The 96,945-nt window shown below is 42.2% G+C and carries 88 protein-coding genes and 3 pseudogenes; 47 read left to right on the top strand and 44 right to left on the bottom strand.

Translation table 11 applies throughout. From position 1 onward, the window contains the following. A partial coding sequence (locus F8R90_RS26465) for a zinc ribbon domain-containing protein (RefSeq protein WP_196513146.1) occupies nt 1-292 on the top strand: 292 nt, incomplete at its 5' end. Nucleotides 293-492: 200 nt separating this feature from the next. Here the strand turns inward: F8R90_RS26465 and gcvP are convergent. The 3 genes from gcvP to gcvT all read right to left on the bottom strand — a co-directional run bounded on the left by gcvP (nt 493) and on the right by gcvT (nt 5,273). Continuing rightward, nucleotides 493-3,411: an aminomethyl-transferring glycine dehydrogenase gene (gcvP, locus tag F8R90_RS26460; RefSeq protein WP_196513145.1), complete on the bottom strand. Its 2,919-nt coding sequence runs from the start codon at nt 3,409-3,411 to the stop codon at nt 493-495. Nucleotides 3,412-3,621: 210 nt separating this feature from the next. Next, nucleotides 3,622-4,011, bottom strand: coding sequence for a glycine cleavage system protein GcvH (gcvH, locus tag F8R90_RS26455; RefSeq protein WP_190890731.1), 390 nt, complete (start codon nt 4,009-4,011; stop codon nt 3,622-3,624). Between the two features lie 125 nt (nt 4,012-4,136). Then, on the bottom strand, nt 4,137-5,273 hold the full coding sequence (gene gcvT, locus F8R90_RS26450) for a glycine cleavage system aminomethyltransferase GcvT (protein ID WP_196513144.1): 1,137 nt from the start codon (nt 5,271-5,273) through the stop codon (nt 4,137-4,139). A 178-nt stretch (nt 5,274-5,451) separates the two neighbouring features. On the opposite strand from gcvT, the gene F8R90_RS26445 reads away from it, so the two are divergent. Next, nucleotides 5,452-5,949 (top strand): pentapeptide repeat-containing protein, encoded by a 498-nt coding sequence (locus F8R90_RS26445; RefSeq protein ID WP_196513143.1) that lies wholly within the window; start codon nt 5,452-5,454, stop codon nt 5,947-5,949. A 129-nt stretch (nt 5,950-6,078) separates the two neighbouring features. Here the strand turns inward: F8R90_RS26445 and F8R90_RS26440 are convergent, their stop codons facing one another. The 3 genes from F8R90_RS26440 to F8R90_RS26430 form a co-directional block, all read right to left on the bottom strand. Then, nucleotides 6,079-7,971: a tetratricopeptide repeat protein gene (locus F8R90_RS26440; RefSeq protein ID WP_196513142.1), complete on the bottom strand. Its 1,893-nt coding sequence runs from the start codon at nt 7,969-7,971 to the stop codon at nt 6,079-6,081. 204 nt (nt 7,972-8,175) lie between these two features. Then, complete coding sequence (locus F8R90_RS26435; protein ID WP_196513141.1) at nt 8,176-8,658, bottom strand: DUF3368 domain-containing protein; 483 nt, start codon at nt 8,656-8,658, stop codon at nt 8,176-8,178. Beyond that, a complete protein-coding gene (locus F8R90_RS26430) occupies nt 8,648-8,902 on the bottom strand; it encodes a UPF0175 family protein (RefSeq protein WP_196513140.1) in 255 nt (84 codons plus the stop codon). The genes F8R90_RS26435 and F8R90_RS26430 overlap by 11 nt, the downstream gene beginning before the upstream one ends. A gap of 62 nt (nt 8,903-8,964) precedes the next feature. On the opposite strand from F8R90_RS26430, the gene F8R90_RS26425 reads away from it, so the two are divergent. Further along, nucleotides 8,965-9,156: a hypothetical protein gene (locus tag F8R90_RS26425; RefSeq protein WP_196513139.1), complete on the top strand. Its 192-nt coding sequence runs from the start codon at nt 8,965-8,967 to the stop codon at nt 9,154-9,156. Here F8R90_RS26425 and F8R90_RS33940 read toward each other — a convergent pair. The 4 genes and pseudogenes from F8R90_RS33940 to nfi all read right to left on the bottom strand — a co-directional run. Beyond that, nucleotides 9,107-9,232, bottom strand: a pseudogene (locus F8R90_RS33940) (hypothetical protein); the annotation flags it as partial. The gene F8R90_RS26425 and the pseudogene F8R90_RS33940 overlap by 50 nt on opposite strands. 191 nt (nt 9,233-9,423) lie before the next feature. Beyond that, a complete protein-coding gene (locus F8R90_RS26420) occupies nt 9,424-11,382 on the bottom strand; it encodes an FHA domain-containing protein (protein ID WP_196513138.1) in 1,959 nt (652 codons plus the stop codon). A 41-nt stretch (nt 11,383-11,423) separates the two neighbouring features. After that, complete coding sequence (locus F8R90_RS26415) at nt 11,424-11,975, bottom strand: FHA domain-containing protein (RefSeq protein WP_196513137.1); 552 nt, start codon at nt 11,973-11,975, stop codon at nt 11,424-11,426. 107 nt (nt 11,976-12,082) lie between these two features. Then, nucleotides 12,083-12,748: a deoxyribonuclease V gene (gene nfi / locus F8R90_RS26410; protein ID WP_196513136.1), complete on the bottom strand. Its 666-nt coding sequence runs from the start codon at nt 12,746-12,748 to the stop codon at nt 12,083-12,085. 243 nt (nt 12,749-12,991) lie between these two features. Here nfi and F8R90_RS26405 point away from each other — a divergent pair, with 243 nt between their 5' ends. The 5 genes from F8R90_RS26405 to F8R90_RS26385 all read left to right on the top strand — a co-directional run bounded on the left by F8R90_RS26405 (nt 12,992) and on the right by F8R90_RS26385 (nt 16,479). Further along, nucleotides 12,992-13,513 carry a hypothetical protein gene (locus F8R90_RS26405; protein ID WP_196513135.1) on the top strand — a complete coding sequence of 174 codons (522 nt, stop codon included), beginning with the start codon at nt 12,992-12,994 and terminating at the stop codon, nt 13,511-13,513. A 525-nt stretch (nt 13,514-14,038) separates the two neighbouring features. Continuing rightward, nucleotides 14,039-14,857, top strand: coding sequence for a hypothetical protein (locus F8R90_RS26400; RefSeq protein WP_196513134.1), 819 nt, complete (start codon nt 14,039-14,041; stop codon nt 14,855-14,857). Nucleotides 14,858-14,930: 73 nt separating this feature from the next. Then, nucleotides 14,931-15,146 carry a type II toxin-antitoxin system HicB family antitoxin gene (locus F8R90_RS26395; protein ID WP_194045281.1) on the top strand — a complete coding sequence of 72 codons (216 nt, stop codon included), beginning with the start codon at nt 14,931-14,933 and terminating at the stop codon, nt 15,144-15,146. Next, nucleotides 15,139-15,366, top strand: coding sequence for a type II toxin-antitoxin system HicA family toxin (locus F8R90_RS26390; protein WP_196513133.1), 228 nt, complete (start codon nt 15,139-15,141; stop codon nt 15,364-15,366). Before F8R90_RS26395 ends, F8R90_RS26390 begins: the two co-directional genes overlap by 8 nt. 147 nt (nt 15,367-15,513) lie before the next feature. Next, nucleotides 15,514-16,479 carry an aldo/keto reductase gene (locus tag F8R90_RS26385; RefSeq protein WP_196513132.1) on the top strand — a complete coding sequence of 322 codons (966 nt, stop codon included), beginning with the start codon at nt 15,514-15,516 and terminating at the stop codon, nt 16,477-16,479. Between the two features lie 34 nt (nt 16,480-16,513). On the opposite strand, the gene F8R90_RS26380 is transcribed toward F8R90_RS26385, so the two are convergent. The 7 genes from F8R90_RS26380 to purC form a co-directional block, all read right to left on the bottom strand. Then, nucleotides 16,514-17,779, bottom strand: a complete 1,266-nt coding sequence (locus tag F8R90_RS26380; RefSeq protein WP_196513149.1) for a DNA cytosine methyltransferase — start codon at nt 17,777-17,779, stop codon at nt 16,514-16,516. 151 nt (nt 17,780-17,930) lie between these two features. Then, on the bottom strand, nt 17,931-19,097 hold the full coding sequence (gene lpxB, locus F8R90_RS26375) for a lipid-A-disaccharide synthase (protein WP_196513131.1): 1,167 nt from the start codon (nt 19,095-19,097) through the stop codon (nt 17,931-17,933). Between the two features lie 116 nt (nt 19,098-19,213). Beyond that, nucleotides 19,214-20,032, bottom strand: a complete 819-nt coding sequence (gene lpxA / locus F8R90_RS26370; RefSeq protein WP_196513130.1) for an acyl-ACP--UDP-N-acetylglucosamine O-acyltransferase — start codon at nt 20,030-20,032, stop codon at nt 19,214-19,216. Nucleotides 20,033-20,335: 303 nt separating this feature from the next. Beyond that, nucleotides 20,336-20,860: a 3-hydroxyacyl-ACP dehydratase FabZ gene (fabZ, locus tag F8R90_RS26365; protein WP_196513129.1), complete on the bottom strand. Its 525-nt coding sequence runs from the start codon at nt 20,858-20,860 to the stop codon at nt 20,336-20,338. 99 nt (nt 20,861-20,959) lie between these two features. Next, the gene (gene lpxC / locus F8R90_RS26360) at nt 20,960-21,808 is read right to left on the bottom strand and encodes a UDP-3-O-acyl-N-acetylglucosamine deacetylase (RefSeq protein WP_196513128.1); all 849 of its coding nucleotides are present in this window, start codon (nt 21,806-21,808) and stop codon (nt 20,960-20,962) included. Nucleotides 21,809-22,019: 211 nt separating this feature from the next. Continuing rightward, nucleotides 22,020-24,503, bottom strand: a complete 2,484-nt coding sequence (locus F8R90_RS26355; protein ID WP_196513127.1) for a BamA/TamA family outer membrane protein — start codon at nt 24,501-24,503, stop codon at nt 22,020-22,022. 176 nt (nt 24,504-24,679) lie between these two features. Continuing rightward, complete coding sequence (purC, locus tag F8R90_RS26350) at nt 24,680-25,417, bottom strand: phosphoribosylaminoimidazolesuccinocarboxamide synthase (protein ID WP_196513126.1); 738 nt, start codon at nt 25,415-25,417, stop codon at nt 24,680-24,682. Between the two features lie 671 nt (nt 25,418-26,088). Here purC and F8R90_RS26345 point away from each other — a divergent pair. Beyond that, nucleotides 26,089-26,364, top strand: coding sequence for a DUF7219 family protein (locus tag F8R90_RS26345; protein WP_190894593.1), 276 nt, complete (start codon nt 26,089-26,091; stop codon nt 26,362-26,364). A gap of 53 nt (nt 26,365-26,417) precedes the next feature. Here F8R90_RS26345 and F8R90_RS26340 read toward each other — a convergent pair whose 3' ends face one another. From F8R90_RS26340 to F8R90_RS26320, 5 genes are all read right to left on the bottom strand, one after another. Beyond that, a complete protein-coding gene (locus tag F8R90_RS26340; RefSeq protein ID WP_196513125.1) occupies nt 26,418-29,015 on the bottom strand; it encodes a GAF domain-containing protein in 2,598 nt (865 codons plus the stop codon). Nucleotides 29,016-29,216: 201 nt separating this feature from the next. Further along, the gene (locus tag F8R90_RS26335) at nt 29,217-30,347 is read right to left on the bottom strand and encodes a glycosyltransferase family 4 protein (RefSeq protein ID WP_196513124.1); all 1,131 of its coding nucleotides are present in this window, start codon (nt 30,345-30,347) and stop codon (nt 29,217-29,219) included. A gap of 34 nt (nt 30,348-30,381) precedes the next feature. Further along, on the bottom strand, nt 30,382-30,555 hold the full coding sequence (locus F8R90_RS26330; RefSeq protein WP_196513123.1) for a hypothetical protein: 174 nt from the start codon (nt 30,553-30,555) through the stop codon (nt 30,382-30,384). A 67-nt stretch (nt 30,556-30,622) separates the two neighbouring features. Continuing rightward, entirely contained in the window at nt 30,623-31,777 is a 1,155-nt protein-coding gene (locus F8R90_RS26325) for an NAD-dependent epimerase/dehydratase family protein (protein WP_196513122.1), read from the bottom strand. 161 nt (nt 31,778-31,938) lie between these two features. Next, nucleotides 31,939-32,469 carry a hypothetical protein gene (locus F8R90_RS26320; RefSeq protein WP_196513121.1) on the bottom strand — a complete coding sequence of 177 codons (531 nt, stop codon included), beginning with the start codon at nt 32,467-32,469 and terminating at the stop codon, nt 31,939-31,941. A 222-nt stretch (nt 32,470-32,691) separates the two neighbouring features. Between F8R90_RS26320 and F8R90_RS26315 the strand changes: the two genes are divergently transcribed. The 4 genes from F8R90_RS26315 to F8R90_RS26300 all read left to right on the top strand — a co-directional run bounded on the left by F8R90_RS26315 (nt 32,692) and on the right by F8R90_RS26300 (nt 36,251). Then, entirely contained in the window at nt 32,692-33,483 is a 792-nt protein-coding gene (locus tag F8R90_RS26315) for an FHA domain-containing protein (RefSeq protein ID WP_196513120.1), read from the top strand. Nucleotides 33,484-33,798: 315 nt separating this feature from the next. Then, complete coding sequence (locus tag F8R90_RS26310) at nt 33,799-34,152, top strand: hypothetical protein (RefSeq protein ID WP_196513119.1); 354 nt, start codon at nt 33,799-33,801, stop codon at nt 34,150-34,152. Nucleotides 34,153-34,248: 96 nt separating this feature from the next. Next, nucleotides 34,249-35,760: a stress-responsive protein Ycf46 gene (ycf46, locus tag F8R90_RS26305; RefSeq protein ID WP_190894599.1), complete on the top strand. Its 1,512-nt coding sequence runs from the start codon at nt 34,249-34,251 to the stop codon at nt 35,758-35,760. 140 nt (nt 35,761-35,900) lie between these two features. Continuing rightward, nucleotides 35,901-36,251, top strand: coding sequence for a DUF1257 domain-containing protein (locus F8R90_RS26300; protein WP_012407317.1), 351 nt, complete (start codon nt 35,901-35,903; stop codon nt 36,249-36,251). 128 nt (nt 36,252-36,379) lie between these two features. Here the strand turns inward: F8R90_RS26300 and F8R90_RS26295 are convergent, their stop codons facing one another. From F8R90_RS26295 to F8R90_RS26285, 3 genes are all read right to left on the bottom strand, one after another. Beyond that, complete coding sequence (locus F8R90_RS26295) at nt 36,380-37,825, bottom strand: hypothetical protein (RefSeq protein WP_196513118.1); 1,446 nt, start codon at nt 37,823-37,825, stop codon at nt 36,380-36,382. 90 nt (nt 37,826-37,915) lie between these two features. Beyond that, nucleotides 37,916-38,773: a hypothetical protein gene (locus F8R90_RS26290; RefSeq protein WP_196513117.1), complete on the bottom strand. Its 858-nt coding sequence runs from the start codon at nt 38,771-38,773 to the stop codon at nt 37,916-37,918. Between the two features lie 329 nt (nt 38,774-39,102). Then, nucleotides 39,103-39,708, bottom strand: coding sequence for a Uma2 family endonuclease (locus F8R90_RS26285; protein WP_196513116.1), 606 nt, complete (start codon nt 39,706-39,708; stop codon nt 39,103-39,105). A gap of 268 nt (nt 39,709-39,976) precedes the next feature. Between F8R90_RS26285 and F8R90_RS26280 the strand changes: the two genes are divergently transcribed. From F8R90_RS26280 to F8R90_RS26270, 3 genes are all read left to right on the top strand, one after another. After that, complete coding sequence (locus tag F8R90_RS26280; RefSeq protein ID WP_196513115.1) at nt 39,977-40,723, top strand: SDR family oxidoreductase; 747 nt, start codon at nt 39,977-39,979, stop codon at nt 40,721-40,723. Between the two features lie 6 nt (nt 40,724-40,729). Next, complete coding sequence (locus tag F8R90_RS26275) at nt 40,730-41,668, top strand: SMP-30/gluconolactonase/LRE family protein (protein WP_196513114.1); 939 nt, start codon at nt 40,730-40,732, stop codon at nt 41,666-41,668. Nucleotides 41,669-41,738: 70 nt separating this feature from the next. Then, the gene (locus F8R90_RS26270) at nt 41,739-42,299 is read left to right on the top strand and encodes an antibiotic biosynthesis monooxygenase (protein ID WP_196513148.1); all 561 of its coding nucleotides are present in this window, start codon (nt 41,739-41,741) and stop codon (nt 42,297-42,299) included. 111 nt (nt 42,300-42,410) lie between these two features. On the opposite strand, the gene F8R90_RS26265 is transcribed toward F8R90_RS26270, so the two are convergent. The 3 genes from F8R90_RS26265 to thrB all read right to left on the bottom strand — a co-directional run bounded on the left by F8R90_RS26265 (nt 42,411) and on the right by thrB (nt 46,041). Beyond that, nucleotides 42,411-44,024 (bottom strand): NAD(P)H-quinone oxidoreductase subunit 4, encoded by a 1,614-nt coding sequence (locus F8R90_RS26265; RefSeq protein WP_196513113.1) that lies wholly within the window; start codon nt 44,022-44,024, stop codon nt 42,411-42,413. A 551-nt stretch (nt 44,025-44,575) separates the two neighbouring features. Beyond that, the gene (locus F8R90_RS26260; RefSeq protein WP_196513112.1) at nt 44,576-45,085 is read right to left on the bottom strand and encodes a hypothetical protein; all 510 of its coding nucleotides are present in this window, start codon (nt 45,083-45,085) and stop codon (nt 44,576-44,578) included. Between the two features lie 41 nt (nt 45,086-45,126). Further along, nucleotides 45,127-46,041 carry a homoserine kinase gene (gene thrB / locus F8R90_RS26255; protein WP_196513111.1) on the bottom strand — a complete coding sequence of 305 codons (915 nt, stop codon included), beginning with the start codon at nt 46,039-46,041 and terminating at the stop codon, nt 45,127-45,129. A 198-nt stretch (nt 46,042-46,239) separates the two neighbouring features. Between thrB and F8R90_RS26250 the strand changes: the two genes are divergently transcribed. Together F8R90_RS26250 and F8R90_RS33740 are read left to right on the top strand one after the other, a co-directional pair. Further along, a complete protein-coding gene (locus F8R90_RS26250) occupies nt 46,240-46,668 on the top strand; it encodes a VOC family protein (protein ID WP_230966894.1) in 429 nt (142 codons plus the stop codon). Further along, nucleotides 46,649-46,819: a GyrI-like domain-containing protein gene (locus F8R90_RS33740; RefSeq protein ID WP_331000720.1), complete on the top strand. Its 171-nt coding sequence runs from the start codon at nt 46,649-46,651 to the stop codon at nt 46,817-46,819. The genes F8R90_RS26250 and F8R90_RS33740 overlap by 20 nt, the downstream gene beginning before the upstream one ends. A 135-nt stretch (nt 46,820-46,954) precedes the next feature. Here the strand turns inward: F8R90_RS33740 and F8R90_RS26245 are convergent, their stop codons facing one another. Both F8R90_RS26245 and F8R90_RS26240 read right to left on the bottom strand, forming a co-directional pair. Beyond that, nucleotides 46,955-48,643, bottom strand: a complete 1,689-nt coding sequence (locus tag F8R90_RS26245; protein WP_196513110.1) for an NAD(P)H-quinone oxidoreductase subunit 4 — start codon at nt 48,641-48,643, stop codon at nt 46,955-46,957. Between the two features lie 245 nt (nt 48,644-48,888). Continuing rightward, complete coding sequence (locus F8R90_RS26240; RefSeq protein ID WP_190894610.1) at nt 48,889-49,608, bottom strand: response regulator; 720 nt, start codon at nt 49,606-49,608, stop codon at nt 48,889-48,891. A 580-nt stretch (nt 49,609-50,188) separates the two neighbouring features. Between F8R90_RS26240 and F8R90_RS26235 the strand changes: the two genes are divergently transcribed. Then, nucleotides 50,189-51,277, top strand: a complete 1,089-nt coding sequence (locus tag F8R90_RS26235) for a hybrid sensor histidine kinase/response regulator (RefSeq protein WP_196513109.1) — start codon at nt 50,189-50,191, stop codon at nt 51,275-51,277. A gap of 98 nt (nt 51,278-51,375) precedes the next feature. Here F8R90_RS26235 and psb35 read toward each other — a convergent pair whose 3' ends face one another. Continuing rightward, nucleotides 51,376-51,585, bottom strand: coding sequence for a photosystem II assembly protein Psb35 (psb35, locus tag F8R90_RS26230; RefSeq protein WP_196513108.1), 210 nt, complete (start codon nt 51,583-51,585; stop codon nt 51,376-51,378). A 170-nt stretch (nt 51,586-51,755) separates the two neighbouring features. Continuing rightward, on the bottom strand, nt 51,756-51,938 hold the full coding sequence (locus F8R90_RS26225) for a CsbD family protein (RefSeq protein ID WP_190894613.1): 183 nt from the start codon (nt 51,936-51,938) through the stop codon (nt 51,756-51,758). Nucleotides 51,939-52,662: 724 nt separating this feature from the next. Between F8R90_RS26225 and F8R90_RS26220 the strand changes: the two genes are divergently transcribed. From F8R90_RS26220 to F8R90_RS26185, 8 genes are all read left to right on the top strand, one after another. Beyond that, on the top strand, nt 52,663-52,812 hold the full coding sequence (locus F8R90_RS26220) for a hypothetical protein (protein ID WP_196513107.1): 150 nt from the start codon (nt 52,663-52,665) through the stop codon (nt 52,810-52,812). A gap of 58 nt (nt 52,813-52,870) precedes the next feature. Beyond that, a complete protein-coding gene (locus F8R90_RS26215) occupies nt 52,871-53,110 on the top strand; it encodes a hypothetical protein (protein WP_230966893.1) in 240 nt (79 codons plus the stop codon). Nucleotides 53,111-53,130: 20 nt separating this feature from the next. Then, complete coding sequence (locus tag F8R90_RS26210) at nt 53,131-54,756, top strand: tetratricopeptide repeat protein (RefSeq protein WP_196513105.1); 1,626 nt, start codon at nt 53,131-53,133, stop codon at nt 54,754-54,756. A gap of 635 nt (nt 54,757-55,391) precedes the next feature. Continuing rightward, nucleotides 55,392-55,712 carry an RNA recognition motif domain-containing protein gene (locus F8R90_RS26205; RefSeq protein ID WP_190894616.1) on the top strand — a complete coding sequence of 107 codons (321 nt, stop codon included), beginning with the start codon at nt 55,392-55,394 and terminating at the stop codon, nt 55,710-55,712. Between the two features lie 239 nt (nt 55,713-55,951). Then, a complete protein-coding gene (gene rpsU / locus F8R90_RS26200; RefSeq protein WP_012407716.1) occupies nt 55,952-56,140 on the top strand; it encodes a 30S ribosomal protein S21 in 189 nt (62 codons plus the stop codon). A 125-nt stretch (nt 56,141-56,265) separates the two neighbouring features. Next, a complete protein-coding gene (locus F8R90_RS26195) occupies nt 56,266-58,026 on the top strand; it encodes a protein kinase domain-containing protein (RefSeq protein ID WP_196513104.1) in 1,761 nt (586 codons plus the stop codon). A gap of 317 nt (nt 58,027-58,343) precedes the next feature. Next, nucleotides 58,344-58,907: a pentapeptide repeat-containing protein gene (locus F8R90_RS26190; protein WP_196513103.1), complete on the top strand. Its 564-nt coding sequence runs from the start codon at nt 58,344-58,346 to the stop codon at nt 58,905-58,907. A 175-nt stretch (nt 58,908-59,082) separates the two neighbouring features. Beyond that, nucleotides 59,083-60,267 carry a M20 family metallopeptidase gene (locus tag F8R90_RS26185; protein ID WP_196513102.1) on the top strand — a complete coding sequence of 395 codons (1,185 nt, stop codon included), beginning with the start codon at nt 59,083-59,085 and terminating at the stop codon, nt 60,265-60,267. 82 nt (nt 60,268-60,349) lie between these two features. Here the strand turns inward: F8R90_RS26185 and F8R90_RS26180 are convergent, their stop codons facing one another. The 3 genes from F8R90_RS26180 to F8R90_RS26170 all read right to left on the bottom strand — a co-directional run bounded on the left by F8R90_RS26180 (nt 60,350) and on the right by F8R90_RS26170 (nt 64,582). After that, the gene (locus F8R90_RS26180; RefSeq protein ID WP_196513101.1) at nt 60,350-61,402 is read right to left on the bottom strand and encodes a hemerythrin domain-containing protein; all 1,053 of its coding nucleotides are present in this window, start codon (nt 61,400-61,402) and stop codon (nt 60,350-60,352) included. Nucleotides 61,403-61,675: 273 nt separating this feature from the next. Next, nucleotides 61,676-63,136: an ABC transporter substrate-binding protein gene (locus tag F8R90_RS26175; protein WP_196513100.1), complete on the bottom strand. Its 1,461-nt coding sequence runs from the start codon at nt 63,134-63,136 to the stop codon at nt 61,676-61,678. A gap of 72 nt (nt 63,137-63,208) precedes the next feature. Continuing rightward, the gene (locus tag F8R90_RS26170; protein WP_196513099.1) at nt 63,209-64,582 is read right to left on the bottom strand and encodes a serine/threonine-protein kinase; all 1,374 of its coding nucleotides are present in this window, start codon (nt 64,580-64,582) and stop codon (nt 63,209-63,211) included. Between the two features lie 659 nt (nt 64,583-65,241). Between F8R90_RS26170 and typA the strand changes: the two genes are divergently transcribed. From typA to F8R90_RS26100, 14 genes and pseudogenes are all read left to right on the top strand, one after another. Continuing rightward, nucleotides 65,242-67,032, top strand: coding sequence for a translational GTPase TypA (gene typA, locus F8R90_RS26165; protein WP_196513098.1), 1,791 nt, complete (start codon nt 65,242-65,244; stop codon nt 67,030-67,032). A gap of 122 nt (nt 67,033-67,154) precedes the next feature. Further along, nucleotides 67,155-68,273 carry a TIR domain-containing protein gene (locus F8R90_RS26160; RefSeq protein ID WP_196513097.1) on the top strand — a complete coding sequence of 373 codons (1,119 nt, stop codon included), beginning with the start codon at nt 67,155-67,157 and terminating at the stop codon, nt 68,271-68,273. A gap of 382 nt (nt 68,274-68,655) precedes the next feature. After that, nucleotides 68,656-68,727 (top strand): annotated as a pseudogene (locus tag F8R90_RS33735) (BrnT family toxin); the annotation flags it as partial. Between the two features lie 87 nt (nt 68,728-68,814). Beyond that, nucleotides 68,815-69,099: a hypothetical protein gene (locus tag F8R90_RS26150; protein WP_012407730.1), complete on the top strand. Its 285-nt coding sequence runs from the start codon at nt 68,815-68,817 to the stop codon at nt 69,097-69,099. A 213-nt stretch (nt 69,100-69,312) separates the two neighbouring features. Next, nucleotides 69,313-69,588, top strand: a complete 276-nt coding sequence (locus F8R90_RS26145) for a BrnT family toxin (protein ID WP_196513096.1) — start codon at nt 69,313-69,315, stop codon at nt 69,586-69,588. Further along, a complete protein-coding gene (locus tag F8R90_RS26140; protein WP_196513095.1) occupies nt 69,572-69,805 on the top strand; it encodes a hypothetical protein in 234 nt (77 codons plus the stop codon). Before F8R90_RS26145 ends, F8R90_RS26140 begins: the two co-directional genes overlap by 17 nt. A gap of 142 nt (nt 69,806-69,947) precedes the next feature. After that, on the top strand, nt 69,948-70,193 hold the full coding sequence (locus F8R90_RS26135; RefSeq protein WP_196513094.1) for a ribbon-helix-helix domain-containing protein: 246 nt from the start codon (nt 69,948-69,950) through the stop codon (nt 70,191-70,193). 17 nt (nt 70,194-70,210) lie between these two features. Beyond that, on the top strand, nt 70,211-70,510 hold the full coding sequence (locus F8R90_RS26130; protein WP_196513093.1) for a type II toxin-antitoxin system RelE/ParE family toxin: 300 nt from the start codon (nt 70,211-70,213) through the stop codon (nt 70,508-70,510). 64 nt (nt 70,511-70,574) lie between these two features. Then, entirely contained in the window at nt 70,575-71,759 is a 1,185-nt protein-coding gene (locus F8R90_RS26125; protein ID WP_196513092.1) for a DUF58 domain-containing protein, read from the top strand. A gap of 207 nt (nt 71,760-71,966) precedes the next feature. After that, the gene (locus tag F8R90_RS26120) at nt 71,967-72,332 is read left to right on the top strand and encodes a ferredoxin thioredoxin reductase catalytic beta subunit (protein ID WP_190894689.1); all 366 of its coding nucleotides are present in this window, start codon (nt 71,967-71,969) and stop codon (nt 72,330-72,332) included. After that, on the top strand, nt 72,329-72,721 hold the full coding sequence (locus tag F8R90_RS26115; RefSeq protein ID WP_196513091.1) for a DUF309 domain-containing protein: 393 nt from the start codon (nt 72,329-72,331) through the stop codon (nt 72,719-72,721). Before F8R90_RS26120 ends, F8R90_RS26115 begins: the two co-directional genes overlap by 4 nt. Before the next feature lie 233 nt (nt 72,722-72,954). Continuing rightward, complete coding sequence (locus tag F8R90_RS26110) at nt 72,955-73,452, top strand: LptA/OstA family protein (RefSeq protein WP_190894635.1); 498 nt, start codon at nt 72,955-72,957, stop codon at nt 73,450-73,452. 30 nt (nt 73,453-73,482) lie between these two features. Beyond that, nucleotides 73,483-74,211 (top strand): LPS export ABC transporter ATP-binding protein, encoded by a 729-nt coding sequence (lptB, locus tag F8R90_RS26105; RefSeq protein ID WP_190894636.1) that lies wholly within the window; start codon nt 73,483-73,485, stop codon nt 74,209-74,211. 221 nt (nt 74,212-74,432) lie between these two features. Continuing rightward, nucleotides 74,433-75,548 (top strand): LptF/LptG family permease, encoded by a 1,116-nt coding sequence (locus F8R90_RS26100; protein ID WP_196513090.1) that lies wholly within the window; start codon nt 74,433-74,435, stop codon nt 75,546-75,548. A 119-nt stretch (nt 75,549-75,667) separates the two neighbouring features. Here F8R90_RS26100 and F8R90_RS26095 read toward each other — a convergent pair whose 3' ends face one another. Then, nucleotides 75,668-76,288 carry a CBS domain-containing protein gene (locus F8R90_RS26095; RefSeq protein ID WP_190894638.1) on the bottom strand — a complete coding sequence of 207 codons (621 nt, stop codon included), beginning with the start codon at nt 76,286-76,288 and terminating at the stop codon, nt 75,668-75,670. Nucleotides 76,289-76,719: 431 nt separating this feature from the next. Here F8R90_RS26095 and F8R90_RS26090 point away from each other — a divergent pair, with 431 nt between their 5' ends. Then, entirely contained in the window at nt 76,720-77,967 is a 1,248-nt protein-coding gene (locus F8R90_RS26090; protein ID WP_196513089.1) for a hypothetical protein, read from the top strand. A 30-nt stretch (nt 77,968-77,997) separates the two neighbouring features. Here the strand turns inward: F8R90_RS26090 and F8R90_RS26085 are convergent, their stop codons facing one another. Continuing rightward, nucleotides 77,998-78,678, bottom strand: coding sequence for an S-layer homology domain-containing protein (locus tag F8R90_RS26085; protein ID WP_196513088.1), 681 nt, complete (start codon nt 78,676-78,678; stop codon nt 77,998-78,000). 261 nt (nt 78,679-78,939) lie between these two features. Between F8R90_RS26085 and rpiA the strand changes: the two genes are divergently transcribed. Continuing rightward, nucleotides 78,940-79,647 (top strand): ribose-5-phosphate isomerase RpiA, encoded by a 708-nt coding sequence (gene rpiA, locus F8R90_RS26080; RefSeq protein ID WP_190729931.1) that lies wholly within the window; start codon nt 78,940-78,942, stop codon nt 79,645-79,647. A gap of 285 nt (nt 79,648-79,932) precedes the next feature. Here rpiA and F8R90_RS26075 read toward each other — a convergent pair whose 3' ends face one another. Next, nucleotides 79,933-84,141 carry a DUF4347 domain-containing protein gene (locus tag F8R90_RS26075; protein WP_196513087.1) on the bottom strand — a complete coding sequence of 1,403 codons (4,209 nt, stop codon included), beginning with the start codon at nt 84,139-84,141 and terminating at the stop codon, nt 79,933-79,935. A gap of 507 nt (nt 84,142-84,648) precedes the next feature. Here F8R90_RS26075 and F8R90_RS26070 point away from each other — a divergent pair. Both F8R90_RS26070 and F8R90_RS26065 read left to right on the top strand, forming a co-directional pair. Beyond that, nucleotides 84,649-86,883: a hypothetical protein gene (locus F8R90_RS26070; protein ID WP_196513086.1), complete on the top strand. Its 2,235-nt coding sequence runs from the start codon at nt 84,649-84,651 to the stop codon at nt 86,881-86,883. Nucleotides 86,884-86,896: 13 nt separating this feature from the next. Then, nucleotides 86,897-89,206 carry a COG1470 family protein gene (locus tag F8R90_RS26065; RefSeq protein ID WP_196513085.1) on the top strand — a complete coding sequence of 770 codons (2,310 nt, stop codon included), beginning with the start codon at nt 86,897-86,899 and terminating at the stop codon, nt 89,204-89,206. Here F8R90_RS26065 and F8R90_RS33150 read toward each other — a convergent pair. From F8R90_RS33150 to F8R90_RS26035, 6 genes are all read right to left on the bottom strand, one after another. Continuing rightward, complete coding sequence (locus F8R90_RS33150) at nt 89,192-89,359, bottom strand: hypothetical protein (protein ID WP_230966891.1); 168 nt, start codon at nt 89,357-89,359, stop codon at nt 89,192-89,194. The genes F8R90_RS26065 and F8R90_RS33150 overlap by 15 nt on opposite strands. A gap of 35 nt (nt 89,360-89,394) precedes the next feature. Continuing rightward, a complete protein-coding gene (locus F8R90_RS26055; protein ID WP_196513084.1) occupies nt 89,395-90,597 on the bottom strand; it encodes an FtsW/RodA/SpoVE family cell cycle protein in 1,203 nt (400 codons plus the stop codon). Between the two features lie 349 nt (nt 90,598-90,946). Beyond that, complete coding sequence (locus F8R90_RS26050) at nt 90,947-92,458, bottom strand: sensor histidine kinase (RefSeq protein ID WP_196513083.1); 1,512 nt, start codon at nt 92,456-92,458, stop codon at nt 90,947-90,949. Nucleotides 92,459-92,468: 10 nt separating this feature from the next. After that, entirely contained in the window at nt 92,469-93,020 is a 552-nt protein-coding gene (locus F8R90_RS26045) for a heme NO-binding domain-containing protein (protein ID WP_196513082.1), read from the bottom strand. Nucleotides 93,021-93,455: 435 nt separating this feature from the next. Further along, nucleotides 93,456-94,184: a TenA family transcriptional regulator gene (locus F8R90_RS26040; protein WP_196513081.1), complete on the bottom strand. Its 729-nt coding sequence runs from the start codon at nt 94,182-94,184 to the stop codon at nt 93,456-93,458. Further along, nucleotides 94,181-94,951, bottom strand: a complete 771-nt coding sequence (locus tag F8R90_RS26035) for a class I SAM-dependent methyltransferase (RefSeq protein ID WP_196513080.1) — start codon at nt 94,949-94,951, stop codon at nt 94,181-94,183. The genes F8R90_RS26040 and F8R90_RS26035 overlap by 4 nt, the downstream gene beginning before the upstream one ends. Before the next feature lie 503 nt (nt 94,952-95,454). Here F8R90_RS26035 and F8R90_RS26030 point away from each other — a divergent pair. Together F8R90_RS26030 and F8R90_RS26025 are read left to right on the top strand one after the other, a co-directional pair. Then, the gene (locus tag F8R90_RS26030) at nt 95,455-96,456 is read left to right on the top strand and encodes a hypothetical protein (protein WP_196513079.1); all 1,002 of its coding nucleotides are present in this window, start codon (nt 95,455-95,457) and stop codon (nt 96,454-96,456) included. A gap of 380 nt (nt 96,457-96,836) precedes the next feature. Next, nucleotides 96,837-96,945 (top strand): annotated as a pseudogene (locus F8R90_RS26025) (ISKra4 family transposase); the annotation flags it as partial.

Here is a 96,945-nt window from a genome sequence, read left to right as displayed (position 1 = left end):
CTACACCAGTCAGAATTGCTCTAACTGTGGTGAGGTTGTCAAAAAAACTTTGAGTACCAGGACTCATTGCTGCCCCCATTGCGGAACAGCCTTAGACCGTGACCATAATGCAGCGCTGAATATTCTTGAAATTGGACTCCGTACTGTGGGGCACACAGGAACGTTAATCGCCTCTGGAGACATCGACCTCTGCGTGGGTGAGGAAACTCCTCCAAGTAAGTCGGGTCGCGGAAAGAGGAAGTCCAAAGAGCGATCTTTGGAATCCCCCGCTATATCAGGTACTCCTGATTAGCGGCGGGAGGATGTCAATTAAGTTATCTCTTCCTTTGTAGTTCGTTTAATAAATATTACCTGCATCTTCATGGAGAATTAGTATTAATAAAGAAATCTTTCATCTTGTGTCTTGGGACGAAACAAAATCCATACCATTATTCCGAGACTTCAAATAGTAGCCGCCTTTCTGTTTACAGAAAGGCGGTTAGCGCTGAGGTACTACGAATAAGCATCCATTGGCAGACAAGAGCAAACAAAATTCCGATCGCCAAAGGCTGCATCAATGCGACCAACAGCCGGCCAGAATTTATGTTCACGAGTCCAAGGTGCAGGATAAGCAGCTTGTTCACGAGAATAAGGATGATTCCATTCTCCAGTGATGAGACTTTCGGCAGTGTGGGGTGCGTTTTTCAAAACATTATCTTGGACATCCACCTTGCCAACTTCTATTTGGGCAATTTCTTGGCGAATAGAAATCAACGCATCACAGAAACGATCCAACTCTTGCTTAGATTCACTTTCTGTAGGTTCCACCATGATTGTACCGCCTACAGGCCAGGAGACAGTCGGCGCATGGAAACCGTAATCTATGAGACGCTTGGCAACATCATCGATTTCGATCGCAGCTGATTTTTTTAGCGATCGCAAATCTAAAATACATTCATGGGCAACTAGACCATTTTTCCCCTGATACAAAATCGGATAGTACGATTCCAGTCTCTTAGCGATGTAGTTAGCGTTGAGAATTGCCACCTTAGTTGCTTGGGTTAAACCATCTGCACCCATCATCGCAATGTACATCCAAGAAATCACTAAGATGCTAGCACTACCCCAAGGCGCAGCAGCAACCGCACCAATATGTTGGGAATTAGAAATTTCCTCCCCAGTCCTCACAACAGTATGTCCCGGCAAAAATGGCACAAGATGAGAAGCAACGCCAATGGGCCCCATACCAGGGCCACCGCCACCATGAGGAATACAGAAAGTTTTGTGCAAGTTTAAATGGCAGACATCCGCGCCAATATCTCCAGGACGGCAAATTCCCACTTGGGCGTTCATGTTTGCGCCATCCATGTAAACTTGTCCACCGTGACTATGAACAATAGCGCAGATTTCCTGAATTGGTTCCTCAAAAACACCGTGAGTTGAGGGATATGTCACCATTAAGGCGGCTAGTTCATTGCTGTGTTTTTCTGCTTTAGTCTTCAGGTCATCAACATCAATATTACCTTGTGAGTCACAAGCAACTGCCACCACCTTCATGCCGCACATCACCGCACTTGCTGGATTTGTCCCATGTGCCGAGGTGGGAATCAAACAAACGTTGCGGTGTGCTTCACCCCGACTTTCGTGATATTGACGAATTACTAAAAGTCCTGCATATTCGCCCTGAGAACCAGCATTGGGTTGTAGAGAAATTCCTGCAAAACCAGTAATTTCAGCTAACCATGCCTCAAGTTGCTCAAACAAGATTTGATAACCCTGTGTTTGCGACGAGGGAGCAAATGGATGAATCTTGCCAAATTCTTCCCAAGTTACCGGAATCATCTCAGCAGTCGCATTTAACTTCATTGTGCAAGAACCCAAGGGAATCATCGATGTAGTTAGCGATAAGTCCTTGCTTTCTAGCTTGTGCAGATAGCGCAATAACTCAGTTTCTGAGTGATAGCGGTTAAAAACTGGGTGGGTGAGATATGTACTGGTACGGCAGAGGGGGAGATGAGGAAGAGAGGGAGAAGTTAATTCTTCTAAGGTAAAAGGTAAATCATCTGTACCAGCGAAAATTTGCCAGAGGTCGATTAAATCTTCTGGTGTAGTTGTTTCATTTAGGGAAATGCCAACAGCAGTTGCATCAAAAATCCGCAGGTTAATTTGAAGCTGTTCGCTAGCTTCTAGAATATCTTTTAAATTACATGTTCCCAGTTCTACTCGCAGCGTATCAAAGAAAGATTCTGAAACGACGCTGTAACCCAAACGCTTCAGTCCTTGTGCCAGTAACACTGTCAAAGAGTGGATGTTTTCAGCAATTTCCTTCAGTCCAGTAGGCCCATGATACACTGCGTACATACTCGCCATCACCGCTAGCAGTACCTGTGCAGTACAAATATTACTAGTAGCCTTTTCGCGGCGGATGTGCTGTTCGCGGGTTTGCAAGGCGAGACGTAATGCAGGCTTACCTTGGGCATCCTTTGATACTCCCACAATTCGCCCTGGAACTAGCCGCTTATACTCTTCCTTTGTAGCAAAGTATGCCGCATGAGGTCCCCCAAATCCCAAGGGAATACCGAATCTTTGAGTGCTACCGACAGCAATATCAGCGCCAAATTCCCCTGGAGGGGTCAGCAAAGTTAAACTTAAAGGATCTGCTGCTACCGTCACCAATGCACCCTTAGCATGGGCTTTTTCTATAAAAGCGCGGTAGTCGTAAATAGTGCCATCACTTGCAGGGTATTGCAGAACAGCCCCAAAAATAGGTTGATCAAAATCAAATGTTTGATGATCGCCGACAATGATCTTAATCTCTAATGGTTGAGCACGTGTTTGCAACACATCGATAGTTTGGGGATGGCAGTCACGAGAGACGAAATAGGCATTTGCTTGATTTTTACAAATACCATAGCTTAGGCTCATCGCTTCAGCAGCGGCTGTGGCTTCATCAAGTAACGAGGCATTGGCGATTTCCAAACCTGTTAAATCGATAATTAGGGTTTGGAAATTCAGCAGCGCTTCTAGTCGCCCTTGGGCAATTTCTGGCTGATAAGGAGTGTAGGCAGTATACCAACCAGGGTTTTCTAGGATGTTACGCCCAATCACAGGTGGGGTAATACTGTCGTAATATCCCATACCAATGTATGAGCGGAAAACCTGATTTTTGGCAGCAACTTTTTTTAAAGATGTCAGTGCTGCATACTCACTTTCTGCTTCTGGTAACTTTAGCGGTTGCTTCAGTCGAATTGCTTGTGGAACTGTTTGGTCGATTAAGGTATCCAGGCTAGGAAACCCCAAAACCTTAAGCATTTGCTGGATGTCATCAGAGTTAGGACCAATGTGTCTTGGCACAAAACTACTTAACTTTGGACTTTTTTCGTCCAACACTTGCTGCTCATTAGACTTGAGAATAGGGGCGTTCAATACCACAAATTACTCTCCAGATGGTACTATTTAATATTTTGCAATAAATACTCATGATAAGTAGGTGTAACTTTTCAGTTCATCTAAATTTCATGACTTATCTTCGGGTGGAGTGGGAGATAGGAGAGATGGGGGAGACAAGGAAGATAGTGGAGACAAGGGAGAAAATTTTTACCATGTCCCCTTTGTCCTCCTTGTCCCCTCATCCCCCACTCCCTACTCTCCTTCCACCTGGGCGCGATACTCATCTGCTGTCAAAGCATCCTCAACTTCACCAGGGTCATTGACGCGCACTTTCAAAAACCACCCTTCTCCGTAGGGGTCTTCTGACACTTCTTCGGGAGAATTAATTAAGGCTTCATTGCGTTCTATAACTGTGCCTGTCACTGGTGAATTCAGTTCTTCAACGGCTTTTACTGATTCAATTGTGCCAAAGTTTTCTCCTCTGGTAAGAGCATCGCCAATTTCTGGTAGTTCCAAAAAGACGATATCGCCCAATTCATTTACGGCAAACTCAGTAATGCCAATAGTGGCAATTTCGCCATCTAGTCGCACGTATTCATGAGAATCCAAGTATCTGAAATCTTGAGGATATTCAAAAGACATATCACTTCCTCTCCCTTGTCAAAAAAATTATTGCCCCAACAGTCATCCAAGCCATATCTGGTAATGAACCTTACTGTAGATTGAGTAACTCACAACACATTATTCCTCAAAAACCTCGACGCTTATCAGTTGGCGACACGATTTTTTGACCGATAAAAGGGACGTTTAACTACAACTGCTGGGTAAGCTTTGCCGCGAATTTCGACTTCTAACTGTTGACCGACGGTTGCTAGTTGGGTAGGAACGTAGCCTAAGGCAATGGGATAACCAAGTGTAGGCGACAGAGTGCCACTAGTTACTTCTGCTACAACTTTACCTGCGGATAACACTTGATAGCCATGACGGGCAATGTTACGTCCTTGAGTTTGCAAACCCACCAATCGGCGCTGAACTCCAGCGGTTTTTTGCTGTGCTAAAACTTCCCGACCAATAAAATCGCCTTTGGTATCTAAGTGAACTAGCCACCCTAAACCTGCTTCTAAGGGTGTGGTGGTGTCATCGATATCTTGTCCGTAAAGTGCCATTGCCGCTTCTAGGCGCAGGGTGTCTCTGGCACCAAGTCCACAGGGGATAACACCAGCTTTATGGAGACTTCGCCACAATTCTACCCCCACATCTGGGTCTACCATCACCTCAAAGCCATCTTCTCCGGTGTAACCTGTGCGGGCCAGGAAGGCAGGTTTACCTAGTAGGGTTGCTTCTAAATGTCCGAAGGCTTTGATTGGTTGTAAGTCTTCTTGCACTAAGGGCTGGAGATATTTAATTGCTTTTGGCCCTTGCACAGCAATTAAAGCTTTTTCTGGTGAAAGGTCTTGGAATTGCACTTTATCCAGGTCAAGGTGTTGCAATAGCCATGCTTTGTCTTTACCAGAGGTTGATGCATTGACTATGATGAATGCCCTCTGTATACCAGTAGCGTCTTCACCTTGGTAATAGATAATGATATCGTCAATAATTCCGGCTTGGGGATTTAACAATACTGTGTATTGTGCTTGACCGGGTTGCAAACGACTCAAGTCGGAAGGTACTAGAGGCTGGAGTTGAGAAATCAGGTTTTTACCTTGGAGGGTAAATTTGCCCATATGGGAAATATCGAACATTCCGGCTGTATTTCTTACAGCGTCGTGTTCGCGGCTAATGCCACTAAATTGCACAGGCATTTCCCAGCCGCCAAAGCTGGTAAAGCGTGCTCTGAGTTCTACACCCAATTGATATAAAGGGGTTCGCGCCAGAGATTGGGCGTTGTCTTCTTGATTAGCCACGGGTAATTTTGCGATCGCACCTCAACATATATCATCCTACGAGATGCTTTCTGGTTTTACAGTCTTGTGTATCGAATTGGGGCATTGGTTATTCTCCCTGCTTCCTCATCTCCTTTGTCCTCTTCTGTGAGGTTTAATAGTTAATGATGCAAGTGTTGAGATTTATTAAGAAGACATTATGAAATATTGGCGACTCTTAGCTAGCTTTGTCTTAGCGATGGTTCTTTTTTTGTTTCCCCTATCGGCGCAAGCTGCAAGTTCTTCCAGTATTACCCGTTCTGTAGGTAATGATGAACTCAAGGGCAAGGATTACTCTGGTCAAAGTTTAGTTGGCACTGAGTTTACTAATCTCAAATTAGAGAAAGCTAATTTTAGCAATGCTGATTTACGTGGTGGTGTGTTTAACGGTACCCTACTGGAGGGAGTAAATCTGCATGGTGCTGATTTTAGTGAAGGCATAGCCTATCTAACAAAGTTTAAAGATGCTGATTTAAGTGATGCTGTGTTGACTGATGCAATGATGCTGCGTTCTATTTTTGATGATGTAAATGTCACAGGTGCTGATTTTACAAATGCAATTTTAGATGGGACGCAAGTGAAAAAACTTTGTGTTAAGGCAAGTGGTGTTAATTCTAAAACTGGTGTAGATACTCGCGAGTCTTTAGGATGTAAGTAGAATTTTCCCCCTTCTTCGTTGGTGGAGAGGGGGATATTCTTTTAACTAATTACGAATTACGAATTACGAATTACGAATTACGAATTACGAATTATGCCCAGCGTTCGCGTAGCGTGCCGGAGGCAATCGCTAATGATATGTTTCTCTTAAAAAGCTGGCATAATTTGCCCGAATCGTCATAGTAGTAGGATGACTGACACCTAAAGTTTGTTCACAAATTTTCAAAGCTTGCTCAAACAAGGGTTTGGCTTTCCTATAGCGTCTTGTATGACGGTAGAGTGCTGCGAGATTGTTAAGGCCAATAGCGACATCGGGATGGTTGTCTCCCAGCAGGCGTTGACTCAGTTCTAAAGCTTGCTTGTACAAGGGTTCGGCTTTGCTGTAGCGTCTTGTAGATTCGTAGAGTTGTGCTAAATTGTTCAGGCTAGTGGCAACATCAAGATGGTTGTCTCCCAGCAAGCGTTTTCTCAATTCTAAAGCTTTTTTAAGCAAGGGTTCGGCTTTGCTGTAGCGTCCTGTATAACAGTACAACGCTGCTAAATTATTCAGGGTAGTGGCAACATGAGGATGTTCTTCTCCCACTAGACGTTTCCACAGTTCTAAAGCTTGCTTATACAAAGGTTCGGCTTCGCTATAGCGTCCTGTAGATTCGTAGAGTAATGCTAAATAGCTCAGGGTAGTGGCGACATCGGGATGTTCTTCTCCCAGTAGCTGTTTTCTCAACTCTAAAGCGTGTTGATACAGCGGTTCGGCTTCGCTGTAACGTCTCATAGAATCGTAAAGTTGTGCTAAATTATTCAGGCTAGTAGCGACATCAAGATGGTTATCTCCCAGCAGGCGTTTACTCAGTTCTAAAGCTTGCTGATACAAAGGTTCAGCTTCGCTGTAGCGTCCTGTAGATTCGTAGAGTCGTGCTAAATTGTTCAGACTAGCAGTCACATAGGAATATTCTAAATCAAGACGATTTTGAGTCAGTTCTACACACTGCTGCAACCAAGGTTCTGCTTGCTGATAAAGTCCTTGGGCTTGATAAAACCAGGCTAATTTGGTAAACAGAATAATTCGATTTTCATCACTGAGATACTGGAATAGATGGGTTGCAACTTCTGTAATATGTGGAATATGTGGAGTGAGGTGGAGAATATCTTCAGGGTTAGGCTGTTGCGGAATTAGCTTTGCTACCTCTAACATCATCACTGCAAAGTTAGTTTTTGCTTTATCCGCCTCACTTGATTTATCCAACTTCATTTGTAAAAGTTGTCGAATCAATGGATTTAGACGATAAATTCCTTTACTTTTCTGTTGTAGTAAATGTAATTCCAGTAAATCGGCTATAGCTTTCTCATTGAGTTCTTGTTTTTTGTCATCTTGTATTATCTCAACAGATAAGGGAATGTCAGCTAAGGCACACAAACTTAGCAAACAGCCAAAGCTTTGTGCATTTTCATCTAACAGTTCCCAATTTAATTCAAAAGCTTCAGCTACACCGTATTCACAAGGCATCAATGAGTTAGCATTGACTACTGTTTCATGTTCCACTCGTTTCTTCTCTAGCCGCTTCAGCAGTGTTTTCAGAGGCAATTCTGGCATTTTATCCAGATATCCTCCCACTAACTCTAACGCTAAAGGTAAATATCCTAAAAATTCACAAATTCTTCTTGCAACCCAAGGTTCTTGTTGCAGTCGTTCCTTTCCCACCAGCAATTTTAATAATTTCATCGCCGCCAATGGTTTGAGGACATCTAATTCGCTATTATATTTTGCACTCAGGTAAGCTCGTAACTTTTCTAGTTTGTCCTGACTGTTGGAAGTTGCTAATTCAGGATAATTCTGGGCAAACTTGTCATATATCTCACTAATCCACTTTCTGAAAGCAGCAACATCAAGGTTTAATTCGCTGGCAAGTTTAGCTTCACTTTTACCTAAGTTTTCAATCTTAAAATACTTTGCAAAAGCTGCCGTTTGCTCTATAGATAAGCCATTCTTAGCAGCTTCTTTGGCTAGAAAATTAGCCCATTTCATAAACAGCTTGTGAACTTTATTTTTAATTCTACTTTCTCTCGATTTGGAAATCTCCTCTCTTTGGGGTAGAAATACCATTTACATAAAAACATTTAAAAGCAGTGGCTTGCCGTTAGGCATGGTTATTTGAGGCTTTGAACCTCAAATTTCGAGTTTTGTACTCAACAATGGCTATGCGATGTCTACGATGGGTTATGACGCTCGCTATTCTCCTGCTTGTTGTTTAAGCAAATTGACCAAACTATCGGATAACCACAAACCAGCGTCACGCAAAGCTTGAATTCCAGGAGATATGCTTGGGATTAGTCCACGTCTTTTTGCTAATATCAGCAAGCCTCCTGTTCTGATAGTAGTAATACCTAAAGCTTGACCACAACGCCGTGCTGCTCTATCGTCAACAATAGCGGCACAGTCTGAATTTTTTAGTGCCAAACTCAATACTTGTGATTCTCCCTTTCCTAAATCCCAAGCTGCTACAACAGGAGCAATAGTATTAACTTCTACTGTTTGTATCCAAGAAATACTGGGTAATTGTGTTGATGCCACATCATCTTTTGTTGTGACTTCTTCAAAAACACTGAATGGAACTAAAATTTCTGTGAATAATTGTGGAAGTAATTGTGCTTGCTGACTTTTTAAAAGAACAATCAAAGGTGAAGAGTTAATAATTACACGATTAATCGGCATTTGCCAGTTCCTGGGCTAACTCTTGGGCAGTATATTGCATAAAATCTACTTGGTAGCGTGATAAGGCATTAATAAATTCAGCACGAGTTAGACCAGCAATTTCTCCTGCTTTTGCTTGTGATATGTCGCCTAATTCATCCCATTTAACTGCTGCGGCAATTCGCATTTCTTGGATAAATTCTTCAGGATTTTTACGAAGTGCTGAAAATACTGTTTCTAGTAATTGGATTGGTACTGTTCGCATAAATTTATCCTCAAATTCGGCTTCTGGAATTTGAAACCGCAAAGCGATGTCTACGACGGGCTATGCCTACGCTCTATTCTTTACTGTACTTTGATTATGAGGGGAAGATCGCTGCTACAGTTTGGACTACAACTGTTGTGTGGCATCAATTTAGTGTGATTTTGCCAGAAAAGGTGCGATCACGTAGCGTGCCGGAGGCGATCGTTAGCGATATGCTCCTCTTAAAAACCTTTCATAATTTCCCCGAACCGTGATTGTATAGGGATGACCTACACCTAAAGTCTGCTCAAAAATTACCAAAGCTTGCAGATACAGAGGTTCAGCTTCACTGTAGCGTCCTGTAGAATCCTAGAGTGATGCGAGATTGTTCATGCTTATGCCGACATGGGGATGGTTGTCGTTGAACCTTTGAACTTCGACGTTGAACCTTTTATCCTCGACGTTGCACCTTTTATCCTCGAAGTTGGGATTTGCTACTCAAAACAGCCAGATAAATACTCTATTTCTACTGCCTCCTTATACTAAGGTGACTGATTTAACACCCACTTCAACCACTGCCTAAAAGAACTTATAGTATTCAAATGATGAACTCCAGGTGCACGGATGGCGGCGAGTCCATCAACGGCGACTAATGCAGCATATTGCAAGCCCAAAAAACTATCAACGGCGGCATAAGGGCCACCTAAAGTAATAGCTCCAGCAGCATACATTTGACCGTTCCCACTACGCATTTCTACTAATTCAAAATTGTTCGCTACAGTCAATCTCCCCAAGTGATTCACTGGGAGGTTGTAATGTTTCACCAAATCCGCTATTAGAGGATTGGCATCTACTTTGGCATCCAGTCCAGTAGCATCAACAATAAAATCAGCTAGCAATTTCATTTCCCCAAAGCTTTGTTCTCTGATATGTGTAATAGTACGGTTTTGGGCATCTCGTTCCACATCCAGAACCTCACCAAAGGTAATTTGATACCAGCCTTCGCTTATCCCTTGGGCAGTAATTTGCTGCCAGTCGTGGCGGTCGGCGGTGGTAGTTCCACCCCAGTCTGCTAATAAACGTTTGCGTTCATCGGGGGTGGCTTTTTCTAACATTGCCCGGAGTTCGCCGCCCCAACAGGCTTTCGGCCAGTTAAAGGGTTGAAATTCGTAATGATTTTTGACTAGGCGCTGGGTATTTTGAAATTTGTTGCCTTGAGGTTTAGGCGATCGCATTAAATGCAAAACTGCAATATTCCGATTTCGCTTTCTAGCTTCGTAAATGCGTTGAATAATCCGCGAAGCCACAATTCCCCGCCCACGAATCAATACCGTCCCACCTTGTCGCTCTAGTTGCTCATAAACATGATCGTGTGCCTCATAAGCATTGACTACAGATTTAAAGTCTTGATATTTTTCTCTATAAGCTTGCAAATCTGGAAGAAACTGAATTGCTGGATATCCAGTAGCTAAATGTAAATAACGACTAACTAAAAAAGCATAATTTCCTGGGGCGCGAGAATAGGCTACACAATACCTGCCATCATCAGTTTTGCGAATTCCCCTAACTCGCCCATAGCGATAAATTTGATTCCAGCCAATACGCTTTGCCTCCCTATCTATGGAATCAAAAACATTACCCGCACGGGGAGTATAAGTTTCCGCAAATGTTGGTTCAGCAAACACTTGCCACAAATACTTGAATGCTGATTTCATCTGTCCCTTGCTGCAATCGTGCCAAGCCTCACGCAAGGCATAACTAGGCCAGCCCCAAATATTATCAGGACAAGAGTCAGAATTAGAACGCAGTCTTTCATATAAGGGAATTTGCGAATTCAGACACAGGCGCTTATAACGAGCATAAGGCTCGGCCTCTAATCCCAAAGCCATAATTTTGTCAGCACGCACACCACTAATTCGCAGCAAATCAGCCCAAACGAAGCTACCCAGTCCCGCCCCGATCGCTAGATAATCAGATTCATCCACTGGCAGTCCCGTAGCATGAAGTGCTTGCACAGCGACATTTTGTGCCTGAAACGCTAATGGCGGGAAATTACTTGCCACGGGCGTTAGCGGCTGGACTACAGGCAAGCTGGGGTCTGGGTGATTGGTATTTGCGTTGAAATGAATCGTTGAAGGAGGGCTGGTATCTGGTGCGGATACGTTAACAGCAAATGTCACTGTGATCACATAGGGGCCAATTTGTAACGTATCGCCATTAGCCAGAACACTACGCGTTTGTGGTTGACCGTTGACATATACACCGTTAACGCTGCCTTGGTCAATCACCACCAGATGGTCTTGTTCCCAGTCAATTAGGGCATGGTAGCGAGATACTTCGTTACTGTTAAGCAGCATCCTAGAAACCCGCACTCCCCTGAGTTCAGCAGGTAAACGAGCGAATTCTCGACCAAAAGCGATCGGCATATTCAACCTTGGTTCTCGCCGTTCACCCGTCGCTGGATCGTCCCAACTCAATTGGATTTGTAAGTTATTTGTCATTAGTTATTCCCCTCTGCTCCCCTGCTCCCCTGCCCTTTTCCTCAACTACTCGGTGCTACTAATACACTCACAGCCGCAGCTAAAGATGTCCCACACCAATGACAGCCAATTTGTAGATTCTCTCCTGGGGAAACTTTATGACATTTGGGGCATTCTAAGCCATAAACTCCGGGCAGTGGTGCGGGGGGTATTGGTGGATGGTGGTGATGTTCGATATTTACGGGTGGATGGGGTGGCAGCAAAATTGTTGCTGGAATGCTACCCGTGGAAACGCTAGTAACGTTGAGTTTTATTTGTCCCAAAGAGATACTAGTGCCCTGAGTTAAAGGCATTTCACCTTGGACTAATTGCCGTCCATCGATAAGGGGGGGATTTTGCGATCGCAAATTTCTGATATAAAAGCGCTGTTGCTGGTGATGAAAAAATATTTCAACGTGCAGACCGGAGACAGTGGGGTGACTCAGAACAATATCGCACCGGAGAGGGTCACGACCGATACGAACAGTACCATGATTTTGACTTGGCTGTTGTTCGTAAATGTTCTGAGTTTTATCTTGACCAGCATCATGCCACTGTAAAGTTAGTGTGTTCATTGTTCTAACTTCGTAAATCGTATTTAGCTATTTCAACATCTTCCTGTGCGATTCCTAACACGATTGAGTAGGTGCAAGCAAGTATTTAGAAAAAACTTCAACAAGCTTTATTTTGCCGATGCTAATTTATCAGCAATGCGTGTAGTTTCTGGCAGCCGATATTTGGGCGTGCAGCGTAATACATAGTCAATTGCTGTCGGTAAACTAATTCGATGACCACTGGAGATGTATAGAGGTTTTACTCCTGTGCGCGATCGCAAAACCACCCCAATGGTTTCACCGTTATATATCAGTGGTTGCGTGCTGCCTTTGGTTTCTGCCAATTCCTCATGCTTACCTATCAACCTGGACTTGGCTACACCAATTGTTGGCATATCTATAAGTAACCCCAAATGGCTAGCTATACCTAATCTCCGGGGATGGGCAATTCCCTGACCATCACACAGAATGATATCTGGTATTGTTTTAATCTTTTCCAGGGCATCAAGAACGGCTGGAATTTCCCGAAATGAGAGGAACCCAGGAACATAAGGAAAGGTTGTAGGACGGTGTGCTAGGCTTGTCTCGATTATTTGCAAATCAGGAAAACTCAGTACTGCGACAGCTGCACGGCTAATTGTTCCATCAGCTTCAAAACCCATATCCACTCCAGCGACGTACTGAATAGGTTCTTGCAGTTGATCCTCAGTAATTACTTGATCTCGCAGCTTTTCTTGGATAACTATGGCTTCTTCTAGCGTCGAGGGCCAAGCATAATCTCGATAAAACTTCATATTTCAAATTGGAATTAAACTGATTAATATTAATCCTGTTAATTTGGCAAGCACAAAAACACTAGTTTTTGATTTCAAGACAGAGAAAATATAATTTTTGCAAAAGTCCGTGAAAGACTATCTTTATAGTAGACATTTTAGCCCAGCTTAGTTGATATCTTGCATCATAATGTTACTTCAGGCTGTCAAGAGGGAATCCTGAGAATATAAGTTTATTTTCCCAGAGTTTTTCTTTTACTGGTTATGACACAGCCAAATATTCTAAAACTTGCAAGACAGGGAGATTCCCAGGCGATCGCATCTCTAATGAACCGCCACCTACACGCCAAAGGGATCACTGCAACAGTTGCCTTTAAAGATACTTGTTTAGAGGTAATACTAGAATCTGTCCAAGTACCAAATCAGCAAATTTTAGTTCCATTTATCCGCAAAGGGTTAACAGCTTTAGGGGCTGCATCTGTTGAGATAGTGAAAGTTTATGGGCAACAAACTGGTAAAGAGTTTCCAGCTTGGAGTAAAGAATTTGATTTGGGCATAGCAGAAGTTTATTTAGAACCAGTAGATAATGAGCAGTCTTCTAGTAATCCTCAAACTCTAACTATTTGTATTAACTTAAGTGGTGATACTGTACAGGGATTAACAAACCAAGATTTTGAATTTATTGCCAATCAAATCAGCACTGATATTTTATCCTCTTGTACCGACGTTTTTATTCAAAAAGTAAGCATTACTAATGGTAGCTCTGTAATTACAAAGGAACGTTAGGGTTTAATTTATATTACGTAACAATATAGACAATGAATCTAAAATTGGCTTGTTCGCAAAAGGCATAATAAATTTCACTAATTTTTAAATATAGGAATATAAAATTTCTGATAATGTTGTTTATAGCTGTAAATGGGGAATCATAAGATAGACAATAATTTATTTTTTGCATTTATTAGGTTATGATGCAGCCAAATAATCAGGAAGTTGTTAGGCAAAAATTACAAAAGTTTTATTGGCCTTTATGGTTTCCTTATCCTAGCTCTTGGTTAAAAGCATTGATAATGACTCTATTTATGAGAGTCATTATATTTATAGTTCAAAATACTGGAAAGCTAGGTTATGACATCATATATTTTGTACACAGCCCGGAATTATTTTTTATATTTACAATATTGTTAATCTTATCTCCAATTCCGATAATTTCTTGGACTCATCACTGCTTACACTTACTTATTAGTCGGTTTTTCTCAGAAATTCAAGGCACCCGAAATAGGTAGAACACAAGGATTATTACCAGGAATAATGAGTTGGTGGGAAGGATTGTACGCTTGGCTTGTAATTATAATTTCTACATTAATATCATTTTTATTTTCTATAATACTTGTACCATTATTTAATCCTAACTACGACAGACACCTTGAATACCATACACAACTAGAAAATATTAATAATGTAATATTAATGTTCGGGCTATTCTATATTTCTACTGGGGCACTGATTTATCAAATTGAATATTTGGTAAGACACCGAATAATATCTGCTTATTCTGGCAACGAAAAAAAAGATCCCAGCGAATCAAACATTAATTTAGATACAGAGAAAGAAGTCAATAGATTGCGCGGGGAAATGGGTTTACATAAAATAAAATCAAATATTTTATCGAATAAGGGACAAAATACAATTATCGAGCCTCGACATAAGGATCGTAATTTAAATAAAAAGTTGTTGTTCATTTTTATAATATTTTCAATATCTCTAGGAATATATTTTTCTTCAGGATTTTCAGAAATACTCAGATCAACTTCTAAAAGTTCAACACAAATACCATCAAAGCCTGTATTAGTTACACCCTCACCAGTGACTTCAGAATCGCCTATTGTTTTACTTCCAACTGATACATTCCCAGATGCGGTAAGTAAAGCAATTAATGCAGCTAACCTTACTCAATCAGCAAAATCTCCAGATGAGTGGAAGACAGTTGTGAGTCAGTGGGAAGCTGCGATCGCACTTATGAAAGCCGTGCCATCTTCTAGCCAAAATTATGTAGTAGCTCAACAAAAAATTATAGAATATCAGAAAAATCTAAACTACGCTGAAAAAAATGCCGTCGATACCAAGTAATGCGATCGCACCTCAAAGCTAAACTAGAAAAATGAGTGCGCTCGCTCGACTATCTTTATCAAAATAAAACCCTATGAAGACTAAAACATTAACTGCCATTCTTCACAAAGAAGAAGATATGTATGTTGCTGAATGTCCTGAAGTTGGCACGGTTGACCAAGGTGAAACAATTGAAGAAGCTCTCGCTAATCTTAAAGAAGCTACAAGGCTATATCTAGAAGAATGTCCTTTACTTGACACTGATACTAGTCCGAGATTTGTAACAAGTATAGAAGTCAGCTATGCCTAGATTGCCAAGAATATCAGGTAGTGAGGCAATTCGTGCATTAGAGCGTTTAGAATTTATTCAAACTAGACAAACTGGTAGTCATGTTGTACTAAAAAAAACAACTCTCGAAGGAGAAATTGTTTGTGTTGTACCACTACACCGCGAGTTAAAAGTTGGTACACTCAGTGGTGTTCTGAAGCAAGCAAGAGTCACACCAGAAGAGTTTATAGACAATTTGTGAGCGCGTAGGCGTAGCCCGTCGTAGACATCGCTCTTATTTTTACCTATCCTGATGAAATGTGATGGATCTATGCTTTAGAAGGATATCCAGTTAGTCCCCCCTAGCTAAAATTTGAGAATAAAAGTAATTTCGCTCCCGAAGCCAATCATGACAGAAGGAAAAACGCGGCGTAATTTCCTAATTACCAGCATTGCTGTGACTAGCGGTATTGTGGCAACTAATGCCTTACAGCAAAATACTATCAACATCGCAACACCGCCAGCAGCTATGCCAGAACGGTTACTGGGACGCACGGAAGTAAAACTCCCTATCTTTGGTTTAGGAGGAGCAGGACAAACGCCGCTATCCTGGGAAGGAAAAGAGGGTGATGCTGTGGCAATTATTCAAAGAGCGCTAGAACTTGGCATTCGCTATTTTGATACAGCCGCTAGTTATGGGCCGAGTGAAGATTATTTAGGCAAAGTGCTACCACCCCATCGCTCAAAACTGTTTCTAGCAAGCAAGACTGATCAAAGAGATCGGGATGGTGCATGGCGAGAATTAGAGCGATCGCTGAAACGTCTCAATACAGATTATCTCGATTTGTGGCAGTTGCATCACGTCTCTTTTTCTGAAGAACTCGACACCATCTTTAGTCCATCTGGCGCAATTAAAGCTTTAGAAGAAGCCATACAACAAAAATTGGTGCGATTTGCAGGTATTACCGGACATCACGACCCTCAAATAATTGCCGAAGGGTTACGTCGCTATCCTTTCCACACTACACTGATTCCTGTGAATGCCGCCGACAAACACCACCCACGTCCATTTATCCCGGTAGTTCTACCAGTTGCTAAAGAAAAAAATGTCGGTGTGATTGCGATGAAAGTCCCCGCTTATGGGCGGCTGTTTAAATCAGGTGGATTGGCAGGTATGGAGCAAGCTTTAGGTTACACAATGTCTCAGCCTGGAGTTCATTGTTGTGTAATTGCCGCAGAGACAGTTTCACAATTAGAGAATAATGTCAAGATAGCGCGGGCTTTTGTGCCTCTTAAAAAGGAAGAATTAACAGCGATCGCACAACGGACTGCTAACATCTGGGAAGATAGTACATTTTTCCGTGCTTGGACTTAGCCCAACCTTGCACATATTACAAAGTGTATTCATACTAGTCACACTGATAATATTGTGCCGCTTGCGACATATTAAATTGTAATAGCTTCTCCTCTCCCAACTTGTATCGCAAACTCGGCTTAAAAGGCGAAATATTCAAATTACGAATAATTTCTGTCGCCACAGCCTTTGCTAGTAAAGGTGGTACAGAGTTACCAACTTGCCGAAATCCGTGCCATTTGGTTACATGAAATCTAAACCAATCGGGGTAAGAATGCAATCTCGCCGCTTCCCTGACTGTAATACAACGGGGTGTAGATGGATGAATCGGTCTAGGAGATGTAAAAGAACCCCTATACTTATCTGTTCCGGCTCTTAAAGTATTACAGACACCAGCAGGATGCAGCTTATAAAAACGACTAATTTTTTCTCTCTCACCTTGTTGAGTATCCTGAAAACGTTTAATAGTTTCCGCCGAATGTTTTGTTCTTAAACTTGAAGAAAGTATTCGCAAATCATATTCACGTTTGTAAGAATAATCATTGTCTAGGTATTTGATACCGCGAAGTACAAGAGCATAGTTACTAGGCTTTTCGTATTCTGCTACAACCCAATCTGTTGTTAGTAACTCTGGATATTTTTCTATTTCAGGTAAATCTCCAATTGCATCCCATACTGTAGGACTCAATGGTAAATCAGATATTTTTTTGGAATTTAAATTATTTGGTAATGCTTGTTTAGTAATCGGCAAAGGATATTGTGGTAACTCTACGTCCTCCCTTGCACCTATGAGAAATAATCTCTCACGTGACTGTGGTACTCCGTAATTTGCAGCGTTGAGAATTTGGTAATTTTCTTCTACGTTATAGCCGTGAATTCTAAACTCGCTAATTAATGTTTGGAGAATTTGTTTATGTTCGCCAACTGTGATTCCTCGGACATTTTCCATCACAAAGAATTTCGGATTTAGCTCAAAAACCAGTCGATGAAAGTGAAATACCAAAGAGTTTCGAGGATCGTCAACAGCCCGTTTACCAATTAGGGAAAATCCTTGACATGGTGAGCCACAAATTACTACATCAATTTCGCGATCGCCAATCTTAGAACGATTCCTAATTTCTTCCCCGGTTGTATCCACGACACTTTTACATAACACTGAGCAAAAAGGGAAGTTAAACTCATGTGTTGCACAGTGGATGGGGTCAATTTCCACAGACGCTAGCACATCAAAACCAGCTTGCTCAAAGCCAAGAGTCATACCGCCCGCGCCAGCGAATAAGTCAACTGCGATCGCTCTTTGTTTTTTCATCTCATAAGCCATGACACCCCTATCTAATTCGTAATTTCTAATTCGTAATTCGTAATTATCGCAGAAATACGGGTTGCGGCAAAAACAGATACTTTGCACTTAATTTTACTCATAAATAAACTGATTGATTCTCCATTTTTAATTACGAATTACGAATTACGAACTACGAATTATTTGGTCGCATTTGCAAAATTTCTTGAGCAGCGCGATCGCACACGCCAATTTCTCCTAAACTTTGCCGCATTTCCTGATAATCTGCTAAAGTTTGCTCTCTGCGACTGGGATTGAGTAGCAGTTCCATCGCTGCTTGGATAATATTCTCTGGTGTGGCTTGCTCTTGTAAAAATTCTGGCACAATCGACTTCATCACTACTAAATTGGGTGGCGATGCAAAGGCTATAGAACCTTTGAGGATTTTACGAGCTATCCAAGCAGTCAAGCGACTTAGGCGGTAAACTACAACTTGCGGCACATTCAACAGAGCAAGCTCCAGGTTGACAGTACCAGATTTGCTAATGGCTAAATCAGCCGCAGCAAAAACTTCCTTTTGTTGACCGGAAAGGACTGTAGCCCGCAAACCATAACTCTCAATAGCCTCCTCAATTGGCTGTCTATAGGCTTCCAGCGATAGGGGTATCCAGAAATGAACTTCAGGTAATTTAGCTTGAATAGTTTGGGCGGCTTGAAAAATAATTGGTAAAAGATATTTTAGTTCTTGGCGGCGAGAAGCGGGGAGGAGTGCGATCGCAATTTGTTCTGGTGCAATCCCCAGCATTACACGGGCTGCTTGGCGACTGGGAGCGTCTTGCATTCGGTCAACCAAAGGATGTCCTACCCAACTAACTTTTGCCCCTTGCTCGCGGAAATAACGGGCTTCCTGTGGAAAAATTGCCAACAGCTTGTCTGTAAAACCAACAATCCGGTTAGTTCTACGCAAACTTAATGACCAAGCCCACTCTTGGGGAGCAATGTAATACACTACAGGTACATCTGGTAACTGCCGTTTCATGTAAGTCCCAATTTCCAGATTGGGAGTCATATAATCGATCAGCACCACTAAATCCGGTGGATTTTGTTTTAGGGAAGCGATCGCTTGTCGTTGCACTTGGAGAGTTGGTAAAACATAAGGTAGCCCTTCTAAAATACCCATTGAGCCAATACTACTGGTATTGCCCAGCAGAATTGCCCCAGCCTCTACCATTTTTTCGCCACCCAGCGCCACAATCTCTAAGTCCAACCCAATCGCCACAGCTTGACGCTTCAGCGCTGTAATTAGCAGCGATCCTTGTAAATCGCCAGATACTTCGCCAGTGCTGATAAATATCCGCATTTGATAATTGGTAATTAGTAAAAACTTAGGAATGAATAGTTAGAAGTGAGGAGTTAAGAGTGAGGAGTGAAAAATTCAATTCATCAACTCCTAACTCATAACTCCTAACTCATAATTCACGATTCATCACTCGCGCCCTTTTTCCCCTTACCAGGAATCAAGCCACGCCTTCCTGGCATCTGAGAAAGTAGCAGGAAGCGGCGCAGATGTTGTAAGTCTTCGCTATCCCCTAACATTTCCAGTTCTTCCAAAGAATCCTTAAAGGACAAATCAGAACGGTAGAGAATACGGAAGGCTTTTTTCAGCGTTTGCAAATCTGCTGAGTCCATACCAGACCGTTTGAGTCCGACAAGGTTGAGGGTTCGCACCCGCGCTGGATTTCCCTCGACTAGCATATATGGGGCCACATCCCGGTCAATCCGTGCCATACCTCCCACCATTGCGTGTCTACCGATATGCACAAATTGATGGACACCTAAAACCCCACTCAGCCTAGCGCGTGATTCTATATGGACATGGCCTGCTAACGCTACAGAGTTAGCAATCACAACCTGGTCTTCAATCACGCAGTTATGAGCCACATGGACATAAGCCATTAGTAAGTTACCATCGCCAATCACCGTTGCTTCACCAGCACCGGTAGCGCGGTTAATAGTAACGTACTCACGAATCAAGTTATTATCACCAATTTTGACCCAGGTTGGTTCTCCTACAAACTTGAGATCCTGGGGTTCCATGCCGATGGCTGCACCTGTAAAAATCTGATTTTGCGCCCCAATTTCACAAGGCCCCTCTAGCACTGCATGAGCGCCGATTATTGTTTCAGGGCCCACTTTGACATGCGCTCCAATCACAGCATAGGCACCGACTTGCACTGTATGGTGGAGTTCCGATTTTGGATGAATTACAGCAGTTGGATGAATTAGCGTTTTCAAGGGTGAATCTCCAGAACTGTCTTGATAAGTCAGCGCCAGGTAGGTTTCTGAGGCAGGGTGTTACTCTGCTTAAGAGAGTTGTACAGACTGCCGTCCTATCGAGGCGACTGGTAGAGCGTGAAGTATTTCAGTGAACGAAAGTGTCGGGCAAAGCAAGTTAAGTGTGTTTGCGAGTGCGTTTCGTAAAGAGGGCGTCGAAAATCAAGAAATTATCAGATGCTGTTGTGGATTTTTTTAACTGTTATCCCTTTCAGGATTCAGAAGGGGCATTTCACGGCTATGCCATACCACGAAAGCAAACTTTTAGTTAACTAGGGAAAACATTAATTCCCCTTCACAAGCAAGTTGACCGTCAACTTCGGCACGACCTTGCATCTTACCGAAACGACGTTGTTTTACCCATAACAGTTCCACTGTCATGACTAGTTGATCCCCCGGTACAACCTGGCGGCGAAAACGAACTTTATCGATACCAGCGAAGACGAACAGCCCGCCTTCTACCGAAGACATTTGAGTTAGCACAATGCCCCCAACTTGTGCCATTGCCTCGACAATTAGCACCCCTGGCATCAGTGGGCGTTCAGGGAAATGCCCCTGAAAATGGGGTTCATTGATAGTGACATTTTTGACACCAACAGCTTTTTCACCTGGAACGTAGTCAATTATTTTGTCTACAAGTAAAAATGGGTAGCGGTGGGGTAGCAATTTCTGAATTTCTTCAGATGTAAAAGTTGTTTTAATCTCAGAACTGATTGTAGTCTCATTTATAGCCTGTGGTTCGGTAGATGTAGTTGTATCGATGGTATTCACTTCAGTGAGGATTGACATTGGCCGTGTAGTTGATTTTTCATTTTAAAGTTAAATAGGCAGGCGTATATCCAAAGCCTTGATAATCCTAGATTTTAAGCTTTAGTTCTAATCCAAAATCTAAAATCCCAAATCTAAAATTCTTTGAGCTAGTTGAATGTGTAAATTGTGACTAGCTTTATACGCCAAGAAATGAGCACGAGGAAAAGTTCCTAGTAAACTTAAATCTCCTACTAAATCCAAGATTTTATGACGGACTGGCTCATTTGCAAATCTCAATGGTGGATTTAGCCAGCCTTCTGGCCCACAAACGAGTGCATTATCTAAGCTGCCACCTTTTATTAACCCTGTTTTTTGTAAGTGTTCAATTTGATGCAATAACCCAAAAGTACGGGCAGGAGCAATTTCCCCAGCAAAGCTAGCAGAAGCTTTTCCTACTTCAGCGGTTAGTGACCAACTGTGCCATTGATTACCAATGGCGGGCAGGTCAAAATCAATACCATAACTAAAGCGGGTTTCTGGTGCTGGGAGGGCACATACAAATGCATCCCCTTGATAGACCCATATTGGTTCTATAACAACCAAGGGGGCTTGGTTGTTAACGGGTTGTGATACTAAGCCAACTTGGGCAATATTGGCTGTCCAGACACTTGCTGAACCATCTAAAAGTGGGACTTCTGGACCATCAATTTCAATCCGGGCATTATCCACACCCAGACCCGAAAGTGCTGCCAATAAATGCTCTACTGTGCGAACAGATATCTCAGCCTTACCCAACTGAGTTGAGAGAACAGTGTGGCTAACTGCCGTAACTTGCGCTGGAATGATCGGCAAATCCGGTAAATCCACCCGCACAAAGTAGCGTCCACTTCCCGCCTCAGCTGGTAGTATCCGCACCTGGGTACTCACACCGCTATGCAGTCCCACCCCTACTTGGATGATTTCGGCTGCTATAGTGTGCTGTTGCATAGCCGAAAAGTCAATATATGTCGTTTAGTATTGTTCATAGTCTGTTTTGGTAGAATCCCTGATACTCCCCTAAAAATGTCATTAAACCCTTTATCGGAACAGTATTGAGGTAAATGTAAAAATTAGCAAGCTAATTAGGAAAAGAGAATTGTCATTAGTCCTTTGTCCTTTGTTATTCACCAATGACCAATGACTAATGACTAATGACAAATTAAAACCTTTCGCCAATACCGAAATTAATCCGGCTATCACCATCATCGTTGATACCGTAGTCAATACGAATAGGCCCCAGTGGAGACTGGACGCGAACACCGAGACCATAGCCGTAGCCACTCCCGTTCTTATTAAGCACTTCAGCTGCCTGGGTACTAGTTCCCAGGTCACTGCCAATATCAAAAAATAGTGCGCCGCTGACTACTGAAAAAACTGGGAACCGATACTCAACTGATGCTTGCACATAAGAGCGTCCACTACCTAATGCTCCTTCTTCATAACCGCGAACAGAGTTGCTGCCACCAATGGTAAAGGCTTCGTAGGGAGGCAAGTCACCGAGGATGGTTCCTGCTTGCAGATTAAATGCTAAGGTTTGTGCGCCTTTGCTGAGGCTAATCAATTGGACGGGTAAATATTGGCTGTAGCTACCCCGCAATCTGGTAAGTAAAATGTTGCCTTGTCCTATAGGCACCGACTGATCTACACCGAAGCGGAGATAAGAACCGCTAGTAGGTTGTAAAGGGTTATTACGGAGATCGCGCTGTGCACCTAGTTGCAATAGCACTAAATCGTCTTCACCTGAACCAGAGAAGCTAAGTGGAATTTCGCCGCTGGTACGGTTCCCATTATCGTCAAAAACCGCTCCTGTTCTTCTGAGGTTACCATCGGCATCACGGGCGGAAACTCTTTGATACTGGAAGCCGGCTGAGGCTGTCCATACTGAACTTTGGTAAGGATTAGCGGAAAGGGGACGGGTAAAGGTGACACCGCCACCTAGACGGAGAATGCGGGGGCGATCGCCTTCATCTGTTTGCCCCTCTTGAAATGTCCTAATATCTTGATCTTTGCCATCAAAGATCAACGAAATGGAACTCCGGCGAAAAAGATTGGTTGTGTAGGAAGTCCGGTAAGGATCTCCCGCAATCCAGGGGTCTGTAAACCGCACGTCAAACAGCAGTTCCCGTTCTCCCACTTGTACTTCCGCTCCCAGTTTTTGGTTCCTACCGTTCAGGTTTTGCTGTTGATAGCTAACTGTTCCGAAAAGCCCGCTAGCAGAACTAATCCCTGCTCCAGCTGCAATAGAACCACTGCTGCGTTCAGCTACATTCACTACTACATCCACTTTGCTGGGGTCAGTACCAGGGTCAAGGGACACATTCACATCTTCAAACAGTCCTAGTCCATACACGCGCTGTAGGTCTTTTTGCACTGTATTGCGATTGAAAACTTGTCCTGGCTTCAACTCCAATTCTCGTGTAATGATGTAATCCTGTGTCCGTCCCCGAATTGGTTGTCCCTTCTCGTCTGTCTCTTGACCATCTTTATTGCGGAACCGGACTCTAATGTTTTCTACTACACCTTCTGCTACTTGTAAGGTAACAACTCCGTTTTCAGAGACTTGTGGCGCTCCAATCACGTTAGCTAGCACATAACCTTGGTCTTGATACCGTTTGTTTAACTGCTTGATGCCTTCCTGCAAGTCACGCAAGTTGAGGATTTTGCCATACTGCTCCCGAAATACTTCATCCACTGTATTAGCTGGGAGTACGGAGGCAACACCAGTGCCAGGATTGGCTTGCACTTCAACTTTGCTCAGGACGGGGTTAGGCTGTACAACAAAGCTCACCCGCACTCCCAAAGGGGTATCTTCTGGCGCTGCTTGAACATTGGAGAAGAAGCCAGTACCAAAGATGGCGTTAATATCTTCTTGCAGTTGGCTGCGGGTTGTCGTTCGCCCTGGTTGGGTACGAATTACTCTGTAAACTTGGTCTTCCAATTCTGGTGGTAATTGCCCAGCTTGCGATTTAACTACTACTTCCGATACCAGTACGCGGGGGTCATTAGCTTCTGGGGCTGCGTTGGGTTGAGTGTCTCCCGGAGTTGTTGCCGGGTTAATATTCTGGGGACTGGGAGTAGCGCCTGGGCTTGGGGCAGGTGTTCGTTGTTGACCATCTGGGAATGGAAGATCAGGAGCGGTAGATGGTTCGGGAGTTGTAGGTAATAAAGGTTCCGTTGTTGGTGGATTGACATTTTCTGGGACTGGAGTAGTCTCAAGAGTTGGGGAAGGCGTTGGTTGTTGAATTTCTGGCGGTGGAATGTCTGGAGCGGGAGACGGCTGTTGAGTAGGGCTAGGATCTATTTGAGAGGTTTGTGCCGTTGTTGCCGTTGTGGAGGTTGGCACTATTACTTCTGGTGCCGCGTAGGCGTAGCCCGCCGCAGGCATCGCTGCTGGATTGGCAGGGTAAACTGCGACAATGCGCGATTTATCCGCCTCCATAACCCCTGTGGAATTAGGTCGAGATTCTATAATTTTACTAGAGTCAACCTGACCAGTGTCCTTTTCTGGCTGCTGATTTGTTTCTAGTGTCAAAACTTCTGTTGTCTGTTTTGAACTGTTGGCGGTTTCTGCATTTGCACTCAATGAACCGCCCAAAGGGGCTGCAATTGCTACTACTGCCAGCAATACGGGAGATAAACGCATTTTACTTATGATTCCTCTTCACGACCACACACACACCATCACAAGGCAATAATGCCCTCATGCCAAAGGTAAAACTCAAAACATAATTTTTTTCTTTTGCTTTTTTACTTTACAAGGCAAAAGGCAAAAGGCAAAAGGCAAATATAATTCCTTCTTACCTTTTGGTTTTTACCTGTTTAATTTGTAGTTTCTACTGCTTTTAGCACTCTTTGTAAAACCTCCTGGTAGGCATCCTCTACATTTCCTAAGTCTCGGCGAAAGCGATCTTTGTCCATTACTCGCCGATTTGAGTCCTCTTCTGCGGTATCCCACAAACGGCAGGTGTCGGGGCTAATTTCGTCTGCCAAGAGCAACTGCTGTTGTGAGTCCAAACCAAACTCTAGTTTGAAATCTACTAGGGTAATGCCGCACCGCTGCCAAAAGTTATTGAGAAATTCGTTGATTTGCAATGCTAGATGTGTAATTGCGTCTACTTGTTCCGCAGTAGCTAGTTCTAGCAGGTACAGGCGATCGCGTGTCAACAAAGGATCTCCTAACTGATCGTTTTTGTAATAAAACTCAACCAAAGGCTGTTTCAGAATTGTACCCACTGATAACCCTGTTTGCTGACACAGACTGCCAGCAGCAATATTTCTGATAACTACTTCTAAGGGTAAAATCTTTACTGCTTTAACCCGCATCTGATTCGGGGTAGGGCTGTCAATAAAGTGAGTCTTTATACCATTTGCCTCCAACTGTTTAAAAAGCTGGCTGGAAATGCTACAATTAATTTCTCCTTTCCCTTGAATACTGCCACGCTTTTGGGCGTTAAACGCCGTGGCATCGTCTTTAAAATCGGCCAACAAGACTTCGGGATCGTCCGTTGTATAGAGAATTTTTGCTTTGCCTTCGTATAACTTGGAATTAACAGACATGGTGGCAGGTAAAGTTTTAGGCGATGGACAAAAGTTGTCCTTTGAGGCTTCACCATTTTATCTTTAGTTATTAACTATTAGCCATTGGTGATTATTTAAGAGGATCTAAGGACGCGGGTAATTGGGCAGAGGTGCAGAGAGGAAAGATTTTCCCTCAGGATACCCCACTTCTTTCTCCATTGCCTCTTTTGGGTTAATCGTCAGTAGAAAGCTGCTAAAGATTCACAACTAAATCTCTAACTTTTAACAGACGACAATTAGCTTTGGTGCATAGTATGTTGACCTCAGTAGTTTCACCTGTAAAAATTTGTGATTATTTTTGCAAAAACAATTACAAGAATATACGGATGTGTTTTAATAACTTCTAATTCAGGGTTTCGACTGAAGTTAACTACAATTTGAGGTGCATAACTTAAGATGAGATAAATTAACAACTGGGAGGATAATCAAATATTCTCTTGAGTTACTTTAACAGAAACTTGTTTTGTAACATTTACAACAAAACTATTTCAAGCTTCATCTTCTAGTCTCAAAATCTGAATCAACCAATTCCTGCATCAGTAATTGGAAAAGGAGTTGGATGATTTGATTTCCCCAGTCTGACAAAAGAAAGATTAGGTTAGCTAGTGATTCAGCTTCAGAGATTCAAAACAGAAGGAGAGTTGAATAAATTGGAGAACAAAATAGTGAACAAGGATGATTTTCTCTATCCTCGTGGTCGCTACTACGGTCAGGTAAAGCCAGAAAACTTGGTTTTTAATGCAAATCTACAGGAATTTGCTCAACGAGTAAGCTACATTTGCAACCTAGAAACAGGTGGAAAACTACCTCCAGGTGAAGCTTACGAACAAATAAAGGATCTATGGAAACAGTTGAAGCGCTCAAAAAAAGAGCTAAAAATTGGTGAAGACCCATTTCAGGATGACCAGGGGGAGGTTCAAGGTTAAAGTGGAGACGCAAAGATACAGGGACTGATAACTCCTAACTCTTTGACTCAAAACTACTTAGTAAGCATTGCCCAGACACCATCCCACAATTCTGGGGGCGGCGTTTGTTGATAATTACGCGCACGTTCTAGGTGGATATCAACAGCTTGGTCTTGGGGTTGGATGCATTTGGCGGCTTCAAAACAGGCGATCGCTTGTGAGAAGTTGCGCGATAAATAAGCAGCGCGTCCAGTATGATAGTGGAATAAAAACTCTTGGGTTTTGGCATCTAGAGGAGTATTCCGATCGCCAATTAACTCGTAGATATTAACTGCCTGGTGTTTCCCTTTGACTCGGATTTTATCTAACTGGCGCACCCAAATGCGATCGCTACAGAGCTGGTAAGTAAATTCACTTAAAAGAATATCACAACCATAATCCTTAGTTACTGCTTCCAAACGCGAACTCAAATTTACGCCATCTCCAATTACGGTGTAATCCATCCTTTTGCGGGAACCAATATTACCCGAAACCACTTCCCCAGAACTAATCCCAATACCAATACGAATTTGTGGCTGGGCCTGGATAATTCGTCGCTGGTTAAATTCCTCTAAGCGTTGTCGCATATCTAACGCTGACTGTACAGCCCTCCAAGCATGATTTTCTGTCAGCGGTAGCGGTGCACCAAATACTGCCATTAAGGCATCACCAATAAATTTATCGAGAGTGCCTTCGTAGTTAAAAACCGCCTCCACCATTGTTTCAAAATACTGATTGAGCAGCAATACCACTTCAGCTGCACCAAGATTTTCTGTAAGTGTTGTGTAGCCTCGGATATCAGAAAATAAGATAGTTACTTCCTTACGCTCACCCACCATCAAAGCATCTTCCCCCAGAGCCATGACTTGTTCGGCTACATGAGGCGTTAGGTAGCGGGACATGGTAGTTTTCATCCGTTTTTCCTGGCTGATGTCTTCCAGCACTACTAAACCACCTCTGACACCGCCTTCTGGGTTAGTTAGGGGATTAACAGTGAGATTCGTACTGCGTTCTAATTTTTGCACCTCATCAGCGGTGAGAAACTCAGATTGGGGAGTGAGGGGTAGATTCCAGGGAATGAAAACATTGGGATTAGTGCGATCGCGCACTGCTAAGATTGAATCTTGATTCCTAAATTTCGATTGTTGAGTTTCACTTTTAACTCCTAACTCCTCACTCTTAACTTGAGAAACTCCCACTATCAAAGTTTGCTCTGGCACATAATGTTTAGCTCCAGTTTTTAAACTATCTTCTAGCCGCATTTGAAGATTTTCAATTGGCACAACTTCCCAAACTAGGCGACCAATCAAATTTTGTTCCCACAAAAGCTTGTTGTTCTTGTTATTAACGTCTTTTATAGGACAACCTAGTAACTCCAGGGCCGCATCATTAATCGTGACAATTCGTCCTGCCATATCTGTAGAAATTACAGCATCTGAAAGACTTTGTAAAATGTCTTTTTGATACTGCTTTTCTAACAGCACATTTTCAAAGAGGCGGGCATTTTCTAAAGCAACTCCTGCCTGGATATTAAAAGCCCGCATAAACTCTTCATCAGAAGCAGTAAAACTGTTTTGTTGCTTATTAATTAATTGTGTAACCCCAATTAATTCATTTGCAGAATTAAATACTGGCAAACACAGGATATTGCGAGTGACATACCCAGTTTTTCTATCTGTAGTCGGGTCAAAGCGGGGGTCTTTATAGGCATCAGAAATATTTAAGGCTTCACCTGTGGAAGCCACATAGCCAGCAATGCCACGGTTAGCAGGAATGCGAATTTCTATCAAGTTTGTGCCATCTGCCGCCGCTGCCACTTTTGTCCAGAGTTCGCTCATCTCCTTACGATATAAAAACAGTGTGCTGCGGTCTGCTTGCATTAAAATTCGAGCTTGCTCCATGACTATCTGCAAAGTTGCTTCTAAATCGAGACTTTGCCCTAGCGTCTGAGTTGCCCGCAACAAAGCCGTTGCGCCTCGTTGATTGCGAGCTGCTACATAAAAAGATTGGCAACTTTCCAGAATAATACCAATAGAAGCAGCAAAGTCTCGAAACCGTTCTTCATCATCAGAATTAAACGGAACATTCCCGGTTTTATTAGCCAGTTGCACTACCGCGACAGTCTGGTTTTTGCTACTGATAACAGGCATACATAAAATATTGCGGATTTTGTAGCCCATTTGTTTTTCAAGTTCTGGGCTAAATAGGGGATGAGTATAAGTTTCAGATATATTTAGATATTGACCTGTACTAGCAACATGACCGGGGATACCGACTGTGATGGGAGTACGAATTTCTAAGAATTTTTGGGTATTATCTTGGGGAACTTTTGACCACAATTGACCTTTATCATAGTCAACTAAAAAAATGGCTGTGTGTTCTGCTTGCAGGATTTGACCAATTTTGAGTGTGATAGCTTCTAACACTTTCTCCAACATAGTTTCTAGAGCTTCATTATTGATCAGTTCAATGGCTCTAAGAAATTGCTGGAACTCAGCGGTTATAAAGTCGAGTAAGCAAACAAATTCATTAACAGATAAGTCTTTAACACGACGCAGTAGGGCGTGAGTACGATTAACTTGAGTAAGTTCAGTTAATGTAGCCAAAACGCTGCCAGGGTTGGGGAGTGTCACGTCGCTTCGCTCCGAATTCAAAATTCAAAATTCAAAATTAATAATTCCCATAAAAAAGAAATGGGCTTGTATCATGAGTCTGTTTCGGTCATAGGAATTTTAGATTTTGGGCATTGGGCATGGTTATGTTCCTTGTCCCTCTTGTCTCCCTCATCTCCCGATAGACGCGATTAATCGCGTCTCTACCCATTCCCCACTCCCCTATTTTGTCAACTGTTGAGAAAATATTACCTTTTGGTAATAATCTTGTAGCTGTCTGGTGGCAGATGGCCAACCCCAACTCTCTGCTTCCTGGCGAGCATTTTGACGGATGATGTCTCGTTGTTGTTTTTGTTCTAAGAGGCAAATAGTAGCAGCGATCGCTCCTTGAACATCTGCTGTTGGCTCAAAAAGATATCCATTTACCCCGTCTGTCACAATATCGGGAATTCCCCCGGAACGGGCTGCTACTACCGGACAGCCAGCAGCCATTGCTTCTAGTAGTACTAAGCCTAGTGTTTCTGTACGGGAAGGAAAGATAAAGGCATCAGCACTCGCAAAGGCAGAACCTAACTCTTGCCCCATGAGATATCCAACAAAATAAGTGTTTGTGCCAGCAAAGTGTTTTTGCAATGCTTGACGGTGCGGCCCATCCCCAACCAATGCTAACCGCGCTTCAGGAATTGCTTCTAAAATTGGTTTGATGCGCTCAATTTCTTTTTCAGCGGAAAGCCGCCCCACGTAAAGTAGTAATGGACTTTCTGGATGATTTTTTGATAGGCGCGATCGCATCTCTACACTAGCTAAGTCGGGGTGAAATAATTCCGTATCCACCCCCCGCTGCCATAAATCTACACGTTCAATACCATGTGCTGTCAGTTCCTCCACCATTGCTGTTGAGGTACACAGATTCAAAGCTGCTTGATTATGAGCGCCTTTGAGCAGTTCCCAAAGAAAACCTTCCAGCATCCCCAAGCCGTAATGCTGGAGATATTGGGGTAAATGCGTATGATAAGACGCTACTAAGGGTATTTTGAGGATTTTGCTATAAAATATGCCAGACAAACCTAAAACTGCTGGATTCACAACATGGATAACATCTGGCTTGAACTCTTCTAAAGCGTACCCAATGGCTGGGCGGGGAAGTGCCATTTTCAATTCTGGGTACAATGGCAGAGGAAAGCCAGTAACGCCATAAACTTTAGCGCCTTTGTGTTCTGTGATGCCTCCATCAGGGGCAATCACCAGCACTTGATTACCACTACGCTGTAAATGGTCAACAGTATGGCGCAGACGCGTTACAATGCCGTCAACCTTGGGCAAAAAGGTTTCGGTAAATAGAGCAATTCTCATATAAAACTATTCAGTACAGGCAAATAATCCCTGCTTAAGAATCTATTTTGGTAACAAACACAGAGTAGACTGTCTCCTGCACTGTAATCAATTCTGCACAGCCAGATTTAATGTTTTGCCCCTGCTTTTGTAAAAAGTCTGAGATGGCGTCAATGTAAGCAGCTAATAGTTGATTACGTAATCTTAAACCGAATAGCGCTTTATGCATGATAAATCACAATTAAATAGTCGTCATATTGTGCCAAAATATGACGACCATTTTTAAGCCAGTTATCCTAAGTTCTGTGCCAAGAGACTTTGGGCAGAATTTGTTTGTGATCAACTCGTTTCTGATACTTGATCGCAAAGTTTAACAGAGAATCGAGCAAAGAATCAGAGAGCAAATGTGGCTCTAAACCTAAATCGAGCAATTTAGTGTTTTTAGCGTTGAAGTAATGTTCTTCTTTCTCGACTCTGGGATTATCTAGGTGATTGATTTCTACATTCAATCCCATAGTGTTACCAGCTTTCTTCACCATCAATGCCAAGTCGCCGACGCTGAATTGCTCGGTAAATTGGTTAAATACGCGGAATTCACCAGCTTCGGCAGGGTTAGCGATCGCTAATTCCACACATCGTACTGTATCCCGAATATCTAAAAATCCGCGAGTTTGTCCGCCTTTACCGTAGACAGTTAAGGGGTGTCCAATCGCTGCTTGAATACAAAAGCGGTTTAGTGCTGTACCAAACACACCATCGTAATCCAGCCGATTAATCAATAGTTCGTCCATCCCCGTTTCTTCGGTTAAGACGCCATAAACTATACCCTGATTTAAATCCGTTGCCCGCAATCCCCAAATCCGGCAAGCAAAGTGGATGTTATGACTATCATGGACTTTGCTTAAATGGTACATTGAACCGGGCTGCTTGGGATAAGGTAGGGTATCCTTGCGTCCATTGTGTTCAATGGTGATATACCCTTCTTCAATGTCAATGTTGGGTGTACCGTATTCACCCATCGTCCCCAGCTTCACCAGATGACAGTCGGGGAAATCTTCCCGCATGGCGTACAGCAAGTTCAACGTACCAACTACATTATTGACCTGGGTAACAACTGCATGTTCTCGGTCAATCATGGAAAATGGGGCCGAACGCTGTTCACCAAAATGCACCAGAGCATTTGGCTGAAATTGCTGTAATGTTTTATGGAGAAATTCGTAATTAGTAATATCGCCGATGAACAAATCGATAGATTTACCCGTCAAATCTTGCCAGCGCTGGAGACGTTGCTGAATTAGTGCGATCGGAGTGAGAGTTTCGACACCTAGTTCATTATCCCAGTGCCGCCGCACCAAACTATCTAAAATTCCAACTTCATAACCTCGATTGGAAAGGTAAAGAGCAGTTGCCCAACCGCAATATCCATCACCACCAATAACCAGGACTTTCATCTTCACCAGTTTTTACTCGCTGATAGCTAAATCTATCAGGTTTCTGTACCCTCTCAATCATCATTCTGAGAGAGATATGGATTTAGGCATCTGGGAAAGGAGTGGGGAGATAAGGAGGACAAGGAGGACAAGGGGAACAACTATACCCAATACCCAATGCCTTAAAACTTGGAAATCTGATACTGCTCGGCAATGTAATAAAACAAACGATAGTAATTTTGAAATTCTTGGCTCTTGCTTCGTCCCCGCCAGTAGTATTTTACTTGACCATGAATTAGTGTCAGTGTCATCGAACCTACTCGTTCATCAACTTCTACAACCATTACCCCAGATACTCCTTGGGCGGTCTGAAAGTTGGAATTTATCTTTTTCGCAAACTCTTGTTCTGTAACAATCGAATTTGGTGGCTGCTGACTTGCCCACCCCCGAATTTCCACGGAGTTATCCTGTGGTGAAATAAACGCAATTCCATCATCATTTTCTGGGGCAGCTAAAGAAGTCCAGTTACTTGGATATGGAAATTCAAAGCCGTAACGAGAGTTACTGTAAGTTTTCCAGGTGATAGCTCCGGCGTTAAAATCATTTGCAGTACAACCCCACAGCATTATTAACAGGGCAATAACTCCGCTAACGCTGGCGGCAAACCTATAAATTCTTCGTCTCAAACTACAGGTTTTATTAGCAGTAGCCATTTACATTACACATTTTGCCAAAGTTACTGATTTTATAGAAATACCAGAAACTCAGATCAATACCTTCGCCAATTTACGAGTTATTCCCGAATCCGTAAACTGCTGAATAAACTTCACCAAAAGAGCGCTCATTAAAAATTGAATATTTTTTCAGGATATTTACCATTCTCTTTTGAGTTCTCGGTAGAGGAAGCTCAGAGAAAGTGCTTTATCACACAAATCATGTACAGCGCATCTCAGACAGCCGAGCTAACTTTGGAGCTTTTTCACTTCCAAACCAACACATCTTTGCAATTTCCACCGAATCTTTCTGTAATTTGCATCGGTAAGCCCAACGACCAAAAACCACCAGATATTGATATCTCTGGCTTACCAGATTCGGATGTAGTATCTCGCATCCACGCGCAAATTTGGGTAAATGGGGATGAATACCATATCACCGATTTGGGCAGTTCTAATGGTACGTATGTTAATGGTGCGAAACTTCAACCTCAAGTTTTTTGTCCACTGCATCCAAAAGACAGAATTTCGTTTGGGCAGGGTGACAAAATAACTTTTATGTTTAGGGTGCAGCAGCCCTCTGTATCTGCCACAAAAAATCCTACGCCAAACTCCGCGCCGACAAAAATTACAGCCTCTACCATCAGTAAAGAAGAGGCATATCAAGTAATCTTTGCCAGTAAGCTTATTGGTTTAGGGCTAATCCTAGCAGGCATTACATTTTTAAGTACAAGTATTTATGTGAGCGTCTACTTGCGCAGTACACCTGGAATTTTGCTGTGTATGGGAGGTGTAGTAGCTCTAAATTGGGGTGGGCGCGATAATCGGAAATTGGGATGGGTGTTGATTGGCATAGGAATTGCTCTATTCATCGCCAGTGGTGTTGTAATCGGCTCTGTATCACTTTTTTCTATGCTGGTGTCATTCGCTGGCATCTCTTGTGGATATCAGTTGTTTACAACCGGAAAGGTGTTCAACTTTAATCCGCTTACGCTCCAAACAGTTAAAAAATAAGCCAACTCAGGCAATCGCTAAATTAGCGATCGCTAATTCACGTTCTGGTAGAAATCTTGGCTGCTCCCTTAACCAGAAGATCACACACCCAAGTTATTAATTCCTGTTGGTTTTTTAAACAGCCTTGATAAAAGACTTTTAAGGATATGTGGCAAAAGTGCTGGCCCTGGTAAAAAGACAATACCCAACTGTATTTCCGCCTCTAATGTAAAAAAATGTAACAAAACTAGCGTCAAAACGTTTTGCTGTCTTGACAAGCAAGAAAAGAACCGATACCTTGATATACATACCCGGGTAAGACCGTTAAAGAGTTATATGCAAACGCAAACTAAGCAAAAGGTCACTTTGTATTTATCGCCAGAGTTGCACAGAAAACTGAAGATTCGTTCAGCAGTAGATTCTGAGCCAATGTCAGAACTTGCCGAACGTGCCCTTGGTTTTTACCTGTCTCATTCAGAATTAGTTGACGAGTTAGAAGATTCTTCTTATGGGCGGACTCATAGAGTTTATTCATGCCCAACTTGTGATAGCTCGCTAGTCTTACGTCATGGGGAACTGGTTACTTTAGGCAATCAACCAGGGGTAGTTGGTCAAGAACATCTTTCCATTGATGAAATGGATGAAGATGAAACCAATCCCAAGGGTGAGGAAGAGTTAGTTCCTTGCTAGATAAATAGGAATCATGAATAAATAATTCATAATTCGGTTGTCTTTACCAGAAGCAATGTCTCTACTGTCTCTATAAGGTCTCAAGTAGGTCGATGTATGAAAGAAGAGCTCAATATCCTAATTCAAGCTCAATACCCTTTAATCTACCTTGTGACCTCCGAGGAAGAGCGGGCTGAGCAAGCAGTTTCCACGATCGCCCAGTTGTTAAAGCCCCAGCGCCGAGTATTTGTTTGGACAGTAACACACGGCATTGTGGAGTATGGTCAACCTCGGAATGTCACCCAACATAATACGGTGTCTCCAGAGGCGGCGATTGAGTGGATAATCCGGCAGAAAGAACCTAGTATATTTATTCTTAAAGATTTACACCCCTTTATTGATGCGCCTGCAACAAACAGATCGTTACGTGATGCGATCGCTAGCTTTAAAGGTACGCAAAAGAACATCATTTTGATGTCGCCGATGCAACAAGTACCTATAGAGTTAGAGAAAGAAGTTGTTGTTATCGACTTTACACTGCCAGATATGGCAGAGTTGAATAAAGTACTAACTCAGCATGTAGACCAAAATCGTGGTCGGCGGTTGACAACAGAAGCCAGAGAAAAGCTTCTTAGAGCAGCTTTAGGTCTAACTAAAGATGAAGCTGAGAAAGTCTACCGTAAGGCGCAGGTAACTACAGGGCGTTTGACGGAAGATGAAGTAGATATAGTTTTATCTGAGAAAAAGCAACTAATTCGGCGCAATGGAATCTTAGAATACATTGAAGAAGATGAAACCATTGATGCTGTAGGTGGCTTAGAAGAGTTAAAAAGATGGCTCAAGCAACGCTCTAACGCTTTTACAGAAAGAGCGAGAGAGTATGGTCTGCCTCAACCAAAGGGGATGTTAATTCTAGGGGTTCCCGGTTGTGGTAAGTCATTAATTGCCAAAACTACTTCCCGACTGTGGGGTTTACCACTGTTGCGGTTAGATATGGGGCGAGTCTACGATGGCTCAATGGTGGGACGAAGTGAAGCAAACTTGCGAAACGCCCTGAAAACAGCAGAATCTATTTCCCCAGCGATTTTGTTTATCGATGAATTAGATAAATCCTTTGCTGGTAGTGGAGGTTCCTCCGATTCTGATGGCGGGACTTCAAGTAGAATCTTCGGCTCTTTCCTCACATGGATGCAAGATAAAAAATCTCCAGTGTTTGTCATGGCAACCGCCAATAGAGTAGAACGCTTACCTGGCGAGTTTCTGAGGAAAGGACGCTTTGATGAAATTTTCTTTGTGGATCTGCCAACACCAGAAGAACGGCAGGATATTTTCAATATCCACCTGACTAAGCGCCGTGAAGACATCTCTAGATTCGATCTTGAGCAACTAGCCAAGATGTCTGATGGCTTTTCTGGGGCAGAAGTTGAGCAAGCGATCGTTGCGGCAATGTATGAAGCTTTTGCCCAAGATCGGGAGTTCACCCAACTAGATATTATTGCTGCACTGAAGGCAACATTGCCGCTGTCTCGAACGATGCAAGAACAAGTAACGGCTCTGAGAGATTGGGCCAGACAGCGCGCACGCCCCGCAGCATCCTCCGTAGCTGAATATCAGCGAATGGAGTTTTAAAAGCTTTCCTCTGCCATCCCAGGGGGAAAGGCTAGCTCTGAATGCTAGCAGTTATAAAAAAAGCCGCATCCTGCTAACGCGGCTTCGCCCAAAACAAACCGTTGTCGTTTTTCTCAATCTTCTCATTGGAGGAAACCCAAATGTCTCACTTTAGCACCCTGCGTACCAAGATCACCGATGCCGAAATCCTCAAAGCTTCTTTGCGCGACCTCGGTATCAGCGTAAAGACTGAAGCTGATGTCCGTGGTTATAACGGTCAGCGCGTCCGTTCTGACATCGTTGCTATGTTAGATGGCGAATATGACCTCGGCTGGTCTCGCAACAGCGATGGTTCTTTTGACCTAATCGCTGACCTGTGGGGCGTTGCTAAGAAGCACAACCAAACCGAGTTGATCAACTCAATCAACCAAAAGTATGCCGTTAACAAAACTTTGGCTGAAGTAAAACAGCGCGGTCTGCAAAACGCCAATGTGAAGTTGGTATTGCAATAACAATTTCTCTGCGCGTTCCCAAAGCTGCACGGGTTAACCATATCAATAGCGGTTAGCCCGCTTTTTTATCGGGACTGAGATGTATTTCTCAGTCCCGATTTTTATAAAATTTTATTCTTCAGTAGCACTCAGCTAAACATAAATAAGTCTAGCTCATCTACATTGTGAATAATATTGGAATCAGGAACATTATATGCTACTGCTAGTTTAATACTAGCTTGCAGCCTCAATTCTACATTTAAACTAGGGGTAAAAGCTGCTTGAGCTAAGTTACCCAATTTTTCATAAGTAGCAATAATATTAGCGACAGTAGTCTTGTAATCCTGATCAATTTGAGCAAGTAACTTTTGATAATGCTGCTCTACTTGGTCACACAGTTTTGTATTTTCTCCTAATAAATTTTTGCAGAAATCGGAAACTATACGACTAGCAATTGAACCAATAACCGCACCAAGAACAGGAACAGGTATCAATGCTTGTCCTATCGCTGCTCCAGTCGCCACTATTGCAGAATCTGCACAAGCAAATAAACTCAGTTCTACAAATTCTTCTGAAGAAATTTCTCCGCGATTCCAACTTTTGACTAAACTGGCAACTTCCATACCAGCACTGACAAATGCACCAGCTAAAGGAGCGGACATTTGGGCAAAATTAGTTAACCCATAAATTGCCGTAGCTGATACACTACTAAGTGTTGCACCTGTAGCTGTATCTATACCAATTTCTTTCCAATCTTCAAGTGTTAATTCACCTTTAAAAACATTTTTTCCTTCCTTATACTTTCCATAAATTTTAGTAGCAAATCTAATGCTACCTCCTATAACTGCACCTTTAACGGCAACCCGACCAAAATCAGCTATGTTAGGTTGAGCTTCAGTACGTATTCTGTCTTTAATTTCTGTGTTATCTCTCTTTAATTCTTTTTCATAGTGATTTAGCGTATCATCCACTTTTCCTATTTGTACATCTGAATAGTTAGATAATCCTGGTCTAACAGTTTGGCTAAATGGATGACCAGACGTTTGCTCTATTTCTTGAACTTTTTCTTGTAATTTTTGAGCAGTACGAGTTGTTATTCCTTCTACATTTTCACCATTCAAAATCTTTTGAATAGTCTCATACTGGTCTTTAGGTATATGGTAAAAAGACCCATCTTTTCCAAAATTATCATATTTTTTCATGTGGTCGAGAACATGATCTAGAGTATTTCCCGTACCATTGATAAATTTAGACTGTACCTGAACCCCGTTAATTAAATAATCTTCTGGTGCTGTTCTTCCAACTCCCTCAAATGTGGCGCGAGGAGTCGAAGAGTTCAAGAGCGATTTAGCATTACGAATACCAACTTCTACTTGTTCAGCTATTTCACCGTGTTTTGTGCTTGTATTTCCCAAAATATTTTCAGGAGTAGCTAAAAAATCACGGACTTTATCAACTTCTTGAATAGCTGTAAAAAAGGCTTGATCTTGTTTACTGAGTTCGGCAGCTAGTTGTTCTGCTTGATACAGATTATCTTCTGCTACAATTGCAGCAATAAACTGATTTGTCTGATGTCTATTTTCCAATTTATCCATATACCAAACCTTTCATGTGTTGACCTAGCAAAATAATTGAGCTACCAACGAAACAAGGTTAGTAGCTCACTATAAACTTACAAATTATTTCTACAGCTTGAGGTCTACTGTTTTTTTGAGTGACTGACTTAGCGCATGGATAGAATTAATTAAAGCTGCCAGTTTTTCTTTGAAAGGCTGACTGAATTCTGAGTAATCTTTAGGAGCATTCTTTTGGAAGTATTGGATTTCGCTATAAATGAGATCAGCTAATCTGATCGTCTCCTTCTCAATAAGTTCTACTTCTTGTTTTGATGCGTTGACTTTAGGTATCAAACCTTCAATTTCAAAGGCGCGGCTATTGGCTTCTTTGCCAATTTTCTTATTTTCATGCTCTAAAAATAATCCACTACTAGCTAAAGCTGCACCTCCAATAGCCCAGCCAACAGGCCCAGCCATTACTAATAATGCACTTCCACCTGCCATGCCAGTACCTCCAGCAGTAAGCGCACCACCTCCTAATAAGGCTAAAGCAGCATTAGTAGCCGCAGCACCAGAAAGAGAAGATATTGCAACACCTGTTGATGCTGTACCGAAAGTGGTTGCAAAGGCCATTGCAGCTGTTGGCCCAAGAAAGGCAACTCCTGCTCCAGCGACTAAGCCAGCACCAGCAGTAGAACCTGCTACAAAATTTTTGTTGGTGTTTGCATCAATTAGCTGCCAGTCTTTACCTGTAATTTCTTTAAGCTGAAATTTAAGTTCAGCAATAACTTTGCTAAATTCTTTTGGTGAATTTGCAAGTGTGTTTATGTAACTTTCGCAAAGTTTAATAGTCTCAACTCCACGCTTGACTCGCTTTTGATAAAGACTTGCAGCCGCATCTTGTAAACACTTACAGGCGTTTTCGTATTTATCTACTGCACTGCGTAGCCTCTGTTGAGCCTCTTTCCTATATGTTCTTTTAAACATTGATTTCTCGATAAATAAGAATAAGTGGTTGGCTTCAAATGAGCCATTGAATACAATATATTCAAAATATGATTAAAGTTATAATTGTACAAACACTGAAATTATCTTTTAAACCTATTTTATTATTATGGTATGGGCATGAAAATATTTTAATTTAAAGTAAAAAATATACTTTATTAAGTTAATAGTAAAAACTTAAAAGTTTGGAAAAATACTAACTGTTTCAATTTATTGATAAAATAAAAATAATATAAACTACACAGTTAAATTGAGTAATATTACTGTGATTACCAAAAACTTATATACTTTTTAAGTTTTGAATTCATTCTCTACCAAACCTGACTTAAATCCAAAACAAACCCAGGTAGTAAAGGTTCACCATAAAGCGTCTTAGGATTATCTAATACCTCAACCGCAATATTAGGACGATAAATAAAAACTTGGCGTTGTTTTCTATCAATTAACCAACCAAGTTGTGTCCCATTATCAATATACTCTTGCATCTTGTCTTGCAAAATTTGTAAGCGATCGCTCTGGGAACGCAATTCAATCACAAAGTCAGGACAAATCGGTGCAAATTTTTTTCGCAATTCTGCTGGTATGGCTTCCCAGCGATCGCGTTTTATCCACGCTGCATCAGGCGATCGCACCGCGCCATTAGGCAAAGTAAACCCACCACTGGAACCAAACCCTACACCTGTACCATCTTGCTTTGTCCAAATACCTAACTGACCAATAATTTCAAAGTTACGTTGGCTAGTTTCCGCATCTGTTAGAGACATAATCACTAATTCTCCCACAGCATTACGTTCAATGCGAAAGTCGTGGTTTAGCTGACAAAACTCATAAAACTGATCTTCGGTTAGTGCGATCGCAGGTTGCAATTGCAAAACCATTGGTATAATTTCTGTGGCTACAGGTAAGTTGGTGGTCATAATTGCTTTGTGGCTACTTTACCTGCTTTAACTATAATCTTTTCACAATTTACGGTGGAATGAGGGTTAACTCATGAAGATTGGAATTATTGGCTATCTCTGTCCATGTCTTACCTACAGCGTCAGAACAACGCTTAGGTGGACGGCAAGCTTCGAGTTTGAATTAAACGTAAGTCAAATCATTGATTGAATACATTGCTGCAATCAACTTGCTTAATTCATTGCATCTCAGTACAGTACAATCAAAACCAGTTTCAAGGTCATAAAAATGACGACTCAAAAAAGGATTGCTGTGGTAACAGGCAGTAATCGAGGGCTAGGATATTCTATTTCCCGTCAATTATCCCAAATTGGCAACCGCGTAATTCTGACGAGTCGTAATGAAACAGATGGTCTTGCTGCTAAACAGCAGCTTACCAGTGAAGGGCTTGATGTTGACTATCACACGCTGGATGTCACGAATGATGGAAGTGTGCAACAGTTTACAGAATGGCTGCGTGAAACTTACGGCAAGGTAGATATTCTGGTCAATAATGCAGGCGTGAATCCCACAACTAAGCCGGAAGAGTCCAGCTTACTAACTGTGCAACTGGAAACGATGCGATCTACCTTTGAAACCAATGTTCTAGCGGTACTCAGAATTTCTCAAGCATTAATTCCGTTGATGAAGGTGCAAAACTACGGTCGCATTGTCAATATCTCTACGGAAATGGCTTCTCTGGTATCAGTTCCCACTGATTACTACCCTTTAGCGCCTTCTTATCGACTCTCAAAGGTGGGAGTGAATGGACTAACCGTGCTTCTCGCCAAGGAACTCCAAGGTACTAATATTCTCGTAAATGCCTATTCTCCAGGTTGGATGAAGACAGATATGGGGGGAGATGATGCCCCGTTCACGGCAGAAGAAGGAGCCGAAACTGCTGTCTATTTGGCAACACTTCCCGATGGAGGAACGCAAGGACTATTTTTTGCAGAGATGCGAAAGTTTGGTGGCCCCATTCAATTACAATGGTAGGTTAATATGGGAAATTCCGCAGATTTACCGTCTATTTACGCAGATAAGCCGATTGAATTAGCACCTGCTAAAATTATTACCTCGTTTCCTGTTAATACTTTTTTAGAAAATCTAGCGATGCCTGCGGCGGGCTACGCCTACGCACCAGATGGCACAATTTTTGTAAGCAATCACGAAGTTGGTGAAATTGTTCGCATTACCGCAGATGGCAATCAGCAAATTCATGCCACCGTTGAAGGCAAAGTAAGTGGTCTTGCTTTTACTACCAACGGCGATCTAGTAGCAACAGGATGGAATGGTGATTCTATACCCGTGGTTTCTCTAGTGAAAAATGATGGCACGGTGGAAACGTTGCTGACACTGCCAGACGCAATGTTTCTCAATGGCATCACGCCACTTTCCGACACTCAGTATTTGACAGCAGATTCCTATCGCGGTGCAATCTGGCTGATTGATATTGCTCAACCCAGTGGATCAATATGGCTAGAACATCCAATGCTTGCTCGTAGCAATTCGGAGAGCGTGTTTCCGGCTGCAAATGGCTTGAAACGTTTTGGTGATTTCCTCTACGTTTCAAATACGGAAAAAATGTTGCTGTTGCGGATTCCTGTTGATACTGCTAATAAACCAGGTGAGCCGGAAATTTTTGTTGAGCAAACTAATATTGATGACTTTGCCTTTGATGTGGAAGGCAACCTTTATGGAGCAACGCACATTTACAACAGTGTGATACGAATTGCGCCCGATCGCACTACTACTATCATTGCTCAAGCCGAGTCAGGTGTAATTGGTAGCACATCTGTGGCTTTTGGTCAAACAGAGAGCGATAACACCGTGATTTATGTTGTAACTAATGGTGGAATGTTTTTACCTCCACCTACTGGTGTCGTTCCTGCTAATGTTGTTCGGCTTGAAGTTGGAAAAACTGGGTATTCCTTAATTTGAGAATGACTCAACCATGCTACGGTTGCAAAAACTTACAACTATTAACTTGATGGTGAGATAACTAATGGAGATGGAACAGGACGAGCAATTTGTAACCGTGGTCATTACACAAGTTGTAAAGCCAGGATGCGAAAGCGCTTACGAAGCTTGGTTGAAAGATATTACCAGAGTTGCCAGAACCTATGTAGGTCATCTGGGAACAAACGTGATTCGTCCCCAACTTGGAGTGCGAAATGAATACGTGATTATCTTCCGGTTTGACGGTTATGAAAATTTAAAGGTGTGGATGACATCGCGCGATCGCGAATATTGGCTGAATCAAGGTAAACATTTGGTGGAATCCGATCCTGATGTTCAACAAATCTGTGGATTAGAAGCTTGGTTTTCTCTTCCCGGTCAACCACTGAAAACTCCACCACGCTATAAAACAGCATTGCTAACTTGGGGATCTGTATTTGTGTTGATTAATTTGTTGAATACATTTATGACGCCCCTGCTTCGCGGCTTACCTCCCTTAATTATTTCGTTGATCATTACCATTACTATGGTTTTACTATTAACCTATGTTGTCATGCCTAGAGTTAGCCGTTTGTTTAGTTCTTGGCTATATCCTAAATTACGAAAAGTTTAGCACCTGAACGCCCCTCCAAAAAGCCAAAATGTTAGGGGTAGTTATCTAACCACCCCTTTATTGCCCTAATAATTTAGAATTTACTTGCAGACCCCTTAATGGGAAGTTAATTTACTCAGAAATGTTAATTGAACTTTCAACTTGAGAAGTAGCCAATGTTGGTGCAGAGAAAATCCGCGAGTACAGACTTGATGGTTGCTGATGAGCAACGACTGGTAGAACTTCACGAGCATGGGCGGCTAATTCCACCGCTTTCACATCATAAGTCTGCGTTGCCAATTTGGGATAGAAACCAATACCAATGATAGGAAGCAACAAACAAGCGGTAATAAATATTTCGCGGGGTTTGACATCAGATATTACAGTATCCAAGTGCAACTCTTGACTTTGCTCACCGTAGAACACTTGACGCAGCATCGACAGTAAATAAATAGGTGTCAAAATCACGCCAACTGCTGACAGCAACACAACTACAACCTTGAAGCTGGAACTGTAAACATCACTGGTGGCGATACCGAGAAATACCATCAACTCACCCACAAAACCACTCATTCCGGGTAAAGCGAGAGAAGCCATTGACCCAATGGTAAACAGAGCAAAGGTTTTGGGCATTACCTTAGCCATTCCGCCCATTTTATCCATCATCAAGGTGTGGGTGCGATCGTAAGTCACACCAGACAGGAAGAACAAGCTAGCAGCAATCAAGCCGTGGGAAACCATTTGTAGTACTGCACCGCTAATACCTAGTTCTGTGTAAGAGGCAATCCCAATCAGCACAAACCCCATGTGGGCAATTGAAGAGTAAGCCAAGCGGCGTTTGAGATTGGTTTGAGCGAAAGCACAGCAAGCACCGTAGACAATGTTAACCACACCCAAAATTGCCAGTACTGGCGCAAAAGTCACATGGGCATTGGGCAACATTTCCACATTGAAGCGGATGAGAGCATAACCACCCATTTTTAATAACACACCAGCCAAAATCATCGAACCGGGTGCTGATGCTTCACCGTGAGCATCAGGTAGCCAAGTGTGTAAAGGGAAAATTGGTAACTTCACACCGAAGGCAATCAAGAAACCTGTATAAATCAACAATTCCAAGGTTTTGGGGTATTCTTTCATTCCTAGAGTCGCCATGTCGAAGGTGACGGTATCTCCAGAGAATGCCATTGCAAAACCGGCAATCAAGATAAATATTGATGCAGCGGCGGTGTAAAGAATGAATTTGGTAGCCGCATAACGGCGGTTTTGTCCTCCCCAAATGGAAATCAGCAGGTAAACCGGCACTAACTCGATTTCCCACATTAGGAAGAACAGCAGCAAATCCTGGGCGACAAATACGCCAAGCTGGGCGCTGTACATCACTAACATCAGACCATAAAATAATCGCGGCTTGGTGGTAACTTTCCAAGCCGCGAATATTGCGAGGGTATTTATTAAGCCTGTTAGAAGCAGCAAGGGCATCGATAAACCATCAACCCCCACAGCCCAATGCAAACCTAACTGCGGTATCCAAGGATAGTTTTCTACAAGTTGGAGTGTTGAACTTTGGAAGTCGTACTTGTACCAAAAGGCATAAATCATCAGTGCAAAGTCAGCGATCGCAACTCCCAGACCATACCACCGCACAGTTCTGCCTTCTTTGTCTGGGATTAAGGGGATGGCTAAGGCAGCCACCAAGGGTAAGAGGATTATGGCTGTTAGCCAGGGAAATTCAATAGCATTCATCACTTCTGACAATAAATTTGCCTTCTCGCTTTTAATTTCATTATATTAAGGAATCAATACTTTTGTAAACATTCCTTAACCCTAGAATCTTAAATTTTTGGCATAGATAAGAATATATACTCATCGAATTCCAAATTATCAGGATAAATAAGAATAAATACTTATCGGATTTTGCCGATTCCATTCTAAATGTAAACTTTTGCAACGTCAACAAAAAACGGCAGCTAAAGCCACCGTTACAAACCCGTCATATTTTCTAGCCCAATTGTCAGGGCTATTTAGTCTACCTAAGTTGAGTCATAGACCTGACCCCCAGCCCCTTCCCTATAAGGGCTACGGTGTACACACATCTTTCTAGAACAACCAAAATCGTCGTAGATCCCTCTAAATCCCCCTTTTTAAGGGGGACTTTGAGAGCTTTTTGCCCTGCTTTTTAAGGGGGGTTGGGGGGATCAAAAGGCTATGGCGCAACTCTAAAAGACTTGTGTGTACACCGTAGCCTCTTAGGAGAGAGGAATGGAAGTGAGGTCAAAAGTACTTGGGGCTGACCATTAAACAATCCGGTTGACAATTGTCCACACTTCCCCGTCAGAGCGGACATAAGGGACGGAGATTGTCTTAAACCCAGTGATGAAGGGCTTATAATAAATCCGCCAATACATTGGACTCAATTCATTGGCACAACGTTTAAGGAGACGGACTTCTGCCGCCAGTTCACTTGCTAGTTGATTAATGCGTTGAGCATGAACCTGTGCCACTTCTTTGGCTTCTTCTAGCTCTTGCTGTTGGATAAGTTCTTTTGATGCAACTTGCGATCGCACTAACTTACCTTGTTTTTGTTTTATCTGGCCTTCCAGAGCTGCGATCGCCGCGTCTATGCCTTGGAGTTCAACTGATAATTGGGCATTTTCCCTAGCTTGACGGCGGTAAGCTTCCACCATTGCTTGAGGTGAATCATTCTCGCCAGAGATTACATTATTAATAGTGAGTGCAGCGCGTTCTTCTAAAAGAATCTGAATTTGAGAGTTAAGCGCCGCCATTTCAGCCTGAATTTGCTCCATAAATCGAGTTTTAAGTGCTGAGTAAAATAGTCATCTGATTTTTAAAAGCTTTTTGCGCCTTGGGTATCGAGAGAAAGCGATCGCACCTCGGCTATAATTCCTTCTTCTTGCCAAGCGGCTAACATCGCCGCCTCTACAGCCTCTGAGTGTAACTTATCCGCCAAAGCTAACAGTGTCGGCCCCGCACCACTAATTACCATACCATAAGCACCAGCACTAACGGCTGCGATGTTGAGAGCATCATAACCAGGAATCAAAGCTTTACGATAGGGCTGATGCAACTTATCTTGCAAAGCTGTCTTTAGCCATTGTCCGTTACCAGTTTCCAAGCCGCGCAACAATAACCCCAAATGTGCCGTATTAAAAATCGCATCGGCGCGACTCACTTCAGTTGGGAGAACACCCCGCGCTTCTGAAGTAGAAAGTTCAAAATTAGGAATAGCCACAACTGGTACAACATCTTTATGCCAGGGAACATCGCAAATTTCCCAAGCTGCGCCACTGGTAGCAGCCAGACGACATCCTCCCAACAAAGCTGGAACTACATTATCAGGATGTCCTTCCATTGCGATCGCTAATTCCATCACCTGCGACTGACTTATAGGCGCACCTTCCAGTTGATTAGCAGCAACCAACCCACCAACAATTGCTGTCGCCGAACTACCCAAACCCCTCGCCAACGGGACACCTAACTTAATCTCTATTTTCACAGTCGGCGGTGTCTGCTCTATATGTTGATAGAACTTGACAAACGCTTGGTAAAGGAGATTGCTCTCATCAGTTTGGACTCGTTCAGCTTCCTTACCCGTGACATGAATAGTTAACCCACCCTCTTCTAGGCGAGTGAACTTGAACTCGTTATACAGCTTTAATGCTGCACCGATGCAATCAAAACCAGGCCCCAAATTCGCAGTTGTGGCGGGAACAGTAACAGTGATGGCAGAAACAACAGACATTGGTAAAACTCACTAATCATCAACCAGCATCTCATGTAATACTAATTCGTAATTCGTAATTCGTAATTCGTAATTAAGAAAAGTGGATTTTGTGATAACTAATGATCTACGGCTTTTAGAACTATCTTTAAAATTGGTCTCAATATCGCTGTTGATTCTGCCCTTACGGGATAGTGTGTAATCTAAAGAGCTACCGATATGAGGCAAAAAATGATGAAACTGGGAGCTATCAATCATATAGCACTAACTGTATCCAATTTGAAGCGCTCTGAGGCTTTTTACAATACTCTACTTGGATTCTTGGGTTATGAACAAGGAGAAAAAACAGAGCATTTAATACTTTGGGCAAGCTTTAATGGCGTCATCACCATTTCCCCAGCAAATCCGCAATCGCTCAATAAAAATCACGATCGCTATTCTCCTGGATTGCATCATCTAGCGTTTAGTGCGGATAGTCGAGAAGAAGTGGATCGGCTTTACCAATATCTTATGGAACGTGGAGTAGAGATTTTAGATCCTCCTGCTGAATACGATTATTTGCCGGGTTACTACGCTTTGTACTTTTTAGATCCAGATGGTATTAAGCTAGAACTAACACACACTCCTAATTGGCCACCTGATTTTTAGTCAGCAAGAAGAAGCTTATGCTGCCTTAGTCTCTTGGATTGAAGCTAACGGTTATAAAATTAACGGCGCTAACCGTGAAGTTTATATAATTGGTTGCAACGATCAAGATCACGATGTATATGTCACAGAGGTGCAGTTTCCAGTTTCCTAAGTTTGATGTATAAAGTAGTAATTTGATAATTAAAAGATAAACACTGTGTATACACCAGTGTTTATCTCTAATTCATCTAGAAGTTATCGAAGTTAGCGATCGCTCTTTCCACAGAAGAAATCGAGGTCAAAAAGCTTACTTCAAAGTTCCCAAAACGGGCGCTATCTCAACCTCTGAAATTTGTGGAGCCAAGAAACCCTTAGCATAAATCTGGGGATTTGTTTGCGATACTATTGCATATGACTGGCGAAGATTAGCATTGACTGCGACAGTCTTCACGTCGTACATCTGCATCGCCATCTTGGGATAGAAACCAATACCAATAATCATTAGCAGAAAACAGGCAGCGATAAACACCTCACGGGGTCTAGCATCCTCGTAAACTGCATCTTCTGGCACGAAGCAGTCTGTACCAAAACAAACTGTTCCGTCATCTTCTTGATTTTCCAAGCTGGCATTATTAATGTCGCAGATTAGTGCTGCACCTTTCCCATAAAACACTTCTCGTAGCATGGAAAGTAGATAAATCGGTGTGAGGATGACTCCAACTGCGGCGAGAAAAACCGTTACGGTGCAGAAAGTCGAACTGTAAACGTCACTGCTTGTCATACCAACAAATACCGAGAGTTCGCCAGCAAAGCCGCTCATACCGGGAAGTGCTAGGGATGCCATCGTTCCGATTGTAAACAGAGCAAAGACTTTGGGCATGGCTTGACCAATACCGCCCATATCTTTCATTACCATTGTGTGGGTGCGATCGTAAGTAACACCTGCCAAGAAAAACAGCACCGATGCAATCAAACCATGCGAGATCATCTGCAACATCGCGCCGTTGATTCCCAAATCAGTGAAGGAGGCAATTCCAAGCAGCACAAACCCCATATGAGAAATCGACGAATAAGCCAAACGCCGCTTCATATTAGTCTGAGCAAAGGAGTTCAATGCACCATAAATAATATTGACAACACCCAGAATGGCTAAAACCGGTGCAAAGTAAATGTGTGCATCGGGAAGCAACTCAAGATTCAGGCGAATTAGTCCGTATCCGCCCATCTTCAGCAGCACACCAGCCAAAATCATCGATACAGGAGACGATGCTTCGCCGTGGGCATCAGGTAACCAAGTATGCATGGGAAAAACAGCAAGCTTGACACCAAATGCAATCAGCAATCCTGCATAAAGTAGCAGTTGTAGACTAAGCGGATATTCTTTACTAGCGAGGGCGGTGATGTCAAATGTCATATTCCCGCCGCCGTATAGACCCATTGCCAGGGCTGCCACTAAAATAAATATAGAAGCCGCTGCGGTATACAATAAGAATTTCGTAGCCGCATAACGACGCCTTTGCCCACCCCAAATGCAGACTAGTAGGTAGACAGGAATCAGCTCTACTTCCCACATAATGAAAAATAGCAGCAAGTCTTTGGCAACAAACACCCCTACCTGTGCGGAATACAGCACCAGCATCAAGAAATAGAAGAGGCGGGGTCGGTGATCAACTTGCCAAGCCGAAAATATCGAGAGTGTGGTGACAAATCCTGCTAGAAGCACAAGTGGCGCTGAAAGTCCATCAACTGATACCGCCCAGTTAAAACCTAACTGAGGCACCCAGGCATAACTTTCTACCATTTGAAAACTAGCACTGCTGGCATCGTAATGCTTCCAAAAGGCGTAGCACATCAAGGCAAAGTCTGCAATACCTACACCCAGTGCATACCACCGCACGCGCTTGCCATCTTTATCAGGCAGCACAGGGATGAGCAGGGAAGCAACTAGTGGCAGCAAGACAATCGCGGTAAGCCAGGGAAATTGATCCGCTATCATGTATATGAGAAAAAATACTTATTTGTTCGTCAATTATGTCATTGTACTAAACTGTGTAACAATTTCTTAATAAATCTTTGTCCCAGTTAACCACCTTTAGGGACTTTGGACACTTCGACCCTTATCTACGAGAGGCTACGCCAACGGCAAGCTCAGGGTAACATAAGCTATGTTACCACTGGGGACTGGGGAAGAAGATTTTCATGTGTTCTTGTAAGCAGTTTATGATTGGCTACTTAACTTGCTTACGGTACTAATCCAGCCCGCAAAGCACGCACAGCAGCCTGTGTCCGGTCAGCGACACAGAGTTTATTGAGAATACCTCGAACATGAGTTTTTACAGTACCGACTGTTAAATAGAGCCTTTTAGCAATTTCTGCATTGTCACAGCCAGCGACAATCAACTCTAAAACATCCATCTCTCTATGAGTTAAAGGATAGGTGACTATACTTTTCTCAGTGTCTGGGTCAATACCTTCAATCAAGACTCTTTTTCCAGATGCCCCTCTGCTGCCATCGGGGAAATCTTGACGTATTTGTTGTAGTACAAGATCTGCGATCGCTGGATCGATCCATGAGCTACCGGCATGGGTGGTTCGCACAGCCTCAACTAGTCTCTCAGTTTCGATATCCTTCATGCAATAAGAATCTGCACCTGCTGCAAATGCTGCTAAAACTGCCTGTTCGCTATTCTGCATGGTTAAAATAAGCAGCTTTGTAGTATAGTCTTCGTTCTCTGCTTGATATTGCCTAAATGTGCGTGTTAGCTCAATCCCATCCATGTCAGGCAAACCAATGTCAATAGTGGCAACATCAGGCTTGAGAGTTTTCAGAAGCTTGATGCCATCGGCTGCATTGGCTGCTTCACCAACAATGTTTAACTCTGGCTGAGTTTGTAACGCAGCCCGTAAGCCAATTCTCGTAAGGTTGTGATCTTCAATCACAAGGATCTTGATTTCATTCATAGTTGCTTAACTTTACTGTTATCTATCTAAAGTACAGATTAAAATAATCTCGTTCTTTTATTCGGGATCTTATACAAAAAGCAATGCAGTTGGTATTGTTCCCCGAACTTCATCTATCATTAGACATAAATAACCTTATCTCGTAAGTTTTTCTAAAGCAAGAGTTTCGATATGAAAGAATAAGTTTATCAAAAAATATTTTTATACATTAACCTGATGATAGATGTTTTATGGTCAACAATTTTTTCTTGAAAATCCGGTAGCAAGCAAGAGTGGGTAACTATTAAATAGTTACCCTTACAGTGGCTAGAATGATGTACATAAAAGATCGCTAAACAACCTCACTCGAAGACCCAGACAAAGATATTACTTGGATAACCAAACGGCTAAGATACTTGTTGAAACAAATGTATTTAATACATTTATTAAACAAAATATTAGTATAATTACTTAAAAGACTTAGATTTTAATTCAGGAAACTTTAAACGAAAATGTGAATCCTTAATAATCTCAGCGCTGGTGAAGTAAGCTATTACTAGATTTGCTAGGGATAGCCAAGCACTTCTTTTTTTATTTAGCCATGTCTTTAACTAAAACTGTCAAAAAAGATAAAATTCTCGCTGTCGATGATGTTTTTGACAATCTACTAGTCTTAGAAGCTGTCCTAGAAGATAAGGACTATGAAATTAGCTTAGTCGAAGATAGCAAAATAGCTCTGGCTATGGTTGAGGAGTCACCGCCAGACTTAATTCTCTTAGATGTGATGATGCCGGAGATAGATGGGTATGAATTCACTCGACGCATCCGGCAGAATCCAGCGTTGCCATTTATCCCCATTCTGCTGCTTACGGCTCACTATGAGTCTAGCGTTGTGGAAGGACTCGATGCTGGTGCAGATGACTTTATTCGTAAACCATTCGATCCTGATGAACTACATGCACGAGTGCGATCGCTCCTGCGCCTTAAACATAGTATCGACGAACGAGATCAGATGGCTAACCTGCGGGCAGATTTTGTCTCGCGTTTTACTCACGATTTACGCATACCACTAGTAGCCTCCAACCGCGTATTAAAATTATTGCTGGAAGGCAGGTTTTGCGAAGTTTCGCCACAATTGCAAGAAATAATTGATACCATGATTGGCAGTAATCAAGACCTGCTGGAAATGGTAAATACCTTGCTAGAAGTTTATCGTCATGAAGCGGGCTGTAAAACCTTAAAAATTGCTCCCTGCAATATTCAGGAATTAGTTAGTGAAGTTTCCCAGGAATTAACTCCCTTAGCTGAAGAAAAAGGATTAACTGTAAATATTGACAGAGGTGAAACTGCAAGCACCGTCATGGGCGATCGCGTAGAACTGCGGCGGGTGTTGACAAATATTATCGGCAATGCTATCAAATTTACAGATAAAGGTTCTGTAGATATTCACAGCCATGTCACTCCGGCAGATGTGACTATTGATATCCAAGATACGGGATCAGGAATTTCTAAACAAGATCAGGCAATATTATTCGAGCGATTTCGCCAAGGAAAACACCAGCGTTCTGGTAGTGGTTTGGGCTTATATCTATCTCGCTGCATTATCGAAGCACATCAAGGCACAATCGATGTAACATCTGAACCAGGACATGGTAGTACATTCACCATACATCTACCTGTATCTGGCTAAAACTAAAAGTAAGGATGTTTTGCAATCAAAAATGAAATAGTGTTCACAAGCAAAATTTGTGAACACTAAAATATAGGAGGAGGCAGACAATAATATTTTTACTTATCAATTTCTGGAACAATATCGGGACGTTCTTTATCTTCCCAACCTACAGGACGTTTGGAATTGTACCAGGCAGTTGACCCTATAGTAACAGCAACGATAAAGCCTAATCCTAATAACGCTGTCAACACAATAGAATAACCAGAATTACCTTGTGATGTCAAATTTATGTCTGTTAAAAGATATGTAAATAGAAAATTAATCATGGATCGAGACCTTTGAAAATATGTCTGAGAGTTTGAGAAAATATTTTGGAAACGGTATTGTAAAAATGCCTAAAATCCAAGTTAGAAAACAGATTTTAGAAAAGGAGAAGGTTCAGTAAATAATTATTTTACCTACACCTTCTTCCTAAATAAACTAAATAAAGTTCAGCTTAGTCTAAAGTCTTTTTAACTTCATCTTTGAGATTTTCAGCAGTATGACGGACTTGAGCTTCAGCTTGTTTAGCTTTACCTTCAGCTTTATCGTTAGGATTGCCAGTTACTTCACCAACTGTTTCTTGTACTTTTCCTTCGATGTTTTTAGCAAAAGCTTTTGCTCTATCTTCGATACTCATATGCTTTGTTCCTATTTATGTTAACTTTTGATTAGTTTTTTGTTGCTTGCTAAGAAAGCGCTGCAATGCTTATAGATTACTTTTAAACAAGTTTTAATTCTTCTATCTGACGATGTTTTTATGACAAATATTTGTATTCGTTATACATAGTTATTTAAAGGTTAAATTCATCTTTGAGAATCCAATGAATATCCACAAGAGGGAAAGGTATCTCTATCTTTAGACAAAATCATTTACAACTTCGGGTAGACAGCGATGATGATAAATCGCAACTTGGCTTATTACCGCTGGATATGGGAAATACAGCAGTTTACAAGTTAGTGAAGTACAAAATGTAGGACTCACAATCAAATTTCAGGAGTTTCTACCTCCAGCAAGAACTGCCTCTCTGCCTCTAAACCCCTAGCTTTGTACTTAATGCAAAAGAAAATTGCTGTATGTAACTTCTCTTTGGGTGCAGCACAGCATTGCTGTGCCCCTAGCAATGCTCTGTATTCTATGCAATTGAGAACCGTTATATGTCACTTTTTGGACTTTGAATACTTAAGCAGTAATTAGAAATAACTGGCACAAAGAAGAGTTGAGATTTAAGTAAATATTCCAGTATTCTTAGCTTACCGAACAAGGCTTTGTTAGAAATATTGGGCAGAAATAAACATAATTTTTCAAGTTTTCACTGAAGAGTAGTTTAGCTAGTGCAAGAAGGCATAGAGAAGTCTAAGCGGTGGCTTTAAATTACCCACAGTTATGGTGGCTTCCTACCATCGTAATTTTGGTGGTTAATAGCACAGCCTTAACTCTTGGAGGGGCTGGGCCAACAAGTGCGCGTCCCTTGCACCATGCTGTACTAGTAGAACTTGTGACTAATTTCTGACCAGAGAAAGTAGGAACAATTACCCACGTTTATTTCTAGCTTCTTACTTATAGTATTTATGAAGGTGTTTATGCGATCGCATTTTACTACTCAACCAACTCCCAACTCTCAATATGTAGACTCTAAGATGCAAACTGATGCATCTGTTAACATTTTTATCGGATGTTCTATAGCAATCTTAATGATTGGGTTTGCAGGGTTTAATATCTATAAGAAACAGCGTGCTGCTGTTCTTCGCCAACAAGTTGCCTCTTTAGAGAAACTGTGGCATTTGAATATTAAGAAAAAAAGAGCTTGAAGAAAAAAATATAGACGACAATGAAGTACTTATGTATAGTTTGGGTGCTTATACTCTCTTTAATCGCTCCTAGTGCGGCGATTGCTCAAGTACAACAGCCCTACACCTTAATATCTGGACTTGGCACAATCCACCATCCAGTTTCTACTGCTAATCCCCAAGCACAAGAGTTTTTCGATCAGGGATTAAATTTAATTTACGCTTTCAATCATGATGAGGCGGTGCGTTCTTTTCAATATGCTGCCAAACTCGATCCGCATTTGGCGATCGCATATTGGGGAATTGCTCTGGCTCTAGGCCCCAATATTAACTCAGCAATAGACCCCAACCGAGAATTAGCTGCTTATCAAGCGGTACAGCAAGCTTTAGCACTTTCTGCCCAAGCATCTACCCAAGAACGAGACTACATTACCGCCTTAGCAAAACGTTACTCCCAAGATCCTGATGCAGACTTGTATCAACTAGCGGTGGACTACGCGAAAGCAATGGCAAAACTAGTCAAGCGCTATCCTGATGATTTGGATGCGGCGACGCTTTACGCTGAAAGCTTGATGGATCTGCATCCTTGGCAACACTGGACTAAAGATGGCAAGCCACAGCCAGATACAGAAGAAATTGTGGCTATTTTGGAATCAGTTCTCAAACGAAACCCGAATCATACGGGAGCTAATCATTACTATATCCATGCAGTGGAAGCCTCGCCTTCCCCTGAAAAAGCCCTTGTGAGTGCCAAACGACTAGGAACCCTAGCACCAGCAGCGGGACACTTGGTACACATGCCTTCCCATATTTATTTTCGCGTGGGAGATTATGAAGGGGCAATGCAGGCAAACCAGCAAGCGATCGCTCAAGATGATACTTACATCAACAAATATCAAGTCCAGGGCACTTACCCCATGATGTACTACAACCACAATGTACATTTTCTCATGGTGGCTAGCAGCATGGCAGGAAGATATGAAGATGCTCTCAAATCCGCAGAGAAGTTAGTCGCAAATGCTACTGCCATTGACCCGTATGCACCAATGCTTGAGGGATTTCTGGGCAGCAAAATGCTGATTCAGACACGCTTTAATAACTGGGATGCCATCTTAAAAACTCCTGCTCCCGATGCTAAGTTGCCCACTACTACAGCACTTTGGCATTTTGCTCGCGGCATGGCGATGTCTGCCACAGGCAAACTTGAAGATGCAGCAAGTGAAAGTCGGGCATTACTCGCCGCCAAACAGGTAATTTCTACCCAAGCAACCATTGGATTCAGTCCTGCCAGTAGCATTTTAGACATTGCCTCGAAAGTTCTAGATGCCAAGATTGCTAAAGAAAAGCATGATTATGAATCTGCCATTCAATTGCTAGAAAAAGCAGTGACAGCAGAGGATGCCCTCAATTATGTGGAACCACCAGACTGGTACTTTCCCACGCGGGAATCTTTGGGCGGTGTACTTTTGGCTAAAGGTGACTATAAAGAGGCTGAGAAAGTCTTTCGTGCTGATCTAAAAAAATATCCCCATAATGGGCGTTCTCTATTTGGCTTGCAGGCAAGTTTGCAAGCACAGGGCAAAGATCAGGCTGCTCAACTTTTCAAAGCCGAACTGGAAACAGCTTGGAAAGGGGCTGATACGGAACTTGACATAGCCAAAATGTAATTAAGCTCATCCCATCCCCTTTTAGGGGATGGGATTTCACGTTGACTGATGACTGATGACTGTTAACCGTCAACAGTCAACAGTTAACGGCGGCGGGGCGGCTATCCCTCTTGAAGAAATGGGCTTCCCGCCGCCTTGGTGAACAAGACAGAAGGGGTGCAATATGGTGAAAGCTTCTTTTTCAGAGACGTTACGCGTAGCAAGATCCCTGTAAGGGTACAATTTTGAATTTTGAATTGTTATTTGTTGCCTGACTTTGCCTTTCATATTAAAATTTTGGAGTAATGCTTCATGGTTAATGCAGTCAAACGTTCAATTCGGATATTCAAAGATGCGCCCCTGTATGTCTGATTTCCTATATCACCCTACAGAATTTATCTTCTTCCATTTCCAACCCTTTTTTCCGGTGGGTTGTACTTAAGGTAGATGGGGGCAGCCGATCGCTTAAGTGCGATCGCATCACTGGTTAACTACCTACTAGATGCAGAGAGTTGACTCATATGTCATCCTATGATTAGGAGAGTTAATTCAGTGATGTCTTTGGTTTTAGTATTGAAAGGCTTTTTCCTTTTAGTATTTACAGACTTCTCAGAGAAATTAAAATCTCTACACAGTGATGATTTTGGAGAGAATCGATGTCAATTTATGTAGGTAACCTCTCTTATGATGTTACACAAGAGGATTTAAGTGGTATTTTTGCAGAATATGGTACTGTAAAGCGAGTTCAAGTACCTACTGACCGTGAAACAGGTCGTCCACGAGGCTTTGCTTTTGTGGAAATGGGAACTGAAGCTGAAGAAGCAGCTGCCATTGAAGCTCTCGATGGTGCTGAGTGGATGGGCCGTGACCTGAAAGTCAATAAGGCTAAACCCAAGGAAGACAGAGGTGATAGAGGTTCATTTGGTGGTGGTAGAGGTGGATACAGCGGCGGCGGCGGTGGACGCAATCGCTACTAACCTTGGAAACAAAAAAATTTACCTAGAGTCTTAAGGTCAGACAAGGAGTCTGTCTTTTTTTTGTAATGTTACCAAAGCAGTGCTGAGTGCCCAGAAACGAATGCTTGTCGTTATTTCAATCCCCCATAGATAAATCTAGGGGGTTGTTACTCAGCACGAGCTAAACACCTCGCTATCCATGTACAGCAATCCTGAATGCCTGCATAGCCATTGATGAAGTCAACTTAGTAGGAGATATAATGACCCAAGTAATTGTAGGTGACAATGAACACATTGAGTCAGCCTTACGACGATTTAAGCGAGAAGTTTCTAAGGCTGGAATTTTTCCAGACATGAGAAAGCACCGTCATTTTGAAACGCCTTTAGAAAAACGCAAGCGCAAAGAAGTTGCCAAGCACAGGCAGAGTAAGAGAAGTTTTCGTAATTAAAGGACTGACATAGATATAAACTAATGCCCTCATAGATTTTATGAGGGTTTTTCTTTTGCCTATTTTAAAAATCAGGAAACCTAAAGAAACGCTAAAATCAAGTCAGCCTTTGTATTGTAGCGGTTGTGTCCCACATCACTCAGAGTGCGGTTCACTGCATAAATCCTGATTGTCAACGTCCTTATCCTCAGCCTTGGGGAAACAAATTTTGCAACAGCTGTGGCGCACCGCTAGAGTTGTTAGACCGCTATGTTCCACTTCAGCCTTTAGGGTCGGGAGGATTTGCTCAAATTTACACGGTTTGGGATGAAAAAACTCAAACAGAGAAAGTGTTGAAAGTGTTGGTAGAAGATTCACCAAAGGCACTAGAATTGTTTACCCAAGAGGCGGCGGTTTTATCTAGCTTGCAGCATCCGGGTGTCCCCACAGTTGATGCCGATGGATATTTTCACGTAAACCTGTTTAACCCCAAACCACACCAACTGCCTTGTCTGGTAATGGAAAAAATCAATGGCCGGACTTTAGAGGAGATATTAAAAAAGTTTCCCCAAGGCTGTCCAGAGGATTTGGTTTTAAACTGGTTCGCCCAAGCTGTACAGATTTTACAAGAATTACATAAACGTCAGATTATTCACCGGGATATCAAACCTTCTAATTTAATGCTGGGCAACTCTTTGCAATCTGTAACTCCACCCCAAGGGCAAAGAGAGGGCGATCGCTTGGTATTAATTGATTTTGGCGGGGCAAAACAATTTACTGCCTCTAAACTGCGTTCTCAGTCTAGTTCCACCCGATTATTTTCTTCTGGCTACAGTCCACCGGAACAAGTGACTGGAGGTATTGTCGGGCCAAGTGCCGATTTTTATGCCCTCGGTCGAACTGTGATTGAACTGCTAACAGGTAAATACCCGCTAGAGTTGGAAGATCAGCAAACTGGGAAATTACGCTGGCGAACTACGGTGAATGTCAACCCGCAACTAGCCGATTTGCTAGATGAGATGGTGCAGGAAGATGTGCGATCGCGTCCAGCAAATGCAGCTATGATTCAAAAACGTTTAGCGAAGATTTCTCAACCATTACCGCCGCCAGGGTTGTTTTCCCAACTGCGAGACAAAGTTAAGCAAGCCTCAACGCAAGCTTCCCAAAGTTTTACCCAGTTAACACAAGCTATAGAACAAGCTTTAGCTAACTTTAGCCAAGCTGTAACCAAAACCGTTATTTTTATCGTTCAAGCAATCATCAAAATTTTCCAAGCTTGTTTGGCAACGATTTGGGCGATGATCCTGGCTTGTATTGGCGCTTGTTTTGGTGCGATCGCAGGTTTTATTTTGGCATATCGCACCAGCTTGGGTCGTCAGGTTGTGGAATTTATTTGGAGTCAGCTAAACCAATTAGTGCCAAATACTCAACCCGTCTTCGGGACAGATATTTTAGTGTTCGTCGCAGCAGGCTGGGGAACCGCATGGGGACTGACAGTATCCGGGTGTTTTGGTCAACGGCGGCGCTTTTTAGTAGCGTCCCTGATGGGCATGATTAGCTATGGCTTCGGTTGGTTGATTTTGCAATTAATCACCCCAAAAGATAGTGGCGAGGGCTTAGTGGCAGTAATTTTAGTCGCAGTTTGCCTACTCACCTTGAGTTTAGGTCTTCGCAGCCATCACATAGTTTACGCTGTGTTCGCTGCCTTTGGGAGTGCGATCGCTTATGCAGTTTTGATTCTTTTGAGGTTAGCACCTCCGATCTTCCAATTTTCTAGTCAACCAGCCTGGTCAGAGTTATATTTACCTCTGGCTTTTTTTGGTTCTGTGGGCTTCTTTATCAGCTTCTGGTTAGGTGTGAGTTATTACCTAATTGTCCCTGGATTGCGGCTTTTAGGGTGGCGTTAGAATAATTCGTAATTCGTAATTCGTAATTCATTACGAATTAATCAAGTGCCTAAAAACAAGATCCCCCTAGTCGTCTTTTTCATCGAGCTAGGGGGATCACATATGTGGTAGTCTATAAAAGGTTCGGTATAGTTGCTTACGACTCGATTCTATAGCCTATATTTCAGTTTGAGTAGTCTTACCATTAGAATTTATAGTATTTTTACAGCTTCTTAATCAATGCTTCATCCCTGTTGTTCCTTAGGGAGGCGGTATATGTAAGTATGACAGTACGCAATATGCGTCACTTGTCATTTTTGTGGATATCTGTAAAAAATATGAAACTTAAGATTGTCGCTACCGTCGCCCTGTTAGCTTGTTTTGGGTTTTCAGAGCAGAGCCTTGCATTAAATCAACTAGATTTGGATCAGTTGAAGGCAACAAGTTCCTGTCCCCGGTGTAATTTGAGTGGTGCTGACCTAACTCAATTAAATCTAACTGGAGCAAATTTGCGAGGGGCTGACTTGAGTGGCGCTACATTATCTCAAGCTAATCTCACGAATGCCGATCTTACTGGTGCAAATTTAGAAGGTGCGCTTCTGAATTCGGTCAATCTCAGTGGTGCTTCCTTAACAGGTGCAAATTTGAAATCAGCATCTCTGGAAAATGCCGATCTGTCTTATGCCGGTTTCATCAGCGCCAATTTGGAAGCAGCAAATTTAAAAGATGCCAAATTGCAGTTTACCAATTTTCGGGGAGCTAACTTCCGATTAACAACTATGGCTAATGGTGTCGTTACCTCCGACAAGCCCTATGGCTGGTCGTTAGAGCGTCAAAACTCCAGAGAATGTAATGAGTTCAAACCCGAAGATACCCGAGGCACAACCTGCTATTCAAAATAACCAGTTTTAAATTTGGGAACAGGATAATAGGGCGTTAGTTATTAATTCTTTTCCCCTGTTCCTCTACTTACCCTCTGTCCCTTTGTCTCTTACTTGACCCATTCTGTAGCAAAGAGCATTTTGTTCGTTAACAGTTCTTTATCATGGGAAAAAAGCCTCTAGATTAATTGAATTGATGCTTACCCATATTAAAGACTTAGCAGCAAAACTAGCGCCCCGCTTAATTGAAATTCGCCGCCACATCCACTCTCACCCAGAACTCAGCGGTCAGGAGTACCAAACAGCAGCCTTTGTAGCTGGTGTTTTGTCTTCCAGTGGTCTGCACGTACAAGAGGGAGTTGGCAAAACGGGCGTAATTGGGGAATTGCAAGGCACCAGCCAAAATGACCGTTTATTGGCAATTCGCACCGATATGGATGCCTTGCCAATTCAAGAGGGTACCAATTTGGAATATGCCTCCCGTGCAGAGGGTGTTATGCACGCTTGCGGTCACGATGTCCACACCACAGTGGGGTTAGGAACGGCAATGGTGCTGTCCCAAGTGGCAGAGGAGTTGGGTGGGAAAGTGCGGTTTTTATTTCAGCCAGCCGAGGAAATTGCTCAAGGGGCAAGCTGGATGGTGAAAGATGGAGCGATGGAAAACGTCTCTGCTGTATTAGGGGTTCATGTTTTCCCTTCCATACCCGCAGGATCTATTGGCGTGCGTTACGGGGCTTTGACAGCCGCAGCTGATGATTTAGAGATTCTGATTATGGGAGAATCTGGGCACGGGGCGCGTCCCCATGAGGCGATTGATGCGATTTGGATTGCTTGCCAAGTTATTACTGCACTGCAACAAGCCATCAGCCGGACGCAGAATCCCTTGCGTCCTGTAGTATTGAGCATAGGGAAGATTAATGGTGGCAGAGCGCCGAATGTAATTGCGGATAAAGTGCAGCTATTGGGAACCGTGCGATCGCTCCATCCCGAAACCCGTGCCCATCTCCCGAACTGGATTGAGAATATTGTAGCTAATGTCTGCCATACTTACGGGGCAAAGTATCAAGTCAATTATCGCCAGGGCGTACCCAGCGTTCAAAATGATTACGCCTTGACACAATTGTTGCAATCAGCCGCAGAAGAAGCTTGGAGTAGCGATCGCGTTCAAGTCTTACCCGAACCCTCCCTTGGTGCTGAAGATTTTTCTATGTATTTGGAACACGTCCCTGGTTCCATGTTTCGCTTGGGTGTAGGTTACAAAGAAAGAATCATTAACCACCCATTACACCATCCCCAATTTGAAGTCGATGAATCTGCTATTATCACCGGGGTTGTAACTATGGCCTATGCCGCTTATAAATACTGTCAGCAAAATTTTTAAACAAAAACTCCCAGCCATTATGTGCTGGGAGTTTTTGTTTAACTAACTTTTTTTTAGCGGATATAGAAAGTTCGAAAGCATCCTACACATTCGATTCGCTAACAACGCCTAATTTCTCTTGAATTCGGGTCTTAGCGGCTTTGAATTCAGTAGCCAGTTGCTCACTTTGATCGCTGCTCAAGTTGTTACGAATGGCAGCAAACATTGTGCTTTCTTCTTGACGAATGTGGTCGCCAACAGCTTCCATAAGCTGTCTAACTTGATTTTTGAATTCAGATGAAGAAGGGCTGATAGCCTTAATTTGCTCTAACACCCGCTTCATCTCAGCTTGCTCGTCAAACAGTTCTTGGGTGTTATCTTGACCGTAGAAAGGACGTACTCTTGGATAGACTACTTCCTCTTCAGCTTCAGCGTGAGCAGTTAGATCCTTGTAAATTTGACCGAAGTACTCTTGGATCTTCTGTGGACTATCGCTTTGCAGCAGTTCAGTAAATAGGGTATTTACCTTGTTGTGATCGAGGCGAAGGGCATCCTGGATATTCATATCCTTTTTGTCACTGGTTTGGGTAACAGCGCTACCTACTACACCACTGACTGCGGCCATAGCATCTTGAACACGTGCCCAAATTCCTTGATCTGCATCTTGTCCAGTGAATTCACGGACACCCAGAATTTCTAGAATGCCTTTGAGTTGTTCTTGGTGGGCACGGTTCTCAAAGTTAATGGTATTCAAAGGCCCGATCGCTAGCATCACATCAGCACCAACTTTTTGAGCAGCCTTGTGAACTATCAAACCACTCATTACGAGTTGATGTTTCAGTAATTCATGCTGCGATACTTTTTCATACAGGCTTAACTCAGAACCTTTGAACAATTCGCGGGCTTTCTCAATGAATTGTGTAACAGTGTTTTTGGGTTCAGCCTGAATGCCATACTGACCAATTACAGTTTCTAAAACGCCAAGATTTTTTTCGTCATCATTGAGGAAATTTCGGATGCGATCAGCAATCTCGGCATCAAGTCCTTCTCTCAAAAGCAATTGCTCATTTTCGATGACCAACTGTTGGAGTGCTTTAAGACTTGCTAATTTTACAGCAATAGCATTGCGTTTCGTATCATCTAAAGTAGCTACCATCCGTGTTCTCCTCGGCAAACTATTCGTAATTCTTACTGATATAACCTTGACATAGAGGTTAGGGATATTCCATCTTTCTTTTGAGTGATCGCGTTCACAACTCTGGGTAGAAAAACAAAAGTTTAGCTTTGTAGAATAGAAATATAAATTGAAGCGATCGCTTCAATTCATGGTTGCAATTCAGATAAACCAGTTTAGTATTACATTGCAAATTGAATAGATTACTTATTTTGGAGCAATCTATACCTTTGGAATGAAATTAACGTCAAAAAATTACTTCTTATTCAAGAGGGCAAAATCGTAACCAGTTCCAGTAGAGCAAGACTCACAACGCTCGATTTTGACTAGGATTGCTTCTCCTTGACGCTTACCTGAGGGAGAAAACTGAATCATTCCCGTTGCTCCAGATGTTGAAAAATTGGGATTAGACAGTACCTTTTGTAACCCTTCGCGGGTGTTGTCTTGCTTCAAGCCAGCAATAATTGCTTGGAGTGCATCATAAGCTCCCGCTGTTCTCTGATTTACTTGTGCATTCCAAAGCTGAAAGGCATTTTCTGCAAAGGGGTTATCTTTATTAGCATCACGATGCCAATATACAGGTAATACCATTCCTTCGAGATCCTTGCCATTTTGTAAAGTTGTTGCACTATACATACTTTCGGAAGCAAAGAGTGGTTTTCTGCCTTTGACCTCTTGTGCTACTTTGGTGGCAAAATATATATTTCTGATTGAGGGCATTAGTAAAAAGCCACTTGCATTTTCTGTTTCTATCGCTTGATCCACAAAAGCTTTAGGGTCAAAATTTTTATCGGCCAAATTGCAAGGTATACTAATAACGTTGCTGCCATATTTTTTGATAGCTTGAGTGTACTGTTCTACAAGTATTTGATTTGATGAAGAGGTAGAATTACTTCTTGAGGTAGGAGAATCGCCACAAATAGCAACATTTCTTGCTTGTCGAGCAATGTAGCGAGAATGAGTATCTACTAAATTCTCATATAACGGATTTACATGAAACAAGTAGTTTTTTGTGGAAGTATTAAGCTGACTATTTACTGAATTTTTCTCTAAGTTTTGTGCATTATCAGCTTGATTTGGTCGCTCGACGGGGAAGACTAACACCAAGCGATTCTCATTATAAATTGCGGCGTTAAGCCTAACACCCACAGCGGCCACAAGGCTTTTATCTTGAACTAATTCTTTATCTAGCCGTGCAGAATCTTCTCTATTATCAACACTTGCAATTACAACTTGCAATTTTTTACCATCAATTCCTCCTTGGTTATTAACTTCATTTTGAGCTTGAGCTACACCACGCAAAATTTCTTCTGATAAACTAGGATCAAAATTAATTGGAGCTATAACAGCAACTTTTATGGCTCCTGAATTATCTCGTGCAATTTTGGCATTGTTTAAATAAATTAAGGTTTCTGGGTCATTTGGATTATTTTTGAGAGAAGCATTAAACTTTTTAACAGCAGTATTAAAATCTTTCTCATCAAAAGCTTTCACCCCATCCATTTTTTCAGGATATGTTTGTACTTTCACCAAAATCTTTGTACCCAAATTCATTAATGATGACTTATTTGTCAATGTAGATGAAGTTGATATGGGGTTTGATGGTGCTATAATGGTAGAAGAGAGTTTACTAATTAACCATAAAATAGCTGCTACCATTACTCCAGCCAGTCCCAGAGAGATAAGCAGCCTTAAATTTTCTTTTTTATGTGTCATAAATAATTCACCAAACTCTACAAAATTTATCTGAGATAAAGAAATTTCTAAAAATTGAGCAAGAGCAAAAAATCAAAAATATTTAGAAAGAAGTTTGTTTATTATTTCAGACATACCTACAATAATAATTGTTAATAGCCCCGCAAGAATAACGAGCAATCCTACCAGAAGTAGCCCATTTACACCAGATTGGAGAAGATTAGTGGTTAGCAGATTTCTAAAAATAAAGACAACGAGTAGATTTGCTATTATAGCAATAACAATTAAATAAGTTTTTTCCAGAAGCGGACGAGATTGAATAAAGACTAACCCTCCTAAAATTAGCAACCATAGCCCAGAGCTAATCCAGGTAGTTCCTAGAAAACTTATAAGTGCGATCGCTAAAAACGAACTACCTGAGCCAGCAATTATTGAGCCAGACAATAATTTATTATTAAAAAACTGCGGTAGATATCGAGTTGATTGATGTTTAATTTGTGCTTGCGAACCTGATGATTGAGTAGGTGGAATGGCTGTAGGAGGTAATGTATACCTTAGCTCTGGGAGATTATTTAAGTCTTCTAAGACAGCCTGTGCAGATTGATAACGTTGTTCATGATTTTCTTGTAGGAGCTTATCAAGAATGATCTCTAATTCGTGACTTATGGTTTGCGTTAAATGCTGTCGCCAATTAGAAGTCCAACCATAGCCTTGTTTAATCCACAAACTTGAAGGAGAAATATCGGTTAGTAGATGAAAGCAAGTTATTCCTAAACTGTACATATCACTGGAAGGAAAAACTTTACCCAGTTGCATTTGCTCAATCGGCGCATAACCTAATGAACCAATAATTGTCCCAGCAAGTGTAGTGTTTATAGTGTCCGTCTTTTGTTTTGCTACCCCAAAATCAATCAGCACTAACCTACCGTCACTATGACGGCGAATAATATTTTCTGGTTTAATATCTCGGTGAATTACCTGCTGTTGATGTATAGCTACCAGCACAGATAATAAATCATTTAAAAAATCTCGAATTTTGGCCTCATCAAAAACTCCCTGTTGTTTTAACTCTTGCAACAGATTTTGCCCTTCGATAAACTGTTGCACTAAATACAGATATTCACCTTCCTTAAAATATGCATACAAATTGGGAATTTGGACATGTTCTGCTAACTCTTTTAGACGTTGTGCTTCTCGTTCAAATAACTCAGTCGCTTTTTTATGTGCTTGACTACCGTGATTACCATAAAATTGGCTTAGAACTAGCTGCTTGACAACACATCGTTCATTGAGCTTGTCTATATCTTCTGCGATATATGTGCGTGCAAATCCTCCTCTTCCTAATGGCGCTATTATGCGGTAACGATTTCTCAGTAGCGATACCAACTCTGTACCACAACTGAGGCATAAATTTGCCCCGTCAGAGTTTTGGGGATTGTCGCAATTAGGATTTAGGCAGCAGACCATATAATTATCGCTGTCATTTTATTAGTTTTGAAAATATACCTTAAATGTCAGTATAGACGATGCACTGTAACATCTCTAGATGAACAATAAAGTAAGGTACAATCGGATTATTTTAACCGACATTTGGTTAACCCTTAAGCTTTTTTCCCAAACTTAACAAACATAAAAGTAATTATTGTAACCTGTCCATCCTTTGGCTTAGGAAAAGCTACAAACAGAAAAGACTTAATTGTAGTAGCATGAGCGATCTTAATACTAATCAGCCGAGCAATAAAAGTAGGATTTACACACTTTTAAGGTAAAACAAGGCATTGCGATCGCAATGGCAAAATCACGTTAATTTTATATTAGGTAAAGAAGGGTGCGATCGCCTTTAGCACCAAAGCAAAGCATCTCAACTAATCAACCGCAATTCCCAAAAGCGATACCGCCCTTCACGCCACATCTGTTTGTAACAAAAGCTTTTTTTATCCCACCAACGCCGTAATTACCACACATATCCATTGTGGGGTTTACAAAACTCCCCGCAATTGTGACGATTACGCTAGAATTGTTAAAGGTTCTTTACAGAATTTGCTGATCATCCCCAATTCTGTTAAAACAGCCTAGCATTCAAATGTAAATCTTAAAACCCCCTCTAGAGTTCACCAAAAGCTTCTATGACGCTCCCAATTCGCAACGTCGCCATTATCGCCCACGTTGACCACGGCAAAACCACGCTGGTTGACGCACTCCTCAAACAATCCGGCATTTTCCGCGAAGGCGAAGACGTTCCGGATTGCGTTATGGACTCCAACGCCCTAGAACGGGAACGGGGTATTACTATCCTGTCCAAAAATACGGCAGTTCGCTACAAAGAAACACTAATTAATATCGTTGATACTCCTGGACACGCTGACTTTGGTGGCGAAGTTGAACGTGTACTCGGCATGGTTGACGGATGTCTTCTGATTGTCGATGCCAACGAAGGCCCCATGCCCCAAACACGCTTTGTCCTCAAAAAAGCTTTAGAAAAAGGGCTGCGCCCCATCGTTATCATCAACAAAATCGATCGTGGTCAAACTGACCCTCACGTTGCTGTCGATAAAGTTTTGGATCTGTTCTTGGAATTAGGGGCAGACGAAGACCAGTGTGATTTTACCTATCTGTTTGCCTCCGGTATGGCAGGTTTCGCCAAGGAAAGCTTGGAAGCAGAATCGGTAGATATGCAACCCTTGTTCAACGCGATTCTGCAACACGTTCCACCACCAGTAGGCGACAGCAATAAGCCTCTGCAATTGCAAGTTACAACCCTAGATTATTCTGAATATCTGGGACGGATTGTGATTGGTAGAATTCACAACGGTACTATCCGCTCAGGACAGCAAGCAGCTTTAGTTACAGAAGATGGCACCATTGTCAAGGGTAAAATTACCAAGTTGATGGGCTTTGATGGACTGAAGCGCGTAGAGATGGAAGAAGCAACCGCAGGTTATATTGTGGCGGTGGCTGGTTTCGCTGATGCTTATATTGGGGAAACGATTACTGACCCCAATGAACCGCAAGCTTTACCACTAATTAAAGTGGATGAACCAACCTTGCAAATGGCCTTCTGGGTAAATGATTCGCCCTTTGCTGGTCAAGAAGGTAAGTTGGTAACATCAAGACAAATTCGCGATCGCCTATTCCGCGAACTCGAAACCAACGTTGCTTTGCGTGTCGAAGAAACCGATTCTCCCGATAAATTCCTCGTTTCTGGTCGTGGAGAACTCCACTTAGGTATCTTAATTGAAACCATGCGCCGGGAAGGCTTCGAGTTTCAGGTATCTCAGCCACAGGTAATTTACCGCGAAATCAACGGTCAACCTTGCGAACCTTTTGAACTTTTGGTGTTAGACATTCCTGCTGATGCTGTGGGTAGCTGTATTGAGCGCCTGGGACAACGCAAAGGCGAAATGCAAGATATGCAACCAGGTAGTGGCGATCGCACCCAACTAGAGTTTGTCATTCCCGCCCGTGGATTGATTGGTTTCCGGGGTGAATTCATGCGGATGACTCGTGGCGAAGGCATCATGAACCACAGTTTCTTAGACTACCGTCAAATCAGTGGCGACATTGAAGCCCGTAACAAAGGTGTTTTAATCTCCTTTGAAGAGGGTGTTTCTACCTTCTACGCCATGAGAAATGCCGAAGATAGAGGAGCATTCTTTATTACTCCCGGCACAAAGGTTTACAGAGGCATGATTGTGGGAGAACACAATCGTTCCCAAGATTTGGAATTGAATATCTGTAAAACCAAGCAGTTAACCAACCATCGTGCTGCTGGTGGCGATGAATTAGTACAACTGCAAGCACCAATAGACATGAGCCTAGAGCGTGCTTTGGAATACATTGGCCCCGATGAATTGGTGGAAGTTACACCCCAATCGATTCGTCTGCGGAAGATGTCGAAGAAGTTAGCGAAACGGTAAGTAAAAACTCTTAATTGATTTAGAAAGCCCGCATTGGCGGGCTTTTTAGTTGGTTCGCTACAACATTTTTCAAATGTTAAACTACATTTAAAATCGCAAACATAGATTGAGTATATATTTCGATGGATGACTTGCGTGATTCTCTTGACCGCATCAAATCTATTTGTTCTGAAATCGTTGCACAATTTGAATCTTCTGATGTAGCTGAGTCAATAAAAACATTGCAAGAAGCAGTTAAGCAGGCAGCAAAATCTTGGTCTGGCTCATGGCTTGGATATCATTCCCGTGTCTATTACAACCAACTTCAACCAGTTCCACCCGGTGCACGATTTAGTCAAGAATGGGGGCTTTCAGATGGATTATCTAACGAAACTAGGGGTGATTGGTGTGAATATGACTTCGATTCTATCTATAACATTCTAAAATCGAGGGCAATCAATTTTTCGTTAGAGCAACTAAACGAACTTGCCAATTATGCAAATGAAGAGATTCCTGATTTACAAGAAGAATTAATATCGATAATTTTTTCTTGCTTGGCTAGTGGAGAAGATACATACCTAAATCGGCTCAAACAAGAAGCTGAACTATGTAAAACATTCTCTGTAGGGGAGTTTGTTGATTATCTTCGAGGCGGTGGACAATTTTTTTCGCGTGACAGGGTTGCTGTACTGTCTGGCTCTCAAACCCCGCCACATATTTATCTTCAAGCACAGTTGTTGGCTGTTCAATCACCTGCCACAGTCGCAAAAAGATTAAAGAAAATAGCAAATCGGCTCGTATTACATTTAACCAATAAATCTCGCACTTATATGTACTCGTCTCAACCAGGTACGCATGTCTTTATTGGACACGGACACTCACCCTTATGGAGGGATCTCAAAGACTTTATCAGTGAGCGATTAAAACTACCTTGGGATGAATTCAATCGGCTTCCAATTGCTGGAATCAATAATACTGTGCGCTTATCCCAGATGCTCGATAGTGCAGCGATCGCATTTTTGATAATGACTGGTGAAGATGAACAAAGTGATCTGACGCTCCGTGCAAGAATGAATGTCATACATGAAGCAGGTCTTTTTCAAGGACGCTTGGGTTTCAAACGCGCAATTATCCTTTTAGAAGAAGGCTGTGAAAACTTTTCCAATGTTGATGGACTTGGTTGTATTAACTTTCCACGCGGGAACATTAAAGCTTGTTTTGAGGACGTTCGTATGGTTCTTGAGCGTGAAGGCTTGGTGTGAACGCGTGGGAAGCGATCGCCCTTGCCGTGCATTTAGTCAAATCTTTGAGTCAAAATGAAGAGGATTGAAAAAGGCAATTATAATGACTATTCGTGAAACTGCGATGCCTTCGGCCAGCTTCGCTAACGCAAAACCATAGCAGAGATTTACAGTGCTGCATCTACGCCCGTCGTAGACATCGCCCTTACGAAAATATCTCTGTTTCATAAAACGTATTGACAACGTAAATACACAATGTCTACTATGTAAGGTATGGATGTGTATTTCGTGCTTAATGGTGTCACTTTCGTTTGGAACGAAGAAAAAGCTTGGATAAATCCCAGCAATCATGATGGCGTGACATTTCAGCAAGCCACAGAGGCAATTTTTCGATCCGTTTTTAGTGCTTGTTGATGCAAGTCGCAATGATGAACAAAGAGATGCTGTTATTGACTTAGACAGACGGTGGAATCTTCTGTATGTCGTCTACATTGAACGTAAAAACGACATAATTCGGATCATTTCAGCACGCACAACGCTACACGTAAGGAGCGAGAATATTATGAAGGCTGAAGCACTGAAAAAGCGACTCGATAAAAATCGTCCAATGACTACAATCACAATTCGCATTCCCGAAGATGTCATTGAAGATTTGAAAAGAATAGCGCCATTACTGGGATTTTCTGGCTATCAGCCGTTAATGCGTGCCTATATTGGGCAAGGGCTAAGAGTTGATCTGGAACGACTAGAGGATGATACTATCTCAGCACTGATTGCTAGCTTGAAGCGTCACGGTGTTAGCGATGAGGTTATCCATGAAGCCCTCAGTGAAGTTACTCAAAAATAGTGCAATTGCGATCGCTCTTGCTGTAAATTTAGTCAAATTTTTGAGTAAAAATGAAGAGGACTGAAAAAGGCAACTATCATGACTATTCGTGAAACTGCGATCGCCAATTAGCAACATAGATTTACAGGGCGATCGCACCGCACATTAATTTGATCGCAGCACAAGCCAAGCAGCCTGTTAAACTCTGGAAGGGGAAGGCAAAGAGACTTATAAATGGAATTTGAATGGAATTCAGACAAAGCGACACTAAACCTTGAGAAGCATGGTGTTTCTTTTCAGGAAGCTGCAACTGTATTTAACGATCCGCTATCTGTAACTTTCCCCGATCCTGACCACTCCGTTAGAGAAAGCCGCTACGTTATTATTGGCTTATCTAAGTTTGAACAACTTTTAGTTGTTGCACATACTGATAGAGAGGAAAAAATACGAATTATTAGCGCCCGAAAAGCTACTCGCCAAGAGAAGAGGTTTTATGAAGAAGGAAGTTGAAAACGAAATGGAAGATGAATTACGTTCTGAGTACGACTTCGCTCAAATGAAAGGGGGGGTTAGAGGTAAATATGTTGAGCGATATCGGACAAAAACCAACTTAGTGCTTTTAGACCCCGATGTTGCCCAAGCTTTTCCCAACGATGAAGCGGTAAATGACGCATTGAGGTTGTTAATTCAGGTCGCTCAACGCCAGCAGCCGAACACAACAACATAATCGAGATCATTTCGGCTCCTAAAGCCAAACACAAGGAAAGTGAATATTGTGAAAGCTGATCTGTTGAAAAACTATTTATTCCAACAGCTTACCGCTTAGGCTTGTAACCTAAAATGGTGAATAATCTGAATAGAGGTTTTCTATGAGCATCAGTCTCACACCCGATCAAGAACGCTTTATTCAAACCAAGCTCCAGGCTGGGAAATATCGTTCAGCAGAAGAAGCCCTTGAAATTGCCTTACGGTTGCTTGATGAATACGATCGCACCGATGCTAAATGGGTCGAAGATGTGCGAGAAAAAATTGATGCGGCGATTTTAGCTTCAGACAAAACGCCTCCTATTGACGGAGAGACATTCGTAAACCAAGTTCTAGAGCGATTTCGATAGGGACATCAGGCGCAAGCATGAGTCGCTACGTCATCAACATTCTTGCCAGCCGAGATATCAATGAAATTGCCGACTACTTTGCCGAAACTAACGTTGAAGCAGGAGAGCGATTTTTCAGTGAATTCAACCGTAAGTGCCAACAACTTGTTGTCTTTCCAAACAATGGTAAAAGTTACGCAAAAATTCGTCCAGACCTTCGAGGTATATTTTTGCAAGGCTATATCGTTTTCTACAGAGTATTAGATGATGGTATCGAAATTCTACGGGTTGTAAGCGGTCGCCGTAACTTTCCATCTCTTTTTGAGGAATCCAACTAAAAGCTTTTTTGGCGAACCCCTGAGACACTGTGAATTTAGGGTGGAGTTGGGTTAAAAAAGAAACATGAAAATCATCAAACCCATCACCAATTGGTTAGAAACCCGCGCCAGCGCCCCTGCATACGGCGGTTGGGTGCTAGCAGCAACGGCTATTTGTTTTTTTGGCGCAGGTATCAATACGATGGCTGGTTGGCTATACGCCATTAGCGGCATCAGTTTTGCCCTTTTGGGTGTAGCAGCCATCTTACCGCCGCGATCGCTCACAGGTCTATCCATCACCCGCCGTCCCATGCAACCAGTGTCAGCAGGCGACGATCTAACGGTGGAATTAGAAATCTGCAATCAGACACACCAGCCTGTAAGCTTATTGCAAGTTGAAGATATACTGCCCTTCGTCTTAGGGAAACCAGTACAAAAGGCAATCGAAACAATTCCTAGCCAAGGTAGTTACCGTTGGGTATATTACCACCCGACTCAGCGCCGGGGTGTTTATCGCTGGCACACAGTCGAACTGGGTTCTGGTGCGCCATTGGGATTGTTCTGGTGTCGCCGTCAGCGTGATTGTGCTGCCACAGCGATCGTCTATCCCACAGTGTTACCCTTGGCTACCTGCCCCCTAGTAGACGAAATGGGGCAAGAAGAGAGCAAAAGGGGCGATCCTCGTGGTAGACCATTGCAGACAGCTACAACCGGGCTGGTGCGATCGCTCCGTCCTTATCGTGTAGGAGATCCCACCCGTCTGATTCACTGGCGAACTAGCGCCCGCTATGGAGAATTAAGGGTGCGGGAATTAGAAATGGTTACAGGTGGACAAGAAATAGTTATTGCCCTTGACAGTGCTAGCAATTGGGAAGAAGAAAACTTTGAACAAGCAGTAATTGCCGCAGCTTCGCTGTATTTTTACGCACAGCAACAGCAATTACAGGTGCAACTGTGGACAGCATCAACAAATTTAATCAAAGGCGATGCCTACGGCAAGCCCGGAGGTCTACGCTTTGTTTTAGAAACCTTAGCAGCAACCGCAGCCTTAGAAGATGCCAGTTCAGTAGTTCCTAAAAGCTATCCCTTGATTTGGCTGACTCAAAACCCCCTGAGCCTTGCTAAACTTCCCCAAGGGAGTCGCTGGGTTTTGTGGCCAAATATTTCCTCACCAGCAGAACAAGAGGTAATCAATTGGGAACACCCTGGTATAGTTTTGCAAAGCGATTGCGCTCTGCAACCCCAACTACAAAAAACATTACATTCATAAATCAATTCAAATTTTATAATTTCAAAAGACTGCTGACAAGTTAAGCTTCTGCAATTTCTTAGATTTTGTCTGATCCCAGCACACCGGACATATCAGCCTTTGAGCAAAGGTAAAACAATTTGAGCAGGTAAGGTTGGGGATATACACCCAGTAATCCCCTAGTGAGGCTGAGGTACAATGCAAAGAAATATTTAAATTATGAGCGACATGATCACATCAGAACTTAACACAAAATCCAGCGATAAAAGCCTAGAGGCAATGCGGCATTTTTCCGAGCAATACGCCAAGCGGACTGGAACATACTTCTGTTCTGAACCTTCTGTTACCGCAGTTGTGATTGAAGGACTAGCCAAACATAAAGACGAACTAGGTGCGCCTTTATGTCCCTGTCGCCATTACGAAGACAAAGAGGCTGAAGTTCACGCCACCTATTGGAACTGTCCCTGTGTGCCAATGAGAGAACGCAAAGAGTGCCATTGCATGTTGTTCCTCACCCCTGACAACGAGTTTGCTGGAGAACAGCAAGAAATCTCTCTCGAAACAATTAAAGAAGTACGAGACAGCATGGGATGAGCGAAACCATCCCCCAAGAGTTTTGGCAAGGCGTAGAACAGTTCAATTCTGGTCAGTTCTACGCCTGTCATGACACTTTAGAGGCTTTGTGGATTGAAGCTGGCGAACCGGAAAAAAACTTTTATCAAGGCATTCTCCAAATTTCTGTGGCGCTGTATCATTTAGAGAATCGAAACTGGCGAGGTGCAGTAATTCTACTCGGAGAAGGCGGCAATCGCCTGCGGCGTTACCCATCTAGTTACAGCGGCATTGATGTAGATGAGCTATTGAGTCAGAGCGCAGCATTGTTGACGACATTACAACAAATAGGGCAAGACTTGATTGCCGCTGGTGATCTGGGTGAAAATCAAGTTTTATCTTTGCCTAGAATTGTGCTAACTACTGATTAGACATTTGGTGAACTTAATTATGCGTTTCCCGAAATCCTTGGTAGGCACAATTCATGAATTGTGCCTACGTCATTTTCATCTAGATGGCAATTTCCTGAAACCTTGAGGTTGGGGGTAGCGTCACTATTTCAGCCAGTAGTTATCGGAAATCACTCCAGATTGTATATTTCATATCTGGATCAAGTACTTGAGATAATTAGAATGCAAACTGAAATCCTAAATCCCTAATTGCTATGATGCCCTGCTATCAATTGCCCATATCCCAGATGCGTCGCTTTGGATTAGCTTTAATGCTGCCAGCCGCACTCTTGGGCGCTTTTGTCTTCCCTACTCAACTGCAAACCGCTACTGCACAAACATCTGGAGGAAATCGACCCCTCACTATCCGCGCTGATGTGCAAGAATATGATGCCAATAATCAAGTAATTACCGCTCGCGGTAATGTGCAAATGTTGTATCCTTCTCGTCAGCTTCAGGCAACATCTGCCCAAGCACAGTACTTTAGTAAGGAACGCCGAATTGATTTCAGTGGCAACGTCTATATTTTGCAACAGGGCGGTAACAGTATCCGAGCAGAGAAGGTAACCTATTTAATTGACGAAGGGCGATTTGTTGCTTTACCCCAATCCAACCGTCAGGTAGAGTCCATCTACATGATCGAGGAATCAGACAATAATGGACAAACTGCGGCACCTGCCCCAAAGACACCACCTTTGAAGCCTTCTAATTAGCATTTACCACTAAGAAAGGGTGCCTCTAGCGTGAAAATTGTTTTAGAGAATATTCACAAATCTTACGGCAAGCGAGTAATTGTCAATCGTGTTAATCTTTCTGTTGCTCAGGGCGAAGTCGTTGGTTTACTAGGCCCCAATGGGGCTGGTAAAACGACGACCTTTTACATTGCCACAGGTTTAGAAAAACCCAATCAAGGAAAAGTCTGGCTGGGTAATCTGGACGTTACAGGAATGCCAATGCACAAAAGGGCGCGACTGGGTATTGGCTATCTAGCACAAGAACCAAGTATTTTTCGCCAACTCTCGGTACAGGATAATATTCTGTTGGTGCTAGAGCAAACGAATGTGCCACGATGGGAGTGGTCAAGACGACTCACAACTTTACTGCGGGAGTTTCGGTTGGAAAAATTAGCCAATAGCAAAGGAATTCAACTATCTGGTGGTGAACGTCGGCGGACGGAATTAGCCAGGTCTTTAGCTGCTGGACAAGAAGGGCCAAAATTTTTACTTTTGGATGAACCATTTGCTGGCGTTGATCCGATCGCAGTCTCAGAAATTCAGCAAATTGTCGCACAACTACGCGATCGCGGCATGGGAATCTTAATTACAGATCATAATGTCCGCGAAACCCTCGCCATCACCGATCGCGCCTACATCATGCGCGAAGGACAAATTCTTGCTTTTGGCGGTGCTGACGAACTCTACAGCAATCCCCTAGTGCGACAATATTATTTAGGGGATAATTTTCAAGTGTAAATTAATAATTATTTAGTTAATAATTTCAAAGGCTAGTTTTAATTTTTAAACATGAATTTATTAGTTAATTTTCAGATATTTAAAATTAGATTTTGCTATTAAGTACAGTAAATATGCTTTGTTTTGCCAGGGTTGCCAATATTTAGCTTTTTAAATTGCTTATGATATCAAAGAAACTTACGTCTTTCTACAGCCTCCATTCGCTGCTACCTTTTACGATCATGGATCGCTACCTTGCCAGCGAATTGTTAGCGCCGTTTTTCTTTGGTGTCGGAGCTTTTTCATCAATTGGGGTCACCATTGATGCTGTATTTGATCTAGTCAGAAAAATCGTAGAATCTGGGCTACCCATAGACATCGCCATTCAAGTATTTTTGTTAAAGTTTCCCAACTTTATCGTTTTAGCCTTCCCCATGTCTACGCTGCTGGCTACTTTGATGACCTACAGTCGTCTTTCTAGCGAAAGCGAATTAATTGCCCTACGTAGTTGTGGAGTCAGCGTCTATCGCATGGTGCTAACTGCTGTGATGTTGAGTCTTGTGGTTACAGGAATGACATTTGTGTTTAACGAACAAATTGCACCAGCAGCAAATTACCAAGCGGCGATGACTTTAGAGAAAGCTCTTAAATCAGATAAGCCAACTTTTAAACAGCAAAATATTTTCTATCCTGAATACCAGGATGTTACACAGCCAGATGGCTCTAAGAATAGGATATTGACACGCTTATTTTACGCCGACCAATTTGATGGTAAGCGGATGTCAGGTTTGACGATTATAGATCGCTCAACAAAAAATCTGAATCAAATTGTGGTATCAGAATCTGCCCAGTGGAATGCTTCTCAAAATGTCTGGGATTTTTACAACGGTACTATCTATTTTGTCGCTGCCGATCGCTCTTATCGCAACATCGTCAGATTTGAACACCAACAACTGCAACTACCGCGCACGCCATTAAGTCTGGCAGAAAAAAGCCGGGACTATGGTGAGATGAATATTTCTGAAGCACTAGATCAACTAGAAGTAGAATATCTTGGTGGCGATCGCCAAAAAATTCGTAAACTCCAAGTGCGGATTCAACAAAAGATATCCTTACCTTTTGTATGTGTAGTTTTTGGCTTAGTAGGTGCAGCGATGGGAAGCATACCCCAACGAACTGGGAGAGGTACCAGCTTTGGGATTAGTGTCGTAGTTATTTTTTCGTACTACTTAATTTTCTTTATTAGTGGTGCGATCGCGCAAGCAGGTGTGCTCTCTCCTTTCATGGGAGCTTGGTTGCCCAACTTTCTTTTTCTGGGAATAGGTCTATTTTTATTGATGCGAGTTGCCAAACGATGAGCGGGATAAGGGGATGAGGAGAATATTACTTTTGCTTCCCCTGCTCCCCCTGCTTCCCCTGCTCCCTGCTCCCTGCTCCCTGCTCCCTGCCCCCTGCTCTCCTCATCCCCACACTTCAATTACGGATGATAATTTCGACATTCCGGTGCATCTGGGTTTTCCTTACAATATTCTTCAAAAGAGACTTTGGCTGATACCATACCCTCAGCTTTCTGATGAGCGGCTTCTGCTTGAAGTTCTTCTACCTCATCCCAAGCGGCTGCACAAGCTTTAGAATAAGCACCTTGTTCGGTGCAAATAGCCCGAGACTGCTCAATGGCTTTTTGAATTCTCTCCTCCAGAAGTAGAGCTTTTGGCGCTTCCACAAAGTCACTTTTGGTTAAAATGTCGGTAATCGAGATGATGCCCAACAGTTTCCCTTGAATTACAGGCGCTCGATGAATACCAGTGTTAGCAAATAACCGCGCTACATATTCCACACTCAAATCAGGATTGACCACAATGCAGGGCTTGCTCATAATTTCGTAAACCCTCACTTGCTTTGGGTCTTTACCGTAAGCTGTTACCTTATAGACAATATCCGTTTCTGTGACAATGCCATAAGCATCATTCTCATGGCGATGATCCACAACCAGCGCCCGCAGTTTTTTTTCCTTCATCAGCCCCACTGCTTCAGCAACAGTCGCCGAACCGCGAATGGTAACTACATCTTTGGTCATGATATCTTCAGCTTTCATCATTCCTGTAGTCTCCTGGTTAATAGTACGGTGCAACACAGTGACCTCAGAGGCGTATCGAATCATTGCAGCGCACAGTTTAGTTTGCTAACTAGAAAGTAAAAAAGTTGAACTTTTGTCCAGCTACAACAATAAATTAGACCAATTGTCAAGTTCTGATGTTATCCAATGTGACCGATACCCAAAAAATAACCATAAATTCCCAGAACTTTCTAAAAAATCTTGCCAAATAGACTCCAGCCACTAAAAAGTAAATTTTTGACTACTACATGTCTATTGGTAATGACTAATAACTGATGGAGAAGTTAGGATAAAACCAGCATTCCAACTTCGATGAGATATTTCCTGTTGAGGAAAGCAAAAGCATTAAATAGCAAAGCCTTCAGCTTCCGTCAAGTTTTCCCGATTTCGAGTAAATTTCAATTACCAATCCCATGCCAAATCGTCATTATCCTCCCGCCTACTTACGCTATCTCAAAGCCAGGTTATGGAATCTAGGACGACCTGGTTTTTGGGGCACTGCAATTTTTTTATCTGTAGTCGGGCTAGTAACTTGGGAATACTGGTTAAACCCAGATATTTTCGTTTATAAGCAAAAAAGCCAAGTTGCTTCACAAAAGCCTGCTAATTCCTCGCTGTCAGAAGAAAACAGAGCCATTGCAGCAGATATTGATAACCTACCAGTTTTATTTAATGACTTTGAGCAAGCAACCCTCTCAGTAACGGCAAATACCCTCAAGGAAAATACTGAAGCAGAAAAGAGCAAAAACTTATTAGAGGATGTAATTAACAAACAAAAGTCTGCTACTGATACCAAATTAAATCCTGGTTTAGGCGTTAATGGCGATACTTCCCCAGCCGCGAAAAATCCCTTTGTTGTACAAACAGAAAATTTATTGCGGACTGGGACGGTTGATAGTAGTAGCCAGTTTCTAGGCTTCAATTCCTTAACTGCGGCATCTGAAGCAACAGGGGGGAAACAAACGTCTTCTAACCTGGGTATTGGATTAACTAATCAAACCAATAAGAATCAAAATTCCCTGTCTATCAGCCCTCTACAAGCGGCGCTAAACCAATCGACAAACCAGAAATTGTCTAGCTTTAATGGTACTGTAACTCAGACGAATGCCTTGGGACAAGTCTCTGACCCAGGAGCAACGCTAATGTCACCCATCAACAGTTTACCCAGTCAGAATTCTCTACCAAGTACTGGCTTAACTGCTGGGACCGTCTACACGTCAACGGGTACGAACTTACTACAAAATCCCTACAGTAATTTAAATAACGGTCAGGTATTGCCTAGTAATGGATTAACTACTGGTACAGGTTATACATCAACGGGTACAAACTTACCGCAAAATCCCTACAATAATTTAAATAGTGGTCAGGTAGTGCCTAATTTAGCACCAGTGACACCCCCAGCTACCTCTGCCGCACTAAGTAATATTTCACCTTACTCTAGTCAAAGTCAAGGCGTTATCACACCCACAAACCCTGCGGCATATGGGAATTATGGGTTGCAGCAACCGATGCAACCACCACAATCTACTTATGGAAATTATGGGTTGCAGCAACCGACGCAACCACCACAATCTACTTATGTGTTGCAGCAACCAACACAGTCTAATTCCTTATATCTTCGCCAGATTCGAGACAAGTATAGAGATTCTGGTCAAAGGTGATTTTAAGCACCTTAACTGGATAAAGTCTAGCTAAGGTGATTGCGGGCTATTTGGAATAATCGGAACTTCTGGTGTTTCGGGTTGTTGCTGTTGTCGTTGCAAATATCTGCTCAATACATAAGCCATATCCCCACGGGTTACAGGTTTTAATGGGGAAATATTACCTTGAGCATCTGTGTTGAGAAATCCCTCAGTGGCTACTGTAGCGATCGCTTTTCTAGCCCAACTTGGGATAGACTTTTCATCTGGATATGAAACCAGAATTTCATTAACAGTCTCATCGGGAAACTGAAATACACCATAAGCCTGGGCGAAAATAGCAAGAGCTTCTGCCTTTGTCACCTTTTGGTTAGGGAAGAATTCATTGCCCCGATAACCTTTCATGATGTCAGTTTTCAAGACTGTCTGTATATCATTAAATGCCCAATGAGAACGAGGAACATCTGGAATAGCTAAATTTTCTTTGCTCACAGCTTGTCTTTTATTTAGCCCAAATGCTTTCACCATAATTGACGCTAATTCTGCTCTACTCAGTAACCTTTCTGGATAAAACTTGCCATCGGAAAAGTTTGTCATCCATTTGACAGCAGTTACCTGTTGAATGGAATCAGATGGAACTCCAGAAGTAGTTTCTGGCGCTTGAGTCTGAGCAATTGCTGGTAAGTTTTGTAGTAGTGCTACTAAAGATAGAGTAATTGAAAGCTGACGCATCACCATAACCACTTTTAGCTGCTAACGTGAATTTAAAAAACTACGTTACTGAGGTTAACGCAAAATTTAGTCTTCTTAATAACCTGTAACTCAGTTAGTGACGATTTTAGGCTGGGCAATGTTGCGTAGCTACGTAGGGTATTAGCTTGTTGCCATCATCAAGGAAGTAGAAATCAGCAAAAACTTGTTTTTTACCTTTCATCTTTTGATGTTATCTGCCCACTACTATGGACTATAGTCAGTTTTTCAGGAGTTTTGGGAATGACAGCAACAGATCCCGTAAAGTTGATGAAGCAAGAAGTTGGCAAAGCCGCCGCAGCCCTGGTAAAATCCGGTTCCATCGTCGGGTTGGGTACGGGGTCAACTACAGCATATACGATTCAGTTTTTGGGCGATCGCCTCAAGTCTGGCGAACTTCAAGATATCATTGGTATACCTACCTCGTTTCAGTCAGAAGTGCTGGCGAAGCAATACGGTGTCCCTCTGGCCACCTTGGATGCAATTGACCACATCGATATTGCCATTGATGGCGCAGATGAAGTCGATCCGCAGAAGAATTTGATTAAAGGCGGTGGTGCAGCACATACCCGCGAGAAAGTTGTAGACTACCTGGCAGAACAGTTTATCGTTGTGGTAGATAGTGGTAAGTTAGTAGACCGCTTAGGTTCTAGTTTCGCTGTGCCCGTAGAAGTGATTCCAATGGCAATTACTCCTGTAACCAATGCCATCAAAAAACTTGGTGGCAAACCAGAACTCCGCATGGGTGTTAAAAAAGCTGGCCCAGTAATCACCGACCAAGGCAATTTTGTTTTAGATGTCAGATTTGACTCTATTGAAGATCCAGTCAGCCTAGAAAAGACATTGAATAACATTCCCGGCGTTCTGGAAAATGGTATTTTCGTTAACTGTGTCGATTTAGTTTTGATTGGTGAAGTCAAAGATGGTCAGCCATTAGTGCGGCAACTGTAAGAGTTCTAGATTTTGGATTTTAGATGTCTGAGAAATCTAAAATCCAAAATTAAGCAACAGATCCAAGTTCATCTAAATTAGTGATTTTCTCCACGTCAACCTTTACCAACTAAGGCTTTTAGGCTCTGGTATCAGTAATTATTTACCATATTGAATTTGTTCGGTGCTTGTGGAATAGCCGTACATCTTCAGAATGAAATTGCCTGTTTGTCCGTTAACAAAATAGGTTGTATTGCTTGTGCCTCGATTACTTTTAAGACAGTCGCTACAAACTAGTACTGAGCGCTAGACGATGACGTTAGTACCAACTACCAAATTAGTAGCGGTGAAATTATTCAAAGTCGCTAAGGTATTCCAACCATAGCCATTATCATTAGCTTCAATCTGAACTTCAGTAGAAGTACCCGATTGTACAAATCGTAGGTAGTAAACATCGATAGGACGATAGCCCAAACTCTTGAACAAGTCAGTTAGGACTAACTTATCCTGGTTTTGATTAAAATCAGTGATTGTATCACCAGTAGTACCCTTGTTGCTCAAGGCTTGGTAGATATACTGCTCATTCCCGCTACCGCCAGTGAGGATGTCATTGCCAGCACCACCAATTAAAGTATCGTTGCCGACACCACCAACGAGAATATCGTTACCTTCACTACCAACAAGAATGTCATTACCAGCACCACCAATCAGAGTATCGTTACCTTCACCACCGCGTAGCAAGTCATTGCCACTCTTGCCATCAATTTGGTCATTACCCCCTTGACCATTAATCACATCATTTGAGTTGTCAAAACCACTGATATTGTTGTTCAGGTCATTGAGGAAGGTGACTGTGTTCTTATTGAAAATAGTGCTTTGGCTGGAGTTGGCATTGAAGACATCATAGCTGTCACTAATAGTGGATTGCTCGTTAAAGAGGATATTACCTAAATCTATGTTTGCTCCAGTAGATTTACGTAGGTTTTCTAGTTTTTCTAGGGCAAAGTTTTGCAGGATTATCTCTGGACTGTTGACCACGCTTTCAAAAGAGACTACCAAATTGCTACCATTCTGGGTGAGGAGCAGATTTCGAGCAGTTAAGCCAGCACCCTCAAATTTGAGAGTATCAACTTCGGCCATTACTGCTGCTGTCGGGTTTATTACTTTGCCCACACCACCAAAATCGGTGATTATCTGCGTTCCCTCAAAACGAATCACAAATTGGTTTTGGCCGCCACCGCCTGTCAGTATCTGGACTTCATAAGCACCAATATCAACTGTATTATCAATAATTCGGTCAAATCCAGCGCCGCGTTGATCAGTGGTAATATTTTCTTGAGCTAGCAAGTTATTACCAGTGTTAATGGCAGGACTATCCCCACGTAAAGCATGGGTAAAGGTTGCACCGCCGTTATTTTGCAGTGGACTGAGTTTGGGGTTAATAGGATTGGTGCTGGTGCCAACGAGGGTGCTGACGGTAAAGCCAGTGCTGCCAGTATTATCACCAATTAGGTTATTACCTTCATCCAAAAAGTTGCCGGAAACGTCAGGGTTAAAGATAAAGGGTTCAGAATACCCGTTGGGTTTCATATCAAAATTGCCTGCAATGATGGTGTTCCCAACAAGAACAGTCCCATCAGAGTCATTGAAAACGCCCCCACCGTCGCCTGTACCGCTGAAAAAGCCTTCTGCTATGTTATCTGTAATGGTGTCGTTGGTAAGGGTGAGAGTGCCGCTGTTATAAATGCCGCCGCCGTTGTAGTATGTACTATTAGCAGAGACAGTGCTGTTAGTCAGGCTAAAAGTACCATTGTTGAAAACGCCACCGCCGTCTGCCGCACTATTATCAGAGAGAGTGCTTCCCGTTATATCGGCGGTGCCTGAGTTATAAATGCCACCACCATAGGATGGGTAAGGGTCAGGCCCTCCCCGACCAAGACCGTCGGCGAACGCCCTATTATTAGAGACAGTGCTGTTAGTGAAACTGAGTTTGCCTGTGTTGAATATGCCGCCACCATAGGCAGGGTAGAAACGGACGGCTGCAAAATTATTAGAGACAGTACTGTTAGTTAGGCTAAGGTTGCCTTGGTTAAAGATGCCTCCGCCTAATGATGACCCACGATTACCAGAGACAGTGGTGTTAGTTAGGCTGAGGGTACCTTTGTTAAAGATGCCGCCTACAGTGCCAGTATTGTCAGAGACATTGCTGTTAGTCAAGCTGAGGCTGGTATTGCTATTGAGCAAAATACTGCCTAAGGGATCATTAGCATTAGCAATCTTCAAGCCATCAATGCTGGCATCTGTCCCAGAACCCGATATCTCGAACACGCCCGATGAATTATTCCCACTCACAATGAGGTTATATGCCCCAGTCCCCAAAATGGTTATATCATCGGTAATGGTTAGTTTCCCAGATGTAAGGGTGATGATATCTGGGGTGGCATCGGTAAACACGCCCGCAAAGCTAATGGTATCCGCCCCAGCAGTAGCATTGGCATTGAGAATAGCCTGTCGCAACGACCCTAAGCCAGAATCACTGGTATTAGTCACTACTGTGTCAGTATTAACAGGTGACGGGGTAATGGGGGGCTGGACTTCGTAAGCACCAATATCAACAACACCGTTGAATACCCGATCAAATCCAGCGCCGCGTTGGTCAGTCGTGACACCAGGAGGAACTAGGGAATTATTTCCAGCATCAATAGCGGGGCTATCCGCAAGTAACGCATGTGTAAAGGTCGCACCACCGTTATTTTGCAGCAGTTCGAGTTTGGGGTCAATGGGGCTAGTACTTGTGCCGACGAGGGTGCTGGTGGTAAGATCAGTACTACCAGTATTATTGCCAATCAAATTATTGCCGGAGTCAACCAGTCCACCACTCACATCGGGGTGTATATCACCGGAGGTGGAGTTGTCGAAATTGCCTGCAATGATGGTGTTACTAACCTTAACGTTAACAGGGGAATCAAAGTAACTAAAAACACCGCCACCATTACCAGTACCATCACCATCTAAGTCAGCTATGTTGTTATTAATTGTGGTGCTAATTAGGGTGAGCTTGTTGTCACTCGCGTAGGCTCTGTCATTATATATGCCACCGCCATCCTCTAACGCTGTATTACCAGATATGGTGCTATTAGTTAGAGTAGCTGATCCGGAACTATAATAATCATCACCTGCGTTAAAAATGCCACCACCGAAGTTTGCCGTATTGCCAGAGATACTGCTATTGGTTAGGCTGAGAGTACCGCCTTGATTATAGATGCCACCGCCGGAGTTTGCCGTATTACCAGAGACACTGCTGTTAATTAGGCTGAGAGTACCAGTGTTCCCAGGAGAACCGTCATTAAAAATGCCGCTTCCCGCAGTATTGCCATTAAAAATGCTCTTTCCCCCGATATTGCCATAAACACTGCTGTTAGTTAGGCTGAGAGTACCACCATTATAGATACCGCCTTCCGTATTGCCAAAGACACTGGTGTTAGCAAGACTGAGAATGCCGCTGTTAGAGATGCCCCTTTCTACTGTATTACCAGACACACTGGTGTTAGCTAGGCTAAGAATGGAATTTCTATTAACCTTAATACTGCCGCTAGCGATCGCCAAACTATCAATGGTGACAATTGTCGCTAGTCCCGATACCTCGAATATTGTAGAGGCATTATTCCCACTCACTGTCAGTTGAGATGCCCCAGTCCCCAAGATGGTGATATCATCGGTAATCGTCAGTTGCCCAGAGATGAGAGTGATAATATCTGGGGTGGCATCATTAAACACTTCCCCAAAGGCGATCGCATCATTCCCAGCAGTAGCATTGGCTAAGTTAATTGCCTCCCGGAGTGTCGTGATGCCGTTGTTCGGATCACCATCATCTGCGTCTTTGGTATCATTCACCGTGAACGTCGCCAGTACCCCTGCGTAAGCCTGTCGCGTCGTTTCTGCAAATGCTAAACTCACTTCCATCTCGGTGGTGCGCACTTCTAACTCCCAGTTGCCGCCTAATGCTGCATTGCCAATTGGCTGACGGGAAGCGGCAATATTTGCTCCGGTGAGTTGGTGCAGTTTGTCTACAAATTCTTCCCCCGCATCACCCAAAGCCACATTGCAACCATAGATGAGTAAGTTCCAGGGGTTATCGCTTTTGGCAGAGGCTGAAAATATCTTCTGCCATTTTTGGAGTTGCTGGCTGTATTTGTCGAGGGTATCAAGTCCTAAATGGGTGTTGCCCAATTGTAAGGAACCTGGGGCACCGTGGCACACAATATGAATATTAGTCAAATTCGTGCGATGTTTAGCGACAAGCCGCTGCGCGTCTACGCAACTCTCCAGAATTGCTGTAATTTTTTCAACTCCGTTCTGTGTCGAATCAAGTACGAACACTTGGGTATTATCAAGCACGCCATTGACTAGAGCGCTATAGTCTTCAACGGCCATGTCGATAAAGACTATATTACGGACATAGGAGGTGGAAGTTGCGGGATTTACTTGGAAGTGTGAGGTATGTAGTGTTGCCATTTCTTTACTTCGAGCTAAGGTAATGAGGGAATCTCAAACCGACTTCAGCCGCTTAATTACAGGATTTTCACACAACTACCGATAGCTAAAAATACTATATATATTTACTAATTATTTTCCCTTTCGTTGCTATCATCTAGCAAGTTGACGCTTTTGTAAAGCAATAAAAGTATGTAATTGTACAGTGTTCTCAAACTCACATCTAGAATGAGTATTAAAGGTTTTATGCTGATTCAACCTCAAAAACTCAATTCTTCGCCTATAAACTTGGTTTATCAAGTTTTGTTGAGAATCGCGCCAGATATTCAATTGATGAATTTGGATTTTAATATATAGCTTTTATGAAAATTACTTTTAGAAATTGACAAATTTATTACAAAATATCTAATAATATATACATTTCAATATTCAAACAAAAAACTATTGTCACGTTTTCGCAGACATTGACATTAATTTTTTAATAGTGCTAATCATGCAGAATATAAAAAAATATTATAAGTAAATAGTATGGAAAAAAGTGTTATTAATGCCAGCCTTTCTACTCAAAACTTAACTTTTCGTCCAGGTGATACTCCTGTCTCCTTTGAGGTAACTGTCAATAATGACAGCGATCGCTTTGTCAATTTTCAGATAGAAATTGCCGCAGCAGGAGAAACCCGGAACACAGGATATCGCTGGTATCGACTCGAACCAGAGGTAGCAGCAGCTAAACCACCGGGTAGTAGTACCATATTTCAAGTCTTTATATTCAATACGCCCATTCCGGGATTTGTCGGTACTGTCAACCTGATGGTAAAGATTTTTTCACCGCAATTAGCACAACAGTGCAGACTTGTGCTACGCCTAAAAATCGAGCGAGACAACAGACCAACGCATTTAAATGTAGAATTGCCTGTACGAGAGTTCCAAGTTTATCCCCGTAATTCTGTAGATATACCAGTACGGGTGCGGAACTTGGGACAACAACCAACTGATGTGGTATTACGTTTTACAGGCGTTAATCCGTCTTGGCTGACTGGTAGTGCAGAACGCCGATTATCCTTAGATCCAGGTGGTTTAGCAGAAGCCACATTCCAATGCCAACCCCCTTCTGTAGTGCAAGCACCCAGTCAAAATTACCCTTTTACTATTGAAGCTGTTAGCAATAATGGTTATCCAACTAATGCTGAAGGCAACATTGAAGTTTTGCCTGTGGGTTTTGTAGACTTTACCACCACACAAAAAAACCTCAAAATTCCTAGTAGATCGGCATGGTTGCCTGACTGGAAGTCTGATACAGCTTCCTTTGAACTACTATTTAAAAACGCTAGTAACCTCAACCAGCAAATTAATGTGCAGGTGCAGGGTAGAGACTGGCGAAAATGTAGTTTCAAAAAGCTTCCCGATATTGCTAATCTCCATCTAGGAGAGACAAGTAAAGTCATCCTTGATGTTAAAACAAAACGCCCTTGGGTAGGAATCAACAAAACTCTATTATTAGAGGCCAAATCTGAATTATCCGACCAACGTTTAGGGAGTACAGACCCAGCCACGCAGACATTAGAAGTAGAGACTCTGCCAATTATACCTTTATGGCTACAGTTGGCTGCGATCGCACTTTTAGCAGCACTCTTAGCATTAATACTACAACCAAGAGGTGTAATGCATACACGTTCTGTCAACTCAGTACGTTTTAGTGGCATTGGTTTATCTGTGGTCAGTGGCTCAGATGATTGCACCTTAAGACTTTGGAGAATCGGTGCTGATAGCTTAAACCCCGACGATACAGTAAGATATGCTGGGCAGCCTGTTGCATGTGATAAACCGCAACAGCCTAAGGGTTTGATGGCAATTACCGATGATGCAGTACAAGTTTTACGCTTCATGCCGTTACAAAATGATCGTGCTGCTGTTGGTTTAGATAATGGGGTAATTGAACTAAGAGATGTCCCTTCAGGTACAAAGATTAGCCAACTTCAAGACCTTAAAGATCCAAAAGCAAAAGGCGATCGCATTTTTGACCTAGCTTTCACCTCAAACTCACTTAACTTATTCAGTGGCTATGGCAGTGGTAAAGTTAGAGTGTGGTCAAGACCAGCCCCTAACAGCGATTTTCTGCCAGAACCGCAAGTTATCGATGTCCAAAGTACCTTGAAACTATCAGGTTTCCAAGTCCGGGCATTAAATCTCAGTCCAGATGCAAAAACTCTAGTAATTTCAGGAAATTTTAAGCGTTTCATCTTGTGGCAGTGGAATCCAACTCAGTCTGATAAACAATTCCCAGGTTTATCAGTGCAAAATCTAGAAAAACTAGACCCATTAGTTGGACGTGAAGACTATATTTGGGGATTGGCTTTTGTTCCTAACTCAGCAGAAAAAATCCTCGCAACCTCCGATTCTGCGGGATTCATTACGATTTGGAATTTGAATCAGTGCCAAACTCTCAAAAATCCGAATCCGCAGGAAAAAGTAAATGAACTCAATTGTTCACCACTAGACCGCTGGTCAGCATCAAAAACATCTGTGCGTAGTCTGGCATTTAGTGATGATGGTAACCTCTTAGTAAGTGGTGGCGATGATGGACGAGTAATGGTTTGGTACTTAACCCCCGAACATAAACTCGACAAAACAAAGGCAGCAGAAGGTACAAAAATCTACGAAAGCTCTAAAAAAATTAATAGTATTGACTTGAAAACTAATCAAGGAACCATGATTGTGAGTGGAAGTGAAGATTTTGAAGTCAAACTACACCGCATCAAATAAGGGAGTTGATAAGATGCAAGCTAAATTCAATCCACTACAAGTTATTATCAACCCACCTGGAATTCAATTTGGAATGCCAGGAGATACCATTGAAATCTATGTTGTTGTGATTAATCAGGGAGACCAGAGTGCAGTTATTGACTTATATTTTGTTTTTGACGAAGTATTTCAAAATTTAACTGGTTGGTCTAGTTCTCCTAGAGAAAGTTTAGCATTAGCTCCCCAACAGAATAGCGACGAAGTAAGATTTGAGTTTCAAATCGCCACAAATGCTCTCCCAGGAACCTATGACTATACACTAGTCGTAGATTCTCCTCTACATTATCCACAAGATACTCCCATAACCTTCCCAAATCAAATTAAGGTTCTGCTAACAGAACAGACTGCAATTCGGGTGAATGACCCGACATTTTCCATTAGACCGAACACCAACCCCAACAAGCCACTAATTTTCAATCCTGGGGAACCTCTGCAAGTGGAGGTAATAGTAGACAATCGCTCTTATCTCGTTGATAGGTTCCGCTTGAGTTGCCCAGATTTAGACGATGACTGGTTCACAATTAATTATCCGGCAACTGGATACGAGGGTACAGGGTTAGTATCTGATGTTACGGCACTAGAACTCAACCCTGGTACTCAAGGTCAAATATTGTTGAAATTTCACCCACCAGGAGATACCCTTGCGGGAAGCTATTCTCCAACAATCCGCTTGTATTCGGAAAACTCTCCAAACTTAGTACTGCTGGATTTGGTGTATATCCAAATTCCGACAAATTATCGTCTAGATATAGAACTTCATACCATCTTGGGACAAGTGAGCCGTAGTCTTGGAAAGTACGAATTATCACTAGCTAACCAGGGAAATATTGTCCGTGAACTGATATTAAGCTTAAAAAGTCGAGACGAAGAAGAACTATATACTTATAAATTTGATCCTACTGAACTAAGATTATTACCTAATAGAAGTGCTGTGGCCAATTTGATGGTTAAACCCAGACCTTGGTGGCGACGACCGTGGTTTGGTGCAGGGCTAGTGGTCAACTTTAAACTCGACATCAAAGACCCACAAAATTTACCTTTACCTAACACATTGCCTCAGGGAACTTTGGTATGGAAACCCCGTCCTTGGTGGCAATTTTTTCTGTTAATTTTGGCAGTTTTGGGGTTACTTGGAGGGATAGGATTCATCATTTGGCGAATTTTAAACCCTGATCCTTTGAGATTAGAAAATTTTAGTGCCAATAACCCTCGAATTACCGAAGAGGAGGATGAGGTAGCTCTGAAGTGGGACATTCACAATTATCAACAATTGCAAAAATTGGTTCTGACGGCTAAAGGTTCGCAACCTATTCAGCCTATTACCTATGACTTTAGCAATGGCATTCCTGAAACACTGGGTAAAGGAAGTGCTAATGAAATACCTCCTTGTCAGGTACAAGAGAAACAAGAGCTAATTTGTAGCAATGTTAAAACTGGAGTGAAAACAAAAGGGAATTACACTTTTGAGTTACAAGCCTTTTATCGTAATGGTATACAACTATTTTCTTCAAAGAACCAAGTAGCAACCCAAACAACCCAAGTAGAAATAGCTGAAAAACAAATTGCTGAAGTACTTAGTTTCCAAGCAGATAAACCACAGTATACAAAAGGTCAAAATATTCTTTTAAGTTGGACAATAGCCCGGCCGCTATTGCTGGCGCAAGTTCAAATTGCTGGTAGTGCAGATGATGGGACATCCTATGGTGAACCAATTGCTTATAAATTTAATCAAGGTAATCTTGCTGACCCCAAACTTCAAAAGCTATGTACACAACAAAATCAACAACTGCGATGTACAAATATTCCTCTACCAGCATATAAAGCGGGAAACTTCGCATTTGAAATCAAAGCTTTTCCTAATAACGGGAGTGAGAAAATTAGTTCTAAAAAGACTGAATCAAAAATTGGAATATTACCGAAACCATTTAAGATTGTCTCTTTCAGAATCAACGGTAGTGAGCAACCAAATCTAGTTCTTAACGAAGGGGAATCTGCTACTCTGAGTTGGAGAGTAGAGGGAGAAAATATTCAGGTCAAACTTCTGCCATACGGCAATGATGTTAAACCAGTTGACTCAATAAAGCTTCCAGTAAATCAAGCCTTCCCACCTCAAATCGGACTACTAGTGAATGATATATCTGGTAAGCAACAACCCCAGCAAAGAGGATTTGCAATCACAGTGCTCAAAAAAGTAGAGCCTACTCCTATACCTAGCATTAACCCAATTGTGCCTACTCTCCCACCTAGCAATAATCCATTTAAAACTCCTTTACCCCTGAGGTAACTTTTTGGGCGATGTAAAATGCAGAGATATATTAAAGTTGAAAACTGCCTCTAAAATCATCTTGTAAGCTTCTGCTACCGGAGAATACCAATTTTTCCGGTGTTCGAGGTCTTTGCTGGAGTAGCTAATTATTGCTTGTTTTAGGTCTTTCATAATCTATTTAATTCCTGCAAAAAGCTTTTGCTAGCTCAATTCCTATTTTTCTGAAAAGCTCGGCGTCTGCGCCCATTTTCAAACAGGGGTTTTCGCAACGGTACTACCTCAGCTTCGCTACTTTCGCGTGCTACCCGAATCAACAACCCAGCAGCTATCAAGCTGGCAATCATGGAATTACCACCATAACTAAACATGGGCAAAGGTAAGCCAGTAGTCGGTAGAGAACCTGTAGCAACACCTACGTGGAGCAATGATTGTCCTACCATCAAAATAGTCACACCGATCGCTACCAATCGATGTACTGTATTTTTAGCCTTCAGCGCCACAATTAATCCGAGAGTGGCGAATATAGCTAAAAGTGCCAACAACACCATACTGCCGATAAAGCCAAACTCTTCAGCGAACACCGCAAAAATAAAATCTGTATCCTGAATTGGTAAATAAAATAGTTTTTGTTGAGAAAGCCCAAATCCAGAACCCCAAGTTCTACCAGAACCTACCGCTAGTAGACTTTGCACCAACTGGTAGCCATCTCCTGTAGCATCCGCCCACGGATTGAGGAATGACATCACCCGTTTACGTTGATACTCTTTAATACTAATACTTAGTATTGCCAGCATCACTCCACCAATTGCTGTTCCTCCCAGATACTTGTAAGGTAATCCAGCTGCTAGAGCAATTAGCCAAATAGTCATACCGCAAAGTGCTGTTGTACTTAAGTTAGGCTGAGCAATAATTCCTAAAAGTACTAAACCGAAAATACCCAACCAAGCCAGGCGAACCCGCCAACTGATTCGTTCCCACTGACCAAAAAGCCGCGCACTTTGCAGCACCAAAAAGGGTTTAATTAATTCTGAAGGTTGAATCGGAATTGGCCCAATCGCTATCCAACGTGCTGCGTCAAAAGCCTTCTTTCCCAATCCTGGGATCAGTGTAAGGAAAATTAACGTCAAAAACAGTAATAAAAACCAATGAGATAGTCCCAAAATTTTCTGCAATGGCAAATTAACAATAATATTGAATCCGATTAAGGAAACTAAGACCCAAAGCAGTTGACGCTTAAAGTAGTACAATCCATCATCATGACGGGAGTCAGCAACGGGATAGGATGCTGAAAATAGCATGATCAAGCCGACAAACAGCCAAATCAACGTTAACCAGCGCAACAACCGCGCTTCTAAGGCCCAGTTGGAGACTGAACTATCAAAAATTGGAATCAGGCGGCGTAGATTCACGATCAGTACAGGTAAAAAGTTAGGAATTAGAAGTTAGCAATAAAACTCATAAATCATAACTTATAACTTATAAGTAGGCTTTACAACCAAAAATATTAGAGTTGTCAACTTCAATACACTGCTAGTTCAATAATTTCTGACAAATTACGTTGGCTATGTGCGCTGTACCTTTACAGAGAAGCAAGCTAGCAAGAGTCTCTGTCTGCGACACGTTGCGCGTTTGCGTAGCATCCCACAGGGAACTTAGAAAAGGTATCGCTATGCGGCAATCAATGAGCAGATTTACAAAAAAAACAGTAATTTCTAGAAAAATTCAGAATTCAGAGAGAACTATGAATCCAAAACTTCCTTAGATCACAGAAGGTGTTGAGTCCCAATCACCCACTGTAAGTATTGCTGAATTTTGACAATTCATAAAACTCAACGATTTGACACAATTAACTGCTTGTCTGTCCATAGACAAGGGAATTTCAATCCAGAACTCAGTTCCTTGTCCAGGTTCTGATACACATCTTAGTGTTCCCCCATGCTTTTCAACTACAATCTGATAGCTAATAGATAAGCCTAATCCTGTACCCTTACCTACAGGCTTAGTTGTGAAAAATGGATTAAACAGTCGCTCCTTAACTTTTTCTGTCATTCCTGAACCATTATCAGCAATTCGGATCACACAGTTAGTTTCTATGACTTCCGTAGTAATTGTAATTGTATTAGGATTAGCATTAGCATGAATTTCTGCGATCGCGCGTTTACTGTTATAGTTTTCGAGCGCATCGATTGCATTACTAATAATATTCATGAATACTTGATTTAGTTGACCAGCGTAGCAATCTACTAAAGGCAAATTTCCATAATTTTTAACTAATTTTATACCAGCATTATCAACACTATTCTTAAACCGATTCTGCAAAATCAGCAAAGTACTATCCAGCCCTTGGTGAATATCAACTCTTTTCTTATCTGCTTCATCAAGACGAGAGAAATTCCGCAGGGACAAGACAATTTCAGAGATCCGTTCGGCTCCTACTTGCATCGAATTTAGGATTTTGGGTAAATCATCTAGTAAAAAATCTAACTCAATTTCCTTAATATATTCTTGAATTTCTGGCACAGAATTGGCATAAAACTGCTGGTAAAGAACCACAAGTTTTAGCAGGGACTGTGTATAATCTTTTGCATATTTCAAATTCCCGTAAATAAAGTTAACGGGGTTGTTAATTTCGTGAGCAACTCCCGCAACCAACTGTCCTAAACTGGACATTTTCTCAGCCTGAACTAATTGGGCTTGAGTTTGCTGTAGTTCCCGAAGCGATTTTTCCAATTTTTTAGCCTGAGCCTCAGCAATTTCTGCTAAATTCTCCTTAATTTGTAGCGCACTCCGTAGTTGTGCCCTTTGCTGTTTCAGTTCGCTTGTCAACTTTTTGGCATCAGTTAAAGCGGTGTTCTGAGCTTGCAGTAAAAACAGGAAATCAACAATTGGGTCGTGAATCGCAAAATCTTTGAGTTTGATACCCAGCGGAGCCAAGCTAGTCGTATCTGTAATCCAGGGAGAACCTAAAAAAAATATTACCTCCTGCTCTGGCTGATACATCATCTGGCCCTTGAGCTGCATTCCATTGTGAATAAACTCTAATATGAACAGGGCACGAGACTGTTTACCAATAGCATCAAAATCGACCAAAATTTTTGGGCGATTAATCTGGAAATGCTGCTCAATCAATTTACCAACTAATGGTTCAGGACTAATGCGCCCTAATACATCACCAGCTTGTACAATTTCCCGATTACGGCTAAAGGCAAAATGGAAAGGAAAAGCTTTCGCCAGTAACTCTGGTGAAAGCGTCAGGTGAGGAGGAGACATGCTACTTCACTCAATTTGGTTTATAAATCACTAAAAATTCATCATGTTCAGCACCATCATCTCGACTCTGGGTCTGGGTAATATGAACTTCTGTATCAAACCTGGTTCCCAACCCCTTGACTAGTCCAAGAATCATTGGTGTTAGCCCTTCTCTATCAGAGCGATAATGTAGGCTCAAAGAATTTTCCTCCATATCAGTACACTCAAATGATGGAGGCTGAAGTTTAGGAAAACTAACTCCTACACGAGCATGAAGATTATCAAGATTTTCTAAAAACTCAGGGAGTGCATCTCCACTCATATCAATCATTTCGCCATAGCCTTCTTGGGCTGTGTACTGAATCCAGAATTCGCCAAAAGCTTGCATAATCTCTGAGGGAGATAGACCGAGAACGACACTAGCAGCTTTTACCAGCCTGTGGGTGATGTCATCGGGATAGCCTTCCATACTGAGAAAAACATCTACATCTACCTCTGCTTTGTGCTTAATTTCTTTCCAAGTCTCTTCGCTAAAGCGACTGCACACCATGTCTTGAATCGCCTTGTTCACTAATCCGTACATGGAAGCCTCCTATTGCTGCACCTAATTTTGCTTTGTGAATTTGCCCAAGACTTCACAACTAATTCTTTAAAAGGGTTATTTAAATGACACAATTTTTTGTAGACAAACCTTGAAATGTTTTATTACAGCTTTAAAAGCCGAAAAAATAGGGGAAAACTGTTCACATTTTAATGCTACAAATCCTTGTTGTGATAACCGTATTTTCACTTATTGCTTTTACCCACTACCTTGTCAAGCTATAGGAATCCGCTTTAATTTTTTAACTTATTAGACTTAACAGGCAATAGGCAAGAAAGCAATAAGGCATTTTGAGTTGTACGGAGTTTTTTCAAAAATTAAATATGAGTCCTATAGTTTGGAGGGTTTGTAGTAAGCACTTTAGTTCTTACTACAAACTTGCTTACCCATCAATTTGAACTTAACAAACAAATGTATTTATGCATCAAAAGGCAGCCATGAATCAGTATAAAAGCCATATTTAGAGATTTGACGCTGAATTCCGTTAAAAAATTGAACACGAGCATCCATAGCTTCTGTGATAGCCAGCTTGATCTTGATATCCTCTTCATTCATGGTTATTCGAGGTTCAATCACTGCTGCTAGCTTTGCTGCATGGCTATCATCCACATCAATATGAACTTCAAAAAAGATTAACGATTCTTTGGGTAAGGGAGCAGCACCGACAATTCCCTTATATAGTTGCGTGTACAGTGAGCTAACAATCCCTTCAGAAGCATAACAGACAGCACCCAGTGCGGCTAAATAGCCATACTTATGTGGCATCCGCAAGTAGGTTTCAATAAGGGCGCGAGTTTCAGGCGCAGTGGGTAGTGCTGTCAGAGTTTCATCGTGGATACCAAGTGCGCGGGTAAATTTACGAAATAATTCTGGGTGGGACTGAGTTGTATCTCCCTGTCCCATTTCGTCAAATAGATTTTCCAATATGACTAACTGACTATTTTCATCTTGGCAGCAAGACAAAATACTAGCCAAGATACGATTAAATTCTTTGGAGAATTTGTACATCTGAACAGCTAGTACCTGTACGTCTGGTAAAAATAAATTTCCAGTGCGACAGCGGATGAGAAACTCATGATTCCATAGAGGATGATTAACCGTTATGTCACGGAAGGAATCTGTCACTAAAGAAGATGTCTGTATCATCGTGATATTTGTAGGGCTAGATGGAGTGGTTGGTCGACTAAGGGGCTAAAAAATGATTCATCTATTGCGATATGTTCTGGAGTCACACGCAATTCTTGTAAGAATGGCATCGTATTGAAGCCAGCAATTTTAAGAGCATTAAAGTAATCCTCAAGAGTTTTGTGAATCAATTGCACATTTAGCCAAGAGCCGTCTCGTTTCCAAATCCGACCAGGAAACTGCTGATCTCGCTTGCTGAAATAGCCTGCACCCTCAACTTGAAAATAAAACGGATATGCTGCTTCCCGCATATATGGAAAAGATGGATGGGGAACGCTGAATACAAATCGACCGCCTGGGCGAAGAATGCGTGCAACTTCTGTCATGCATTCTTGGGTCTGAGCAATTGTCAAATAGTTAAATAGAAAAACTGCAACAACTAGATCAATTTCGCCATCATCAAACTGCTTGAGATTAGTAGCACATCCTACTTCATAGCTAATACCCAACGCATTTTCTACTTCTTGCAAATTTGCTGCTGCAATCATTCCTTGGGAAAGGTCTATTCCATGCACCTGTGCAGCGCCACGTCGGCGTAATTCTCGACTGCAATAACCTTCACCACAACCTATATCGAGTACTCGCACCCCAGCAACAGGCTCACAAAGCTCTAGTACAAAAGGGCGTGCTGTAAAGTCTGATAAGGAAGTAGGTTCTCCTCTAATCCACTCTGATGCTGTGTGGTTATATAATTTTTGAGTTGAGATTTTGTGATTTACATTTGACATTTTTAAGTATTTATTTATATTTGAGTTATGTTTGTCTTGCTCAATTTCATTCAGATAAAGCTGAAATACTACTGAATATACATGTTTTAACAATTAATATGTTTTCTTGATAATGTTAATTTTACTGATTTTATTTTGATTGGTGATTTTGCATTTAAAAACTATCATTTTCAAAAAAATGACTAACTTGAAAATATCATCTTGTTAGTTTCTTTAAATAGAAACAGATAAATTATATTTAACTTCATAAAGTTTCCTAGTTACTTAATTAATAGTTACTTCACATATAGCTAGTTTTGTTTATAAACTTCAACTTCATCTATATTTTATTAAAAAAGTTAAAATTAGCTTTTTAATAAAGATAAGCAAGATAAATAAAACAGTATATTTTACGAAGTACAAAGAAAGTAATCTTGTTAATTTGTAATAACCAGATTCGTTTTGAAAACGAGATGGCTTTGGATACATGAGTTATTTAGCCAATTTAAATAATGTTGGAAGAAATGATGTTAAAAGAACTATTAGCAGAATCACCAGTATGCAGCTTAGAATATGAACGTGCGATCGCATTTTCTGAGCTTGGCGATCGCCTCTTTGATGAGCTTGCTGATCAAATTGCTACAAAGCGACAGTACCGACTACTGTTTGAACACACATTAAAGCCTGAGTTATTCCAGCAGATCCGAATTGCTGCTGCCGGTTATATTTCAGCATGTCTGAATAGTCCTATCATTCTTTCAGAAGCTGAAATGCTTGAACGGCTAATAGAAGCAAGAAATACTTTGTCGAACTATACTGGCACTGGTCTTTTGATGCCCAAGCGAGAACATACTTTGGCATTTAACCTCTTTCAAAAAAGCGTAGCTGAGGCTTTCTACCAACTAGGAGCAAATGACCTGATTGATGCAGTGGATTTACCAGTAAATCTCCGCATGGTCTACGGCAAAACTGATGCAAAAAAGCTAGGTTTACCCTTCGCTAGCTCAAAATGCCACAGTGATGTCTGGGCAGGTGTTGCTGCTGATGCTACTGTAGTGGTTCTACCACTGTTTGGCGACATCGATAATATAACCATTGAAGCGGGTGAAATGCCGCGCGAAATGGAACTACCGTCTATGCAGGTAATGTCAGACTTCGATGAAGGTCGGAATATTCCAATGGTTGTCTCCTACACAGAAGCACAACTTCAACACGGAACGATGTACTTTAATGATGCCCGTGGATTGCATCAAACAGTAAGAAGGAAAACTGAAGGTCTAAGAATTTCAGTAGATTTCCGGTTTCGTAGAAAATTTAATGAAGCTTACCGGGCAATGGTAGCATCTAATATTACTGGTATTGAAGAAGATATGAGTGTGCCCTATGAAGACTGGCTGAAAGTTGGGAAAGAAACACTAATTGTGTTTGATGAAACTTCTGAACAAGCAAGGAAAAAACAGAATTCTGGCGCTCCAGTTCCCCTATATACTCGTGGGTATCGCATTGTAGAAATGTTCAACTTTTAACTTTTAGGAATACAAGCAACAAAAAAGAAAGAGGTCTAATACCAGACCTCTTTATTAATCTTTGTCACCCATAGACCTAGATGCTGAGTGGGACAAGTACTTTAAAAAAGCTAACAAGCTTGATTAAGAGTACCTTATTTCTATCTGAGCCAATTGCATATTTTGCAATTACAGCAGTTTGCACGTGAGGTACAAAATGCAGGACTCAAAATCAGCAATCCGAATTGAATCGTGAAAAAATACGTAGATTAAACATCAAATATAAAAGTGAAATTTTATTCAGCCCTGGCGATTAGAAATCGCTGGGGAGCATCCAGTTTTGGAAGATTTACCATTTCTGAGAAAATGTAGAAGGAAATAACCCTGTGCGATCGCTGACTATGAGCCAAGAGAAACAAGAACGGATCAAAGCCTGCTTACAAGAACTGGCAACATTACTGTACTCGGAAGCTGATAAGAGTCAGTTAATAGACCTCGAAGGTATAGAAA

The organism is Nostoc sp. NZL (assembly GCF_015714705.1).
Classification (GTDB): domain Bacteria; phylum Cyanobacteriota; class Cyanobacteriia; order Cyanobacteriales; family Nostocaceae; genus Nostoc; species Nostoc foliaceum_A.
This window is presented reverse-complemented; position numbering and strand designations above follow the sequence as displayed.

What these genes read in the sequence shown, in the direction of transcription:
- gcvH (WP_190890731.1), bottom strand. Translation starts at nt 4,011, where the DNA reads ATGTCTTTTGAATATCCTCAAGATTTCAGATACTTGGATTCTCATGAA.
- F8R90_RS26445 (WP_196513143.1), top strand. Translation starts at nt 5,452, where the DNA reads ATGAAATATTGGCGACTCTTAGCTAGCTTTGTCTTAGCGATGGTTCTT.
- F8R90_RS26440 (WP_196513142.1), bottom strand. Translation starts at nt 7,971, where the DNA reads ATGAAATGGGCTAATTTTCTAGCCAAAGAAGCTGCTAAGAATGGCTTA.
- F8R90_RS26435 (WP_196513141.1), bottom strand. Translation starts at nt 8,658, where the DNA reads ATGCCGATTAATCGTGTAATTATTAACTCTTCACCTTTGATTGTTCTT.
- F8R90_RS26430 (WP_196513140.1), bottom strand. Translation starts at nt 8,902, where the DNA reads ATGCGAACAGTACCAATCCAATTACTAGAAACAGTATTTTCAGCACTT.
- F8R90_RS26425 (WP_196513139.1), top strand. Translation starts at nt 8,965, where the DNA reads ATGCCTACGCTCTATTCTTTACTGTACTTTGATTATGAGGGGAAGATC.
- F8R90_RS26420 (WP_196513138.1), bottom strand. Translation starts at nt 11,382, where the DNA reads ATGACAAATAACTTACAAATCCAATTGAGTTGGGACGATCCAGCGACG.
- F8R90_RS26415 (WP_196513137.1), bottom strand. Translation starts at nt 11,975, where the DNA reads ATGAACACACTAACTTTACAGTGGCATGATGCTGGTCAAGATAAAACT.
- nfi (WP_196513136.1), bottom strand. Translation starts at nt 12,748, where the DNA reads ATGAAGTTTTATCGAGATTATGCTTGGCCCTCGACGCTAGAAGAAGCC.
- F8R90_RS26405 (WP_196513135.1), top strand. Translation starts at nt 12,992, where the DNA reads ATGACACAGCCAAATATTCTAAAACTTGCAAGACAGGGAGATTCCCAG.
- F8R90_RS26400 (WP_196513134.1), top strand. Translation starts at nt 14,039, where the DNA reads ATGAGTTGGTGGGAAGGATTGTACGCTTGGCTTGTAATTATAATTTCT.
- F8R90_RS26395 (WP_194045281.1), top strand. Translation starts at nt 14,931, where the DNA reads ATGAAGACTAAAACATTAACTGCCATTCTTCACAAAGAAGAAGATATG.
- F8R90_RS26390 (WP_196513133.1), top strand. Translation starts at nt 15,139, where the DNA reads ATGCCTAGATTGCCAAGAATATCAGGTAGTGAGGCAATTCGTGCATTA.
- F8R90_RS26385 (WP_196513132.1), top strand. Translation starts at nt 15,514, where the DNA reads ATGACAGAAGGAAAAACGCGGCGTAATTTCCTAATTACCAGCATTGCT.
- F8R90_RS26380 (WP_196513149.1), bottom strand. Translation starts at nt 17,779, where the DNA reads ATGGCTTATGAGATGAAAAAACAAAGAGCGATCGCAGTTGACTTATTC.
- lpxB (WP_196513131.1), bottom strand. Translation starts at nt 19,097, where the DNA reads ATGCGGATATTTATCAGCACTGGCGAAGTATCTGGCGATTTACAAGGA.
- fabZ (WP_196513129.1), bottom strand. Translation starts at nt 20,860, where the DNA reads ATGTCAATCCTCACTGAAGTGAATACCATCGATACAACTACATCTACC.
- lpxC (WP_196513128.1), bottom strand. Translation starts at nt 21,808, where the DNA reads ATGCAACAGCACACTATAGCAGCCGAAATCATCCAAGTAGGGGTGGGA.
- F8R90_RS26355 (WP_196513127.1), bottom strand. Translation starts at nt 24,503, where the DNA reads ATGCGTTTATCTCCCGTATTGCTGGCAGTAGTAGCAATTGCAGCCCCT.
- purC (WP_196513126.1), bottom strand. Translation starts at nt 25,417, where the DNA reads ATGTCTGTTAATTCCAAGTTATACGAAGGCAAAGCAAAAATTCTCTAT.
- F8R90_RS26335 (WP_196513124.1), bottom strand. Translation starts at nt 30,347, where the DNA reads ATGAGAATTGCTCTATTTACCGAAACCTTTTTGCCCAAGGTTGACGGC.
- F8R90_RS26330 (WP_196513123.1), bottom strand. Translation starts at nt 30,555, where the DNA reads ATGCATAAAGCGCTATTCGGTTTAAGATTACGTAATCAACTATTAGCT.
- F8R90_RS26325 (WP_196513122.1), bottom strand. Translation starts at nt 31,777, where the DNA reads ATGAAAGTCCTGGTTATTGGTGGTGATGGATATTGCGGTTGGGCAACT.
- F8R90_RS26320 (WP_196513121.1), bottom strand. Translation starts at nt 32,469, where the DNA reads ATGGCTACTGCTAATAAAACCTGTAGTTTGAGACGAAGAATTTATAGG.
- F8R90_RS26315 (WP_196513120.1), top strand. Translation starts at nt 32,692, where the DNA reads ATGTACAGCGCATCTCAGACAGCCGAGCTAACTTTGGAGCTTTTTCAC.
- F8R90_RS26310 (WP_196513119.1), top strand. Translation starts at nt 33,799, where the DNA reads ATGCAAACGCAAACTAAGCAAAAGGTCACTTTGTATTTATCGCCAGAG.
- ycf46 (WP_190894599.1), top strand. Translation starts at nt 34,249, where the DNA reads ATGAAAGAAGAGCTCAATATCCTAATTCAAGCTCAATACCCTTTAATC.
- F8R90_RS26300 (WP_012407317.1), top strand. Translation starts at nt 35,901, where the DNA reads ATGTCTCACTTTAGCACCCTGCGTACCAAGATCACCGATGCCGAAATC.
- F8R90_RS26295 (WP_196513118.1), bottom strand. Translation starts at nt 37,825, where the DNA reads ATGGATAAATTGGAAAATAGACATCAGACAAATCAGTTTATTGCTGCA.
- F8R90_RS26290 (WP_196513117.1), bottom strand. Translation starts at nt 38,773, where the DNA reads ATGTTTAAAAGAACATATAGGAAAGAGGCTCAACAGAGGCTACGCAGT.
- F8R90_RS26285 (WP_196513116.1), bottom strand. Translation starts at nt 39,708, where the DNA reads ATGACCACCAACTTACCTGTAGCCACAGAAATTATACCAATGGTTTTG.
- F8R90_RS26280 (WP_196513115.1), top strand. Translation starts at nt 39,977, where the DNA reads ATGACGACTCAAAAAAGGATTGCTGTGGTAACAGGCAGTAATCGAGGG.
- F8R90_RS26275 (WP_196513114.1), top strand. Translation starts at nt 40,730, where the DNA reads ATGGGAAATTCCGCAGATTTACCGTCTATTTACGCAGATAAGCCGATT.
- F8R90_RS26270 (WP_196513148.1), top strand. Translation starts at nt 41,739, where the DNA reads ATGGAACAGGACGAGCAATTTGTAACCGTGGTCATTACACAAGTTGTA.
- F8R90_RS26265 (WP_196513113.1), bottom strand. Translation starts at nt 44,024, where the DNA reads ATGAATGCTATTGAATTTCCCTGGCTAACAGCCATAATCCTCTTACCC.
- F8R90_RS26260 (WP_196513112.1), bottom strand. Translation starts at nt 45,085, where the DNA reads ATGGAGCAAATTCAGGCTGAAATGGCGGCGCTTAACTCTCAAATTCAG.
- thrB (WP_196513111.1), bottom strand. Translation starts at nt 46,041, where the DNA reads ATGTCTGTTGTTTCTGCCATCACTGTTACTGTTCCCGCCACAACTGCG.
- F8R90_RS26250 (WP_230966894.1), top strand. Translation starts at nt 46,240, where the DNA reads ATGAGGCAAAAAATGATGAAACTGGGAGCTATCAATCATATAGCACTA.
- F8R90_RS26245 (WP_196513110.1), bottom strand. Translation starts at nt 48,643, where the DNA reads ATGATAGCGGATCAATTTCCCTGGCTTACCGCGATTGTCTTGCTGCCA.
- F8R90_RS26240 (WP_190894610.1), bottom strand. Translation starts at nt 49,608, where the DNA reads ATGAATGAAATCAAGATCCTTGTGATTGAAGATCACAACCTTACGAGA.
- F8R90_RS26235 (WP_196513109.1), top strand. Translation starts at nt 50,189, where the DNA reads ATGTCTTTAACTAAAACTGTCAAAAAAGATAAAATTCTCGCTGTCGAT.
- psb35 (WP_196513108.1), bottom strand. Translation starts at nt 51,585, where the DNA reads ATGATTAATTTTCTATTTACATATCTTTTAACAGACATAAATTTGACA.
- F8R90_RS26225 (WP_190894613.1), bottom strand. Translation starts at nt 51,938, where the DNA reads ATGAGTATCGAAGATAGAGCAAAAGCTTTTGCTAAAAACATCGAAGGA.
- F8R90_RS26215 (WP_230966893.1), top strand. Translation starts at nt 52,871, where the DNA reads ATGAAGGTGTTTATGCGATCGCATTTTACTACTCAACCAACTCCCAAC.
- F8R90_RS26210 (WP_196513105.1), top strand. Translation starts at nt 53,131, where the DNA reads ATGAAGTACTTATGTATAGTTTGGGTGCTTATACTCTCTTTAATCGCT.
- F8R90_RS26205 (WP_190894616.1), top strand. Translation starts at nt 55,392, where the DNA reads ATGTCAATTTATGTAGGTAACCTCTCTTATGATGTTACACAAGAGGAT.
- rpsU (WP_012407716.1), top strand. Translation starts at nt 55,952, where the DNA reads ATGACCCAAGTAATTGTAGGTGACAATGAACACATTGAGTCAGCCTTA.
- F8R90_RS26190 (WP_196513103.1), top strand. Translation starts at nt 58,344, where the DNA reads ATGAAACTTAAGATTGTCGCTACCGTCGCCCTGTTAGCTTGTTTTGGG.
- F8R90_RS26185 (WP_196513102.1), top strand. Translation starts at nt 59,083, where the DNA reads ATGCTTACCCATATTAAAGACTTAGCAGCAAAACTAGCGCCCCGCTTA.
- F8R90_RS26180 (WP_196513101.1), bottom strand. Translation starts at nt 61,402, where the DNA reads ATGGTAGCTACTTTAGATGATACGAAACGCAATGCTATTGCTGTAAAA.
- F8R90_RS26175 (WP_196513100.1), bottom strand. Translation starts at nt 63,136, where the DNA reads ATGACACATAAAAAAGAAAATTTAAGGCTGCTTATCTCTCTGGGACTG.
- F8R90_RS26170 (WP_196513099.1), bottom strand. Translation starts at nt 64,582, where the DNA reads ATGGTCTGCTGCCTAAATCCTAATTGCGACAATCCCCAAAACTCTGAC.
- typA (WP_196513098.1), top strand. Translation starts at nt 65,242, where the DNA reads ATGACGCTCCCAATTCGCAACGTCGCCATTATCGCCCACGTTGACCAC.
- F8R90_RS26160 (WP_196513097.1), top strand. Translation starts at nt 67,155, where the DNA reads ATGGATGACTTGCGTGATTCTCTTGACCGCATCAAATCTATTTGTTCT.
- F8R90_RS26150 (WP_012407730.1), top strand. Translation starts at nt 68,815, where the DNA reads ATGAAGGCTGAAGCACTGAAAAAGCGACTCGATAAAAATCGTCCAATG.
- F8R90_RS26145 (WP_196513096.1), top strand. Translation starts at nt 69,313, where the DNA reads ATGGAATTTGAATGGAATTCAGACAAAGCGACACTAAACCTTGAGAAG.
- F8R90_RS26140 (WP_196513095.1), top strand. Translation starts at nt 69,572, where the DNA reads ATGAAGAAGGAAGTTGAAAACGAAATGGAAGATGAATTACGTTCTGAG.
- F8R90_RS26135 (WP_196513094.1), top strand. Translation starts at nt 69,948, where the DNA reads ATGAGCATCAGTCTCACACCCGATCAAGAACGCTTTATTCAAACCAAG.
- F8R90_RS26130 (WP_196513093.1), top strand. Translation starts at nt 70,211, where the DNA reads ATGAGTCGCTACGTCATCAACATTCTTGCCAGCCGAGATATCAATGAA.
- F8R90_RS26125 (WP_196513092.1), top strand. Translation starts at nt 70,575, where the DNA reads ATGAAAATCATCAAACCCATCACCAATTGGTTAGAAACCCGCGCCAGC.
- F8R90_RS26120 (WP_190894689.1), top strand. Translation starts at nt 71,967, where the DNA reads ATGATCACATCAGAACTTAACACAAAATCCAGCGATAAAAGCCTAGAG.
- F8R90_RS26115 (WP_196513091.1), top strand. Translation starts at nt 72,329, where the DNA reads ATGAGCGAAACCATCCCCCAAGAGTTTTGGCAAGGCGTAGAACAGTTC.
- F8R90_RS26110 (WP_190894635.1), top strand. Translation starts at nt 72,955, where the DNA reads ATGATGCCCTGCTATCAATTGCCCATATCCCAGATGCGTCGCTTTGGA.
- F8R90_RS26100 (WP_196513090.1), top strand. Translation starts at nt 74,433, where the DNA reads ATGGATCGCTACCTTGCCAGCGAATTGTTAGCGCCGTTTTTCTTTGGT.
- F8R90_RS26095 (WP_190894638.1), bottom strand. Translation starts at nt 76,288, where the DNA reads ATGATGAAAGCTGAAGATATCATGACCAAAGATGTAGTTACCATTCGC.
- F8R90_RS26090 (WP_196513089.1), top strand. Translation starts at nt 76,720, where the DNA reads ATGCCAAATCGTCATTATCCTCCCGCCTACTTACGCTATCTCAAAGCC.
- F8R90_RS26085 (WP_196513088.1), bottom strand. Translation starts at nt 78,678, where the DNA reads ATGCGTCAGCTTTCAATTACTCTATCTTTAGTAGCACTACTACAAAAC.
- rpiA (WP_190729931.1), top strand. Translation starts at nt 78,940, where the DNA reads ATGACAGCAACAGATCCCGTAAAGTTGATGAAGCAAGAAGTTGGCAAA.
- F8R90_RS26075 (WP_196513087.1), bottom strand. Translation starts at nt 84,141, where the DNA reads ATGGCAACACTACATACCTCACACTTCCAAGTAAATCCCGCAACTTCC.
- F8R90_RS26070 (WP_196513086.1), top strand. Translation starts at nt 84,649, where the DNA reads ATGGAAAAAAGTGTTATTAATGCCAGCCTTTCTACTCAAAACTTAACT.
- F8R90_RS26065 (WP_196513085.1), top strand. Translation starts at nt 86,897, where the DNA reads ATGCAAGCTAAATTCAATCCACTACAAGTTATTATCAACCCACCTGGA.
- F8R90_RS33150 (WP_230966891.1), bottom strand. Translation starts at nt 89,359, where the DNA reads ATGAAAGACCTAAAACAAGCAATAATTAGCTACTCCAGCAAAGACCTC.
- F8R90_RS26050 (WP_196513083.1), bottom strand. Translation starts at nt 92,458, where the DNA reads ATGTCTCCTCCTCACCTGACGCTTTCACCAGAGTTACTGGCGAAAGCT.
- F8R90_RS26045 (WP_196513082.1), bottom strand. Translation starts at nt 93,020, where the DNA reads ATGTACGGATTAGTGAACAAGGCGATTCAAGACATGGTGTGCAGTCGC.
- F8R90_RS26040 (WP_196513081.1), bottom strand. Translation starts at nt 94,184, where the DNA reads ATGATACAGACATCTTCTTTAGTGACAGATTCCTTCCGTGACATAACG.
- F8R90_RS26035 (WP_196513080.1), bottom strand. Translation starts at nt 94,951, where the DNA reads ATGTCAAATGTAAATCACAAAATCTCAACTCAAAAATTATATAACCAC.
- F8R90_RS26030 (WP_196513079.1), top strand. Translation starts at nt 95,455, where the DNA reads ATGATGTTAAAAGAACTATTAGCAGAATCACCAGTATGCAGCTTAGAA.